General features: G+C 71.8%; 92 protein-coding genes and 1 riboswitch (2 of these 93 cut by a window edge). Of the genes, 40 read left to right on the top strand and 52 right to left on the bottom strand.

Annotated features, from left to right (window positions below):
* The 5 genes from LPA41_RS27190 to LPA41_RS27170 all read right to left on the bottom strand — a co-directional run.
* On the bottom strand, positions 1 to 1,037 hold the 5' portion of the coding sequence (locus LPA41_RS27190; protein WP_229073741.1) for a LuxR C-terminal-related transcriptional regulator. It extends 1,675 nt beyond the left edge of the window; 1,037 of the gene's 2,712 nt are visible here — the first part of the coding sequence; the start codon lies at positions 1,035 to 1,037; its stop codon lies off the left edge, out of view.
* Positions 1,038 to 1,156: 119 nt separating this feature from the next.
* The gene (locus LPA41_RS27185; protein ID WP_229073729.1) at positions 1,157 to 2,626 is read right to left on the bottom strand and encodes an alpha-amylase family glycosyl hydrolase; all 1,470 of its coding nucleotides are present in this window, start codon (positions 2,624 to 2,626) and stop codon (positions 1,157 to 1,159) included.
* On the bottom strand, positions 2,623 to 4,950 hold the full coding sequence (locus LPA41_RS27180; protein WP_229073728.1) for a hypothetical protein: 2,328 nt from the start codon (positions 4,948 to 4,950) through the stop codon (positions 2,623 to 2,625). Before LPA41_RS27180 ends, LPA41_RS27185 begins: the two co-directional genes overlap by 4 nt.
* A gap of 21 nt (positions 4,951 to 4,971) precedes the next feature.
* Entirely contained in the window at positions 4,972 to 6,678 is a 1,707-nt protein-coding gene (locus LPA41_RS27175; protein WP_229073727.1) for a SulP family inorganic anion transporter, read from the bottom strand.
* An 83-nt stretch (positions 6,679 to 6,761) separates the two neighbouring features.
* Complete coding sequence (locus tag LPA41_RS27170; RefSeq protein WP_229073726.1) at positions 6,762 to 7,253, bottom strand: DUF1269 domain-containing protein; 492 nt, start codon at positions 7,251 to 7,253, stop codon at positions 6,762 to 6,764.
* Positions 7,254 to 7,476: 223 nt separating this feature from the next.
* On the opposite strand from LPA41_RS27170, the gene LPA41_RS27165 reads away from it, so the two are divergent.
* From LPA41_RS27165 to LPA41_RS27135, 7 genes are all read left to right on the top strand, one after another.
* On the top strand, positions 7,477 to 7,923 hold the full coding sequence (locus tag LPA41_RS27165) for a hypothetical protein (RefSeq protein WP_229073725.1): 447 nt from the start codon (positions 7,477 to 7,479) through the stop codon (positions 7,921 to 7,923).
* On the top strand, positions 7,907 to 9,031 hold the full coding sequence (locus LPA41_RS27160; protein ID WP_229073724.1) for an AI-2E family transporter: 1,125 nt from the start codon (positions 7,907 to 7,909) through the stop codon (positions 9,029 to 9,031). The genes LPA41_RS27165 and LPA41_RS27160 overlap by 17 nt, the downstream gene beginning before the upstream one ends.
* Complete coding sequence (locus LPA41_RS27155) at positions 9,028 to 9,276, top strand: DUF1269 domain-containing protein (RefSeq protein WP_229073723.1); 249 nt, start codon at positions 9,028 to 9,030, stop codon at positions 9,274 to 9,276. The genes LPA41_RS27160 and LPA41_RS27155 overlap by 4 nt, the downstream gene beginning before the upstream one ends.
* Positions 9,273 to 10,670 carry a DUF2252 domain-containing protein gene (locus LPA41_RS27150; RefSeq protein ID WP_229073722.1) on the top strand — a complete coding sequence of 466 codons (1,398 nt, stop codon included), beginning with the start codon at positions 9,273 to 9,275 and terminating at the stop codon, positions 10,668 to 10,670. Before LPA41_RS27155 ends, LPA41_RS27150 begins: the two co-directional genes overlap by 4 nt.
* A gap of 226 nt (positions 10,671 to 10,896) precedes the next feature.
* Positions 10,897 to 11,091 carry a hypothetical protein gene (locus LPA41_RS27145; RefSeq protein WP_229073721.1) on the top strand — a complete coding sequence of 65 codons (195 nt, stop codon included), beginning with the start codon at positions 10,897 to 10,899 and terminating at the stop codon, positions 11,089 to 11,091.
* Positions 11,084 to 11,548 (top strand): DUF6325 family protein, encoded by a 465-nt coding sequence (locus LPA41_RS27140; RefSeq protein ID WP_229073720.1) that lies wholly within the window; start codon positions 11,084 to 11,086, stop codon positions 11,546 to 11,548. The genes LPA41_RS27145 and LPA41_RS27140 overlap by 8 nt, the downstream gene beginning before the upstream one ends.
* 5 nt (positions 11,549 to 11,553) lie before the next feature.
* Complete coding sequence (locus tag LPA41_RS27135) at positions 11,554 to 11,838, top strand: SHOCT domain-containing protein (RefSeq protein WP_229073719.1); 285 nt, start codon at positions 11,554 to 11,556, stop codon at positions 11,836 to 11,838.
* A gap of 124 nt (positions 11,839 to 11,962) precedes the next feature.
* Here the strand turns inward: LPA41_RS27135 and LPA41_RS27130 are convergent, their stop codons facing one another.
* From LPA41_RS27130 to LPA41_RS27115, 4 genes are all read right to left on the bottom strand, one after another.
* Positions 11,963 to 12,427, bottom strand: a complete 465-nt coding sequence (locus tag LPA41_RS27130; RefSeq protein ID WP_229073718.1) for an RDD family protein — start codon at positions 12,425 to 12,427, stop codon at positions 11,963 to 11,965.
* Positions 12,424 to 12,921 (bottom strand): hypothetical protein, encoded by a 498-nt coding sequence (locus LPA41_RS42530; RefSeq protein WP_304523799.1) that lies wholly within the window; start codon positions 12,919 to 12,921, stop codon positions 12,424 to 12,426. The genes LPA41_RS27130 and LPA41_RS42530 overlap by 4 nt, the downstream gene beginning before the upstream one ends.
* 13 nt (positions 12,922 to 12,934) lie before the next feature.
* On the bottom strand, positions 12,935 to 13,432 hold the full coding sequence (locus LPA41_RS27120; RefSeq protein ID WP_229073717.1) for a DUF6069 family protein: 498 nt from the start codon (positions 13,430 to 13,432) through the stop codon (positions 12,935 to 12,937).
* Between the two features lie 94 nt (positions 13,433 to 13,526).
* The gene (locus tag LPA41_RS27115; protein ID WP_229073716.1) at positions 13,527 to 13,940 is read right to left on the bottom strand and encodes a cupin domain-containing protein; all 414 of its coding nucleotides are present in this window, start codon (positions 13,938 to 13,940) and stop codon (positions 13,527 to 13,529) included.
* 142 nt (positions 13,941 to 14,082) lie between these two features.
* Between LPA41_RS27115 and LPA41_RS27110 the strand changes: the two genes are divergently transcribed.
* The 5 genes from LPA41_RS27110 (at position 14,083) to LPA41_RS27090 (ending at position 21,755) form a co-directional block, all read left to right on the top strand.
* Positions 14,083 to 15,345, top strand: a complete 1,263-nt coding sequence (locus tag LPA41_RS27110; protein ID WP_229073715.1) for a histidinol-phosphate transaminase — start codon at positions 14,083 to 14,085, stop codon at positions 15,343 to 15,345.
* A gap of 66 nt (positions 15,346 to 15,411) precedes the next feature.
* Positions 15,412 to 17,526, top strand: coding sequence for an ATP-binding protein (locus tag LPA41_RS27105; RefSeq protein ID WP_229073714.1), 2,115 nt, complete (start codon positions 15,412 to 15,414; stop codon positions 17,524 to 17,526).
* A complete protein-coding gene (locus LPA41_RS27100; RefSeq protein ID WP_229073713.1) occupies positions 17,523 to 18,716 on the top strand; it encodes a GAF domain-containing sensor histidine kinase in 1,194 nt (397 codons plus the stop codon). Before LPA41_RS27105 ends, LPA41_RS27100 begins: the two co-directional genes overlap by 4 nt.
* Before the next feature lie 29 nt (positions 18,717 to 18,745).
* A complete protein-coding gene (locus LPA41_RS27095; RefSeq protein WP_229073712.1) occupies positions 18,746 to 19,330 on the top strand; it encodes a hypothetical protein in 585 nt (194 codons plus the stop codon).
* Positions 19,331 to 19,382: 52 nt separating this feature from the next.
* Entirely contained in the window at positions 19,383 to 21,755 is a 2,373-nt protein-coding gene (locus tag LPA41_RS27090) for a PAS domain S-box protein (protein WP_229073711.1), read from the top strand.
* Positions 21,756 to 21,922: 167 nt separating this feature from the next.
* Here LPA41_RS27090 and LPA41_RS27085 read toward each other — a convergent pair whose 3' ends face one another.
* Positions 21,923 to 23,998 carry an ATP-binding protein gene (locus LPA41_RS27085; protein ID WP_229073710.1) on the bottom strand — a complete coding sequence of 692 codons (2,076 nt, stop codon included), beginning with the start codon at positions 23,996 to 23,998 and terminating at the stop codon, positions 21,923 to 21,925.
* Between the two features lie 124 nt (positions 23,999 to 24,122).
* Between LPA41_RS27085 and LPA41_RS27080 the strand changes: the two genes are divergently transcribed.
* The 4 genes from LPA41_RS27080 to LPA41_RS27065 all read left to right on the top strand — a co-directional run bounded on the left by LPA41_RS27080 (position 24,123) and on the right by LPA41_RS27065 (position 29,998).
* Positions 24,123 to 25,283, top strand: coding sequence for a S8 family peptidase (locus LPA41_RS27080; protein WP_229073709.1), 1,161 nt, complete (start codon positions 24,123 to 24,125; stop codon positions 25,281 to 25,283).
* Positions 25,284 to 25,453: 170 nt separating this feature from the next.
* Entirely contained in the window at positions 25,454 to 26,812 is a 1,359-nt protein-coding gene (locus LPA41_RS27075; protein ID WP_229073708.1) for an NAD(P)/FAD-dependent oxidoreductase, read from the top strand.
* A gap of 63 nt (positions 26,813 to 26,875) precedes the next feature.
* Positions 26,876 to 29,053, top strand: a complete 2,178-nt coding sequence (locus tag LPA41_RS27070) for an ATP-binding protein (RefSeq protein WP_229073707.1) — start codon at positions 26,876 to 26,878, stop codon at positions 29,051 to 29,053.
* A 9-nt stretch (positions 29,054 to 29,062) separates the two neighbouring features.
* The gene (locus LPA41_RS27065) at positions 29,063 to 29,998 is read left to right on the top strand and encodes a 1-phosphofructokinase family hexose kinase (protein ID WP_229073706.1); all 936 of its coding nucleotides are present in this window, start codon (positions 29,063 to 29,065) and stop codon (positions 29,996 to 29,998) included.
* Positions 29,999 to 30,058: 60 nt separating this feature from the next.
* On the opposite strand, the gene LPA41_RS27060 is transcribed toward LPA41_RS27065, so the two are convergent.
* From LPA41_RS27060 to LPA41_RS27045, 4 genes are read right to left on the bottom strand one after another with little or no spacing between them, the layout of a single operon-like run.
* Complete coding sequence (locus LPA41_RS27060) at positions 30,059 to 30,466, bottom strand: hypothetical protein (protein ID WP_229073705.1); 408 nt, start codon at positions 30,464 to 30,466, stop codon at positions 30,059 to 30,061.
* Positions 30,467 to 30,514: 48 nt separating this feature from the next.
* Positions 30,515 to 31,087 carry a dephospho-CoA kinase gene (locus LPA41_RS27055; RefSeq protein WP_229073704.1) on the bottom strand — a complete coding sequence of 191 codons (573 nt, stop codon included), beginning with the start codon at positions 31,085 to 31,087 and terminating at the stop codon, positions 30,515 to 30,517.
* A 20-nt stretch (positions 31,088 to 31,107) separates the two neighbouring features.
* On the bottom strand, positions 31,108 to 32,313 hold the full coding sequence (locus tag LPA41_RS27050; RefSeq protein ID WP_229073703.1) for a hypothetical protein: 1,206 nt from the start codon (positions 32,311 to 32,313) through the stop codon (positions 31,108 to 31,110).
* Positions 32,314 to 32,342: 29 nt separating this feature from the next.
* On the bottom strand, positions 32,343 to 34,322 hold the full coding sequence (locus LPA41_RS27045) for an MDR family MFS transporter (RefSeq protein ID WP_229073702.1): 1,980 nt from the start codon (positions 34,320 to 34,322) through the stop codon (positions 32,343 to 32,345).
* A gap of 115 nt (positions 34,323 to 34,437) precedes the next feature.
* On the opposite strand from LPA41_RS27045, the gene LPA41_RS27040 reads away from it, so the two are divergent.
* On the top strand, positions 34,438 to 35,436 hold the full coding sequence (locus LPA41_RS27040; protein WP_229073701.1) for an SDR family NAD(P)-dependent oxidoreductase: 999 nt from the start codon (positions 34,438 to 34,440) through the stop codon (positions 35,434 to 35,436).
* Positions 35,437 to 35,440: 4 nt separating this feature from the next.
* On the opposite strand, the gene LPA41_RS27035 is transcribed toward LPA41_RS27040, so the two are convergent.
* On the bottom strand, positions 35,441 to 35,992 hold the full coding sequence (locus tag LPA41_RS27035) for a TetR family transcriptional regulator (RefSeq protein ID WP_255690314.1): 552 nt from the start codon (positions 35,990 to 35,992) through the stop codon (positions 35,441 to 35,443).
* Between the two features lie 271 nt (positions 35,993 to 36,263).
* Between LPA41_RS27035 and LPA41_RS27025 the strand changes: the two genes are divergently transcribed.
* Positions 36,264 to 37,475 (top strand): hypothetical protein, encoded by a 1,212-nt coding sequence (locus LPA41_RS27025; RefSeq protein WP_229073700.1) that lies wholly within the window; start codon positions 36,264 to 36,266, stop codon positions 37,473 to 37,475.
* A 51-nt stretch (positions 37,476 to 37,526) separates the two neighbouring features.
* Here LPA41_RS27025 and LPA41_RS27020 read toward each other — a convergent pair whose 3' ends face one another.
* The 10 genes from LPA41_RS27020 to kdpF all read right to left on the bottom strand — a co-directional run bounded on the left by LPA41_RS27020 (position 37,527) and on the right by kdpF (position 51,079).
* Positions 37,527 to 37,823 (bottom strand): MoaD/ThiS family protein, encoded by a 297-nt coding sequence (locus tag LPA41_RS27020; RefSeq protein ID WP_229073699.1) that lies wholly within the window; start codon positions 37,821 to 37,823, stop codon positions 37,527 to 37,529.
* Complete coding sequence (locus tag LPA41_RS27015) at positions 37,820 to 38,935, bottom strand: exo-alpha-sialidase (RefSeq protein ID WP_229073698.1); 1,116 nt, start codon at positions 38,933 to 38,935, stop codon at positions 37,820 to 37,822. Before LPA41_RS27015 ends, LPA41_RS27020 begins: the two co-directional genes overlap by 4 nt.
* Before the next feature lie 88 nt (positions 38,936 to 39,023).
* Entirely contained in the window at positions 39,024 to 40,580 is a 1,557-nt protein-coding gene (locus tag LPA41_RS42525; RefSeq protein ID WP_229073697.1) for a methyl-accepting chemotaxis protein, read from the bottom strand.
* A gap of 60 nt (positions 40,581 to 40,640) precedes the next feature.
* A complete protein-coding gene (locus LPA41_RS27005) occupies positions 40,641 to 41,306 on the bottom strand; it encodes a response regulator (protein WP_229073696.1) in 666 nt (221 codons plus the stop codon).
* Complete coding sequence (locus LPA41_RS27000) at positions 41,303 to 43,774, bottom strand: DUF4118 domain-containing protein (protein WP_229073695.1); 2,472 nt, start codon at positions 43,772 to 43,774, stop codon at positions 41,303 to 41,305. Before LPA41_RS27000 ends, LPA41_RS27005 begins: the two co-directional genes overlap by 4 nt.
* Before the next feature lie 31 nt (positions 43,775 to 43,805).
* Positions 43,806 to 46,298 carry a DUF4118 domain-containing protein gene (locus tag LPA41_RS26995; RefSeq protein ID WP_229073694.1) on the bottom strand — a complete coding sequence of 831 codons (2,493 nt, stop codon included), beginning with the start codon at positions 46,296 to 46,298 and terminating at the stop codon, positions 43,806 to 43,808.
* Positions 46,299 to 46,326: 28 nt separating this feature from the next.
* The gene (locus LPA41_RS26990; RefSeq protein ID WP_229073693.1) at positions 46,327 to 47,169 is read right to left on the bottom strand and encodes a potassium-transporting ATPase subunit C; all 843 of its coding nucleotides are present in this window, start codon (positions 47,167 to 47,169) and stop codon (positions 46,327 to 46,329) included.
* 6 nt (positions 47,170 to 47,175) lie between these two features.
* Positions 47,176 to 49,293, bottom strand: coding sequence for a potassium-transporting ATPase subunit KdpB (gene kdpB, locus LPA41_RS26985; RefSeq protein WP_229073739.1), 2,118 nt, complete (start codon positions 49,291 to 49,293; stop codon positions 47,176 to 47,178).
* Positions 49,294 to 49,343: 50 nt separating this feature from the next.
* Positions 49,344 to 50,990: a potassium-transporting ATPase subunit KdpA gene (gene kdpA, locus LPA41_RS26980; protein ID WP_229073692.1), complete on the bottom strand. Its 1,647-nt coding sequence runs from the start codon at positions 50,988 to 50,990 to the stop codon at positions 49,344 to 49,346.
* A complete protein-coding gene (gene kdpF, locus LPA41_RS26975; protein WP_229073691.1) occupies positions 50,990 to 51,079 on the bottom strand; it encodes a K(+)-transporting ATPase subunit F in 90 nt (29 codons plus the stop codon). Before kdpF ends, kdpA begins: the two co-directional genes overlap by 1 nt.
* Positions 51,080 to 51,391: 312 nt before the next feature.
* Here kdpF and LPA41_RS26970 point away from each other — a divergent pair, with 312 nt between their 5' ends.
* On the top strand, positions 51,392 to 52,423 hold the full coding sequence (locus LPA41_RS26970) for a hypothetical protein (protein WP_229073690.1): 1,032 nt from the start codon (positions 51,392 to 51,394) through the stop codon (positions 52,421 to 52,423).
* 4 nt (positions 52,424 to 52,427) lie between these two features.
* On the opposite strand, the gene LPA41_RS26965 is transcribed toward LPA41_RS26970, so the two are convergent.
* From LPA41_RS26965 to LPA41_RS26950, 4 genes are all read right to left on the bottom strand, one after another.
* Positions 52,428 to 53,666, bottom strand: a complete 1,239-nt coding sequence (locus LPA41_RS26965; RefSeq protein WP_308036619.1) for an SLC13 family permease — start codon at positions 53,664 to 53,666, stop codon at positions 52,428 to 52,430.
* A gap of 96 nt (positions 53,667 to 53,762) precedes the next feature.
* Positions 53,763 to 55,058, bottom strand: a complete 1,296-nt coding sequence (locus tag LPA41_RS26960) for a hemolysin family protein (RefSeq protein ID WP_229073689.1) — start codon at positions 55,056 to 55,058, stop codon at positions 53,763 to 53,765.
* A 246-nt stretch (positions 55,059 to 55,304) separates the two neighbouring features.
* Complete coding sequence (locus tag LPA41_RS26955; protein WP_229073688.1) at positions 55,305 to 57,176, bottom strand: PAS domain S-box protein; 1,872 nt, start codon at positions 57,174 to 57,176, stop codon at positions 55,305 to 55,307.
* Positions 57,177 to 57,253: 77 nt separating this feature from the next.
* Complete coding sequence (locus LPA41_RS26950; protein WP_229073687.1) at positions 57,254 to 57,781, bottom strand: TetR/AcrR family transcriptional regulator; 528 nt, start codon at positions 57,779 to 57,781, stop codon at positions 57,254 to 57,256.
* Between the two features lie 478 nt (positions 57,782 to 58,259).
* Here LPA41_RS26950 and LPA41_RS26945 point away from each other — a divergent pair, with 478 nt between their 5' ends.
* The 7 genes from LPA41_RS26945 to LPA41_RS26915 all read left to right on the top strand — a co-directional run bounded on the left by LPA41_RS26945 (position 58,260) and on the right by LPA41_RS26915 (position 66,008).
* Positions 58,260 to 59,630 carry a serine/threonine-protein kinase gene (locus LPA41_RS26945; protein WP_229073686.1) on the top strand — a complete coding sequence of 457 codons (1,371 nt, stop codon included), beginning with the start codon at positions 58,260 to 58,262 and terminating at the stop codon, positions 59,628 to 59,630.
* Between the two features lie 94 nt (positions 59,631 to 59,724).
* Positions 59,725 to 60,735, top strand: coding sequence for a 3-oxoacyl-ACP synthase III family protein (locus tag LPA41_RS26940; RefSeq protein ID WP_229073685.1), 1,011 nt, complete (start codon positions 59,725 to 59,727; stop codon positions 60,733 to 60,735).
* Positions 60,732 to 61,472, top strand: a complete 741-nt coding sequence (locus LPA41_RS26935; protein WP_229073684.1) for a glycosyltransferase — start codon at positions 60,732 to 60,734, stop codon at positions 61,470 to 61,472. Before LPA41_RS26940 ends, LPA41_RS26935 begins: the two co-directional genes overlap by 4 nt.
* Positions 61,469 to 62,920 (top strand): class I adenylate-forming enzyme family protein, encoded by a 1,452-nt coding sequence (locus LPA41_RS26930; protein WP_229073683.1) that lies wholly within the window; start codon positions 61,469 to 61,471, stop codon positions 62,918 to 62,920. The genes LPA41_RS26935 and LPA41_RS26930 overlap by 4 nt, the downstream gene beginning before the upstream one ends.
* A gap of 71 nt (positions 62,921 to 62,991) precedes the next feature.
* Positions 62,992 to 63,735, top strand: coding sequence for a glycosyltransferase family 2 protein (locus LPA41_RS26925; protein ID WP_229073682.1), 744 nt, complete (start codon positions 62,992 to 62,994; stop codon positions 63,733 to 63,735).
* 19 nt (positions 63,736 to 63,754) lie between these two features.
* Positions 63,755 to 64,972, top strand: coding sequence for a cytochrome P450 (locus tag LPA41_RS26920; RefSeq protein WP_229073681.1), 1,218 nt, complete (start codon positions 63,755 to 63,757; stop codon positions 64,970 to 64,972).
* A 124-nt stretch (positions 64,973 to 65,096) separates the two neighbouring features.
* Positions 65,097 to 66,008, top strand: coding sequence for an NAD-dependent epimerase/dehydratase family protein (locus LPA41_RS26915; RefSeq protein ID WP_229073680.1), 912 nt, complete (start codon positions 65,097 to 65,099; stop codon positions 66,006 to 66,008).
* A gap of 53 nt (positions 66,009 to 66,061) precedes the next feature.
* Here LPA41_RS26915 and LPA41_RS26910 read toward each other — a convergent pair whose 3' ends face one another.
* Entirely contained in the window at positions 66,062 to 67,231 is a 1,170-nt protein-coding gene (locus LPA41_RS26910) for an amidohydrolase (RefSeq protein WP_229073679.1), read from the bottom strand.
* Positions 67,232 to 67,500: 269 nt separating this feature from the next.
* Here LPA41_RS26910 and LPA41_RS26905 point away from each other — a divergent pair, with 269 nt between their 5' ends.
* A complete protein-coding gene (locus LPA41_RS26905; protein ID WP_229073678.1) occupies positions 67,501 to 68,193 on the top strand; it encodes a GtrA family protein in 693 nt (230 codons plus the stop codon).
* On the opposite strand, the gene LPA41_RS43065 is transcribed toward LPA41_RS26905, so the two are convergent.
* The 3 genes from LPA41_RS43065 to ctaD all read right to left on the bottom strand — a co-directional run bounded on the left by LPA41_RS43065 (position 68,075) and on the right by ctaD (position 72,180).
* Positions 68,075 to 68,635 carry a TetR family transcriptional regulator gene (locus LPA41_RS43065; RefSeq protein WP_229073677.1) on the bottom strand — a complete coding sequence of 187 codons (561 nt, stop codon included), beginning with the start codon at positions 68,633 to 68,635 and terminating at the stop codon, positions 68,075 to 68,077. The genes LPA41_RS26905 and LPA41_RS43065 overlap by 119 nt on opposite strands.
* Positions 68,636 to 68,826: 191 nt before the next feature.
* Entirely contained in the window at positions 68,827 to 70,296 is a 1,470-nt protein-coding gene (locus LPA41_RS26895) for a hypothetical protein (RefSeq protein WP_229073676.1), read from the bottom strand.
* 135 nt (positions 70,297 to 70,431) lie between these two features.
* Complete coding sequence (gene ctaD, locus LPA41_RS26890) at positions 70,432 to 72,180, bottom strand: cytochrome c oxidase subunit I (RefSeq protein WP_229073675.1); 1,749 nt, start codon at positions 72,178 to 72,180, stop codon at positions 70,432 to 70,434.
* A 198-nt stretch (positions 72,181 to 72,378) separates the two neighbouring features.
* Here ctaD and LPA41_RS26885 point away from each other — a divergent pair, with 198 nt between their 5' ends.
* Positions 72,379 to 74,211, top strand: a complete 1,833-nt coding sequence (locus LPA41_RS26885) for an alpha-keto acid decarboxylase family protein (RefSeq protein WP_229073674.1) — start codon at positions 72,379 to 72,381, stop codon at positions 74,209 to 74,211.
* An 818-nt stretch (positions 74,212 to 75,029) separates the two neighbouring features.
* Here LPA41_RS26885 and LPA41_RS26880 read toward each other — a convergent pair.
* A complete protein-coding gene (locus LPA41_RS26880) occupies positions 75,030 to 77,018 on the bottom strand; it encodes a DNA polymerase IV (protein ID WP_229073673.1) in 1,989 nt (662 codons plus the stop codon).
* Positions 77,019 to 77,210: 192 nt separating this feature from the next.
* Between LPA41_RS26880 and LPA41_RS26875 the strand changes: the two genes are divergently transcribed.
* Positions 77,211 to 79,349 carry a sigma-70 family RNA polymerase sigma factor gene (locus LPA41_RS26875; RefSeq protein WP_229073672.1) on the top strand — a complete coding sequence of 713 codons (2,139 nt, stop codon included), beginning with the start codon at positions 77,211 to 77,213 and terminating at the stop codon, positions 79,347 to 79,349.
* Here LPA41_RS26875 and LPA41_RS26870 read toward each other — a convergent pair.
* Entirely contained in the window at positions 79,301 to 79,855 is a 555-nt protein-coding gene (locus LPA41_RS26870; RefSeq protein WP_229073671.1) for a hypothetical protein, read from the bottom strand. The two genes, LPA41_RS26875 and LPA41_RS26870, sit on opposite strands and share 49 nt — an antisense overlap.
* A gap of 194 nt (positions 79,856 to 80,049) precedes the next feature.
* Between LPA41_RS26870 and LPA41_RS26865 the strand changes: the two genes are divergently transcribed.
* Both LPA41_RS26865 and LPA41_RS26860 read left to right on the top strand, forming a co-directional pair.
* Entirely contained in the window at positions 80,050 to 80,313 is a 264-nt protein-coding gene (locus LPA41_RS26865; RefSeq protein ID WP_229073670.1) for a GlsB/YeaQ/YmgE family stress response membrane protein, read from the top strand.
* A gap of 114 nt (positions 80,314 to 80,427) precedes the next feature.
* Complete coding sequence (locus LPA41_RS26860) at positions 80,428 to 81,657, top strand: NYN domain-containing protein (protein ID WP_229073669.1); 1,230 nt, start codon at positions 80,428 to 80,430, stop codon at positions 81,655 to 81,657.
* Between the two features lie 197 nt (positions 81,658 to 81,854).
* On the opposite strand, the gene LPA41_RS26855 is transcribed toward LPA41_RS26860, so the two are convergent.
* Entirely contained in the window at positions 81,855 to 84,149 is a 2,295-nt protein-coding gene (locus LPA41_RS26855; RefSeq protein WP_229073668.1) for a glycoside hydrolase family 3 C-terminal domain-containing protein, read from the bottom strand.
* A gap of 160 nt (positions 84,150 to 84,309) precedes the next feature.
* Here LPA41_RS26855 and LPA41_RS26850 point away from each other — a divergent pair, with 160 nt between their 5' ends.
* Positions 84,310 to 84,999 (top strand): TetR/AcrR family transcriptional regulator, encoded by a 690-nt coding sequence (locus tag LPA41_RS26850; protein ID WP_229073667.1) that lies wholly within the window; start codon positions 84,310 to 84,312, stop codon positions 84,997 to 84,999.
* A gap of 34 nt (positions 85,000 to 85,033) precedes the next feature.
* Here the strand turns inward: LPA41_RS26850 and LPA41_RS26845 are convergent, their stop codons facing one another.
* Positions 85,034 to 85,408, bottom strand: coding sequence for a response regulator transcription factor (locus LPA41_RS26845; RefSeq protein ID WP_229073665.1), 375 nt, complete (start codon positions 85,406 to 85,408; stop codon positions 85,034 to 85,036).
* Positions 85,409 to 85,599: 191 nt separating this feature from the next.
* On the opposite strand from LPA41_RS26845, the gene LPA41_RS26840 reads away from it, so the two are divergent.
* The 3 genes from LPA41_RS26840 (at position 85,600) to LPA41_RS26830 (ending at position 88,422) form a co-directional block, all read left to right on the top strand.
* Complete coding sequence (locus LPA41_RS26840) at positions 85,600 to 85,830, top strand: hypothetical protein (RefSeq protein ID WP_229073663.1); 231 nt, start codon at positions 85,600 to 85,602, stop codon at positions 85,828 to 85,830.
* A gap of 244 nt (positions 85,831 to 86,074) precedes the next feature.
* Positions 86,075 to 87,904: an anthranilate synthase family protein gene (locus tag LPA41_RS26835; protein WP_229073661.1), complete on the top strand. Its 1,830-nt coding sequence runs from the start codon at positions 86,075 to 86,077 to the stop codon at positions 87,902 to 87,904.
* A 227-nt stretch (positions 87,905 to 88,131) separates the two neighbouring features.
* Positions 88,132 to 88,422 carry a hypothetical protein gene (locus LPA41_RS26830; protein ID WP_229073659.1) on the top strand — a complete coding sequence of 97 codons (291 nt, stop codon included), beginning with the start codon at positions 88,132 to 88,134 and terminating at the stop codon, positions 88,420 to 88,422.
* 108 nt (positions 88,423 to 88,530) lie between these two features.
* Here LPA41_RS26830 and LPA41_RS26825 read toward each other — a convergent pair whose 3' ends face one another.
* From LPA41_RS26825 to LPA41_RS26815, 3 genes are read right to left on the bottom strand one after another with little or no spacing between them, the layout of a single operon-like run.
* A complete protein-coding gene (locus LPA41_RS26825; protein WP_229073657.1) occupies positions 88,531 to 89,727 on the bottom strand; it encodes a hypothetical protein in 1,197 nt (398 codons plus the stop codon).
* Positions 89,714 to 90,247 carry a SigE family RNA polymerase sigma factor gene (locus tag LPA41_RS26820; protein WP_229073656.1) on the bottom strand — a complete coding sequence of 178 codons (534 nt, stop codon included), beginning with the start codon at positions 90,245 to 90,247 and terminating at the stop codon, positions 89,714 to 89,716. The genes LPA41_RS26825 and LPA41_RS26820 overlap by 14 nt, the downstream gene beginning before the upstream one ends.
* A 45-nt stretch (positions 90,248 to 90,292) precedes the next feature.
* Positions 90,293 to 92,917 carry a glucosidase gene (locus tag LPA41_RS26815; RefSeq protein WP_229073654.1) on the bottom strand — a complete coding sequence of 875 codons (2,625 nt, stop codon included), beginning with the start codon at positions 92,915 to 92,917 and terminating at the stop codon, positions 90,293 to 90,295.
* Between the two features lie 116 nt (positions 92,918 to 93,033).
* On the opposite strand from LPA41_RS26815, the gene LPA41_RS26810 reads away from it, so the two are divergent.
* The 3 genes from LPA41_RS26810 (at position 93,034) to LPA41_RS26800 (ending at position 97,200) form a co-directional block, all read left to right on the top strand.
* Positions 93,034 to 94,986: an amylo-alpha-1,6-glucosidase gene (locus LPA41_RS26810; protein WP_308036618.1), complete on the top strand. Its 1,953-nt coding sequence runs from the start codon at positions 93,034 to 93,036 to the stop codon at positions 94,984 to 94,986.
* Between the two features lie 102 nt (positions 94,987 to 95,088).
* The gene (locus LPA41_RS26805; protein ID WP_229073652.1) at positions 95,089 to 96,567 is read left to right on the top strand and encodes a GGDEF domain-containing protein; all 1,479 of its coding nucleotides are present in this window, start codon (positions 95,089 to 95,091) and stop codon (positions 96,565 to 96,567) included.
* A gap of 138 nt (positions 96,568 to 96,705) precedes the next feature.
* Positions 96,706 to 97,200, top strand: a complete 495-nt coding sequence (locus LPA41_RS26800; RefSeq protein ID WP_229073651.1) for an NUDIX domain-containing protein — start codon at positions 96,706 to 96,708, stop codon at positions 97,198 to 97,200.
* Between the two features lie 199 nt (positions 97,201 to 97,399).
* Here the strand turns inward: LPA41_RS26800 and LPA41_RS26795 are convergent, their stop codons facing one another.
* Together LPA41_RS26795 and LPA41_RS26790 are read right to left on the bottom strand one after the other, a co-directional pair.
* A complete protein-coding gene (locus LPA41_RS26795; protein ID WP_229073648.1) occupies positions 97,400 to 98,077 on the bottom strand; it encodes a response regulator transcription factor in 678 nt (225 codons plus the stop codon).
* Positions 98,074 to 99,201 (bottom strand): sensor histidine kinase, encoded by a 1,128-nt coding sequence (locus LPA41_RS26790; protein ID WP_229073647.1) that lies wholly within the window; start codon positions 99,199 to 99,201, stop codon positions 98,074 to 98,076. Before LPA41_RS26790 ends, LPA41_RS26795 begins: the two co-directional genes overlap by 4 nt.
* Positions 99,202 to 100,303: 1,102 nt before the next feature.
* On the opposite strand from LPA41_RS26790, the gene LPA41_RS26785 reads away from it, so the two are divergent.
* Positions 100,304 to 100,726: a DUF1707 domain-containing protein gene (locus LPA41_RS26785; RefSeq protein WP_229073645.1), complete on the top strand. Its 423-nt coding sequence runs from the start codon at positions 100,304 to 100,306 to the stop codon at positions 100,724 to 100,726.
* A 110-nt stretch (positions 100,727 to 100,836) separates the two neighbouring features.
* Positions 100,837 to 101,658 carry a metal-dependent hydrolase gene (locus LPA41_RS26780; protein ID WP_229073736.1) on the top strand — a complete coding sequence of 274 codons (822 nt, stop codon included), beginning with the start codon at positions 100,837 to 100,839 and terminating at the stop codon, positions 101,656 to 101,658.
* A gap of 121 nt (positions 101,659 to 101,779) precedes the next feature.
* Here LPA41_RS26780 and LPA41_RS26775 read toward each other — a convergent pair whose 3' ends face one another.
* From LPA41_RS26775 to LPA41_RS26730, 10 genes are all read right to left on the bottom strand, one after another.
* Positions 101,780 to 102,247, bottom strand: a complete 468-nt coding sequence (locus tag LPA41_RS26775) for a GNAT family N-acetyltransferase (protein WP_229073643.1) — start codon at positions 102,245 to 102,247, stop codon at positions 101,780 to 101,782.
* A gap of 520 nt (positions 102,248 to 102,767) precedes the next feature.
* Complete coding sequence (gene metH, locus LPA41_RS26770; RefSeq protein WP_308036617.1) at positions 102,768 to 106,391, bottom strand: methionine synthase; 3,624 nt, start codon at positions 106,389 to 106,391, stop codon at positions 102,768 to 102,770.
* 15 nt (positions 106,392 to 106,406) lie between these two features.
* Positions 106,407 to 106,483, bottom strand: a riboswitch (S-adenosyl-L-homocysteine riboswitch).
* Positions 106,484 to 106,505: 22 nt separating this feature from the next.
* The gene (locus LPA41_RS26765) at positions 106,506 to 108,110 is read right to left on the bottom strand and encodes a bifunctional 3'-5' exonuclease/DNA polymerase (RefSeq protein WP_229073642.1); all 1,605 of its coding nucleotides are present in this window, start codon (positions 108,108 to 108,110) and stop codon (positions 106,506 to 106,508) included.
* Positions 108,111 to 108,201: 91 nt separating this feature from the next.
* Complete coding sequence (locus LPA41_RS26760) at positions 108,202 to 109,110, bottom strand: carbohydrate ABC transporter permease (protein ID WP_229073640.1); 909 nt, start codon at positions 109,108 to 109,110, stop codon at positions 108,202 to 108,204.
* A 9-nt stretch (positions 109,111 to 109,119) separates the two neighbouring features.
* Positions 109,120 to 110,019 (bottom strand): carbohydrate ABC transporter permease, encoded by a 900-nt coding sequence (locus LPA41_RS26755; protein ID WP_229073638.1) that lies wholly within the window; start codon positions 110,017 to 110,019, stop codon positions 109,120 to 109,122.
* A 25-nt stretch (positions 110,020 to 110,044) separates the two neighbouring features.
* Positions 110,045 to 111,481: an N-acetylglucosamine/diacetylchitobiose ABC transporter substrate-binding protein gene (gene ngcE / locus LPA41_RS26750; protein WP_229073636.1), complete on the bottom strand. Its 1,437-nt coding sequence runs from the start codon at positions 111,479 to 111,481 to the stop codon at positions 110,045 to 110,047.
* A 21-nt stretch (positions 111,482 to 111,502) separates the two neighbouring features.
* Positions 111,503 to 112,360 carry a carbohydrate ABC transporter permease gene (locus tag LPA41_RS26745; RefSeq protein WP_229073634.1) on the bottom strand — a complete coding sequence of 286 codons (858 nt, stop codon included), beginning with the start codon at positions 112,358 to 112,360 and terminating at the stop codon, positions 111,503 to 111,505.
* Positions 112,360 to 113,337 (bottom strand): carbohydrate ABC transporter permease, encoded by a 978-nt coding sequence (locus tag LPA41_RS26740; RefSeq protein ID WP_229073629.1) that lies wholly within the window; start codon positions 113,335 to 113,337, stop codon positions 112,360 to 112,362. Before LPA41_RS26740 ends, LPA41_RS26745 begins: the two co-directional genes overlap by 1 nt.
* A gap of 59 nt (positions 113,338 to 113,396) precedes the next feature.
* Positions 113,397 to 114,710, bottom strand: a complete 1,314-nt coding sequence (locus tag LPA41_RS26735; RefSeq protein WP_229073627.1) for an extracellular solute-binding protein — start codon at positions 114,708 to 114,710, stop codon at positions 113,397 to 113,399.
* 37 nt (positions 114,711 to 114,747) lie between these two features.
* Positions 114,748 to 115,343: the 3' portion of a MurR/RpiR family transcriptional regulator gene (locus LPA41_RS26730; RefSeq protein ID WP_229073625.1), read on the bottom strand. Its footprint extends 403 nt past the window's final position; 596 of the gene's 999 nt are visible here — the last part of the coding sequence; its start codon lies off the right edge, out of view; it ends in the stop codon at positions 114,748 to 114,750.

Raw genomic sequence — 115,343 nt, 5'->3', positions numbered from 1 at the left:
CGGTGGTACCGGTACATCCCGGAGCCCTCGCCGACCGGCTGCACGAACGCGTTCTCCCGGGTCAGCGTGGCGAGCAGGCGGCTCGCGTCGGGGCAGCCGGTGACCACCGCCGCCAGTTCCGGGGTGAACGTGTCGAGCACGCTGGATTCCAGCAGGAAGCGCCGCATCTCGGGCGTCTGCAGCCGCAGCACCTCGCCGACGAAGTACTCGGCGATCGTCGACTCGCCCCCGGAGATCGTGCCGACCAGCCGGGCGGCGGCCGGGCTGCCCTGCAGGGCGCAGGCGCAGAGCCGGACGCCGGCCACCCAGCCCTCGGTGTGCTCGCACAGGGCCGCCAGGTCGGCGGCGCCCAGCTCGACGTCGTGCAGCCGCAGGAGTTCGGCGGTCTCGGCGGTGCTGAGCGCGAGGTCCGCGGTGCGCACCTCGCGCAGCTGCCCGGCCAGGCGGTACCGGTAGAGCGGCAGCGGCGGGTCCCACCGGCCGGCGAGCACCACCCGGAGCTGCCGCACGTGGTTGATCAGGTAGTCCAGCCCGGTGGCCCAGTCCCGGCCGGTCAGCTGGGAGACGCCGTCCAGGATCAACACGACCGGCGTGGGGTGCTCGTCGATCGCGGTGGCGAGCCGGCCGAGCGCCGCCCGTCCGGCCGCGCCGCCCGGTGCCCCGGGGACGGCCACGCCGGCGCGGCACAGGCCCTCGGTGACGTACGCCCAGAAGGCGGCCGGCCGCTCGTCACCGGCCTCCACGCTGATCCACGCGATCGGCCAGCCGGCCCCGGTCATCGCTGCCGCACCGGCGCCGGCGTGTGCGGGCTGCCCGCCGCCGCTGTTCGCCCAGGCGGCCAGCAGCTGCGTCTTGCCGCTGCCGGGCAGCCCGGTGACCAGGGTGACCGGGCCACGGACGCCCTCGGTCACCCGGGCCAGCAGCGCGGGACGGTCCACCATGGAGGGCGGCGCCGCGGGGATGGCGAACTTGGAGTCGAGCAGCGAACCGTCCAGGTCGAAACCGGATTCACCGGGCGATTCCGCGATCAGTTCCATGGACACGACGATTCCTCCCGAGAGCCCGACCCCGATCGATCTCCCGTACAGCCTCGTCCGGGTGACTCACCCCCCGCATCCTCCGGATCGGATAATCGCGACCCTCGGTACCCCGGTGATTACTGAACCGTGATGACGTGTGCTCCCCAGGCCGGCAGGTCGACGAAGAGGCCGTTCCCGACCAGGTCGGCACCGTCGCGTTCGAACACCCGGCCGTCGAGCAGGTTGGTCAGCCGCCACGCCCGGCCGGCCAGCGCCGGCCACGGCAGCTCGACCCGGCCCTGCGAGGCGTGCGCCCCGAAGTTGATCACCACGACGTGCCGGGGGACGTCGCCGTCGTACCAGGCCCAGGCCAGCACGTCGCGGTGCGTCGGGTTGTCCGGCCAGCCGAGACAGTCGAGCATCCGCCACTCACCCCGGCGCAGCGGCGCGGCGAGCGCCAGCAGCCGGTGGTAGAACTCGCGCAGCCCGAGATCGGCCGGCTCGTCGCGGTAACGCGCCAGGAACACCGGCAGCTGCGCCCGACGGCCGTCGAACTGCCCGTCGTGCCAGAGCACCGCGCCGGGCAGCGTGGCCACCGCGATCGCCGCGGCCCGGTCCCGGCCGCCCGGCATGGTGGCGGCGGCCCGCGGCTCGTCGTGGTTCTCCAGGAACCGGATCAGCCGGTCCTGGTAGTCCCGGCCGGCGGCCAGATGCTTGCGCACCGCGTCGGCGTCCTCGTGCGCCAGCCGGTCGTAGAGCCGCTTGTCGTAACAGAAGTCGAAGCCCTGCTGCTGCAGGGTCCACTCCATGTCCCAGTACGCCTCGGCGATCATCACCAGGTCCGGGTGCGCGGCCCGGACCGCCGCGAAGATCTCCGGCCAGAACTCCGTGTCCGGCGCCGGACCGGCGTACCGGCCCCAGGTGCGCGCGAAGATGTCGTTGGTGAACAGCATCGCCATGTCGCAGCGGACGCCGTCGCACTGCTCGCCGATGCCGATCAGGGCCGACGCGGTGGCCTCCCGCAGACCGGGGGCGAACGCGTTCAGCTGGGCCACGTCCGGCCAGGGCGGGAAGAACGGGTCGCGACCGTGCGCGATCACCCGCCCGCCGGTGGTGAACCAGCCCGCCGGGTCGGCCGCCAGATCCTCCGGCGTGCCCTGGATGTACCACTCCGGGTGCTCGACGGTTCCCGGATGGTCGGGGGCGGTGTGGTTGGGCACGTAGTCCAGCACCAGGCGCAGGCCACGCCGGCGCAGCTCGGCCCGCGCCGCCGCCAGGCCCTCGGGGCCGCCGAGCCGCTCGTCGACCCGGTAACGACGCACGCAGTACGGCGAGCCGACCACGTCCTCCGGCTGCAGATCCGGCAGCGCGTCCCGGAACGCCCGCCCCAGGTTCTCGTTCGCGTGGGCCAGCTCCAGGCCGGCCGGGCTGCGTTCCCAGACGCCCATCAGCCAGACCGCGTCCAGGCCCGGCGCGGCCACCTCGTCCCAGATCGCCGCCGGCACGTCGGCCAGGGTCACCGGGCGGCCGAGTCGCCGGCTCACCCCGGTCAGCCACGGCCAGGTGTCGATCTCGTAGACCACCGGAGCCGCCGGCCACCCGCTCATTTCCGCTCCTCCGTGTCCGTGCCGGGGAGCTGGTGCAGCATCCCCGCCATCCCCTGGTCCAGCAGGTCCGTCCCGGTCAGCCCGGCGAACACGTTGGGGTAGAGCGCGACCAGGCCGGTCCAGCCGGTCTGGTGCGCCGCGCCCAGACCCGCACCGTTGTCGCCGTGGAAGTACTCGGAGAACAGGATCAGGTCCCGCCAGTGCTCGGTGGCGAAGACCCTCTGGCCACCGTAACAGGGCCGTTCCCCGGAGGCGGTGGGCAGGAAGATCCGGGTCTGCCGCGCGGTCAGCTCCCGGGCCACCTCGAACAGGTCCATCGTGACGCCGGAATCAGTGGGGCACTCGACGGTGAGCGCGTCGCCGTACGCCTGATGCAGGTTGAGCAGCGCCCGGATCAGCAGGACGTTCGCCGGGAACCAGATCGGGCCGCGCCAGTTCGAGTTGCCGCCGAACATCGCGCTGTCCGACTCGGCCGGCCGGTAACGGACCTCGAAGCTCCGATCACCCACCCGGAGCGCGAACGGATGCTCGGCGTGGTGCCGGGAGAGCGAGCGGATGCCGTACGGGCTGAGGAACTCGTCCTCGTCCAGCAACCGGGACAGGATCCGCCGCAACCGGTCCTCGTCGAAGAGCGCGAGCATCTCCCCCCGGTCCCGTCCCCGGGTCAGCAGGTCGCGCACGCTCGGGTGCCGGGCCACGAAGTCCCGCATCCCGGCGACCAGCCCCGGGTGCCGGGCGGTCAGCGCCGGGTCGTGGACGGTGACCGCGGCCAGCGGCAGCAGCCCGACCAGCGAACGCACCCGCAGCCGCTGCGCGCTGCCGTCCGGCAGCCGGAGCAGGTCGTAGAAGAAGCCGTCCTCCTCGTCCCACATCGCCGCGCTGCCGGTCTCGTGGTTCACCGCCACCGCGATCCAGGCGAAGTGCTCGAAGTACGCCTGGGCCTGCTCGGCGTAGACCGGGTCCCGCTCGGACAGCTCCAGGGCGATCGTGAGCATGCTCTGGCAGTAGAGCGCCATCCACGCGGTGCCGTCCGCCTGGTCCAGGTGCCCGCCGGTGGGCAGCGGCGCGCTGCGGTCGAAGACGCCGATGTTGTCCAGGCCGAGGAAACCGCCCTGGAAGATGTTGTTGCCGTCGTGGTCCTTGCGGTTCACCCACCAGGTGAAGTTCTTCGCCAGCTTGTGGAACATCGCCTCCAGCCAGGCGTGGTCCCCGCGGCCGGTGCGGGCCTTCTCCATCTCGTGGACCAGGTGGGTGGCCCAGGCGTGCACCGGCGGGTTGACGTCGCTGAAGTTCCACTCGTACGCCGGGATCTGCCCGCTCGGGTGCAGGTAGCGGCGGCTGAGCAGCAGCTCCAGCTGCGCCTTGGCGAACCCGAGATCGACCAGGGCCAGGGCGACCGTGTGGAACGCCAGGTCCCAGGCCGCGAACCAGGGGTACTCCCAGGTGTCCGGCATCGAGATCACGTCGTGGCAGATCATGTGGAACCAGTCGCCGTTGCGCAGGTCCCGGGCCGCCAGCGGGTCGCGGCCGTGCTCGGTGAGCCAGCGTTCCACGTCGTAGCCGAAGTACTGCTTGCTCCAGTCCAGAGCATCCCGGCGATCGCCTGGCGGGCCACCTGCCGCTCGGCGTCGGGCAGCGCCGGCGCGAAGCACGCGGCGTAGAACTCGCCGGCCTCGGCGATCCGCGTGCCGAACAGGTCGTCGACCCGCTCGGCCGACAGCTCCGGCGCCGGGGCGTCGCCGAACCGCAGCCGGATCACCGCCGATCCGCCGGCCGGCAGGTCGAGAGCGATGTCGGCGGCCGCCTTCGTGCCGGTCCCGGCCGGGTTCACCGCCTCCTTCTCGCCGCCGACCACGTACCGGTGGAACGCGTCCTTGCGGTGTTCGCCGTCCGACAAGGTCGGCGTAGGGGAACTCCCGCTGCGGATACTTGTAGATCATCTTCTGGTACGAGTGCGTCGGCGTCGCGTCGACGTAGAACCAGTACTCCTTGGCGTCCTCGCCGTGGTTGCCCTCGGTGTTGGTCAGCCCGAAGAACCGTTCCTTGAGGATCGGGTCCCGGCCGTTCCACATCGCCAGGGCCAGGCAGACCGACTGCTCCTCGTCGCAGAACCCGGCGATGCCGTCCTCACCCCACCGGTACGCCCGGGACCGCGCGGCGTCGTGGCTCAGGAAGTTCCAGGCGTCACCGCCCGGGCTGTAGTCCTCCCGGACCGTCCCCCACTGCCGCTCGCTGAGGTACGGCCCCCATCGCCGCCAGGGCACGGTGGCGGTGTCCGCGTCGTGCAGGCGCCGTTGCTCAGCGCCGGGATCGGAGTTGGCCATGCCTCCACGGTCGCCCCGCCACTACGACGCGGGCTCCTCCGGGCGGGGTGAAATCGAGCGGTACGCCGCCACGGCCTCCTCGATCGTCGGGAAGAAGTGCGCCGGGTCGATGGTGCGGGTCAGCCCGTACCGCTCGATCTTGATCCGGACCTGGCTCTTCATCTCCGCGAACACCAGCGAGACGCCTGCCGCGTTCAGTTCCTCGTCCAGGTCTTCCAGCATGTCAGCGGCGGTGGTGTCGACGTCGGTGATCGGCTCGGCGGCGACCAGAATCCACCGGGGCGCCGGGTCCGCGTGGGCGAGGTGCCGCACCTCCTCGCGGAACGTGCGGGCGTTCGCGAAGATCAGCGGCGCGTCGAACCGGAACATCACCAGACCCGGGATCAGCACGGCGTCCGGGTACTCACGGACGTCGTGGTAACCGGCCACGCCCGCGGCCCGGCCGAGCACCGCCCGGTACGGCCACCACACCCGCCGGAACACGTTGAGCACCGAGAGCGTCACCGCGAACGCGATGCCGGGCAGCACGCCGAGCAGCGCGACACCGAGGAACGCGGCCATCGCCAGGCCGAACTCGATGCGCCGCTGCCGCCACAGCCGCCGCAGACCCGCCGGGTCGGCGAGCGACAGCGACGCCGCGATGACCACGGCCGCCAGCATCGGCTGCGGCAGGTTCCGCAGCAGGCCCGGCGCCAGCACCAGGAGCAGGGTGATCGCGCCGGCGCCGACCACGCCGGTGAGCTGGCTGCGGGCGCCGGCGGTGAACGCCACCGCGGTCCGCGAGCCGCTGGTGCTGACCGGGAAGCCCTGGAAGAAGCCGGCCGCGATGTTCGCCGCCCCGATGCCGATCATCTCCTGGTTGCCGCGCACTTCCTGGCCGGTGCGGTCGGCGAAGGCCGAGGCGGTGGAGATCGTGTCGGTCACCGAGACGAGCGTGATGCCGAGCGCGCCCACGGCCAGCAGGCCCAGATCGGACAGCGAGACCGCCGGCCAGGTCAGCGGCGGGAAGCCGCCCGGCAGCGGGCCCACCACGTCGACGCCGTCGTCGGCCAGGCCGAACGCCGCGACCGCGGCGATCCCGGCGAGCACCGCGACCAGGATGCCCGGCACCTTCGGCAGCCAGCGCTGCAGCAACAGGATGATCAGCAGGCCACCGGCCCCGACCGCCAGCGCCGCGGGCACGACCTCGCCGGACACCACACCCTCGACGAAGCCGGTCGCCTCGGCGATCAGACCCTCGCCCTCGGTGGAGAAGCCGAACAACTTCGGCAGCTGACTGACCAGGATGGTCAGCGCCAGGCCGTTGACGTAACCGAGCTGGGTGGGGTGCGACAGCAGGTCGGCGATGAAGCCCAGTTTCGCCGCACCGGCCACGGTCATCATCAGGCCGACCAGCAGACCCAGCATCGAGGCGAGCGCGACCGCCTTGGCCGGGTCGCCGTCCGCCGCGACGATCGGCAGGATCACCGCGGCGATCATCGGGCCGAGCGAGGAGTCCGGGCCGAGGACCAGCACCCGGGACGGGCCGAAGACCGCGTAGCCGAGCAGGCAGAGGATCGACGTGTAGAGACCGGTGATCGCCGGCAGGCCGGCCAGTTCGGCGTACGCCATGCCCTGCGGCACCAGCAGCGTGGTCAGCACGATGCCGGCCACCACGTCCTTCGGCAACCAGGCCGGCCGGTACGTGGCGATCACGCGCAACCCCGGAACCCGATCTGCCACTGCCATCCCTACTCCTCACCGCGCACCACGGGACAGCGCAGGGACGCCGCCCGTGAGCTGCCGGGCGGCGTCCGAACGCGAGCGGAACGTTACTTCTGGGTGCCGTGCAGAGCTTCCTGCAGCTCGGCCTCGGCCTCCTTGGACAGCGAGGACTTGATCACGGTCCCGCCGAACTTGCTCAGCGCCTCCACCGCCTTGTCCGGGGTGACCGCCTCGACGACCAGGAACAACGCGGACGTGCCCGGCTGCAGCTCGCCGCGGATCCGGTCCTGGAAGTCCTTGCTGATCGCGTTCTTGGTGAGCTTGCCGGTGAGCGCGCCCAGGCCGGCACCGATCGCCATGCCCAGCACCGGGACGAAGAACAGCATGCCGAAGAGCAGGCCCCAGAACATCCCCCAGGTGGTGCCGCCGCCCACCGGACTGTGGTTGGTCGTCACGTGGAACTTGCCCTCGCGATCCCGGATGATGACGGCGATCGCGTCCGGCTGGATGATCATGTCCTTGGCCAGGCGGCCGGCTTCCAGCGACGCCGCCGTCGCCGTGGTCTCGTCGGGATACCCGATGGCGACCAGTGTTGCCATGACGTTCTCCTCTCGTGCTGTGCCGCGGCGCGGCACGGCGTCCGGAGTCAGTCAGCCACGAACGGCATCGGCTGCCCTCATTCCCCGCGGATGAGTTCCGCCGCCGCCGCCGGGCGCCGGGCACGTCCCGGCCCCGGTTCATTCGCCACGGATGGCGTGCCCGGCGCGGCGCCGGACCACCATCGGGCTCATCCGCACTTCCTCTGGCGTCAGGAGATGGAGCATGACGGACACAGAGCCCCGACGGTCGTACGAGGACCCGGCGTACACACCCGCCGGACGAGCTCAGCCCTCCGGCTGGGTGGGGATGGTGGTGTTCGCCGGGGTCATGCTGCTGATGCTCGGCGGCTTCCAGATCGTGGAAGGCCTCGTTGCGATCTTCCGCGACGACTTCTACGTGACCACCGCGGCGGGCCTGGTCATCCCGATGGACTTCACCGCCTGGGGCTGGACCCACCTGGCCATCGGCCTGATCACGCTGGGCGCCGGTTTCGGCATCCTCTCCGGGCAGATGTGGGCCCGCGTGACAGGCATCGTCGTCGCCGTGTTCAGCGCGCTGGCGAACCTGGCCTTCCTGCCCGCGTACCCCTTCTGGTCCACCATCATGATCGCCCTGGACGTGCTGGTCATCTACGCGCTGACCGTGCACGGCCGTGAGGTCCGGCAGTGATCCTCGCCCGGCCGGGACCGTACTGGACGGCGGCCCCGGCCGGTCGGGGCCCACCGGACTTCCCCGCGGCGTGGTCGTCCTGCTCGGGACGGCCGGCGCCGTGGTCACGATCGCCGGGATGCGCGGGGTCGCCGACCTGATCGGGCCGATTTTCCTGGCGCTGATGCTCGCCGTCACGGTGAGCCCGCTGACCTCGGGGCTGCGCCGGCACGGCACGCCGGTCTGGCTGGCGACGACGGCTACCGTCACTGTGGTCTACCTGGTGCTCCTCGCCATCGGCGGCGCGCTGGCCGTCTCGGTGGCCCGCCTGGTCGACATGCTCCCGCAGTACCGGGAACAGTTCGCCACCCTGCGCGACCAGCTGGTCAGCGGGCTCGGTGGCCTCGGGATCAGCGTGCCGCAACTGCGCGACGCGGTGGCCGGCGCCGACCCGGGCAACGTGATCCAGCTCGTCGAGTCCCTCGTCGGCGGTCTCGCCGGCCTGCTGTCGAACACCGTCTTCCTGCTCGCCGTGCTGCTCTTCATGTGCCTGGACACGGTGGGCTTCCCGGCCCGGCTGCGATCCACGACGGCGGAGCGGCCGCAGGTGGTCGGGGCGCTCCGGTCGTTCGCCCAGGGCACCCGCCGCTATCTGCTGGTGTCGACGGTCTTCGGGCTGATCGTGGCGGTCGTCGACACCGGGCTGCTCTGGGCGCTGGGCGTGCCGCTGCCGGTGCTGTGGGGACTGCTCGCGTTCATCACCAACTACATCCCGAACATCGGCTTCGTGATCGGGCTGGTCCCGCCCGCCCTGCTGGCTCTGCTCGAGGGCGGCACCGACCTGATGCTGACCGTGATCGCGCTCTACTGCGTGGTCAACTTCGTCATCCAGTCGGTCATCCAACCGAAGATCGTCGGCGACGCGGTAGGCCTCTCCGCCACCGTCTCGTTCCTCTCCCTCGTCTTCTGGGCGTGGGTGCTGGGCGCGCTCGGCGCCCTGCTGGCGATCCCGCTCACCCTCTTCGCCAAGGGCCTGCTGATCGACATCGACCCGTCCACCCGGTGGATCAACACCCTGCTGTCCGGCGGCCCGCCGCCACCACCCGAACCTCCGAGGAGCACGTCATGACCACGTTCACGGTGTGGAAGTTCGACGAACCAGGCCGCGCGGAGCAGATGTCCCGGATCCTGCACGACGCCGCCCGCGACGGCCTCGTGAAGATCGGCGGCGTGCTCGGGGCCGGCATCGGCGCGCTGGACGAGAGCCTGCAGGGCACCGGCATCGGCCGCGCCGAACTGGAACGCATCCGCACGCAGATCACCGAGGGCGAGGTGGAGATCCTCAACCAGACGTTCGGGGATCACACCCGATGACACGTACCCTCGGGCCCCGCGACCCCGCCGCCCGCGCGGCGGCGGGCCGGGCCGCCCGCGAGGTCGTGCCCGTGGACGCGCACGCCGGCTTCGAGCCGCCGGCCGGCCGGGCCGACCCGATCGACGTGCTCACCGCGGAGGAGGCGGACCGTCTTCCCGAGCTCCTGCCGATCCGGCACGCCCGGATGGCGGTCTCGCCGCTGACGTTCCTGCGCGGCTCGGCCGGGGTGATGGCCGCCGACCTGGCCGCCGCGCCGCACACCGGGCTGATCACCCAGCTCTGCGGCGACGCGCACCTCTACAACTTCGGGGTGTACGCGTCCCCCGAGCGCCGTCTCGTCTTCGACCTCAACGACTTCGACGAGACCTGCCGCGGCCCGTTCGAGTGGGACCTGAAACGGCTGGTCGTCAGCATCGCGCTGGCCGGCCGGGCGAACGGCTTCCGGCGCAAGGAGCGGGCCTTCGCGGTCCGGTTCGCGGCCCGGCGCTACCGGGAGGCGATGGCCGCTTTCGCGGCGATGGGCGAACTGGAACTGTGGTACACCCGCGCCGACGTCGACGAGCTCCGCGAGCAGTTCGGCGACCAGCTCGGCAAGAGCCGGCTGACCAGGCTCGCCAAGGCCGGCGCCAAGGCACGGACCCGCACCAGCCTGCAGGCCTACCGGAAGCTGACCTCCGTGGTCGACGGGGAACGCCGGATCGTCGCCGACCCGCCGCTGCTGGTCCCGGTGCAGGACCTGGTCCCGGACGTGGCCCGCAAACAGCTGGAAAGCCAGATCCTCGGCCTCCTCGACGGTTTCCGGGAAAGCCTGCCCGAGGACCGCCGGCAGCTGCTGGACCGGTTCGAGTTCCTCGACCTGGCCCGCAAGGTGGTCGGCGTGGGCAGCGTCGGCACCCGCTGCTGGATCGTGCTGCTGCGCGGCCGCGACGACGCGGACCCGCTGCTCCTGCAGGTGAAGGAGGCCGGCCGGTCGGTGCTGGCCGGCGACGAGCCGGCCGAGGGGCCCGAGGGGCGGCGGGTGGTCGTCGGGCAGCGGCTCATGCAGGCGGCCAGCGACATCTTCCTCGGCTGGCACACCGTGCCCGGCTTCGACGGCCGGACCCGCGACTTCTACGTGCGCCAGCTGCGTGACTGGAAAGGCGGCGCGGTGGTCGAGGAGATGGACCCGGTGGGGATGCGCGTCTACGGCGGGCTCTGCGCGTGGACCCTGGCCCGGGCGCACGCCCGCACCGGCGACCGGATCGCGATCGCCGGTTACCTCGGGTCCGGCGAGAAGTTCGACCGGGCCCTCGCCGAGTACGCCGAGCTCTACGCCGACCAGGCCGAACGCGACCATGCCGCGTTCGCCGCGGCGATCGAGGACGGCCGGCTGAGCAGCCGGGCGGGCATCTGACCCGCCGGGCCGATGCTCGCCGGGCCGCGGGGCGGCCGAGGGGGACGCCGCACCCGGAACGGATGAATCGGCCGGGTGCGGCCCCGGATCGACGGCCCGGCTCATCCGCGCCGGGTGAGGCCGGTCCGGCCGCCGGTCCCGCACGCTGAGGCAACGGCATCGCCGGCGCGCCCGGGACCGGCCGCGTCCTGACCGCACGACGACCTGACGATCCCGGAGGGAAGCGATGAGCAGGAGAACGAGGACGAGACAACGGGCGGTGGCCGCGTACGGCGTACTGCGCGGCCGGCCGCCACGCCCCGACTACGGCGTCCTGGTGGTGCTGCCGCTGGTGGCGGCCGCCGGTGGCGCGCTGATCGGACTGAGCCTGGAGAACGCGGTGCAGCGCCGCGGGCACACCCCTGGAGGGATCGATGGCTGACGAACTGCTGGAGATGGGACCGATCGACTACATGTGCGTGGAGTTCCCGGACGGGAGCCTGCGAGGTGACGCCTTCCCCCTGCTGCTGGACCTGGTGGACCGGCACCTGATCCGGGTGCTGGACATCGCGTTCGTCCGGAAGAACCACGACGGCACGGTGACCGCGATCGAAGGGCGGGACCTGGACTTCGCCGAGCTGGGCGCGTTCCATGGCGCGGCCTCCGGCATGCTCGGCGGCGACGACCTGCGCGAGGCCGGCGCGGCGCTGACCGCCGGGTCGGCGGCGGTGCTGCTGGTCTACGAGAACACCTGGGCGGCCCCGCTCGCCGTCACCCTGCGGCGCAACGGTGCGCAACTGGTGGCCGGCGGCCGGATCCCGGTGCAGGCCATGCTCGCGGCCCTGGACGAGACCGACGCGGCGTTCGCGCCCGAGGTCTCCCGACTCGGCGGGCGGTGATCACGATGCCCGGACTTCTGCGTGGCGTGGCCCGCACCGCGGTGATCGCCGGCACGGCGACAGCCGTCTCCAACCGCGTCTCCCGCCGGCAGGCCGGCCGCTGGTCCCGGCAGGCCGAGGAGCAGGAGGCGCCGCAACAGCAGCAGCAGTACGCACCGCCGCCCGCCGAACCGGCGGCCGACCCGATGACCGCGAAGATCGAGCAGCTCCAGAAGCTCGGTGAGCTGAAGGAACAGGGTGTCCTGACCGACGCCGAGTTCGAGGCGCAGAAAGCCCGCATCCTGCGCTGACCGCGCCATCCCGCGCCGGCCGCCGCGACACACGGCGGCCGGCGCGCTGCGTGTCCCGGCCGGTTCCGGGAGGCAGGCTTCGCTGGCCGGATCCGGGGCCGGCTTCGGGAGGCCGGCTTCGGGGCTATCCCGGCACCCGCACCACCACGGTCCCGGCCACCTTGTCGTGCACCGCCTGGCGCCGCCGGTCCACGATCAGCCACAGGGCACCGACCGGGAAGTACGCGAGCAGCACGCCCCGGACCAGCGCGGCCGGCCAGCGCACCGGCCGGCCGTCGGCCCGGACCACACGCAGCCCGAGCACCGCCATGCCCGGGGTGCGCCCGGCGAGCAGCCAGAACGACGCACAGTAGATCGCCATCACCGACGGCAGGCCGAGCAGGTAGGGCGAGACGACGAGATCGCGGATCTCCCGCGCGTCCACGCCGGCCACCGACGCGATCATCACGAGGACCATGCCGGTGGCGCCGGACAGCAGGACGACGAGGAACGCGTCGGCCGCGTACGCCATCGCCCGGCTGACCAGCCCGCCGTAACCGCCCGGTGCCGCGCCGGTCTCGCGCAGCACCGCGGAGCCGGGCCTGGTCATGTCGCTCCGGAGGCACCATCCCGGCGGGTCATCCGCAGGGTGAGCCGCTCCACCGCCGCGTCACCGGCCGCCGCACCGCCGCGCACCCGGCCGACCATCTCGCCGACCACGGTGTCCCGCTGCTCGCGGACCAGCGCCCGGACCCGTTCCGGCTCGTCCGCCAGCATCCGCAGCACCCGGTCCACCTGAACCTCGACGACCCGGTTCACCAGCGGGGACGCGGCGATCGTGGTCATCGCGGCGTCCACCGCCCGGCCCACCCGGTCCTGGCCCCGCCGGCGTTCCGCCGTGCCGTGCCGGGTCAGCGCGCCGAGCCGGTCCCGCAGTTCGTCCACCCGCCGCTGCACTGCCTGGCCCGGTGTGGCGGCGGACCGGAGCCGGTCCAGCGGGTCGGCGGCCCGGAGCCGATCCACCACCTCGGCGGTGTTCTCCCCCGCGCGGATCGCGGCACCGAGCGCCAGATCACCGAATCGCAGCAGTCCCGGCATGCTCATCACGCGCTCCTTCTCAGCGGTACTGCTGGGGATAGACGCCCGGCGCCGATCGGGGCGGCAGCACGATCGTCGCGGACCGCGCCACCCCGGCGATCAGCGAGCCGATGGCCACGCCCAGCACGAGGTTGAGCCCGGCCGTGTAGATCCGGGCGGCCAGGCCGGCGTCGGTGGCGAACGGCCCGAGCATCGCCACCACCGTGCTGAGCCCCACCACCCAGCCGAAGAACCGCATCGGCCGCGGCGTGGTGATGATCAGCGCGTGGACCAGCCCGGTGGCGAGGATCGCGGCGAGGGCGGCGCCGAAGGCGTACCAGCCGGTACTGGCGTCGCCCCAGGTGCCCTCGCCCTTCGGGGCCAGCACGTCGATGCCGAAGACGCCGCGGCCCAGGATGATGCCGACGACGGCGATCAGGGCCGCGACCGCGGCGGTCGCGGCGCCGCCGGACCAGAGCTTGCCGCCGTTCACCGCGGGGCGCGGCGTCGGGTCGAGCGGTGCGTTCATACCGGTCATGCCGTCCTCCGGAAGGTCGGGGCTGCCAGCACCGAGCCTGGTTCCGGAGGCACGCCCGCGCCTCATCCGGCGTGGATGAAACGGCGGCCCGGGATCAGCAGGCCGGTGCCGGCGAGTCGACGGCGAGCGGCCGGCCCTGTGGCGTGGCGTAGACCGCGTCGAGCACCACCGGTTTGCTGCCCCGGTTCTCGCCGAGGTGCGCGCGGCCGTCGTCCGGGTCCTCCATCAGGCTCTCGCCGACGGCGTACCGGCGTACCGTCACGCAGTCCGACATCCGGTGGGTGAGCGTGCCGCGCTGCACGCTGGCCAGGACAAGTCCCGGATGCCGGTGCCAGCCGGTGCTGCCACCGGGCCGGATGGTGATCTCCCGGAGGACGTAATCGGTGTCGTCCACCGTCCACTGCCCGACCACCTTGGCACTGACGCCGTGACCCGGCGTGGCCCGGGCCGGTTGACCGGACGAGAACAGGATCACCACTGCCAGCCCGATACCGATGATTCCCCGCATGTCCACCCCTCTCGTTGCCGTCTGTCCTTTCACCGGGGTCAACGAGCGGGATGATCGTCGGGCGCTCCCGCGAACACCCGCGGTGAACGATTCCGCATCCGGCTCCGTACTGGGTGGCGGCAACGTCACCGAGGAGGCCAGCGTGGCACGGACCGGAATCGACACGTCGATCCTGCACAAGGGAGCGCACAGCGCGTCCTATTTCGACCTCGCGCGGGCCGCCGGTGAGGGCGCCGAGATCGTCGACTTCTGCATCCCGTGCAACCCGTACTTCCCCACCCCGGAGATGTTCGACGAGCTCAGCCGGGACCTGAAGAGCATCCTCAAGTACTACCCGAGCGACGCGGCCACCATCACGAAGAAACTGGCGAGCGTGCTCAACCTGCACCCGCAGACGGTCGCGATGGCGAACGGCTCCACCGAGCTGATCACCTGGATCGACCATCTGCTGGTCAAGGAGAGCCTGGCCATCCCGATCCCGACGTTCGGCCGGTGGACCGACCAGCCCCTGGAGACCGGCAAGCGGGTGGACATGTTCCCGCTGCAGGAACGCGACGGCTTCCGGCTCGACCTGGAGGAGTACGTCGAGTTCATCCGGGAGCGCAAGTCCCGGGTCGCGGTGATCTGCAACGTGAACAACCCGGACGGCAACTACCTGCCGCGCCGGGACGTGATCCGGTTCATGGACGCGCTCAGCGACCTGGACCTGGTGGTGGTCGACGAGTCGTTCATCGACTTCTCCGACGCCGAGCGGTACCCCTCGGTGGGCCCGGACGCGGTGATCCGCCCGAACGCGGTGGTGCTGAAGAGCCTCGGCAAGAACTTCGGCCTGCACGGCATCCGCTTCGGATATCTGCTGGCCAACCCGGCCATCGCCGGGAAGATCGCCAAGACGCTGCCGAAATGGAACCTGAACTCCCTCGCGGAGAAGGTCGTGCACATGATCTCCGACCACGAGATGGAGTACGAGGAGAGCCTGCGCCTGCTCAGCCGGGACCGTCGCGCGATGGCCCGCGAACTGAGCCGCATCCCGGGCCTGACCGTGTTCCCCTCGCAGGGCAACTTCTTCCTGGTGAAGCTGCCCGCCGAGTGGTCCGGTGTGGCGCTGCGTGACTTCCTGGTCGCCAACCACGGCATCATGACCCGCGAGTGCGGCAACAAGCTCGGCATGACCAGCCAGTTCATGCGTCTCGTGGTCCGGCAGACCGACGATGTGGACCGGCTGGTCGACGGGATGATGGATTACGGGCAGCGGTTCCACACCCGGCCCGCCTACGACACCGACCCGCTGGAGTCGAGCAGCCGGCGGTGGGCCGAGTCGGCCTACGACGAGCAGCCGGACAACCTGATCCCGTACCCGGGTCACCGCACCACCGAGTACACCGCCCGGCGCGCCGCCGGCTGACCCTCAGATCGCCCCGGTCCACGCCGATGGGATCCCTGGACGAGTCGGTTCTCCAAGGGGCGGGGCATGACCCACCGCAGATCGCTGGCGCACACCGGTCTCTGGGCGGTGGCGTACACGGCTGCGACGGTCGCCGGCCGCGCCACCGTCATGGACGACGCCAATCTCAGCCTCGTCTGGCCCGCCGCCGGCATCGCGGTGCTCTGGTTCAGCCGGCAGCGGCGGTCCCCGCTGTTCTGGCTCGACGTCACCGCGCTCGCCGTGATCACCGTCGTGGTGAACACCGCGACCCGGGCAACCCCGGCGCTGGCCGTCGTCTACGTGGCCGCCAATCTCGCCCAGGCCATGACGTTCGTACACCTGATCCGCCGGTGGCGCCCGGGCCTCTGGGGCGCCGGTGGCAGTGGGCAGTTGCGCAGCCCGCCGGATCTGTGGGCGCTGCTGGCCGCGGCGTTCGCTGCCACGGCGGTCGGCGCGGCGGTCGGCCCGACGACGGTCTGGCTGATGACCGGGGAGTACTCGTGGGCGAGCACCTCGGTGTGGCTGTCCCGCAACACGGCGAGCATCCTGCTGGTCGGCGCGGCCGGTTTCGTGGTCGGCCCGCTGCTCTCCCGCGGCGACGCCGGCTGGCGGGCCGCTGCCCGGCAGATCGGCACGGCCCGCCGCCGGACCGTCGCCGAGTACGTCGCCCTGGTCGCCTGCTCGACCGGCGCCTACCTGGCCGGTTTCGCCTACAGCCACGGGTTGCCGCTGGCGTTCCTGCTGATCGGGGTCACGGTGTGGGCCGGGGCCCGGCTGTGCACCTCGTTCGTGGCGCTGCACAACCTGACCGCCGGCGTCATCGTGGTGCTGTTCACCCTGCACGGGACCGGGCCGTTCGCCGAGATCGGGAACCTGGCGACCCGGGCGGTCGTCGCGCAGCTGTTCGTCACGCTCACCGCCGTCATCGGCCTCTCCCTGGCCCTCGGACGCGACGAGCGGGCCGCCCTGCTGGCCGAGCTCGCCGCCGACAAGGCGGAACTGGCGGCGCAGCGGGAGCAGGCGTCGCAGCGCGCCGAGCTGCTCCGGGCGATCATCGACTCGACCGCGGACGGCCTCGCGGTCCTCGACCCGACCGGCCGGGTGACACTGCGCAACCCGGCCGCCATCCGGCTGCTCGGCGGGCAGGTCACCCCGCCCGGCGAGCCGATCCGGGCGGCCCACTACGGCTTCTGCCACCTGGACGGCACGCCGCTGACGGACGCCGAGATGCCGCACGCCCGGGCGCTGGCCGGCGAGGACCTCAAGGACGAGGATTTCCTGATCCGCAACCCGGGCGTGCCCGAGGGCCGGGTGCTGAGCGTCCGGGCGACCACCCTGCTGGACGGGGCCGGCGAGCGCAGCGCGGTCGTGCTCTTCCACGACGTGACGGCCGAGCGGCGGCACCGCGACGAGCTCACCAACTTCGCCGGGGTGGTGGCGCACGACCTGCTCAACCCGGTCACCACGATCGAAGGTTTCAGTGACTTCGCCGGCGAGGCGCTCGCCGCGCTGCCGGACGGGCCGGAGGTCGCGGAGGCGCGGGACGGCCTGGCAAGGGTGCATCGGGCGGCCGTGCGGATGCGGCTGCTGATCGACGGGCTGCTCGCCTACACGACGGCCCGGGACGCGACGGTGGCGACCGTGCCGGTGAACCTGGGCCAGCTGGTCACCGAGGTGACGGTGGCGCGGCTGGACGCGGCGATCGCGGCGGGGCGGCCGGTGCCCCGGTTCATCGTGGGCGACCTGCCACCGGTACGGGCCGACCCGATGCTGATCCGGCAGCTGCTGGACAACCTGATCGGCAACGCGGTCAAGTACATCGCACCCGACGTGACGCCGGAGCTCACCGTCACCGCGGAACCCGCCGACGACCTGGTCCGGATCCGGATCGCGGACAACGGCATCGGCATACCGGCCGGGCAGCACGAGGCGATCTTCGGCAACTTCCACCGGGCGCACGGGACCGCGAAGTACGCCGGGACCGGTCTCGGACTGGCGATCTGCAAGCGGATCGTGGAACGGCACGGCGGGACGATCGAGGCCGCGGACAACCCGGCCGGCGGCTCGGTCTTCACGTTCACGCTGCCGCCCGTACCCGGATCCCCTCAGGTCGCCCGTGCCCGGGCCGAAGAGCAGTCGTGGACGGAGCCACGCCGATGAGTGAAGAGACCGACGAGCAGACCCGACTGGCAGCGGTCCGGTCGTACCAGGTGCTCGACCGCCCCCGCCCGGTCGTCCTGGACGACCTCACCCGGCTCGCCGCCGGCATGTTCGGCACGCCGATGGCCGCGGTGTCGCTCGTCGACCTGGACCGGCAGTGGTTCGCCGGCCGGGTCGGCCTGGCCGACGCGCAGACCCCCCTCGAGGTGTCGTTCTGCGCCCACGTCGTGCCGGCCCGCTCACCGCTGATCGTGCCGGACGCCACTGTGGACCCGCGCTTCGCGGACTACGCCAACGTCACCGGCGCGCCGAACATCCGGTTCTACGCCGGCGCCCCGGTGATCGACGAGGACGGGTACGTGCTGGGCGCCATGTGCGTCATCGACGACCGGCCGCACCAGATCAGCGACCGCCAGGTGGGCCAGCTCGTCACGTTCGCCGGGCAGGCCGCCGGGCACCTGACGGCGATGCGCAACCGGCTGCGGATGGCCGACCTCGGCGACGAGCTGGCCCGGTCCGCGCAGCGGGAGGACGACCTGGTCGCCTCGATCACCCACGAGTTGCGCACCCCGGTCGCGAACATCCAGGGCTACCTGGAGATCCTCGGCGACCAGGAGGACCTGGCGCCGTACCGTTCGCTCGTCGAGCCGATCCACCGCAACGGGCAGCGCCTGGTGGAGATGGTCGATCACCTCCTGGCCGGCACCCGGCCGCAGCGGGCACCGATGCCCGTGCCGTCCGGGGTGATCGACCTGAACACCGTGGTCACGGCGGCGCTGGCGGCCTGCAGGTCACGGATCGTCCAGCGCGGCGGCCCGGTCGACGTGGCGGCGTACGAGCCGGTGCCGGTCCGCGCCGACCTGGCCCGGCTCGCCCAGGCGGTCGAGGAACTGCTGCGCAACGCCCTCGCGTTCACGCCGCCGGACCAGCCGATCATGATCCGGGTGGAGTCCCTGCCGCAGCCTGCCATCGCGGTCCTGGACGGCGGGATCGGCATCCCGGCCGGCGAGCTGCCACTGGTCTTCGACAGGTTCTTCCGCGGCCGGCACGCCCGCGATCAGGCGGTGCCCGGCGTGGGCCTGGGACTCACCATCGCCCGCAACATCGTGCGCGCGCACCGCGGGGAACTGACCGTCATGAACACTCCGGACGGCGTCACCGCCCGGATCTGCCTGCCCGGCGCTCGCTGAGGACCGGCGTGCACCGTTACGGTGAGCAGATGGACCGGCCCGGTGCGATGAGTCTCGCCGACGTCGTCAGCGAGATCCGCCGGCGGCTGGCCGAGCAGCACCGCGTGGTCCCGGAGTACGTGATCCGCGACGCCGTGGAGGCAGCCCTGCACCGCCGCTTCCCGCAGACGCCACCGGCCGGCCTGCTGGTGCCGATGGCGGTCGCCGACGAGCTGATCGACGGTTTCTGTGCCGGTGCGACAGCCACCGACGAGGACGACGCGACGATGCCGGCCGTGCTGAGCGGCGAGGAGACCGGCCGGCTGATGACGGCCCTGGGCCTGGCCGTGCACGTCGCCGCCTTCAACCTGGACCGGGACCGCCTGCATGTCGCCCAGATCCTGAACGGCGCCGCCGCCGCGCTGGTGGCGCTCGGTGCCGCCGCTCGCGCGGCGCACGCCGACGGCACCTCCGCCGTGCTGCTCTCCCCCGCCACGCTGCGCACCGTGCGCACCACCGTGACCGGCGTGCTGCAGGGCATCGAGAGCCGCGGCTGGCAGGCGCAACACCTCGATCACGACGCGACGACCGGCCTGCTCACCGGGGTGCTGACGATGCTGGGCGCGGTGCCCTGACCCGGGACGCCCCGGCGCTAAGAACCGCCGTTTCCCGGCCGATCAGGACGGTGTGGTCGATCCGCTGCCCCGGGTCCTGGACCCGGAGCGAGTGGCCGCGGTTCATGCGACAGGCGTGCTCGGCGGGCCGGAGCCGCCCGGTCTGCGCCGGCTGACCCGGCTCGCCGCCCGCCTGGTCGGCACCCCGACCGCGCTGGTCTCGATGGTCCTCGACGACCGCCAGGTCTTTCCCAGCCAGATCGGCCTGCCCCAGCCGTGGGCGGAGCGCGGGGAGACCCCGCTGTCGCACTCGTTCTGCCAGCACGTGGTCGACGACAACGCGCCGCTGGTGGTGAGCGATGCCCGCCTCGACGATCGGCTGCGCGACAACCTGGCGATCCCGGAGATCGGGGTGATCGCGTACGCCGGGATGCCGATCCGGGTGGACGGGCAGGTCCTCGGTGCGTTCTGCGCCATCGACGGGGAGCCCCGGGAGTGGGACGCCGAGGATCTGGCCGTGCTGGAGGACCTCGCGGCGGCGGTGTCGACCGAGATCGAGCTGACCCGGACGGCACGGCATGCCGAGGAGACCTCCGCGGTGGTCCGCCGGATCCTGGAGGTGTCGCAGGACGCGTACGTCTCGATCGACGCGGACGGCGCGGTGCTGGAGTGGAACCCGGCGGCGGAGCAGTTGTTCGGCAGGTCACGCGCGGAGGCGACAGGTGCCGACCTGGCCGATCTGATCATCCCGGCCGAATTCCACGCGGCGCACCGCGCCGGGCTGGCCCGGATCCGCGCCGGCGGCCGGTCGAAGCTGGCCGGGCAGCGCATCGAGCTGCCGGGGGTGCACCGGGACGGCCGCCGGTTCCCGGTCGAGTTCACCTTGCAGGCCACGCACGCGGCGGGCCGGACGGTGTTCCACGCCTTCCTGCACGACGTCAGCGAACGCGTCGCGGCCGAGCAGGAACTGCGGCGGCAGGCCGAGCTGATCGACGCGGCGCCGGCCGCGATCATCCTGCGGGCGCCGGACGGGACCATCCGGTTCTGGAACAGGGGCGCGGAGCAGATGTACGGCTGGCCGGCCGCGTCCGCCGTCGGCCGCGACATCCACCACCTGCTGGACACCACGTTCCTCGGCGATCCCGCGGAGGTGGCGCAGGCCCTGGCGCGGTCCGGCCACTGGGAGGGCGAGGTGACGCACCGCCGGGCCGACGGGCGCACGGTGGCGGTGCTGAGCCGGCACGTGGTCCGCCGGGACGCGGACGGCGCCGGTCACGAGGTGATCGAGACCAACACCGACATCACCGCTCGCCGGCAGGCCGAGGAGAGGCTTGCCGCGAGCGAACGACAGTTCCGGGTCCAGTTCCACCAGTCCACCGTGGGTCAGGCCATCGTCGGGCTGGACGGGGTGATCCGGCACGTCAACGACGCGTACGCCCGGATGATCGGCTACCGCCCGGAGGAGCTGATCGGCCGGCGCAACGAGGACTTCACCCACCCGGACGACCGGGCCGACGGCCGGCTCGCGACGGCGCGCCTGTTCAGCGGGGAACAGGAGTCGTACGAGCGGACCAAGCGCCTGATCCACGCCGACGGCCACCCGGTCGACGTCCACATCGGAGTCCGGCTGGTCCGCGACGCCGACGGTGCCCCGCTGCACCTGATCGGCGTCATCCAGGACATCACCGCCCGGGTCCGGGCCCAGCGCGAACGCGACGCCGCGCAGGCCGTGCTCGCCGAACGCAACGCCCAGCTGGAGCTGGCCAACGGCGAGCTCCAGCGTGCCAACCTGCTCAAGCTGGACCTGATGGGGATGCTGTCGCACGACATCGGCACCCCGCTGGCCTCGATCCTCGGTTACGGCGAACTGATGGCCGAGGACGGTCTGCCGGACCGGATGGCCGGTCCCGCCGCGAAGATCATGAGTGCCGCGCACCGGATCGACGAGCTGCGGCACAACGTGCTGGCGATGTGCACCGTGAGCGAGACCCGGTTGCGCGCGCACCGGCACCGGGTCGAGCTGGCCGAGGCGCTGCGCGACGCGCTGGACGCGGCCGACCAGGAGGTCCCGCTGCGCTGCCCGGACGGGGCGGCGGTGCTGGTCAACCCGGCGCACCTGCGGCAGATCGTGGTCAACTTCCTGACGAACGCCCGCAAGTACGGCGGCGGGGCGACCGCGATCGTGGTCACCCCCGGTGACGGCACGACCCGGATCGCGGTACACGACGCGGGGCCGGGCGTGCCGGTGAAGCTGCGCGAGCACCTGTTCGAGCGCTACACCCGGGGTGCGCCGGGCGTCGCCGACGGGCACGGGCTGGGCCTGCACATCGTGGCCAGTCTGGCCGAGGCGAACGGCGGTTCGGTCGGGTACGAGCCCGGCCGGCCCACCGGCAGCGTCTTCTGCCTCACCCTGGAGAACGCCACCTTGCCGGTCCGACGCGCTTAGAAGCGTTTGTCTGGAGGTTCCAGTTCGGCTTGCTCGCCTCGTAAGCGGGCTTCGGTCGATGGATGGGTGACCAACTGAGTGGCCTTCGGCCGGCGTCGGCCGGCGCGGCGGCGGTCTGCTCCACCCGGCATATCAGTTGCACTGCTGCAGCTCTGCTTGCGGTCCGGTCACCGGGCCGGCATCCGGCCGTCGGAGCGGTGCGAATCCAGGGAGAGCGCGTACAGGGACCGGCCGGCGGGCAGCGTGAAGGACATCCGGCTGCCGCTGCCGTACGGGTTCGGCAGCGCCTCGATCGTCCCGCCGTGCCGCTCCACGATCCGCTTGCAGATCGCCAGTTCGAGGCCGTGCCCGCCGTCGGCCCGGCCGCTGTGGAAGTTGGTGAAGATCTCCTTCCGGACCGTCTCCGGCAGCCCGATCCCGTTGTCCAGGATGTCGACGCGCAGCATCCCGTTGCGGGCCGGCTGGCAGGAGATGCTGACGTACGGCGTGACACCCGGCGGCGTCGGCCCGAGCGCGAAGTCGACCAGGTTCTCCAGCAGTTGCCGGGTCAGGACCGGGTCCGCCTCGACGGCCTCCAACCGGCCGACCTCGAAGTAGGGCGGCGGCGTACCCGTGTTCTCGGCCTGTTCGTAGCGACTGTTCACGATGTCGCCGACGAGCAGGGCCAGGTTCACCGTGGTCGGCATCAGCTTGCCGTCGCGCGCCGCGGTGTAGGCGAGCAGCCCGTTGAGGAACGTCCGCATCCGCGCCGCCGCCCGCTGGATCCGCGCCACCCGCTCGGCCGGCTGGTACCCGGCCAGCTCGTGTTCGAGCACCTCGGACCAGCCCTCGATGGTGGTCAGCGGGTTGAGCAGGTCGTGGGCGACCACCCCGGCGAACGACATCAGCTCGTCGCGGTGCCGGCGGTCCGCGGTGACGTCGTGGAAGACCACCACGACGTGCTGCGGCCCGTCCGCGCGGACCGCGATGCGGGCCACGTTGAACCGGACGATCCGGCCTTCCGGCACCGCCGCGTTGCGGACCAGCACGTCCATCGGCTCGACCTCCTCGCCGGCCAGGGCCCGGGCGTAGGGCAGGTCGGCGTCGGCGAGCGGCCGGCCGTCCGGGTGGAAGAAGCCGTAGTCGCTGCCGAGCGCCACCCCGCCGGCGACCGTGTTGACCGAGCCGAGCAGGCGGCCGGCGGCCGGGTTGCGCAGCACCAGGCGGCCGGCCGGGTCGAGGATGGCCAGCCCCTCGGTCATCGAATTGACCACCGTGGTCATCATCCCGGCCTTGTCGAGGGCCTCCTGCTCGGAGTCGCGCAGCCGGTCGATCAGGGCGTTCCGCTCGTTGCGGCTCAGCGCCAGCGCCAGCCCGGCGACGGCGAGAACGACCAGGTACAGCTCGATCACCAGGACCCGGGTGCGGGGATCGGCGATCTCGGCGTACGGGCCGGCGCCGGTGAGGGTGCAGCCCGCGGCGACGCAGCTGAAGAGCAGGGAGTGGCCGATCGCCAGGGTCATGGGCATCCGGACCGCCGCCCAGACGGTCAGCGGCAGCAGCGCGAACCCGATCGGCAGCCCGTGGTTGATGACGAAGGTGTAGTAGTAGGCCCCGGCCGAGACGACGAAGATCGCCGCGCACTCCAGGCCGGCCGCCCGGCTCGGCGAGGCCCAGCTGCCGCGGCGGACGTCGGCGGCGTGCCGGACGGCGACCCCGAAGGTCAGGACGCTGGCGGTGTCGCGGACCACCCGGGTCGCGAACGTGGTGAGGGAGGCCTCGCCCTGGAAGATCTGGTCGCCGATCGCGTCGATGCAGGACATGGCGGTGGCTGCGAGCACGGCGGCGAGCAGGATCCCCCAGAGGTCGGCGAGGGTGCTCAGCGGCCGGCCGCCGCCCGCACCGGCCCAGAGATCGGGCGCCAGCCGGGCGGTCAGCGCCGTGAACGTCAGACCGGCGGCCACCGCCGCGCCGGCGTGCACGAGCGCCGCCGGCACCGCCACCCCGGTGACCGTCAGACCGGCCACGGTCAGCACGGCCAGCAGCACGATGTCCGCCCAGCGCCAGGGCGAGTCGCGCCGCATCACCAGCCACGCCGCCGCCATGCCGGCCGCCGGCCAGATCACCGGATCGCCGGCGTCGTCGAGTACGGTCAGCCGGCCCACGACCACAGCGAGCAGGTACAGCACGGCGTAACCGAAGACCCGGGCACTCATACCACTCAGTTCGGCACGGACGACGATCCGCTGAACAACGCGGACCACCACACTCTGATATATCCATTTCGATATCTGCCAGGAGCAGCGGCCGGACTTTACTCTCCCCTTAAAGCCGAGTGACGGGCGTCGATCCCCCAAGGCGCTCGCCGGCAGGCGAGAGAGGAAGAGCATGGCGATTCGACGACACGGCCGCATGCTGGCCGCAGGTCTGTTCGCGCTGGCCGTGGTCGCGACCGCGACCCCGGCCGCGGCCGCACCGGCCCTCGGGCAGATCCGGCTCGCCGGCACCGCTACCGCGGTTCCCGGCAGCTACATCGTGGTCCTCAAGTCGGGCGCACAGCAGGCGACCCTGACCAAGGCCTACGGCGCGAGCGTCAAGCGCAGCTTCGGCAAGGCCCTCAACGGTTTCGAGGCCACCCTGACCGAGACGCAGGCCCGGCGGCTCGCCGCCGACGCGGAGGTGGCGTACGTCGAGCAGAACCAGCGGGTCCAGCTCAACGCGACGCAGAACAACGCCACCTGGGGCCTGGACCGCATCGACCAGCGCGCCCGGCCGCTGAGCACCACCTACACCTACCCGGTCACCGCCTCCAACGTCACCGCCTACATCATCGACACCGGCATCCGCTACACGCACAGCCAGTTCGGCGGCCGGGCCACCCCCGGTTACGACGCGGTCGGCTCCGGCGCGGTGGACTGCAACGGCCACGGCACCCACGTGGCGGGCACCGTCGGCGGCACCACCCACGGCGTGGCGAAGGCCGTCCGGCTGGTCGGCGTCCGGGTGCTGAGCTGCACCGGCGGCGGCACCACGGCCGGCGTGATCGCGGGCGTCAACTGGGTCACCCAGAACGCCGTGAAGCCGGCGGTGGCGAACATGAGCCTCGGCGGCGGCGCGAGCACCGCCCTGGACAACGCGGTCGCCAACTCGGTCGCCTCCGGCATCACCTACGCCCTCGCGGCCGGCAACAGCAACGCCAACGCCTGCAACTCCTCGCCGGCCCGCGTCCCCTCGGCGATCACCGTCGGCGCCACCACCAGCACCGACGCCCGGGCCAGCTACTCCAACTACGGCAGCTGCCTGGACATCTTCGCGCCCGGCTCGTCGATCACCTCGGCCTGGTACAACAGCAACACCGCCACCAACACGATCAGCGGCACCTCGATGGCCTCGCCGCACGTGGCCGGCGTGGCCGCGCTGGTCCTCTCCCGCAACCCGTCCTTCTCGCCCGCCCAGGTCGCCTCGTCGCTGATCGGCAGCTCGACGCCGAACGTGGTGACCAGCCCGGGCAGCGGTTCGCCGAACCGCCTGCTCTTCGTCGCCCAGTAGAACCACCCGCAAAGGGGGCCCGGCCGGCCGGCCGGGCCCTTTCGCGCGCCCCGACGAAACGGCGCCCGGCTTTGTGACACCGGGCCCCGGTGATGATCGTCATCGCTGCGTACGGACTTCCCGCGCCCGTACCGGGGTTCTACTGAGTGGAACCAAGGAGCGTGAAAGTGATGACCGAGCAGGCACAGCACCGCGTCGTCATCGTCGGGGCCGGTTTCGGCGGCAGGTACGCGGCCCGGGCGCTGCGCAAGGCCGGCGCCCGGGTGACAGTCCTCAACGGGACCAACCACCACGTGTTCGAACCGCTCATCTACCAGGTCGCCACCGGCGTACTCTCCCCCGGCGAGGTGGCCACCCCGGTCCGCGAGTTCTTCCGCGGCCAGCGCAACACCGAGGTGCTGCTGGGCTGGGTGACCGACATCGACGTCGAGGGGCGCACGGTCACCGCCGCCGCGCCGGACGGCGTGCCCTACCAGGTTCCCTACGACACCCTGATCCTGGCCGCCGGCACCACCGGGTCGTACTTCGGCAACGACCGGTTCGCCGAGCACGCCCCCGGCCTGAAGAGCATCGACGACGCCGTCGAGCTGCGCGCGCGGATCATGAACGCGTTCGAGATGGCCGAACTGGAGACCGACCCCGCGGCGGCCGAGCGCTGGCTGACCTTCGTGATCGTCGGCGCCGGGCCGACCGGCGTGGAACTGGCCGGGCAGATCGCCGAGATCGCCCACCGCACGCTGCCCGGCGAGTACCGCCGGATCGACCCGGCGAAGGCCCGGATCGTGCTCGTCGACGCGGTCGACCGGGTGCTGCCGACCTTCTCGCCGGAGTCGTCGGCCGCCGCCGCCAAGCGGCTCCGCAAGATCGGCGTCGAGGTCCGTCTCGGCGCCCGGGTGGTCGACGTCGACGCCACCGGCGTGGAGCTGGTCACCGGTACGGGCACCGACCGTCTCACCGCGATGACGAAGATCTGGAGCGCCGGCGTCTCGGCCGCCCCGCTGGCCCGCCGGCTCGCCGAGGCCACCGGCGCCGGGACCGACCGCGCCGGCCGCATCAAGGTCGAACCCGACCTGACCCTCCCCGGCCACCCGGAGATCTTCGTGGTCGGTGACGTGATGAGCCTCGGCGGCCTCCCCGGCGTCGCCCAGGTCTCGATCCAGGGCGGCACCTACGCCGGCCGCACCATCCGGGACCGGCTCGCCGGCAAGCCCGCGGGCAAGCCGTTCCACTACTTCGACAAGGGCAACATCGCCACCGTGTCCCGGTTCTCCGCGGTCGCCGACCTGCGCGGTCTGCGACTGAGCGGGCTGGCCGGCTGGCTGCTCTGGCTCGGCGTGCACTGGGCCTACCTGCCGAAGGGCCGGAACCGGGCGAGCGCGCTGGTCCGCTGGGCGACCGCCTTCCTCGGTCGCAGCCGCCCCGAACGGGCGGTCACCAGCCAGCAGATCCGGGCCCGGACCGCGCTGCGGCAGACGGCAGCGGCCGAGGCGCCGGCGGCTGAGGCGGTCCCGGCCGGCCCACCGGCCTGACCGGGCCGCCGGGTGGGGGCGGCCCGGCTCAGCCGGTGCGGCACGGTGTCCGATAGGACAGCTGTGAGCCGGAAGCGACCGGGTGCCGCCGCCCTCAGCGCGCTGGTGGCCGCGGCCGGCTGCGTCGTCACGCTCGTCGTGGCCGGCTCCCTGACCGAGCGCGAGGAGGTCGCCGCCGGCGTGCAGATGGACCGGCGCACCACCACCGCCGCCCAGGCGGTCCGGTCCGAGACCCGGCGCTACGCCGACATCCTGCGCACCACGGCCGCCGCCGCGGGGGCGCAGGAGGAACTGACCGCGATCGAGTACGGCCGGATCACCCAGCCGCTGCGGACCATGCAACTGGCCGGCGCCACCTCGATCGGCCTGGTCGTGCCGAGCACCGACGACCAGCTCGCGGCGGTCCAGGAACGCTGGCGCGGCCTCGGCCTGCCGAACCTCACCCTGCACCCGAAGGGCCACGGGCAGCACGCGTTCGGGGTGGTCACCACCACGCTGGACGGCAGCCCACCGGGCGCCGGCATCGACCTGATGCAGGCCGAGGCGCCCGCGGCCGCGCTCGCCGAGGCACGCCGCAGCGGACAGGTGGCGATCTCCGACACCTACCAGCTGCTCATCGACCAGACCGTCCCGGCGGACCGGCGGCAGAACTCCTTCGTCCTGGCGGCGCCGATCTTCCGCGGCTCCGGGCAGAGTTTCCTCGGCTGGCTGGTGCTCGGGGTGCGCGGGCAGGACTTCATGCGTGACACGTTCGAGCAGACCGCGCAGGGCCTGCTCGACCTGACCCTGACCGCGGACGCCGCCGACCGGCGCGAGGTCACGGTCGCCCGGCTGGCGGCGGCCGGGGACGGGCCGCGCGATCTCACCCGTACCGTCGACGTCCCGGTCGCCGACAAGCGGTGGACCCTGCGGGTGGCCGCCTCGTCGAAGGCTCTGCCCGGTGCGCGCAGCATCGTGCCGCTCGCCGTCACCGCCGGCGGGCTCGGCCTCACCGCCGTGCTGGTGGTGCTGGTCTGGGTGCTGGCCACCGGCCGCGACCGGGCCCGGGGGCAGGTCCGGGCGGCGACCGCGGAGCTGCGGGCCGGTGAGGCGGCGAGCCGGCGGCAGGCCGACCTGCTGGGCGCGGTCCTCGACGGGATCAGCGACGGCGTCGGCGTGGTCGGGCCGGACGGCCGGTTCCTGCTGCACAATCCGGCGGCGATCCGAATCCTGGGGCGCGGCGACCCGGTCGAGGGGATGGAGTCCTGGCAGGGGCATTTCGGCCTGTTCCGGGTGGACGGGGTAACCCCGTTCCCCACCGGGGAGTTGCCCCTGGTCCGGGCCCTCGCCGGCGAGGACAGCGACCAGGTCGAGATGGTGGTCCGCCACCCCACCCACCCGGAAGGCCTGGTGATAAGCGTGTCGGCCCGGCCGATGGAGACCTCCGCGGGCGGCCGCGGCGCGGTCGCCGTCTTCCACGACATCACCGAGCGCAAGCGCGTCGAGACCGAGCTCCGCGGCTTCGCCGCGGTGGTGGCGCACGACCTGAAGTCCCCGCTCAGTTCGATCCTCGGGTACGCCGACCTGATGCTCGAGGACCTGAACCAGGTGGCCGCCGACGGCGATCCGGAAGCTCTCGCCGAAGCCCGCCGCGGTGCCGCCAAGGTGATCGACGGCGCCAACCGGATGCAGCGGCTGATCACCGAACTCCTGGACTACGCGGCGGCCCGGGACGCCACGCTGCGGCTGGCCGACGTCGACCTGCGCTCACTCGTCGACGATGTGGTGACCACCCGGACCGACGCGCCGGACGGGCCGGACGGGCCGGGCTCGCGCCCGGACGTCTTCGTCGGCCCGATGCCGGCGGTGCGGGCCGATCCGGTCCTGCTCCGCCAGGTGATCGACAACCTGATCGGCAACGCGATCAAGTACACCCCGCCGGGCCGGGCGGCACGGATCGACGTCACCGCGCGGACGGAGGCGGACGGCACGGTACGGGTCCAGGTCGCCGACCGGGGCATCGGCATCCCGGCCGGCGAGCACGCGCTGGTCTTCGACAGTTTCCACCGGGCCAGCAACGGCACCGCGCATCCCGGCACCGGCCTGGGCCTGGCCATCTGCCGCCGCATCGTGGAACGGCACGGCGGCCGGATCGAGGCCGGCCCGAACCCGGGCGGCGGCACCGTCTTCGTCTTCACCGTTCCCGCGGCCGAGCACGATCCCGTACCCGTCCCCGGGGTTGAACCCGTGGAAAGCGGGTAGCTGCCTCCCATGCCAGCCGACGACCCGGGCACGGTCATGGTCTTCGCACCCGTGCCTCAGCTGACCGTCACCATCGAGCAGCAGTCCGGCGAGCCGGAACTGCACGTCCACCCCGGCGGCCAGGGCATCTGGCAGGCCCGGATGTGCGCGGGCCTGGGTGCGTCGGTCACCCTCTGCGCCGTGGTCGGCGGGGAGATCGGCGAGATCATCGCGCTGCTGCTGCGGGACGAGCAGATCGAGGTACGCGCCGTCCGCCGCTCCGCCGGCAGCGGCTGGTACGTGCACGACCGCCGCGACGGCTCCCGGGACGAGATCGCCGAGCACGCCGGCGCGCCGCTCGGCCGGCACGACCTCGACGAGATCTACAGCACCACTCTGGCCGCCGGCATGCGCGCCCGGGTGAGCATCCTCAGCGGCCCGGCCGCCCCCGACGTGGTCACCCCGGAGGTGTACCGGCGGCTCGCCACCGACCTCGGCACGCACGGTGGCACCGTGGTAGCCGACCTCTCCGGTGACCACCTGACCGCCGTGCTCGAGGGCGGCGTCGGCTTCCTCAAGGTCAGCCACGAGGAGCTGCTCGACGCCGGCCGCGCCGCCGACGACAGTGTCGACGCCCTGGTCGGCGCCGCCCGCAAGCTGCGCGAGGAGGGCGCCGGCGCTGTCATGATCAGTCGCGCCGACCAGCCCGGCATCGCGCTGCTCGACGACGAGCCGCTGCTCGTCGAGCTGCCGTCACTCCAGGTCGTCGACCACCGCGGCGCCGGCGACTCGATGACGGCTGGTGTCGCCACCGTGCTGGCGCGCGGCGGCAAACCGCACGAGGCGATCCGGACCGGTGCGGCGGCGGGCGCCCTGAACGTCACCCGGCACGGCCTCGGCACCGGCCGCAAGGAAGCGATCCTCGAGCTGACGAAGCGGGTCCGACTCTCCCCGATCACGAGCTGACCCGCACCGCCCGCCGCCGGAGCGTCCGTCCTGGGCGCCCACGACGGCGGGCGGCGGACGTCAGGCGACGGCGTTGGCCCAGACGCTGCAGGTGTCGGCCTGGATGACCCCGCCGTCCCGGAGGCAGACCCGGAAATTCACCACACGGCCCTCGGGGATGCTCTTGTTGAACTCCTGGCTCTGCCCGGAACCGCCACCGAAGTAGATCCCCGGCTGGTTGACCCCATCGATCATCCAGTAGACGTAGACGCCCGCACCGTCCGGCTCCCAGTCGAAGAGCGTGAATTTCTCCCCGAGGTCGTAGAACTGGGCCATCCCGGCCGCGCCGGTGAAACCGTTCCCGGCCCGGGTGTGTGCGATACCGGACCGCCCGGCATGCGCCGGCGTCACACCGGTGGTGATCACCAGCGCCGCGGCGGCCGCCGTGGCGGCCAGGCCGGAAAGAAGTCGTCGCGTGAGAATACGCATGGTCGTGGCTCCCCGTGTCGGTCCAGACAGGACGGATGTGGCCCGACGCTATCGACCTCGGTCAAACGCTTCCGGCCGGTCGCCCGCATCTCCCCGATCGCCGGTCCCGATCACCAGGGTCGCGTTCTCCCGGACCCGCTCGGCGGCGTAGAACGCGTCCTCGTGCCGGGCCCACCGCGACCAGTGCGGCGCATATGCCGCACCGTCGCGGGCCAGGGCGCGGCGCTTGCGCACCGCGGCGGGGGCCTCCAGCCAGACGATCCCGCAGAGGTACGGCCGGAGCAGCCGCGCACCCGAGCCGACGCCCTCGACGACCAGCCAGTCCGCCGCCGGCACCGGATGATTCCCGCAGTACCTCCCGGCTGCCCAGTCCCACCGCTGCCACACCGCCGGCCGGTCCTCGGCGAGCGGCCGCAGCACCCAGTCGTGCAGCGCCCGCACGCCGCGGTCGAGGCCGTCCCACCCGGCGTAGAGGTCGTCCATGTGCAGCAGCGGCGCGTGCAGCCGGGCGGCGACGTCCCGGGCCAGGGTGGTCTTGCCCGATCCGGAGCGGCCCTCGACGGCCAGCACCCGCCGGCGGCCAGCGGAGGGGGACGTGCCGGCGGACCACGCGACGATCACGTCGGCCGGCGACGGCGGGCTCAGAGTTCCCCGGCGCGCAGGCTGAGCAGCACGCCCTCGGCCGGCCAGTCGTCGACCCGGTAGCGGGACGGCGCCAGCAGGGGCTCCGGCGCCAGGCCGGCCTGTTCCTCGACCAGGTGCCACGGCACCCGGAACTCGACGCCGGACTCGGGCCGGGCGAACGCCACCGAGTCGGCCCGGGGCAGCAGCGTGCTGACCCCGGCCACCCAGGTCGCGATGGTCTCGGCCGGGCCGCCGCCGGGCGGCTCGACGGCGATCAGCTTGCCGACGTGCACGTCGACGCCGGCCTTGTCGTACTGCTCGGCGAGCCAGTCGGTCTGGTTGGAGTACTCGGTGAGGGCGAGCACCGCCTCGGCGCGCCGGGCCGGCAGGTGGTGCAGGTGACCGGCGGGCGGGCGGTACGGCACGGCGACGCCACCGGGGCCCGCGACGTACCCGACCGGTGACAGGTAGCGCACCGCCTCCTGGAAGCCGCGTTCCACCACGGCGTAGAGCTGGTCCGCCTCGTTCTCCGGCAGCGGGCTGAGCAGCAGGGTGTTGTTGTCCGGCGCGAACGCCAGGACCGGGGTGCCCATCCGCTCGCCGACGTCGGCCAGCCAGCCGGGCGCCAGCAGCAGCGAGGTGAAGTAGCCGTCGCCGTCGTCGAGCATCCGGATCAGGCTGGGACCGGACGGCCACGGCCGGCTCAGCGAACGCCGGGCGACCTCGGCCAGGTTCTCCCGGGCGGCCGCGAACACGTCGTCGGCGGTCACCCCCCACTCGTCCAGGCGGTCCGGTATCACGTACGCCATGGCGTCCGGCGCGTCGATCACGATGAGTTCCCGCAGGAACGGCATCGCGGACCGGGACAGGGGCGGGCGCATGCCCACCGGGCCGGCGGCGCCGAAGGTGACCGGGCGGACCACGGGACGCAGCTTCGCCCGTACCGTCTCCCAGGTGTCCTCGGCCGGCGGCGAGGCCATCAGCCGGACCAGGCGCTCCAGCCGCTCCCGGCGCTCCGCCGGGCTGGCGTCCGCGGTCTCGCGGAAGACGTTCGAGAGGTAGAGGTGGGCCGGGCCCGTCCCGCCGGCCCGGTGGATCGCGATCGCGAACTCGTCCGGCCGGTAGTCGGCGCGCTCCACCCCCGGGGTGCCACGAGCCACCCGGAGGGCGAGATGGGCGAAGCGGCGCTGTGGCGAGCCGGCGAACCGATCCAGCAATCCCATTGGTGGACGATAGCCTGCCGCGGGCCGGATCAAACGGGCCGATGCTCGTCGACCAGCCGGGTGGCGATGTTGTTCAAGGCCTGGTCGATCAGCACCCGGTCGTCGGGTTCGGTGCGCGCGATGTCGTCCAGGTTCGCGTCGAGCCACTGCCGCCAGGCGTGCCGGACCCGCTCGAACTGTTCCTGACCGGCCTCGGTGAGGTGCACGTCGTCGCCCTCCACCCGGGCGTAACCTGCCGCACAGAGCTCGTCGAAGGCGGGTTCCAGCACCTCAGGGGGCATCCGGTGCTGGCGCGCGATGGCCGGCAGCTCGGCCCGGCCCTTGGCGGTCAGGTGCAGGTGCGTCTGGCCGATCGCCCACGCCTGCGACGGGTTCAGCGCGGTGCCGGAGTCGGCCAGGACGCGGTCGAGGACCGTACGGTCGTCGCGCGCCCGCCGCATGGTGTCGCTGATCTGTCGTTCCAGCTGACCGATCCGGTCGTCCGCCGCGGGCGGGGAGAAGCCCTCGCCGACGTCGCTCGCGGCGACCCGCGCGCTGTCCCGCAGCGGCAGTTCCTTGAGCAGCCAGGCGACCAGGAAGCCGAGCACGGCGACCGGCACCACCCAGCGGAACACGTAGTTGATCGCGTCCGCGTAGGCCGCGACGATGGGTCCGGCCAGCGCCGCGTCCAGGGCCTTGAGCGCTTCCGGGCTCTGCGCCGTGGTGGGCGGCACCCCGGTCGCGACGAGGGCCTCGCCGAGGCCGTCCTCGAGCCGGCCGCTGTACAGGGTGCCGAAGATCGCGGTGCCGAACGAGCTGCCCAGGGTACGGAAGAACGTCACGCCCGAGGTCGCGGTGCCCAGGTCGGCGTAGGGCACGGTGTTCTGCACGACGATCGTGAGCACCTGCATGGACAGGCCGATCCCGGCGCCCAGCACGAACATGTAGAGCGATTCCAGCCACGTGCTGGTTCCCGCGTCCATGGTCGACATCAGGTAGAGGCCGACCGTCATCACGGCGCCGCCGGCGATCGGGAACGCCTTGTAGCGGCCGGTGCGGCTGACCAGGTTCCCGGAGAGCATCGAGGTGAGGAAGAGACCGGCCACCATCGGCAGGGTCCGCACCCCGGAGCCGGTCGCCGAGACGCCGTCGACGTACTGGAGGTAGGTGGGCAGGAACGTCATCGCGCCGAGCATCGCGAAGCCGACGATGAAGCTGAGCGTCGAGCAGACCGTGAAGACGGAGTTGCGGAACAGCCGCATCGGCAGCATCGGTTCCTGGGCGCGGAGCTCGACGGCGACGAACGCCGCGAAGAGCGCGATCGAGCCGGCGAACATCCCGATGATGGTGGGCGAGCTCCAGGCGTACTCGCTGCCGCCCCACTCCAGGGCCAGGATCATCGTGGTGGCGGCCGCGGCGATCAGGCCGATGCCGGCGTAGTCGACGACCGGCCGGCCCGCGGTCCGGATCGACGGGATGGCCTTGGCCGCCATGCCGATCACGACGATCGCGATCGGCACGTTGATGTAGAACGCCCACCGCCAGCTCAGGTGGTCGGTGAACAGGCCGCCCAGGGTGGGTCCGACCACCGTGGTGATGCCGAAGACCGCGCCGAGGGCGCCCTGGTACTTCCCCCGCTCGCGGAGCGGGATGACGTCGGCGATCAGCGCCATCGCGGTGACCATCAGGCCACCGCCGCCGATGCCCTGGATCGCGCGGGCGGCCACCAGCATCGCCATGTCCTGCGCGACACCGCAGAGGGCCGAGCCGGCCACGAAGACGACCGCGCTGACCTGGAAGACGAGCTTGCGGCCGAACAGGTCGCCGAACTTGCCGGCCAGCACGGTGGCGATCGTCTCGGCCAGCAGGTACGCGGTGACGACCCACGACATGTGGCCGGCACCGCCGAGGTCGGCCACGATCGTCGGCAGCGCGGTCGAGACGATCGTCTGGTCGAGGGCGGCCAGCAGCATGCCGAGCAGGATCGCGACGAACACCACGTTGGTCTGACGCCGGCTCAGCACGGGCATGTCCCGATCCTCACCTGATCTTCAGGAGCCCGGGCCGGTATTGGCCATTCCGCCGAAGTAAACTAAGTTCACTTCGTCGTTTCTGCTGCTCATTGCCTTATCGAGAGGATTCGAGATGTCGCTTGGCGCGTCCAGCACGGTCGGTGAATGGCTCGACCACCCCGAGGGTGGGCCGGCCATCCGGGCGCTGCTCGGTCAGGGCGGTGACTTCGACGAGGCCCGCCTCGCCCCGGCCCGCGGCCTGCCGCTGCAGCAGCTCGTCAGCCTCAGCCAGGGCCAGATCCCGCAGGAGGCCGTCGACCAGCTCGTGCTCGCCGTCAACGGCGGCGTCGCCCCGGAACAGGTGGAGTCCGGCGCCTGGCGGGAGCAGATCACGCCGGGCCGGTTCGACGGCAAGATTGTGATCGTCACCGGGGCCGCCTCCGGCATCGGCCGGGCCACCGCCTCCCGGATCGTCCGCGAGGGCGGCCGGGTCGTCGCCGTCGACATCACCGCGGACAAGCTCGACGCCCTCGCCGGCGAACTCGGCGCCGCCGTGGTGCCGGTGACCGCCGACATCACCAGCGCCGACGACGTGGCCCGGGTCGTGGCGGCGGCCGGTGACCGGATCGACGGCCTCGCCAACGTGGCGGGCGTGGTCGACGACTTCAGCCCGGTGCACGAGACCACCGACGCCATGTGGGACCGGGTCTTCGCGGTGAACGTGGACGGCGTCTTCCGGCTCACCCGCGCGGTCGTCCCGTCGATGCTGGCCGCCGGGCGCGGCGCGATCGTCAACGTGGCCTCCGAGGCGGCCCTGCGCGGCAACGCGGCAGGCGTCGCCTACACGGCCTCCAAGCACGCCGTCATCGGCATCACCAAGAACACCGCGTTCATGTACGGCCCGGCCGGCATCCGCACCAACGCGGTCGCCCCCGGCGGCGTGGCCACCGGCATGGTCCCGCGCGACCAGTCGCCGTTCGGGCTGTCCCGGACCGGCCCGCTGCTGTCCACGATCCCGGCCGTCGCCCTCGCCGAGCACCTGGCCGCGTCCATCACGTTCCTGCTCAGCGACGACGGTGTGAACCTGAACGGCGTGGTCCTGCCGTCCGACGGCGGCTGGTCCGTCCAGTAACCGCTCAGCCGGCCGGTGGGGTCAGCACCTGCTGCAACACCGCGCCGTAACGCGTCACCAGCTCACGGTGGTCGGCGGCGACCAACGCCTCGTCGGCGACCACCCAGAGCGCGTAGAGCAACCCGGCCACCACCGCCGCGGCCAGCCGGGCGCGCAGGTCGGCGTCCGGGCCGGACAGGCGATCACGCACCGGTACGACGAAAGTCCGCTCGTGGATGTCCTGGAGGCGGGCCTTGATCCGGGCCTCGTTGCTGCCCCGGATCAGCGCCAGGTAGACGTCGCGGATGTCGTCGTCGGCGAGCAGCACCTCGATGAACCGTTCGCCCAGCCGCTCGATCGGCACGTCGAAGAGCGGCTCGTTGGCGATGGTCAGATGCATCGTCTCCAGAAACAACATCTCCTTGGTCCCGAAGTGCCGGATGACCAGGGCCGGGTTGCTGCTCGCCAGGGCCGCGATGTCCCGCACCGAGGTGCGGGCGAAACCTCGCTCCCGGAACAGGCGGGTCGCCGCCGTACGGATCTCCTCGCGAGTCGCCTCTCCCGTACGTCTGACCATGTTCCGATCGTAAGCGGAGTCCGACCTTTGCCCCTGGTGGGCCAACCCTCGCCGAACCCGAGAACCACTCGGGTCCGTCGTGCTCAGCTATCCGGGACCAAACCGTTCAGGGGGAGAAAGGTAAGACATGCGCAAGGCGACACGGAGTCTGACCATCGCCGGTCTCGGAGTTCTGGCGGGCGCGACAATCGGGGCGGGCGCCGCGCAGGCTGCACCGGACACCATCCCGCCCACCAGCCCCAGCAGCGTCGTCACCAGCTACGACACCAAGATGGCGTGCGACGCGATCAGCAGGATCGGCTCCCGGCTCGACCTGTGGGACAACGACGAGTGCGACAAACACTTCAGCGGGGCACGGCGGCTCTACCTGCTGTACGTCGAATACGAGAGCGGCGCACCCGCGTGGCCGGCCGGCCATCAGACCCCGGGCGGCGGGCAGGGCCAGGGCGGTGACCAGGGCCAGCCGGATCCCGCGCCCACCACCGACCCCGGCACGCCGACGACCACCCCGGCACCGACTGACACCGGCACGGGCACCGACGCGGGCGCAGGCACCGGGACCGGGACCGGGACCGACGCGGGTGCCACTACCGGCACTGACGCGGGCGCGGGCGCCACCCCCGGGACCGACGCCGGCGCCACCACCGGCACTGACGCAGGCGCAGGCACCACCCCCGGGACCGACGCCGGCGCCACCACCGGCACCGACGCAGGCGCGGCCACCGGCACCGACGCGGGCGCCACTACCGGCACTGACGCAGGCGCGGCCACCGGAACCGACGCCGGCGCCACCACCGGCACCGACGCAGGCGCAGGCACCACCACCGGGACCGACGCCGGCGCCACCACCGGCACCGACGCAGGCGCAGGCACCACCACCGGGACCGACGCCGGCGCCACCACCGGCACTGACGCAGGCGCGGCCACCGGCACCGACGCAGGCGCAGGCACTGACGCAGGCGCAGCCACCGGAACCGACGCGGGCGCGGCCACCGGCACCGACGCGGGCGCCACCACCGGAACCGACGCAGGCGCAGGCACCACCACCGGGACCGACGCCGGCGCCACCACCGGCACCGACGCAGGCGCGGCCACCGGCACCGACGCAGGCGCAGGCACTGACGCAGGCGCAGCCACCGGCACCGACGCAGGCGCAGGCGCAGGCACCGACGCAGGCGCAGCAACCGGCACCGACGCAGGCGCAGCCACCGGCACCGACGCAGGCGCAGCAACCGGCACCGACGCAGGCGCAGGCGCAGGCACCGACGCAGGCGCAGCAACCGGCACCGACGCAGGCGCGGCCACCGGCACCGACGCAGGCGCAGGCACTGACGCAGGCGCAGCAACCGGCACCGACGCAGGCGCAGGCGCAGGCACCGACGCAGGCGCGGCCACCGGCACCGACGCAGGCGCAGGCGCAGGCACCGACGCGGGCACGGTCGCACCGGGCGTGACCACCGTCGCGGGCATCACGATCGAGTAGTTCGCGGCACCCCTCCGGCGGCCGGGCGACCCCCGGCCGCCGAGGCGTGTCTCAGCCGCCTGCCATCGCGCCGACCACCATGAACGGCTCCTCGCCCTTCGCCACCCGGTCCGGCAGCGGGTCGTCCGGCGGGTCGTTGGACAGGTCCTCCTCGCACGCGAAGAAGCGCACCAGCGGCCGCCGCGCCCCGGTCCGGCGGTCCCGCATCGTGCCGAGCAGCATCGGGTACTGCTGTTCCACCGCGTCGAGCACGCCGCGCTGGGTGACCGGCGGCGGCACCTCGACCCGCACTTCGCGGCCGACGTGGGCGAGGGCGCGCAGGTGCGGTGGGAGAATCACCCGGATCACGGCAGTACCTGCGCTTCGACGGAGAGCACCGGCGGCAGGTCCCGGACGATCGCGCGCCAGGTGTCCCCGCTGTCGGCGGACGCGTACACCTGGCCGCCGCTCGTCCCGAAGTAGATGCCGCACTCGTCGAGGGTGTCGACGGCCATCGCGTCGCGGAGCACGTTGACGTAGCAGTGTTCCTGCGGCAGCCCGGCGGTCAGCGCCTCCCACCGATCGCCGCCGGTGCGGCTGCGGTAGACGCGGAGTTTGCCGTCCATCACCCAGTGCTGGTGGTCGCTGGTCACCGGCACCACGTAGATCGTCTCGGGTTCGTGGGCGTGCACCGCGATCGGGAAGCCGAAGTCGGTCGGCAGGTCCCCGCTGACCTCCCGCCAGTTGCCGCCGGCGTCGTCGGTGCGCAGCACGTCCCAATGTTTCTGCATGAAAAGGGTCTCGGGCCGGGACGGGTGCATGGCGAGCCGGTGCACGCAGTGGCCGACCTCGGCGTCCGGGTCGGCGATGCCGTCGGAGACCAGGCCCCGGTTGATCGGCTGCCAGCTCACTCCGGCGTCGTCGCTGCGGAACGCGCCGGCCGCCGAGATGGCCACGAAGATCCGGTCCGGGTTCACCGGGTCGAGGATGATGGTGTGCAGGCACATGCCGCCGGCGCCGGGCTGCCATCCGGGTGCGGAGGCGTGGGTGCGCAGGCCGCTGAGCTCCACCCATTTCTGCCCGCCGTCGGTGGAGCGGTAAAGGGCGGCGTCCTCGGCGCCGGCGTAGACGACGTCGGGGTCGGTCCGGGACGGTTCGAGGTGCCAGATCCGCTTGAACTCCCAGGGTCGCGGCGTCCCGTCGTACCACAGGTGGTCGCCGACCGGCGGCGCGTAGGCGAAGTCGTGGTCGACCTGCTCCCACGACTTGCCGCCGTCGTCGGACCGTTGGATGAGCTGTCCGAACCAGCCCCCCGACTGGGAGGCCCAGATCCGGTCGGGGTCGGCGGGCGAGCCGTTGACGTGGTAGATCTCCCACCCGCCGAAGTGCGGCCCGCTCACCTCCCAGTTCTCGCGCCGGCCGTCGGCCGTCAGGATGAAAGCGCCCTTGCGGGTGCCCACCAGCAATCGAACGCTGCCCATGTCTGCTCCCCTCGGTGTGCTGATGGACGCATCATCGTCCATCAGCGCGCACTCGTGGGGGTTCGGACGAATGTTCGACCGATCGGGGTCAGCCCTGCAGTGCCCTGGCCATCTCCGCCTGCTCGGCCAGGACCTCGTTCATCCGGGCCTGCACGCTGTCCATCTTGCCGATCGTCTCGCTGGTGGTGTGGATGCCGGCGGCCACCGTCTCGGCGCTGGCCTGGATGCCGGCGATCTGGTCGGCGACCTTCTGGGTGGCCTCGGCGGTCTCCCGGGCCAGTTCTTTGACCTCGCCGGCCACCACGGCGAAGCCTTTGCCGCTCTCGCCGGCGCGGGCGGCCTCGATGGTGGCGTTGAGGGCGAGCAGGTTGGTCTGCTCGGCGATCGACTCAATGATCTTGATGACGTCACCGATCGCGGCGGACGCCTGACCGAGGGCCGCCACCTCGGCGGTCATCGCGGAGGCCCGGTCGACCGCCTGCTCGGCCACCGAGGTGGCGTCCCCGCTGGCGCTGCGCAGCCGGTCGACGGTGTCGAGCAGGGCCCGGGCGTTCTCCGCGGCCCGTTCGACGCCGCGCAGCACGTCGAGACGCTGGGAGACCAGCTGCTGCACGTTACGCAGCGACGCGGCCCGGGACTCGGAGAGGTCGATGTACTCGGTGGTGAAGAAGTCCATGGTGCCGACGATCCGGTCACCGCTCATGATCGGGAAGCAGACGCCGGAGCGCACCCCGGCCCGCTGCGCGGCGGGCGCCCGCACGCAGTCGGTGAGTTCGGCCAGGTCCCGGACGAAGACGAGGTCCCGGGACCGCCAGGCGCGACCGGAGAGGCCGACACCCTCGGCGAAGGTGGCCGCCAGGGTGACCCGGCGGAACTCGTCGCCGGCCGAACCGGATTCGACCTGGAACTTCAGCACGTTGTCGGCCGGGTCGACCTCCCAGTACGACCCGTACGCCCAGCCGAACGCGCTGCGCACGCTGTCCAGGGCGACCCGGATCGCGGTCTGGCTGTCCGACGCCGTGCCGAGTTTCGCGACGACCGTGGTGACCGCCATCCGGTCGTCGGCGACCTGCCGCAGTTCGGCGGCGGCGACCGCGCTGGACCGGGCGCGCTCGGCGATCCGGGCGATCGCGGTGAACTTCTCCCGCCGGTTGGCGTCCAGGTAGAGCGGCGCCGGCGAGTAGTACTCGAGGATCGCCTGCACCTCGGTGCCCTTGACCACCGGTAGCACGACGGCGCCGACCATGCCGTTCTGGAAGGCGGCCTCGGCGCGCCGGCAGTCGGTGTACTCCGCGGGCGACTCGGCGTAGACCGCCTGCCGGGTGCGGTACGCCTTGGTGACCAGCCCGGCCTCGGTGTTCGTGGGGACGGACCGGCCCGGGGTGATCCCGCCGGCGGCCGCCTGGAGCTGCGGCGCGATCCGCCCGGTCTCGTGGAACAGCCGCAGCTGCCCGCCGGCCGGCACCCAGACCGCGCCGTAGGCGAAGCCGTACGACTCGACCGTGCTGGCCACCGTGATCCGCCAGGCCGTGGTCTCGTCGATCGCGGCCTCCAGCGCCCGCACCAGGTCTTCCAGGGCCTCGACGTCGCGGGGCACGGGGCGGGCCGTCTCCGGGGCCGCCTGGCGGGAACCGAACAACCGCATGGGTCTCCTCAGGGCAAGAGTCGCAGATCCACCCCTCCCATCGGCCGGTGCGCACGGCGGTTAAGGCCGAAAGCGGTACCCCATCCCCGGTTCAGTGATCAAATGTCGCGGGCGCGCGGGGTCGGTCTCGAGTTTGCGGCGCAGCCGGGCCATGTACTGCCGCAGGTAGTTCGTCTCGGTCTGGTACTGCGGGCCCCAGACGTCGTGCAGCAGCTCCCGCTGGGTGATCAGCTTGCCGGGGTGCCGGATCAGGTGTTCGAGCAGCTGCCACTCGGTCGGGGTGAGCCGCACGTCGGGGGTGATCGAGCGGTCGGCCAGGTTCACCTGGAACGCGCCGATCGGCACCACCGGAGCGTCGTCGGCCGGCTGGATGCGCCGGGTGACGGCCCGGATCCGTGCCAGCAGCTCGTCCACGCCGAACGGCTTGGTGATGTAGTCGTCGGCGCCGGCGTCCAGGGCGGCCACCTTGTCGCTGCTGTCGGCCCGCCCGGAGAGCACGATGATCGGGATGTTGGTCCAGCCGCGCAGGCCGCCGATCACCTCGGTGCCCTCCATGTCGGGCAGACCCAGGTCGAGCACCACCAGGTCGGGGTGCTGGTGCGCGGCCAGGTGCAGGGCGGAGGCGCCGTCACGTGCGGTGTCCACCTCGTACCCCCGGGCCTTGAGGTTGATCCGCAGGGCTCGCACGATCTGCGTGTCGTCGTCGACGACGAGGATCCGGGTCATCGCCGGGCCGGCAGGGAAATGATCATGGTGAGGCCGCCTCCGGGGGTCTCGTCGGGGGTGAGTGTGCCGCCCATCGCCTCGGTCAGCCCGCGGGACAGCGCCAGGCCGAGGCCGACACCGGTGTGGTTGTCGCGGTCACCGAGGCGCTGGAACGGCAGGAACACCTCGTCCCACCGTGCCACCGGGATCCCCGGTCCATGGTCGATCACCCGCAGCTCGACCACGTCGCCGTGGCTGCTGCCGGTGACCATCGGCGGCCGGTCCGGCGGGCTGTACCGCAACGCGTTGCCGATCACGTTCACCAGCACCCGTTCCAGCAGACCCGGATCGGCGCGCAGCATCGGCAGGTCCTCCGGCACGCGCACGGCCACGCTCCGGCCCGGCGGGCCGAGTTCTTCCAGAGCCTTGGGTACGACGTCCTCGGCGCCCAGCTCGGCAGCGGTGACGCCCAGCGCACCGGCCTGCAGGCGGCTCATGTCGAGCAGGTTCGCCACCAGACCGCCGAGACGGTCCAGCGACTCGTCGGCGGTGGCCAGCAACTCCGCCCGGTCCGCCTCGTCGAAACGCACCTCGGCACTGCGCAGCCCGGCCACCGCCGCCTTCGCCGAGGCCAGCGGCGTCCGCAGGTCATGACTCACCGCCGCCAGCAACGCCGTGCGCAACCGGTTGGCCTCCGCGAGGGGCCGGGCCGTGGCCGCTTCGGCGGCCAGCCGCTCCTGACGCAACGCCACCGCCGCCTGCGCCGCGAAGGCCTCCACCACCCGCCGGTCGGACGCGGCCAGGATCCGCCCGCCGAGCAACAGGACCAGGTCGTCGCCGGCCGTCACGGTGTCGGTCGCGGCGTCCGGCAGCAGGCCGGGCCGGCCCACCTCGGCCACCGTCGTGCCGCCCTCGCGCAGCGCCACCGACTCCAGGGCGAACGTCTCGCGGAGCCGGTCGAGCAGCGCCGTCAGCGGCCGTTCACCGCGCAGCACCCCACCGGCCACCGTCGCCAGCGTCTGCGCCTCGGCCGACGCCTGCGCGGCCTGCCGCGTCCGGCGGGCCGCGGTGTCGACCACCCAGCTGACCGCGACCGCCACCAGCACGAAGATCGCCAGCGCCAGGAGGTTCTGCGTCTGCGCGACCAGGAACCGCCCGTACGGCGGGGTGAAGAACCAGTTCAGCAACAGCGAGCCGCCGAGCGCCGCGAGCAGCGCCGGCCACCACCCGCCGACCAGCGCGACACCGACCACCGCCACCAGGAACAGCAGGATGTCGGTGACGAGTGACGGGTCGGGCAGCGCCAGCAGCAGGCCGGTGAGCAGCGGCAGTCCGGTCAGGACGGCGCCGAACCCGGCGATCCGGCGCCGGCGGGACAGGGCGGGCGGCATCGGCGCCCGCCGGCCGGTCCTGGCGTGTTCGTGGGTCACCAGGTGCACGTCGATCGAGCCGGACAGCATCGCCGTGGTGACGCCGACCCCGGCGGAGAGCAGCGCGGCGAACCGGTGCCGGCTGGAGACGCCGAGCACGATCTGGGTGGCGTTGACGCCGCGGGCGAACTCCAGCAGCGCCCTCGGCACGTCCGGACCGGCGACCTGGTGATAGGTGCCGCCGAGGCTCTCGGTGAGCAGCCGGTGCCGGGCCAGCACCGCGGCGTCCGCGCCGGCCAGGCCGTCGTTGCGGGTCACGTGCACGGCCAGCAGGTCGGCGCCCTTGGTGCGGGCGGCGATCCGGGCGGCCCGCCGGATCAGGGTCTCCCCCTCCGGGCCGCCGGTGATCGCCACCACGACGCGTTCCCGGGTCTCCCAGGTGGCGTCGATGTCGTGGTCGGCGCGGTACCTGCCGAGCTGATCGTCCACCTGGTCGGCGAGCCACAGCAGGGCCAGCTCCCGCAGCGCGGTCAGGTTCCCGGCGCGGAACCAGTTGCTCAGCGCGGCGTCGACCTTCTCCGGCGGGTGGACGTTGCCGTGCGCCAGCCGCCGCCGCAACGCCTCCGGCGTCATGTCGACCAGCTCGACCTGCTCCGCCGACCGCACCACCGCGTCCGGCACGGTCTCCTGCTGCCGTACCCCGGTGATCCGGGCGACCACGTCGTTCAGCGACTCCAGGTGCTGCACGTTCACCGTGCTCAGCACGCTGATCCCGGCGTCCAGCAACTCCCGCACGTCCTGCCAGCGGTGCGCGTTGCGGCTGCCCGGGGCGTTGGTGTGCGCCAGCTCGTCCACGACGGCGACCTGCGGCTTGCGCGCGAGCACGGCGTCCAGGTCCATCTCGCTGACGGCCACGCCACGACGGGTACGGCTGCGGCGCGGCACCGTCTCCAGGTCGCCGATCATGGCGGTGGTGTGTTCCCGGCCGTGCGTCTCGACGAGCCCGATCACCACGTCGGTGCCGCGGCCGGCCCGCCGGTGCGCCTCCTCGAGCATCGCGTACGTCTTGCCGACCCCCGGCGCCGCACCCAGGTAGATCCGCAGTTCGCCGCGCGCCATGACACCGAACCTACGCGGGGACGGTGCCGGATCATTCCCTCCGCCCGAGGAATGCGACGGGCATCGCAAGGATCATGGTGAGGCCGCCGCCCGGGGTCTCCTCCGGCGTCAGCGTGCCGCCCATCGCCTCGGTCAGCCCGCGGGACAGCGCCAGGCCCAGTCCGACACCGGTGTGGTTGTCCCGGTCACCGAGCCGCTGGAACGGCAGGAACACCTCGTCCCAGCGATCCACCGCGATTCCCGGTCCATGGTCGATCACCCGCAGCTGCACCGTGTCACCGAGCGCGCTGCCGGTCACCATCGGCGGCCGGTCCGGCGGGCTGTACCGCAACGCGTTGCCGATCACGTTCACCAGCACCCGTTCCAGCAGACCCGGATCGGCGCGCAGCATCGGCAGGTCCTCCGGCACGCGCACGGCCACGCTCCGCCCCGGCGGGCCGAGTTCTTCCAGAGCCTTGGGTACGACCTCCTCAGCACCCACCTCGATCGACGACACACCCAGCGCCCCCGTCTGCAGACGGCTCATGTCGAGCAGGTTCGCCACCAGACCGCCGAGACGGTCCAGCGACTCGTCCGCGGTGGCCAGCAACTCCGCCCGGTCCGCCTCGTCGAAACGCACCTCAGCACTGCGCAGCCCGGCCACCGCCGCCTTCGCCGAGGCCAGCGGCGTCCGCAGGTCATGACTCACCGCCGCCAGCAACGCCGTGCGCAACCGGTCCGCCTCCGCGAGGGGCCGGGCCGCCGCCGCTTCGGCCGCCAGCCGCTCCTGACGCAACGCCACCGCCGCCTGCGCCGCGAACGCCTCCACCACCCGCCGGTCGGACGCGGCCAGGATCCGCCCGCGCAGCAGCACCCGCAGATCCCCGTCGGCGTTGATCTCGACGTCGGCGTCGGCCGGCCCGGCGCAGACGGGGTCACCCACCGACGCGACGACCCCCTCGGCGTCCAGCAGCGTCACCGAGTCGAGGGCGAACGTCTCGCGGAGCCGGTCGAGCAGCGCCGTCAGCGGCCGTTCACCGCGCAGCACCCCACCGGCCACCGTCGCCAGGGTCTGCGCCTCGGCCGACGCCTGCGCGGCCTGCCGGGTCCGGCGGGCCGCGGTGTCGACCACCCAGCTGACCGCGACCGCCACCAGCACGAAGATCGCCAGCGCGAGTAGGTTCTGTCCCTCGGCGATGGTGAACCGGCCGACCGGCGCGGTGAAGAACCAGTTCAGCAGCAGCGAGCCGCCGACCGCGGCGAGCAGCGCCGGCCACAACCCGCCGACCAGCGCGACACCGACCACCGCCACCAGGAACAGCAGGATGTCGTCGATCAGCGGCAGCGGCGGGCCGGCCGCCAGCGCCACCGTGAGCAGCGGCAGGCCGAGCAGCGCGATCAGGAAGCCGGCGATCTGCCGGCTGCGGGAGAGCGCCGCCGGCAGGGGCCCGCGGCGGCGGCCGCGGCCGGCCAGCTCGTGGGTGACCAGGTGCACGTCGATCGAGCCCGACCCGGCGATCGTGGTGACACCCACGCCGGCCGCGAAGACCTGGGCGAACCGGCCCCGGCTGGACGCGCCGAGCACGATCTGGGTGGCGTTGACGCCACGGGCGAACTCCAGCAGCGCCTGCGGGACGTCGGCGCCCGCCACCTGGTGATAGGTGCCACCGAGGCTCTCCGCCAGCACCCGTTGCCGGGCCAGGGCGGCCGGGTCGGCGCCGGCCAGGCCGTCGTTGCGGGTCACGTGCACGGCCAGCAGGTCGGCACCCTTGGTCCGGGCGGCGATCCGAGCGGCCCGCCGGACAAGCGTGTCGCCCTCCGGGCCACCGGTCAGGGCGACCACCACGCGTTCCCGGGTCTCCCAGGTGGCGTCGATGTCGTGGTCGGCGCGGTACCTGCCGAGTTGCTGCTCCACCTGGTCGGCCAGCCAGAGCAGGGCCAGCTCCCGCAGGGCGGTCAGGTTCCCGGTCCGGAAATAGTTGCCGAGGGCCGCGTCCACCTTCTCCGGCCGGTAGACGTTGCCGTGTGCCATCCGCCGCCGCAACGCCTCCGGCGTCATGTCGACCAGCTCGACCTGCCCGGCCGCCCGCACCACCGCGTCCGGCACGGTCTCCCGTTGCGGCACCCCGGTGATCCGGGCGACCACGTCGTTCAGCGACTCCAGGTGCTGCACGTTCACCGTGCTCAGCACACTGATCCCGGCGTCCAGCAACTCCCGCACGTCCTGCCACCGCTTCGCGTTGCGGCTGCCCGGGACGTTGCTGTGCGCCAGCTCGTCGACCACCGCGAGGCCGGGCCTGCGGGCCAGCACCGCGTCCAGGTCCATCTCGGCGAACACGGCACCGCGGTAGGTGACCTGCCGGCGTGGCAGCACCTCCAGGTCACCGATCATGGCGGCGGTGTGTTCCCGGCCGTGCGTCTCGACGAGCGCGACCACCACGTCGGTGCCGCGGCCGGCCCGCCGGTGCGCCTCCTCGAGCATCGCGTACGTCTTGCCGACCCCCGGCGCCGCACCCAGATAGATCCGCAACTCACCGCGCGCCATGGTCACCCCTCCCCCGCGCCCACCGGCCCTACCGGCCGTCCAGCGCCAGGTTCAGCTCGAGCACGTTCACCGCCGGCTGACCGAGGAAGCCCAGTGCCCGGCCGTCGGTGTGCGCCGCGATCAGCTCACGCACCCGGCCGAGGTCGATCCCGCGTTCCCGGGCCACCCGCGGCGCCTGCAACGCGGCGTACGCCGGGCTGATGTGCGGGTCCAGCCCGCTGCCGCTCGCCGTCACCGCGTCCGCCGGCACCGCCGGTTCGGCCGGTGCGCCGCCCCGGATCGGCGTGATCACGCCGCCGAGGGCCCGGTAGTCCTCGCCCACCCGGGCCGCCTCGACGGTGACGCCCTCATACCGCGCGAGGAACGGGGTCCCGGTCTGGTTCACCGAGACCACCCGGGTGACCGGGCCGGTGAACCCGTCGCGGCGGAAGACCGCCAGGACCGCGCCCACGCCGTCGGCGGTGCAGTAGGGCCGGCCGCCGTCGACCCCCTCCAGCTCGCCGATCGCCCGGCTGCGCGCGCAGACCTGGGTGAGCAGGCTGGGCGACGCGTCGTCCGGGTCGTCCGCCAGGACGTCGACGACGCTCTCCGGGCCGAGGTTGCTGGCCCCGGTCGCGTCCGGGTCGTACCCGCCGGCCGACGGCCGGCTCTGGAAGTACTCCGGCACCGGGTTGCCGGCCGCGTCGGTGAAGGACTGGCCGATGAGGAGGCTGCCGGACGACACGAGCGACCCGGCCGCCCGGTCGGACATTCCGGGGATCTTCCCGGCGCCCACGAAGAGCAGCGGGTACGCGAGACCGAGCAGGACGGTGAACAGCAGCAGCGCACGCAGCGCCGCGAGGTGCTGGCTGAGCCAGGAAGGCAGTCGCATGACGGATCAGATCCCCGGGATGAACTGGATGAGCAGGTCGATGAGCTTGATGCCGAGGAACGGCGCGAGCACGCCGCCCAGGCCGTAGATCCAAAGGTTGCGGCGCAGCAGCGCGCTCGCCGACGACGGCCGGTAGCGCACCCCGCGCAGCGCCAGCGGGATCAGGACGACGATCACCAGGGCGTTGAAGATGACGGCGGACAGGATCGCCGAGCCCGGCGAGTGCAGCCGCATGACGTTGAGGGTGTCCAGGCCCGGGTGGACCGCCGCGAACATGGCCGGGATGATCGCGAAGTACTTCGCGATGTCGTTGGCGATCGAGAACGTCGTCAGCGCGCCCCGGGTGATCAGCAACTGCTTGCCGATCTCCACGATCTCGATCAGCTTGGTCGGGTCCGAGTCGAGGTCGACCATGTTGCCGGCCTCCTTCGCGGCCGACGTGCCGGTGTTCATCGCGACGCCGACGTCCGCCTGGGCCAGCGCCGGTGCGTCGTTGGTGCCGTCACCGGTCATCGCGACCAGCCGGCCACCCTGCTGCTCCGTGCGGATCAGGGCGAGCTTGTCCTCCGGGGTGGCCTCGGCGAGGAAGTCGTCGACACCCGCCTCGGCGGCGATCGCGGCCGCGGTGCGCGGGTTGTCACCGGTGATCATCACGGTCCGGATGCCCATCCGGCGCATCTCGTCGAAGCGGGCCCGCATCCCGGACTTGACCACGTCCTTCAGGTGGATCACGCCGAGCACCCGGTTGTTCTCGGCCACCACCAGCGGGGTACCGCCCGCCGCGCTGATCCGGTCGACGATCGCGTCCACCTCGGCGCTCGACGTGCCCACCCACGTGATCACCGCGGCCGCCGCGCCCTTGCGGATCCGGCGCACGCCCGCCGCACCGGCACCGGACTCCGTGCCGTCGAGGTCGACGCCACTCATCCGGGTCTGCGCGGTGAACGGTACGAACGTCGCACCGGCCGTCAGCCCCGCCTCGCGCTCCCGGATGCCGTAGGCCGTCCTGGCCAGCGCCACCACGGACCGCCCCTCCGGCGTCTCGTCGGCCAGGCTGGAGAGTTGCGCGGCGTCGGCGAGATCTTCCGGATCAACCCCCTCGACGGGTACGAACTCAGCAGCCTGCCGGTTCCCCAGAGTGATCGTGCCGGTCTTGTCGAGCAGCAGCGTGTTCACGTCACCGGCCGCCTCGACCGCACGGCCACTCATCGCCAGCACGTTGCGCTGCACCAGGCGGTCCATGCCGGCGATGCCGATCGCCGAGAGCAGCGCGCCGATCGTGGTCGGGATCAGGCAGACCAGCAGCGAGACCAACACGATCCCGGTGACGCCGTTCCCGTCGATCGCCGCGGTGTCCGGCGCCGCCGCCTGGTACGCCTTCGAGAAGATCGCAAGCGGCTGGAGCGTCACCACCGCGAGCAGGAAGATCACGGTGAGCGCCGCGAGCAGGATGTTCAGGGCGATCTCGTTCGGCGTCTTCTGCCGGTTCGCGCCCTCCACCAGGGCGATCATCCGGTCCACGAAGCTGTCGCCGGGGCGCTGGGTGATCCGGACGACGATCCGGTCGCTGAGCACCTTCGTGCCACCGGTGACGGCCGACCGGTCGCCGCCGGACTCCCGGATCACCGGGGCCGACTCACCGGTGATCGCCGACTCGTCGACGCTGGCGATGCCCTCGATCACGTCGCCGTCGCCGGGGATCACCTGACCGGCCTCGACGATCACCACGTCGCCCTGCTTGAGCTCGGTGGCCGAGATCTCCCGGCCGTCACCCAGGATCGCGACGGTGTCCTGCTTGGCGGCTCGCAGCGCGGCGGCCTGTGCCTTGCCGCGTCCCTCGGCGACCGCCTCGGCCAGGTTCGCGAAGAGCACGGTGAGCCAGAGCCACACCGTGATCAGCCAGGCGAACAGGCTGGGTCCGGCGATCGACAGGACGGTGGTGAAGACCGCGCCGACCTCGACGATGAACATGACCGGGTTGCGCCACATGACGCGCGGGTCGAGCTTGCGGGCCGCGTCCGGCAGCGAGCGCCACAGCTGCGCCGGGTCCAGCAGGCCGGCCTTGACCGGCGTGGCCGCCGACCGCGGGTCCACCTCGATGAGTTCTTCCAGCGCGACGTTCATCGCGGTGCCTTCCTCGTCTCGCTTCGCGTTGCCGACAGTGCTGCCGCGCCTCATGACAGGCCCTCCGCGAGCGGGCCGAGGGCCAGGGCCGGGAGGAACGTGAGTGCCACCAGCACCACGGTCACGCCGGCGACCATGCCGACGAACAGCGGCTGGTGTGTCGGCAGCGTGCCCTCCGACGCGGGGACCGGCTGCTGCCGGGCCAGCGAACCGGCCAGCGCGAGAACCAGGATCAGTGGCAGGAAACGGCCCAGCAGCATGGCCAGGCCCAGGGCGATGTCCCACCACGGGGTGTTCACCGTGATGCCGGCGAAGGCGGAACCGTTGTTGTTGGCGGCGCTGGTGAAGGCGTACAGCACCTCGGAGAGGCCGTGCGGCCCGCTGTTGAGCGCCGTCGCGTTGTTGCCGGTGGCGAACGCGGCAGCGGTGCCGGCAAGGACCAGGATTGGGGTGACCAGGAAGTAGAGCGACGCCAGCTTCATCTCCCGCGCGCCGATCTTCTTGCCCAGGTACTCCGGGGTCCGGCCGACCATCAGGCCGGCCACGAAAACCGTGATCACGGCGAGGATCAGCAGGCCGTAGAGGCCGGAGCCGGCACCGCCCGGCGCGACCTCGCCGAGCATCATGTTGACGAGCGGCATCATGCCGCCGAGCGCGGTGTAGGAGTCGTGGAACGAGTTCACCGCGCCGGTGGACGTGAGCGTGGTGACCGCCGCGAAGACCGCGGAGTTCGTCACCCCGTACCGCGTCTCCTTGCCCTCCATGGCCGCGCCCACCGCCTGCGGAACCGTCCCCGCGCCGTGGGTCTCGAAGGCGACCGTGAACGCGACGCTGCCGAGCGCCAGGATCGCCATCACCGCGACGATGGCGTAACCCTGCCGGTTCTGGCCCACCATCCGGCCGAATACCCGCGGCAGGCTGAACGGGATCAGCAGGATCAGGAACATCTGGAACCAGTTCGTCCACGTCGTCGGGTTCTCGAACGGGTGGGCCGAGTTGGCGTTGTAGAAGCCCCCGCCGTTGGTGCCGAGCAGCTTGATCGCCTCCTGCGAGGCGACCGGGCCGCCGGTGATGTGCTGCGCGCCGCCGGTCAGCGTGGTCACGTCGGTGCCGCCGGACAGGTTCTGCACGACGCCGCCGATCATCAGGACCAGCGCGGCCAGCGCGGCGACCGGCAGCAGGATGCGCAGGACGATCCGGGTCAGGTCGACCCAGAAGTTGCCGAGGGTGCTCGCCCGGCGCGCCGCGAAGCCGCGGATCAGCGCCACCGCGACAGCGATCCCGACCGCCGCCGAGACGAAGTTCTGCACGGCGAGACCGGCCATCTGCGCGAGGTGGCCCATCGTGGACTCACCGGAGTACGCCTGCCAGTTGGTGTTGGTCACGAAACTGACAGCGGTGTTCCAGGCGATGTGGCTCTCCACCGGGCTCATGCCCAGCGCCAGCCACAGTTTGTCCTGCACCCGCAGCAGCAGGTGGAGGAAGAGGACCGACACGGCGGAGAAGGCCAGCACCGACCGGGCGTAGACGCCCCAGCTCTGCCCGGCCGCGGCGTCCACGCCGACCGCCCGGTAGATCCCGCGTTCCGCGGCGCTGTGCCGCGTGCCGGTGACCACCCGGTACATGTGGTCGCCGACCGGCCGGTGCACCGCCACCAGCGCGGCGACGAGTGTCAGCACGAAGATCCAGCCGGCCATCAGAACTTCTCCGGGAAGAGCAGGGCGACCAGCAGCAGGACGGTCAGGGCGACCGCCACGACCAGGCCGGCCAGGTTGACGGCACTCATCAGCGTTCGACCGCCCGGATCAGCACGGTGAGTGCCGCGAACAGCACCACCGTGAGAACGACGAACCCGAGATCAGCCACGGGAGGACTCCTGTTCGAGGGGTTTTGCTTACCGGCGAAGCACATCTCGGCGGGGCCCCGGGTGACAGGTCTGTTCACACCATGCAGACGGCGCCGCCGGTGTTGTTGACGCGTTGTTGACGCCGGTCCGCGAACACGGGCACGATTCCGGGCCTGCGGGTGCGCGGTGGCGACCGTTACATTGACAGGCATGCCGCAGCGTGACGGTCCGTCCACTGTCGATTCACTCCCCGTGAGAATCCTGCGCCGACTGTCGTTCCTCCTCGCCGCCCTCGGCTTTCCGCTGCTCATCGCCCTGATCGTGTGGCATCGGCCCGGTCCGGGCTTCGACGACGTCGGCTCGGTGGCCGCGGTGCTGGGCTTCGCGGCGCTCGCCGTGGCCGTGTACCGGCTCGAGCTGGCTGCCGGCCATCGGCAGGCGCGGGCCGCCAAGGCAGCCCTCGACGAGTACGACGCCCGTCTGCCCCGGCTGCCGAAGCCCGGCGTGTCCCCGGTGGAGCTCGGCTATCTCGCCGAGGGTGAGCGGCGAAGTCTGCTGGTGACGGTCTTCCAACTGCGTCAGGCCGGCGCGCTGGCCCAGCGCGACGGGTTCACGTGGGGTGATTCGCGCCTGCAGCGGGCTTCCGGCCCGCTGCCGCCGGACGCGGACCCGATGGCCCGGGTGCTGCACGCCGCCGCGCAGAGGGAGCTCGACCTGGCGTCGCTGCACCGGGACGCCAACCGGCGGCCGGCCGGCCTGGGCGAGGCGATTCAGGCCGTCGTCGACCGCCTGGAGGCCGCCGGGCTGTACCACACGGTCGATATGAGCGACCGGTTCCCGCGGGGGCCGCATACCCACTGGCCGTTGCTTCTCGCCCTGCTCAGCTGGCCGGTCGCCGTGGCACTGGTCGCCACCGACGGGTGGGTTCCGGCGACGCTCGTGCTGCTGGTCCGCTACTACCTGGGCTACCGGACCATGGCCGGGGTGGTGTACATCGTCAACGCCCGCAGCGGCACATCCCCCGCTGGGGAGGCGACCGTCCAGGCGGCGCGGACCCGAGCGGCGGCGGGTGCGACCTCAGCGGCGGCGGCAGGTGCGGCGGCGGCAGGTGCGGGTGCGGGTGCAAATACAGGTGCAGGCGCAGCGTCGTCGGCGGCCGAGGCGGTGGCGTTGTTCGGCGAGGAGGTGCTCGCCACATACGACTCGTCGCTGGCGGACGTCGTCGCGAACGGCGATTTCGCCGAACGGCCCGTAGAGTTCTGGCCGGACTCCGGCGGTATCTGACCGCTCACGCACCGGACAGGTGCAGGCCCGCCCAGAGCGCGGTCACGGCGGCGACCAGGCCGACCGGGACCGTCAGCGCGCCGAGCGCCGCGAACTCGGAGGTCTTCGGGGCGGCGTCCCGGGTGTGCAGGATCCGCCGCCACAGCAGGGTCGCGAGCGAGCCCACGTAGGTCAGGTTCGGCCCGATGTTGACGCCGATCAGCACGGCCAGCAGCAGTCCCGGCGACGACGACACGGCCGGGAGCAGCACCAGCGTGGCCGGCAGGTTATTCAGCAGGTTGGCCAGGACCGCCGCCAGCACCGCGGCGCCGAGCAGGCTCAGCAGGTCGGTGTGCTGGGGCACCAGGCCGTCCACCCAGCCGCCGAGCCCGTTGTCCCGGACCGCGCGCACCACCACGCCCAGGGCCAGCACGAACGCGCAGAACGCCGGGTTCGCCTCGGCCAGCAGTTCCCGCGAGGCCAGGGCGCGGCGGCGCAGCAGCGGCACGGCCAGGGCGGCGGCGCCGGCGAACGCCACCCAGGCCGGTTCCACACCGAGGGGCTGCAGCCCGGCGAAGCCGAGCAGGGTGGCGGTCAGGACCGTGAGTGCGTAGCGCGGCGCCGGACCGGGCGGCGCCGGCTCCTTGGTGGCCGGGGTGCCCAGGTCGCGCGCGAAGAAGAACTGGAAGATCAGGAACTCGACCGCGATCACCGCGATCCAGGGCGCGGCCATCAGTGCCGCGAACCCGGCGAAGGTCAGGCCGCTGGCCGCGAACGCCAGCAGGTTCGTCAGGTTGGAGACCGGCAGCAGCAGCGACGCCGAGTTCGCCAGGTGGTTGCAGGCGTAGGCGTGCGGACGCGGCCGGACACCGGCGCGCGCCGCGACCGCGAAGACGACCGGGGTGAGCAGCACCACCGTGGCGTCCAGGCTGAGCACGGCGGTGGTCAGCGCGGCCGCGCCGAAGACCCCGCCGAGCAGCCGGCGGGGCCGTCCCCGGCCGGTCCGGGCCACGATCGCGCCGACGTAGCCGAACACGCCGTGCCGCTCCGCCGTGAACGCGAGCACCAGGACCGCTGCCAGGAAGGCCACGGTCGGTGCGAGTTCGCGTACCTCGGAGAGAGCCGCCGCCGGGGAGACCAGACCGGCCAGGACGACCAGCGCCGCCGCGGGCACCGCGGCGGCGGCCTCGGGAAGCCCGCGCGGCCGGACGACCGCGAAGGTGAGCACCGCACCGAGCAGCGCAAGCGCGATGATCATGGACACGTGCGCAGCGTAGGGCGGGTCCGACCGGCCCGCGACCGCACGTGATGTGTCCCGCACCGCATCCCCGCCCGGCCGGGCGGGGATGCGGTCTTGCGGTCAGACCGAGGCGTCCTCGGCCGCCGGCACCTCGGCCAGCGGGCGCAGCCGCAGCTTCGTGATGGCCCGCCCGGTGATCTCCACGACCTCGGCGGTGTGGCCGTCGATCACGACCTCCTCACCCGGTTCGGTGGGGATGTGGCCGAGCCGGGCCAGCACCAGGCCGGCGACGGTGGTGTAGTCCCCGGCGTCGACCTCCTCGAGGTCGACGCCGATGTCCGGCAGGTCGTGGATCGGGAAGGTGCCGGGCAGCAGCATCGACCCGTCGTCCTCGCGGACCACCGACTGCACGTCCCGGTCGGTCTCGTCGTAGATCTCGCCCACGACCTCCTCGACCAGGTCCTCCATCGTCACGATGCCGTCGATGGCGCCGCGCTCGTCCACGACCAGGGAGAACTGCTGGTGCTGGGCGCGCATCTGCCGCATCGCGTCGGACACCTTCAGCGTCTCCGGCAGGAAGAGCGGGTTGAACATGTGATCGCGCACCGGCCCCTCGGCGCCGATCAGGTCCCGCAGGTGGACCACGCCGAGCACGTCGTCCAGGCCCATCGTCCCGGTCACCGGCGCCCGGGAGTGCCCGCCGGCGACAAGCAGGTCCATGGCCTCGGCGGAGGGTGTCTCCGCCGGCAGGATCAGCACGTCGCGGCGGGGCACCAGGATCTCGCGCAGGATCCGGTCGGCGATCTCGAAGGCGCCGCTGATGATGGTGCGCTGCTCGGCGGTGAAGTCCTGCTGCTGCGCGACCATGTCGCGGATCTCCTCGGTGCTGACCTCCTCCCGCCCGGCGTTCGGGTCGCCACCGGAGAGCCGGACCACCAGATCGGTGGTCTTGCCCAGCAGCCAGATCACCGGCCGGCTCATCGTCGCGATGACGTCGAGCGGCCGGGCCACCACCATGGCCCAGCCCTCGGCGCGCTGCATCGCGATCCGCTTCGGCGCCAGCTCACCGACCACCAGGGTGAAGAACGTCAGCACGATCGTGACCAGGACGATCGCGACCGTTTCCGCCGCCGAGCCGAAGAAGCTCAGCGGCTTGATCAGCGGCTGCGCCAGCGAGACCGCCGCGGCCGCCGAGGCCAGGAAGCCGGCCAGCGTGATCCCGATCTGAATGGTCGCCAGGAACCGGTTCGGATCCCGCGCCAGCTTGGCCAGTGTCCGGCCGGTGCGTGACTGCTTCTCGAGGCGCTGCAACTGGCTCTCCCGCAGGGAGATCAGAGCCATCTCGCTGCCGGAGAAAGCGGCATTGAGCAGCACAAGCACTATGACAAGGACAACTTGCCATCCGTATCCGCCCACGGCGGAAATCAACTCCTTCGCTGTTTTCGCTTTCGCAAATGCGAAGTTCTCAGGCTACCGGTTCACCACACCCGCCGCCGCTGCCCGGCCCGCCCGGTACCCCGGACACCACCGCGGGAGCGATCGTCGAGCCCGGGCCCGGGTAGGTCCGGCTTATCACCGACGCGGTGGTGTTTCCCCCCGCGCAGACCCCGGAAACGCCTGCGACCCGGCCTGGCCGGCGGGCCCGTCAGGCCGGCGGGCCCGTCAGGCCGGTTCGGCGGCCAGGACGAACAGGGAGCCGCCGCCGGGGTTCGGTTCGTGGTGCACCTCGGCGTTGTTGGCGCGGGCCAGGTTCCGCACGATGTAGAGGCCCAGCCCGGTCCCCTTCACCGTGGACGCGGTGCCGCCGGCCCGGGTGAGGCGGTCGAAGAGGTGCGGGCGGAACTCCTCGGGTACGCCCGGCCCGTTGTCGGCCAGGCGGATGAGGACACGACCGGTCTCGGCGCGGATGTCGATGCCGGTGACGCCACCGGCGTACTTGGCGGCGTTGGACAGCAGGTTCACCAGGATCTGCTGGAGGTGGCCGGGATGGAACAGGATGTCGGCGTCGTCCCCGGTGACCGGGATGTGGGCGCTGCCGTCGGCCTCCAGGATCTGGTGCACCTCCGAGCGCAGGGAGATCGTCCGGCGTACCGCGTGAAGGTTGCCCGTGTCGATGGTGACCATGGCGAGCACCTCGCGGACGATGTCGTCCAGGCGCTGGGCGTGGCGGCCGATGACGGCCACCGCGTGGCCGTGCGGGGTGTCCTCGGCGAGTTCGTCGGCGAGCAGGTCGCTGTACCCGATGATGGCCGAGAGCGGGTTGCTGATCTCGTGGCCGAGCATCCCGATGATGTCGAGTTTGAGCTGGTCGGCCGTCTCGAGTTCGGCGTTGCGCTCGGCGAGGGCGGCGGCAGCCTGGTCACGGGCGCGTTCGGCGGCGCGGCGGGCGGAGATGTCGGTGCAGACGATGATCAGGTGCCGGGGACGGCCGTCGGGGTCCCGGACCACGGAGACGGTGGATTCCAGGTCGACCCAGCGGTCGTCGGCGTGGCGGACCCGCAGTTCCTGGATGTAGGAGTCGGCCTCGCCGGCGAAGAGCGCGGCGATCCGGTGGTGGGCTACGCGCCGGTCCTCGGGTCTCATCAGCTCCTCGTCGACGTTGCGGCCGACGAGATCCTCGGGGTGGCGGCCGACCATCGCGGCGAACGCCTTGTTCACCGCGATCAGGGTGCCGTCCAGGGCACGGATCACCTGGCCGGCGGCGGAGTCGGTGAACTGGGCCCGGAACCGCTGCTCGTTGAGGGCGAGGGCCTGCTCGGCGGCACGGGCCGCGGTGATATCGGTGTTGATCTCCAGCACCTGGGGTGGCCCGTCCGAGCCGGCGATGCGGTGCAGGACCTGACGGCTGAGGACGGTGAGTGTCCGGCCGGTCGCGGTGAGGTGCTGCACCTGACCTTCCCAGCGGCCGTCCCGGGTGAGGGCCTCGGTCTGCTCCGCGATCGACCCGTCGCCGGCGAATGTGGTGCCGAGCAGCCGGTGCGTCAGCTTGCCGCGGGCCGCCGAGCGGGACCAGCCGTAGAGCTCGCCGGCACCGTTGTTCCACCACTGGATCGTGCCGTCGAGGTCGCGCACGATGATCGCGGCCGGGATCAGCTCCAGCAGGATCGCCTGTCGCTGGAGGCGTTCCTCGGAGGCCCGCTGTGCCGAGGTGTCCCGCAGGAAGGCGTAGAAGTGCCGCTGCCCCCGCACCCAGGAGGGCCAGATGATCAGCTCGACGTCGATTCGCCGGCCGTCGCGGTGCAGGGCCGGCAGGTTCACCGGCTGGCCGATCACCACGGGGTGGCCGGTGGAGAGGTACCGCGCCATCCCGGCGGCGTGCGCCTCCCGGAGCTCCTCGGGGATCACCGTCTCGATCAGCGGCTTGCCGACGATCTCCTCGGACGGCCAGCCGAGCAGGGTGACGGCGGCCGGGTTCCACATGGTCACCAGCCCGGCCTCGTCGATCCCGACGAGGCCGGTCGGCCCGGTGGCGACGACCTGGCGGAGTCGCTCCAGTTCCGCCCGCTCGGCCGCGTCGACAGCTGGACTCCGCACGCCTCCCGAATCGGCAGGGCGGGCCCGGAATTGAGCGGAACCGGGTCGGGCCACCGCGGCGCACCGCGGCGGACCGGTCAGTCCCGGAAGACGCCGTCCAGGATGATCGCGATCGAGCGGCCCGGGTCGCCGTTCTTCTCGACCGCGCCCTGGACCATCGCGAACAGCAGGCCCAGGTCCTCCAGCTCCAGGTCGGGCCGCACCTCACCACGTTCCCGGGCCCGGCACAGCGGCACCGCGAACGCCGCGACGAGCCGCCGCAGGTAGCGGACCTGCATCGCCGGGTCGAGCCGGCCGGCCAGCCGGACCAGGCCGGGGTGCGCGGTCAGGGAATGCAGCGTCTCGCTGAGCAGGCGGCGGAAGTCTGTCTGCTCGGCTGCCGCTTCGAGCCGCTCCAGCTGGTAGGCGATGACCCCGGCGAGCAGGGTGTGCCGGTCGGCGAAGTGCCGGTAGAGGGTGGCCTGCCCGACTCCGGCACGGCGGGCGATCTCCGGCATCAGGGCGATCTCGCCGCTGCCGGTCAGCACCTCGCTCGCGGCTTCCAGGATGGCCGCACGGTTGCGCTGGGCGTCTCGTCTCCGCGTGGCCGGGGCTCCGTACAGCACCTCGTCCCCCTCTGCTACCGGCAACTGACGTTACTAGCCGGTAACGAGAATGTCACCAACGTCGAATTCTCGGAACGCGACGCGGTTCCGGCCGGTCGACATCACCCGCCGGACCGGCATCCCATCATGTGGACCTCCACAGAGGAATTTTCGGCTCACCGCGGGAGCGTGGGCACACCGGCGGCACCGGCGGTGAGCAGCGCGACACTCGGTACCGGCGCGGCGCACCGCCACCTACTCTGCTGGCGTGCCCACCCGCCGGCCGTACAGCCCGCTTCTCGCCGTGCCCGAGTTTGATTACAGTGAATAACCAGATGATTGCCCAGGGTCACCATCGGACGGGCCCCACACCCGTCCCCGGTCTCGGCCGAGCGATCGTCATCCCCGTGCTCCACCTGATATCCGACAGTCGCGCCACGGCTCCGGTTTAGTAGCGTCGACTGTGCCTTCTGTGAGCGTCCACAACCGAGGTGACGGCATGATTCCGGTGGGAGAGGTCGTCGCCGGGCGCTATCGGATCGTCCGCCCGCTGGCCGACGGCGGGATGAGCCGCGTCTGGCTCGCCACCGACGATCGGACCGGCACGCCCCGCGAGGTCGCCGTCAAGCACTGCACCATCCCCGAAGGTCTCGGGCCGGCACAGCGGGACGTGGTCCGCGAGTGGGCATACCCCGAGGCCAGGGCTGCCGCCCGGGTCCGGCACCGGCACCTGATACACACCCTCGAGGTCTGCCCCGACGGCGACGGTCACTGGATCGTCATGGAATACGTGCCGTCCCGCTCCCTGCAGGAGGTCGTCGAGAGCGACGGGCCACTGCCGGCCCAGCGGGTCGCCACGATCGGCCTCGCGCTGCTCGCCGCGCTGACCGCCGCGCACGGCTCCGGCGTGCTGCACCTCGACGTCAAACCCGGCAACGTGCTCATCGGCGACGACGACCGGGTGGTCCTGACCGATTTCGGTCCCGCCGTCACGACCGCCGGGATCGAAGCGTTCACCGACGCCGGCGTGGTGCTCGGCTCGCCGAAGTTCATCGCCCCGGAACGGCTCTTCGAGCACCGGTCCACGGTCGCGGCCGACCTGTGGTCACTCGGCGCGACGCTCTACCACGCGGTGGAGGGCCGCCCGCCGTACGTGCGGTCCAGCACCACCGCCGTGCTGCGCGCCCTCGCCGACAGCGACCCCGACCCGACCCGCCTCGCCGGGCCGCTCACCCCGATCCTCACCGGTCTGCTCCGCCGCGATCCGGCCGACCGGATGGGCGCCGCCGAGCTCGAGACGCGGCTCCGCCGGGTCGCCGGCATCAAACCGCCGCGCCGGGACGACCACTGGTGGACGCGGCTGCTGCCGCACCGCCGCGTGCCGGCGGCCGCCCGCGAGGCCACCGCCGCCGAACGCCTGGCCCAGGCCGCACCCGTCGTCCCCGCCCCGCGCGACCCCGGTCCGGCCGAGTCCGTGCCCGCGGACGCCGGCAACCCGCCCGGCTCCGGGAACCTGGCGGATGCCGGCACCCGGCCCGACTCCGGCGACCAGGCCGGCACCGGCAACGCGCTCGGCCGCTCGGTCGACGCGGCGGAACCCGGCCGGCCCTCGCTGCGGCACCGCCTGATCGCCGCCCTCGTGGTCGTCACCCTGCTCGCCCTGCTCACCGCCGTCACCGTCGGTACCCGTTCCAGCGGGGCACCGCCACCCGCCGCCCGGCCCGCCGCGGCCGCACAGCCCGCCACGGCCGCACCGGCCCTGCTCGGCCCGCTCGCGGACCCGTTCGCCCGGCCGGCCACGCTGCCCCGGACCGCCGCGGAAATCGGCACCTCCGCGCCCGGACCCGGCCGGACCGCCGACCGGAAATAGCTGTTCCGGCATGGTCGCCCCGGCGGATCGGTGACGGCGACCCTCAGCTCCGGCCGATGGACGCCGTTCGCCCGCGGACTGCACAATGAACCACTTGATCGACGAGTGGGAGTTGGCGCCTTACATGCGGGTCGGCATCACCGGGGTGGGCGCGCACCTCCCGGAGCACGAGGTCACCACCGCCGAGCTGCAGCACCGGGTCGCGGCACGGCTGCCGCGCGGTCTGTTCGCCCGGCTCACCGGCATCGAGCGGCGTCGCGTCGCGGGCGCCGGCGAGTACGCGTCGACGCTGGGCCTGCACGCCGCCCGTACCGCCCTCAAAGACGCCGGCCTGGACCCGCTCGAGATCGACCTGCTGCTCTTCGCCTCGGCCACCCGCGACATGGTGGAACCGGCCACCGCGCACATCGTCCAGGCCGCACTGGGCAGCCGGGCACACGCGCTGGACGTCACGAACGCGTGCAACAGCTTCGTCAACGGCATCGACCTGGCCCGTTCGATGATCCTGGCCGGCCGGGCCCGGCGCGCGCTGGTGGTCACCGGCGAGACACCGACCCGGGCGATGCGGCTCGACGCCGGCCTGGCCGAGGCGCGAAGGTCGTTCGCCGGTTACACGTTCGGGGACGCCGGCGCGGCGGTGGTGCTGGAACCGGTGGAGCGCGGCGGCATCCTGGACATCGACACCGAGACCCACTCCGAGCACTGGACCGCGGGCGGCATCCCGGGCGGCGGCTCCCGGCATCCGCGCGGCGACGAGCACACCTACTTCGCCGGTGACGGGCACCGGCTGCGCGGCGTCTTCGAGAAGGTCGGCGCCGGCATCCTCGATCGGGTATGCGGCCGCACCGGCCTCGAACTCGAGGAGTACGCCAAGATCCTCGTACATCAGGTGACGCTGCCCTACCTGGACCGCTTCGTCGAGGTCACCGGCGTGCCCCGGGAGAAGCTGGAGGTCACCGTCAGCGGTCTCGGCAACATGGCCAGCGCCACCCTCGGCGTGCAGCTGGCCCGGGTGCACCCCGGACTCGCCACCGGCGACCGGGTGCTGCTGGTCGGCCTCGGTGGTGGCGTCAGCCTGATGACGATGGTCTGGGAGCGGTCGTGAGCACGCCGCTGTGGGTGGTCGTCCCGGCGTACAACGAGGCGGCCCGGATCCGCGCCACCCTGGACGCCCTCGCCGCGCAGACCGACACCGCGTTCACGCTGCTGGTGGTCGACAACGGCTCGACGGACGGCACGGCCGGGGTGGTGGACGCGTTCCGTCCCGGCGCGCCGTTCCCGGTGCACGTGCTCACCGAGCCGGAGAAGGGGGTCGGCTGCGCGGTCGACAGCGGTTTCCGGCACGCCATCGCCGCGGGGGCCGTGCTCCTCGCCCGGACCGACGCGGACTGCCTGCCCCGGCCCGGCTGGGTGGCCGCCGCCCGGGCCGCCCTAGCCGGCGGCGCCGCGATGGTGTGCGGCCGGATCACCGCGCGCCGCGACGAGCACGGCCCGGCCGGCCGGGCCTTCTTCGCCGGGCTCGTCGCGATCGCCGCGCTCTTCGGCCGGCTGCGACCGGCGCACCGCGACGACGCGTTCCTGGCGCCCTACCGGATGCACGCCGGCAACAACATGGCGATCACCGCCGGCCTCTACGAGCAGTGCGGCGGCATGCCCCGGCGGCCGTCCCCGACGGACCGGCTGTTCCTGAACCGGGTCCGCCGGACGACCACGTCGATCACCCGGAGCCGGGCCATGGTGGTGGAGAACTCGACGCGCCGGATCCGCGCGTACGGGGTGGTCCGGACCGCGCGGTGGTACCTCGACCGGGGCAGCGGCCCCCTGACCCCGGACCCGCGATGACCCTCGACCGGCTCGCGGCCGGCCTGCGGCCCGGCGACGACACCCCGGCACTGATCCGCGGCCGCCGCACGGTCACCCGCGGCGACCTGGCGGCCCTGCGCGACGGGTACGCCGCCGCGCTGCACGCCCGCGGCCTGCACCCCGGTGACCTGCTCGGGCTCGCGGTGCGACCCGGGCCACGGGCCCTCGCGATCGTGCTGGCCGCGTACCGCCTCGGTGTCCGGGTCGCCGTGCTCGACCCGAACGCCGGGCCGGATGTGCTGACCGCCCGCCTCGCGCTGGCCCGCCCCCGCCTGATCGTCGCGGACGCGGCCGCCCAGGCGGTCGCCGGCTGGGCCGCGCCGCTGGCCCGCCGTGCCGGGCTGGCGCTGCCCGACCTGGCCGCGCTGGCACCGACCGTCACGGTGGGCCGCCGGATGCCCGGCAACGCGCCGGCGATGCGGCAGGTGCACGGGCCGTCGCCCACCTACGACGGCGACGGCGACGCGGTGATCATCTTCACCTCGGGCACGACGAGCAGCCCACGCGCCGTGGTGCACACCCGCGCCGGCCTCGACACCGGCCTGCGCGCGGTCGCCGAGCTGGTCCGGCCGCGTCCCGGCGTACCCGTCCTGGGCGGCACCTTCTTCGTGATGCTGCCGTCGCTCGCCGCCGGCGCACCGGTGGCGCTGCCCGCGCGCCGGCCGCAGGCGCTCGCCCGGCAGGTCACCGGCCTGCGCCCGCAGGCCACCTACCTCACGCCGCCGCAGCTGCGCGCCGCGCTCCACGCCGGCGTGCCGTTCACCGGCAGCGTCTACAGCGGTTCCGCGCCGGTCTCGGCGACCCTGCTGAACCGGGTCCGGGCGGCCGGTGCCGACCAGGCCTGGGGCGTCTACGCGCTCACCGAGGTCTTCCCCGCGGCCGCGATCTCCGCGACCGAGAAGGCCGCGTTCGGCGGCGACGGCGACGCGGTCGGCGAGCTCCTTCCCGGCGTACGGGCCACACTCGACGAAACCGGTCAGCTCCTTCTCGCCGGGGCGGGGGTCTGCGACCGCTACCTGGGTGCCGAACCGCACGAGTGGGTCGCCACCGGCGACGTCGCGCGCCTCGACGGGCGGCACGTGGTCCTCGCCGGCCGCAGCAAGGACATGATCCTGCGACGCGCCGAGAACATCTATCCCGGCCTCTACGAACCCGCCCTCCACGTGCCCGGGGTGTCGCTGGCCGTGCTCGTCGGCGTCCCCGCGGGCGACGGCGACGAACAGGTGGTCGCCCTGATCGAGACGTCACCGGGGGCCGATCGGGCGTCGGTCGAGGCCGCCCTGCGCGAGCCGCTGCGCCGGATGGGCGCGGCCCGCCCGGACCGGATCATCTTCGGTCAGGTCCCGCTGGCGGGCCGGTCCCGCAAACCCGACCGGGCGGCGGCAGCGCGGCTCGCCGCCGGCTCCTCCTCCGGGGGCCGCCGATGAGCGCGCCGGACCCCGCCGCCCTCGCTTCGGGCCACGTACCCGCCGCCATCGCTTCGGGCCACGTTCTCGCCGTGATCGTTCCGGCTTTCGACGAGGCCTCGTCGATCGGTGGCACCCTCGCCGCGCTCGCCGCGCAGTCCGACACCGGGTTCCGCCTCGTCGTCGTCGACAACGCCTCCACCGACGGCACCGCCGGCGTGGTGCGCCGGTTCGCGGCCACCGCGCCGTTCCCGGTCGAGGTCGTCACCGAACCGGCGCCGGGGGCCGGCACCGCCGCCGACACCGGGTTCCGGCACGCCATCGCGACCGGCGCCACCCTGCTGGCCCGCACCGACGCCGACTGCCGGCCGGCCGCCGACTGGGTGGCGACGGCCCGGGCGTACATCACCGCCGGCGCCGACATGGTCTGCGGCCGCAGCGTCCCACGCCGCGACGAGCACCCCACCTGGGCCGAACGGGTCGTCTTCCCGGCAGCGGTGCGCCTCGCCGCGGTCTACGGCCGGTACCGCCGGGCCCACCGCGCCGCCGGTTACCGCACCCCGTACGTCCTGGTGCACGGCCACAACCTGGCCCTGACCGCCCAGCTCTACCTCCGCTGCGGCGGCACCGAACGCGAACCCCTGGAAGCCGGCTCCGAGGACGTCACCCTGCTGAACCGCGCCCGGCGGCACACCGACCGCATCGTCCGCGCCGAGGACCTGGTCGTCGAGGCCAGCCTGCGCCGGCTGCGCGCCTGGGGCCCGCGTCGCACCCTGCTCTGGTACTGGGACCGCCGGTGGCGCCCCGTCTCCCCCACCGACGTCCACGTCCGATGACCCCGAAGGTTCCCGCCCGATGAGCGTCGCTCGCCCGGCGACCGGCTCGCCGGCCGCGCTACGCCGCGCCCGCCGCCGCGACCGGCAGGTCTACCTCGCCTCGCACCCGCTGCTCTTCGCCCTGCTCGCCGCCACCCGCCGCGCGCCGGCGACCCGGCTGGGCCGCACCGTGCTCGTCCACTCCCGCGAGGCCTACCTGGACGGCCTGCTCCGGGTACCCCTGGACCGCACCGCCGAGGGCACCACCGGCGGCGCGGCCGGACGCCTGACCAGCGGCGGGCTCCTTTTCGACCAGGACGGCGACGACCACCGCGGCACCCGCCGCTCCCTGGCCGACGCCCTCGGCGCCGACGGCGTGGCCCGGCTGCGCCCGACCTGGACCGCCGTGCTCGCGGACCGCCTGGCCCCGCTGTCCGAAGGCGGCCGTATCGACCTCGTCGACGTCGCCGCCGACCTCGCCGGCACCACCGCGGCAGCCTTGCTCGGCGCCCGCGTCGACGGCGGCCAACTGGCCGCGGCAGCCCGGCACGCGGCAGCCGCCGGCGCCCGCGAACACCTGCCAGGCCTTCCCCGCCCCGGCTCCCGCCGCGCCGCCGAGAAGGCCGCCACCAGCCTGAACGCCTTGCTCGCCCACGCACGCGCAACCAGCCCCGAGCCCGCATCCCGGCCCGCGCCCAGCCCCAGATCTGCGCTCAGCTCCAGGTCAGCGCCCAGCTCCAGGTCAGCGCTCAGCTCCAGATCTGCGGGTGACGACGGCCTGGCTGCCATGCTCGCCGTGGCCGCGATCAACACCACTGTCGCCGCACTGCCGCGCGCCGCCGCCTGGTGTGCCGACGCCGGCCTCTGGCCCTACGCCGAAACGGCCCTGGACGCCCTGGTCAGCGAGATCCTCCGGGTCACCGTGCCAACCCCCCTCCTGCCCCGGGTCGCCGCCGGGGCCAGCACCGCGGACGGCTGTCCCGTCCACGCCGGTGACCGGCTGATCCTGGTGGCCCGGCACGCCGTGGACGCCCATCGCACCGACCCGGACCCGGCCCACCCGGCACCCGACCGCACCGCCCAGCTCGTCTTCGGCGCCGGCCCGCACGCCTGCCCCGGCGCGCGGCTGGCCCGCGTACAGATGGCGGACACCCTGGCAGCGCTCGCCCCGCACCGCCCGGTCGTCGTCAAGGCCCGGCCCGACCGCCGCAGCGCCCTGCCCGGCTGGTCGTCCCTGATCGTCGAGGCCACCCGATGAGCCGCACCATGCCCGCGGGCGGCCGGATCCCGGCATCGCCCAGCCCCAGCACGCACGCCACCCCGGACCGCCGAATCCCTGCATCCCCCGACCCCGGCACACACGCCACCCCGGACGGCCGGCGGTGAGCGGGTTGCGCGGCGTACGGATCGCGGTCACCGGGGCCAGTGGGTTCTGTGGCAGCGCGGTCGTCCGGGCCGCGACCGAGGCCGGTGCCACGGTGGTCTGCCTGGGCCGGCGACCCGGGCCGGCGGGTGAGCACCGGTATTGGGATGCCGCCCGTACAGCACCCGATCTGACCGGAACCGATCTCGTCCTGCATCTCGCGGCAGCGGTGGGTGACCCCCCGCCCGGCCACGCCGCCGAGGACGCGTTCCGCGCCGTGAACGTCGACGGCACCGCCCGGCTGCTGGCATCCGCCGGTGATCGCCGGGTGGTCTGGGTGAGCAGCGCCAGCGTCTACGCCACGCCCGGGCCGGAACCGGTCCGGGAGGATCATCCGCTCGGTGGCATGACCGCTTATGGCCGCACCAAGGCGGCCGGGGAACGGCTGGCCCTCGCAGCCGGTGCGGTGGTGTTGCGGCCGCGGGCGGTCTACGGGCCGGGTGATCCGCATCTGCTGCCCCGCCTGCGCCGGGCGGTCCGCGGCGGGCGCGTCCTGCTGCCCGGGCCGGACATCCCGCTCAGTCTGACCGCCGTGGCGAACCTGGCCGACGCGTGCCTGGCCGCGGCCGCGTGGCCGGCGGGCGCCTACAACATCGCGGACGCGGTCGCCTACCGCCGCGACGAGATCGTCGGCGCGGCGCTGGGCGTTCCGGTGCGGCACGTGCCGATCGGCGCGGTCCGTGCGGTGGCGGCGGCGGCGACCGCTGCGGCCCGGCTGACGGGTCGCGAGCCGGCACTCTCCCGGTACGCGGTGGAGCAGCTCACGACGCCGATGATCCTGGACATCGGCCGGGCGCGCGCCCAGGGCTGGACCCCGGCCCGCACGTTCACCGACTTCCTGCGAACCGGTCAGCGCCGCAGCGCGGCATAACCGGTGCGGGGCGGAGCGGTCTGCGCCACCTAGCCGCTGCGCCCCGCACCCGGTCAGCGCCGCAGCGCCACGTAGGCGGTGCGCTGCCTCGGGTCCCGGGCGAGATCGATCGCGGTCCGCGCCAGCAGGCCCGCCCCTTCGACGATCGCCTCGTCCGCCGCCACCGACCGCGCGGCCAGGGCGAACTCGTGCGTGTGCGGCAGCGCCGCCGCGCCGCGCAGGCCGATCATCGGGTGGATCGACGGGATCACGTGACTGATGTTGCCCATATCCGTCGAGGCCGTTCCGGACCCGGCCGGCAGGGTCACCGGGATGCGGCCGAACGAGCGCAGATGACCGGCGTACGTTTCCATCAGCCAGGGATCGTTGCGCAGGTCGAGGTAGTCCGGCCCGGTGCGGCGGAACTCGACGCTCGCGCCGGTCGCCAGGGCGCCGGCGCGAAAGCAGTCGTACACCCGGTCCCGCAGCGCGTCCAGCCGGTCGGCGTCGGGCGCGCGCACCTCGTACTCCAGGACGCACTCCGCCGGGATGATGTTCGTCGTCGCGCCGCCGCTGCGGACGAATCCGGCAATGCGGGCATACGGCGCCGACTGCTGACGCAGCAGACCGATCGCGACCTGCGCCACGACCGCCGCGTCGGCCGCGTTGACACCGTCCCACGGCGCGGCGGCGGCGTGTGCCGGCTGACCGCGATAGGTCACTGCGAAACGGGTGCAGGCCTGCGTGGTGTCGCGAGCGCCGGCGGCGTCGATCGGACCGGGGTGCGCCATCATCGCGACGGTCACGTCGTCGAGGACGCCGCGTTCCAGCAGCAGTTGCTTGCCGCCGCCGGTCTCCTCGGCGGGCGTGCCGAGGAGTGTGACGCGGAACCCGTACCGGTCGGCGGCGGCCATCAGCGCGATCGCCGCTCCCGCCGACGTCGCGGCGATGACATTGTGGCCGCAGCCGTGACCGATTCCGGGCAGCGCGTCGTACTCCGCGCACAACCCGATCGTCAGATCACCCTCACCGTAGGTCGCGGTGAGCGCCGTCGGCAGACCCCCGGCCGCCTCGACCACCTTGAACCCGGCCGATCGCATCAGATCGGCGAGTTTGGCCGCCGAGGCGTGCTCGGCGAAGGCAACCTCCGGCTCGTCGTGCAGACTATGGCTGAAAGCGATCAGACGGTCCCGCCACGCGCCGAGTGTCGCACCGGCCACCCCGTACCACTTGTCCGTGCCCATCGGCCGCCCTCTCCGCACGCCGTCCCGCTCCGGATATGTACCCGCACGGACCGCCCGCCCCTGTCCGATCACGGACAGGTTGCAGTCTGCCGCCCCACCAGCCCGCAATCATGGCAACACCCCCGCTCCCACCAGCGAAAACAGCGGGCCCACAGGACCACACCCCGGGCGTACGGGTAACAGGCGTCACGCCATCAACAACGTTGACACCGGTCGTCAACATTGTTGACACTACGACGGTAACCATCGCAGTCCGAAAGCGTTCAGTCATGCCACGGCTCGCCCCGCTGTACCGCCAGCTCTTCTGGTTCATGCTGGTGGGCGCCCTCAGCACGGTGCTGCAGACCATCGTCTACGTGACCGTGCGCGGCGTCGCACCGGCGACCTGGGCCAGCTGGATCGCCCTGCTCGCCATCACGCCGCTCAACACCGAGGCGCACCGCCGGGTCACGTTCAACGTGCGGACCTCGGCCGTCGGGCGGCTGCACTGGGAGGCCGGGCTCACCTCGGTCGCCGTCTACCTGGCCAATCTGGCGGTGGCGCCCTGGTTCGCCGGCCTCGCCGGCCCGCACCCGTCGTCGCTGACGGAGGCCCTGATCCTGGCCCTGACCGGCAGCCTGATCGGCGCCCTGCGCTACGTGCTGCTGCGCGGCTGGGTCTTCGCCCGGCACCGTCACCAGCCCCCACCCACCGCCACCGGACCGGCAGCCGCAGGCGGGTCCGCACCCCCCGGACGACGGGCCGGATCCGCATCAGCCGCGCCGGTGACCGGAAACGATCAGCCAGAGCCGCGCGCGGCAGTTTCGGGCTGTGGGCGGCGGCCCGGTTTCGGGTTCCGGCTGATCAGACGGCCGGGTCGTCGCTGTCCAGCAGTCGCTGGATCGCGTCTCCGTAGAGTGCGACGATCGCCTGCCGGTCGGCGCGGGTCAGCACCGGATCAGCGACCAGCCAGTACGCGTTGATCAGCCCGGTGAACTGGGCGGCGGCCAGGCGGGCGCGGAGTTCCGGGTGGGTGCCGCCGATCCGGCCGGCGAGCGGTGCCACGAACACGTCGTGCATCGAGGCCCGCAACCGGTCCTTGATCTCGGGCCGGTCGGAGGCGGTCAGCATCGCGCGGTAGACCCCGGCGGCCGCGGTGTCGGACGCGTCGAGCACGAACTGGACCAGTTTCCGCCCGAGCGAATCGATCGGCCCGGCCAGGATCCGGGGCAGTTCCTGTGACACCGGGACGGCGGCGAGGAAGAGGGCTTCCTTGGATCCGAAGTGGCGGATCACCAGCGCCGGGTCGCACCCCGCGGCGGCGGCGATGGCCCGGACCGTGGTGCTCGCGAAGCCGTCCCGGACGAACAACTCGGTCGCCGCCCGGTGGATCGAGTCCCGGGAGGGAGGATTCTGCGGCCGCACCCCACCAGTCTAGGGCGGCACGACCGCCGAACCGGAGAGCCGCCCGCCCCAAGATCAACGGGCCGGACGGCGGAGCCGCGGCCCACGATCAACAGGACGGCGGGAGCCCGCCCGAAGAACGGGCCGGACCCCGGCCGGCCCGGGACGACGGCCGGGCCGGCCGGGGTCGGTGACCACCGGAGCGGAGCTTGTCAGCTCCCCGAGGCGCTCCGGCGGCGACGGCCGAGCGGCAGCGCGACCGTCCCGAACAGCACCAGCGCGACTCCCCCGATACCGAGCACAGTCACGTTGGCGCCGGTGAGCGCGAGCGCGCCGCCGCCCGTACCCCCGTCGCCAGGAAGGGGCTCACCCAGCGCGACCGGAGTGACCGAGGGCTTGGGGGACGCCGAGCGCGAGGCCGACGCCGACGGCTGCGGCTTGACCGGGCGCGGAACGGCAGGCGTGGCCGCGCCCGGACGGGACGTGACGGGCGCGGACGACGCGGGCGCGGGCGACGCGGAAGCGGCGGCGGAGGCCGACGACGACTGGTATCCGCCGTGGTCCCCGCGTGACGACTTGCCGGCGGCGGGCGCGCAGGCGGAGACCTTCAGCCGGCCGAGCGCGACGTCCAGCAGGTGCGCCTGACCGATTTTGACCTCGACGCGGAGGGTGGCGGCCTCGGCGCTGACCGTACGCTTGCCGATGTCCGAAGTGGCCCTGCCCAGCGACAGGCGCACCTCGAGCGCGGAGCCCTTGTGCTTGTCGAGGCCGCCGATCAGGCTCAGCGAGACGTCGGCGCCGGCCTCCTTCAGGGTGGTGACCACCTTGCCGCCGGAGCTGATCTCGAGCATCGCCGGCCGGTAGTCGACCGTGGAGTGCCGCCGGTCGCTCGCGGCGACCGCCTCCAGCGTCGGCTGGTTGACCACCTTGATGCCGATCTCCTGCGGGCTGCCGCCGAAGAGGCTCAGGTCACCGAGGGTGACACCGGCACCGGCGCGTACGCCGACCTGCCCGCCCGGCAACCGCACCAGGTCCGTCGCGCTCTGCGTGGAGCCGCTCGCGCCGACCCGCAGCAGGCTGGTCTTGTGCGAGGTGTGGGTCAGGTCGTTGATCGCGTGGATGGCGGGCACCCCGTGCGAGCCGCCGAGCACGGAGAAGCCGGCGAGCATGGTGGCGGACCGGGTGAGCGGGCCGGCCTTGCCGCACCGGTACGCGTCCTCCCAGGTCGCCTCGGCCGTCGCGGTGCCGGCCTTGACGGTGGCGAGCCCGGACACGTCGACCTGGGCGAGGTCGACGCTGGCCGGACCGCCGTTGCGGGGCGCCTTGTCGATGGCGGCGGCCCGGGTCAGCGGGATGCCGAGCAGTTTGGCGTCGGCGTATTTCGCGGTGGCCACGCTCTTGTGCGGCCGCGCCTCGCTGTCGGCGTCACCGCGGGAGGAGGCGAGCCGGACGTCGGTAAGTGTGGGCAGTTCGCGGTGCAGCGGCCCGGGGTCGAGCATCGTGATCTTGGCGAGGTCGGCCTGCGAGCTGGCGGTGAACGGTCCGACCGTGCAGTCGGGGGTCGTTGCCGCCGCCGTCGCGGGCATCGCCGGGACGGCGAGCGCGGCCACGACGGCGGCTGCTGCGGTCTCCGCGGCGCGCCGTCGGCGGGGCAGGTGGTGGTGGCGGCGAGCGATCGGCATGTGCGTCCCTTCCGGGTGGGGAAGATGTCCGATCTCTCATCGCAACGCACCCTTTAGGAGCTACGGGCACGACATGTACGACTCACTATCCGCACACAGCGGCAAAAGGGATAGACCACCGCATCACCGCCGGAATCAACGATCCGATCGGTCCTCCGGATAGGTCGCCCCGCCGGAGGATTCCTCGGTGAGCGGGCGGGCGCCACCCTCGGGCGGACCGGCCACGGACTGCTCACCGGCCGCAAGCTGCGGGAACTTGGCGTCGAAAGCCGGTCGCTCGGAACGGATCCGCGGCATCCGGTCGAAGTTGCGCAGCGGCGGCGGGCTCGACGTCGCCCATTCGAGGGAGTTGCCATGGCCCCACGGATCGTCGGCGGTCACCAGTTCGCCCGCCTTGTACGACTTCCACACGTTGTAGATGAACGGCAGCGTCGCGATGCCGAGGATGAACGAGCCGACCGTGGACACCATGTTGAGCACCGTGAAGCCGTCGCTCGGGAGGTAGTCCGCGTACCGCCGGGGCATGCCCTCGGCACCGAGCCAGTGCTGCACCAGGAACGTGGTGTGGAAGCCGATGAAGGTCAGCCAGAAGTGAATCTTGGCGAGCCGCTCGTCGAGCATCCGGCCGAACATCTTCGGGAACCAGAAGTAGATGCCGGCGAACACCGCGAACACGATCGTGCCGAACAGCACGTAGTGGAAGTGGGCCACCACGAAATAGCTGTCATGCACGTGGAAGTCGATCGGCGGGGCGGCGAGCAGCACCCCGGTCAGGCCGCCGAGCAGGAACGTCACCATGAAGCCGAGCGACCACAGCATCGGCGACTCGAATGTGACCTGGCCGCGCCACATGGTGCCGATCCAGACGAAGAACTTCATCCCGGTGGGGATGGCGATCAGGAAGCTCAGGAAGCTGAAGAACGGCAGCAGTACCTGGCCGGTGGCGAACATGTGGTGCGCCCAGACGCTCATCGACAGCATCGTGATCAGGATCGTCGCGGCGACCAGGGTCTTGTAGCCGAAGACCGGCTTGCGGCTGAAGACCGGCACGATCTCGGTGATGATGCCGAAGAACGGCAGCGCGATGATGTAGACCTCGGGATGGCCGAAGAACCAGAACAGGTGCTGCCACAGCATCGGCCCGCCGGTCTCCACGTTGAACACCTGCGCCCCGAAGATCCGGTCGGCGCCGAGCGCGAAGAGGCTTGCCGCCAGGAACGGGAAGACCAGCACCACCAGCACGCTGGTGAGCAGGATGTTCCACGTCATGATCGGCATCCGGAACATGGTCATGCCCGGTGCCCGCAGGCAGATCACCGTGGTGATCATGTTGACCGCGCCGAGGATGGTGCCGAGACCGGAGATGGCCAGGCCGACCACCCACATGTTGCCGCCCACGCCCGGCGAGTGCTGACCACCGCTCAGCGGCGTGTACGCGGTCCAGCCGAAGTCCGCCGCACCACCCGGGGTGAGGAAGCCGCTCACCGCGATCAGCCCACCGAAGAGGTAGAGCCAGTAGGCGAACGAGTTCAGCCGCGGGAACGCCACATCCGGCGCACCGATCTGGATCGGCACGACGAAGTTCGCGAAGGCGAAGACGATCGGGGTCGCGAACAGCAGCAGCATGATCGTGCCGTGCATGGTGAACAGCTGGTTGTACTGCTCCGGGGAGAGGACCTGCATGCCCGGCCGGGCCAGCTCGGCGCGCATCACCAGCGCCATCGCGCCACCGACCACGAAGTACCCGAAACTCGTGACCAAATACATGATCCCGATCTGTTTCGCGTCGGTGGTCCGGATGGTGCGCGTAAGCCACGAGCCCCGGATCTGACGCCGCACCGGCCAGCGGCGGGTCTGCACGGGGCGTGGAACGACAGCGGTCATCGAAAGTCCTCCCGGAACTGTTCGTACTCCCCGCTGCCAGGCTTGCCAAGACACCCATATTCACCGAAATGGATCAACCCCCGCGCCGTGCACCATCCGCACATCGTGACAGGTTTCGGAGATCCTCCGGCTGTACAAGTTGTCCAGGATTTCACGGTTCGGTTGTGCACTCTGCGGCTCATGATCAACCTATTTCGCATGATCGACTTTGCCGGAACCGTGACCGTCGCCGCCTACCTCGGACTCCGCCTGCGCCAGGCCGGGGTCGAGCACCTGTTCGGCGTACCCGGCGATTTCAACCTCAACCTGCTCGACGGCCTCGCCGAAGTCGACGGCCTGCGCTGGGTGGGCTCCCCCAACGAGCTGGGCGCGGGCTACGCGGCGGACGCCTACGCGCGGCGGCGCGGCCTGAGTGCGCTCCTCACGACGTACGGGGTGGGCGAGCTCTCCGCCCTCAACGCGGTCGCCGGCAGCTCCGCCGAGGACGCCGCAGTGGTCCACGTCGTCGGTTCGCCACGCACCGCCACCGTGACGGCCGGCGCCCTCGTCCACCACACCCTCGCCGACGGCGATCTCGGGCACTTCGCCCGCGCGTACGCCGAGGTCACCGTCGCCCAGGCGACGCTCAGCGCCGAACGCGCCGCCCAGCAGATCGACGACATCCTGCTCGCCGCGCTCACCCACCGTAAACCGGTCTACCTCAGCGTGCCGCAGGACCTCGCCCTGCACCGCATCCCGGCGGCGCCGCTGCGCGAACGACTCACCCCCACCTCCGACCCGGCCGCCGTCGGACGCTTCCGCGCCGCGGTGCGCGAACTCCTGACCCCGGCGACCCGCGCGGTCATGATCGGAGGCCAGCTGATCTCACGGTACGGGCTGAGCAGCCTCGCCACGACGATGACCGCCTCGGGCGTACCGTTCGTCGCCCAACTCTCCGCGAAGGCCGTCGTCGACGAGTGCCGCACCGCCGGCGTCTACGCCGGCACCATGCTCGACGACGGCCCGGCCGCCCTGGTCGCCGACGCCGACGTGGTCCTGCACCTCGGCACCACGCTGACCGCCGAACTGACCGGTTTCTTCACACACCGGCGCCCGGACGCCCACACCGTCCAACTCCTGGCGACGGCGGCCGTGGTGGGTGACGAGCGCTTCGACGGCGTACTCTTCCCGGACGCGATGGCCACCCTGGCCGAGCTTCTCCCCGCTCCCGCCGCCGCTCCCACCGTCGCTCCGGGCGTCGCTCCCGGCTCCGCTCCCGCCGTCGCTCCGGGCGTCGCTCCCGGCTCCGTTCCCGCCGACGCTGTTCCCGCAGGCAGCGACCTTTCCGCCGGGGCCGTTCCCGACCCTTCCGCCGGGCCTGTTTCCGGCCTTTCCGCAGAGGCTGTCTCCGGCCTTTCCGCCGGGGCTGTTTCCGTGGGGGGCGGCCTTTCCGCCGGGGCCGTCGACGGGTCGCCGCTGACCCAGGACGTGTTCTGGGCGGAGATGCAGTCGTGGCTGCCCGCCGGAACCGCCCTGATCGCCGACACCGGGACCGCCTACTGGGGCGCTCTCGCCCTGCGGCTCCCCGAGGACACCGTCTTCCTGGGCCAGCCCATCTGGAACTCGATCGGCTGGGCGCTGCCCGCCGTCCTCGGCCAGGGCCTCGCCGACCCGGGCCGGCGACCCGTCCTGGTGATCGGCGACGGCGCGGCCCAGATGACGATCCAGGAACTGAGCACCATCGTCACCGCCGGCCTGAAACCGATCATCCTGCTGCTCAACAACCGCGGCTACACCATCGAGCGCGCCCTGCAGAGCCCGAACGCCGCCTACAACGACATCGCCGCCTGGAACTGGCGCGCCGTGGTGGCCGCCTTCGCCGGCACCGAGACCGACTACCACCACGCGCCCACCGCCACCGACCTGACGAAGGCCCTGACCACAGCGTCCGAAACCGATCGACCCGCCTTCATCGAGGTCGAACTGGACGCCTTCGACACCCCACCCCTGCTGCGCCGCCTCGCGGAACGGGCCACCGCCGCAGCGAAGTAACCCCGGCAGTCTCCTCATCCGGTCCGGCTCGCCGTGCGGCATGCCCCCGCCGCACGGCGAGCGCCCGGAGCGCACAGCCCGTCCCGCGGCGCCCACGAACGTTCACCGCCCAAGCACCAGTGGTCACCGTTCCAGCACCCTCACGCCAGATCCGGCTGTCACCCACGGTCGTTAAGAAGCGCTCCAAGCAGCCACCAACGACAGCCCACCCACCCCAGCTGTCACCCACGGTCGTTCAAAAGCACTCCCACCAGCCACCAGCGACAGCCACCCACCGGCTGTCACCCACGGTCGTTCAGAACCGCTCCCAGCAACCACCAACGACAGCCCACCCAGCCCAGCTGTCACCCACGGTCGTTCAAAAGCACTCCCACCAGCCACCAGCGACAGCCACCCACCGGCTGTCACCCACGGTCGTTCAGAACCGCTGCCACCAGCCACCAGCGACAGCTCACCCACCCCAGCTGTCACCCACGGTCGTTCAGAAGCGCTCCCAGCAGCCGCCAGCGACAGCTCACCCACCCGGCTGTCACCCACGGTCGTTCAAAACCGCTCCCAGCAGCCACCAACGACAGCCCACCCACCCGGCTGTCACCCACGGTCGCTGACGATGCTTGTCTCGACCGATCGGGGCCGGGCCTGGCCGGCGCTTGTGGCCGTGCGGAAACGGTTCTCGCGGCCAACGAAGCACAAGCCAGCAATGACCGCTCCGGTTCGGCCGTCTGACAGGCCACAAGTAGCGGAACAGGACAAACCAACAAGGTCCGTGGCGGCACGTTCGCCGGGCCCGGACCCGGTGAGCGCTCGTGGTCAACGCACTATTCAGGTGCGCGCCAATCCGGTGGGTCGGCGGGGTGCAGGTGTGGATCGTCGGCCGCGAACGTCCGCACCGGACCCGGCGGCGTGGTCGGGCCCTCGAAACGGACTGTCACCCTTCCCAAGCCGCTTCCCCACACCCAGCCCGCACCATGATCGTCATGCCGGACGTCCTGCCCCGGCCGCCACACCCGAGGCTCCGGATCCCCCACTCCCGAAGTCATCCCAACACCACCGGAACCCCCGGCCACCGAATCTGAGCCGGTCCCGGCCGACGAGCCCGAGCCGGTCCCGGCCGACATGTCCGAGCCACTACCGGCCGACGAGCCAGAGCTATTTTCGGCCGACATGCCCGAACCGCTTCCCGCGGGCATGCCCGAACCGCTTCCCGCCGGCGAACTCGAACCTGCGACGTCAGGCGGTGAAACAGCACCAGGGGCCACCACTGCCCCGCCGTCCACCGCCGAGGATCCGACGATCATGTCGACAGCCGCGGACACACCCACCCCTCCCGCGGCTCGCCCGTCAGCATCGTCCGCGCCGGCCAGCCCCGATCCAGGCGAGTCAGCGGACACCCCTGATCCAGGCGAGTCAGCGGACACCCCTGATCCGGGAGGTCCAACCGACAACCCCGACCCGAAGGGCCCGGCCGACAACCCGAGCCCGGGAGCATCAGCCGGCTGCCCGAAGCCGGAAGACGACGCGCCTGGCCCAGAAACCACAACCGACCCGATCAATCCGGGCTCAGCAGGAAGCAGAGCTCCGGACGCCGCAACCGACCCGGACGACCCGGATGGGTCGGACAGCCCAGACGACCCGGCCGACCCGGATGGGTCGGACAGCCCAGACGGCCCGGACGGCCCCGACGGGTTGGGCCAGAGATCGGGTGCCGCGGAAGGCGGCGCGGTCACCGGCCAGACGCCGGAGAAGAGGTCGTCCTGGGCGAAGTCCGCCAGCGTCGACACGCCCACCCCCAGCAGGCGCACCCCGCCCGTGGTGTTGACCTCGGCCAGCAACCGGCGGGCCAGCTGGGCGACGAGGCGGCCGTCGTCGGTGGGCTGGTCGCGGGTGATGGCGCGGGTGACGGTGGTGAAGTCGGGGTGACGCACTTTGATGTTGACGGTGCGGCCGGTGAGGCCGCTGTCGCGCAGGCGGCCGGTGACGCGGGCGGCGAGCAGGTCGAGTTCGCGGTTGAGGCGGACCGGGTCGGCGAGGTCGACGTCGAAGGTTTCCTCGGCGGACACCGACTTGGCTTCGCGCTCGCCGACGACGGGGCGGTTGTCCTCGGCGCGGGCCAGCCGGAACAGGCCGTTGCCGTGTGCCGTGCCGAACCAGTCGACGAGGTCTTCGAGGGGGACCGCGGCGAGCGCGCCGACCGTGCGCACCCCGGCGCGGTGCAGTCGCTGCTCGGTGGCCGGGCCGACGCCGCCGAGCGTGCTCACCGGCAGGGGGTGCAGGACCGTGAGCTCGTCGCCGGCCGGCACCACCGTGAGGCCGTCGGGTTTGTTGAGCTCGGATCCGATCTTGGCGAGCAGTTTCGAGGAGGCGACGCCGACCGAGCCGGTGATGCCGCCGGTGGCTTCGGCGATGTCGCGTTTCAGCTGGAGCGCAAGCTCGGTGACCCCGGCCGGGGTGAGGTCGTGGCCGGCGGCGGCGAGGTCGAGGTAGGCCTCGTCGATGCTCACCTGCTCGACCAGCGGCGACACCCCGGCCAGCAGCTCCATCACGATCTCACTGGTGCGCTTGTAGGCCGCGAACCGTGGCGACAGGTAGGCCGTGCCGGGCGGGCAGCGGCGCCGCGCCTGAGCCATCGGCATGGCGGAGCGCACCCCGTAGACCCGTGCCTCGTAGGACGCGGTGGACACCACGCCACGACCGGCCACCCCGCCCACGACCACGGGTTTTCCGCGCAGCGACACCTTGTCGCGCTGCTCGACGGCGGCGAACATCGCGTCGAGGTCGACGTGCAGAATGCTCGGCTGGCCCCTCACGATCGCAGCCTATGCCGAGGGTCCGACAACTTCGGGGAACGCTCATGCCCTGGTAGATGCCGGAGCGGACTGGCGACAACACTTTTCCCGGCTTTACAGCGAAGAAAATCGTGTGCCACGATACGGCTCGATCTCACGATGTTACAGCGAGTGACTGAGAGCACTCCCAAGGCAGACAAAGAGAGCGTACGGGTGACGGAGAGTCAGATTGCGGCAGCGCCTGACAGCGCTCTGGTCCGCGCTGCTCAGGGTGGCAGCGTCGCCGCCCTCGACGAGTTGATCACCGGGCACCTGCCGCTGGTCTACAGCATCGTCGGCCGTGCGCTGAACGGTCACCCGGACGTCGACGATCTCGTGCAGGACACCATGCTCCAGGCCATCAGGAGCCTGCATTCCCTGCGCGAGCCTGACCGCTTCCGATCATGGTTGATCACGATCGCGTACCGCCGTGTCCAGATGCACCTGCGCTCGCGCAAGGTGTCCCTGGCCCGACGCCACCCGGAACCGGTCGACGTGCCCGATCCGAGCGGTGACTTCGCCGAGCGGACCACCGCCGAACTCGTCGTCGCCGAGCAGCGCCGGGAACTCGCCGAGGCCGGCCGCTGGCTCGAGGAGGGTGACCGGGAGCTGCTCGCGCTCTGGTGGCAGGAGGCGTGCGGTGGCCTGAGCCGGGCCGAGCTGGCCGCCGCGCTCGCCGTGCAGCCGAAACACGCCGCGGTCCGGGTGCAGCGGATGAAGGCCCAGCTCGACCTGGCCCGCGGCGTGGTCCGGGCGCTGCACGCGCGGCCGATCTGCCCCGAGCTCGGCGCGACGATCAGGTCCTGGGACGGCACCGCCGACTCGCTGTGGCGCAAGCGCCTGGGCCGGCACGTGCGCGGCTGCCCCCGGTGCCACCACCACTTGACCGGCCTGGTCTCGCCGGAACGCCTGCTGGCCGGTGCGGCGCTGCTGCCGGTGCCGGTCGCGGTCACCGCCGCGGTGCAGGCGGCGGTGCACGGCGGCGCCGCGGGGAGCGCCCCCGCGGCGATGAGCCTGGCCGGGCACTTCGCGACGCTGGTGCAGCACAAGGCGCTGGCGGCGGCGACGGTCGCGACGGTGGCGGCAGGCGGCCTGGCGTACGCGGTCCTCCACCAACCGGCCACCCCGGAGACCACGATCGCCGTCGCACCGCCACCGGTCACCACCCCGCCGGCCGCCCCGGCCCGCCCGTCCGCCACGAGCGACCGGTCCGCGAGCGCCGCGAGCGCCGCACCCGCCACGACCGCGTCGCCGTCCGCACCGGCCCGGCCCGGCGGGCCCGGCGTGACAAGGGCCGACGTCTATGTGGCGCCGGGCGGCGACGACGGCGGTGACGGCTCGATCGACCGGCCCTACGCGACGATCGCGAAGGCGGTCTCGGTGGCGCGGCCGGGGTGGACGATCGCCCTGCGCGGCGGCATCCACCGACCCACGAGTCCGATAGCGATCACTACAAGCGGCACCGCTGCGCAGCCGGTGACCCTGAGCGGGTACGGCAGCGAGAAACCGGTCATCGACGCCTCGGCGATCCCGGCCGACAAGTGGTCGATCACGCAGGAGGCGTCCTACTGGACGGTCCGGGACCTGGAGATCACCGGGTCGCGCAGTCAGGCGTACGTCTGCCGCTCCTGCACCGGCACCGTCTTCCAGCGACTGGTCGTGCACGGCAGCGCCAGCTCCGGGCTGATGCTGCGCGACAGCGGAACCGCCGGCAACCAGGTGCTGGACAGCGACTTCTACAACAACGGCGGTTCCGGGCTGGCCGTCCAGTTCGGTGACGGCGACGGCAACCGGCTGCGGGGCAACCGCGCGTTCCGCAACGGCGGCGACGGCGTCAACCTGGGCGCGTTCGACTCGGCGGTCACGGTCGAGTACACCTGGTCCTTCGGCAACGGCGCGAACGGTTTCGCGGTCGGCGGCGGCACCCCGGCCAGCACCGGGGCGCACCGGGTGCGGCACAGCGCGGCCTGGGACAACGACGGCCACGGCTTCGTCGACGAGGGCAGCACCGGCGCGATCGACCTGACCAACAACACCGCGTTCCGCAACACCGGCCTCGGCTTCGCGATGACGATCGCGCCCGCGGTGCTGCGCCGCAACGTCGCCACCGGCAACGAGCAGGGCGAGGTGTCGCTGTCCGCCGGTGCAAAGGCCGACAACAACACCTGGCAGCGGTCCGGGTGGTCGGAAACGGACCTCCGGTCCACCGACGCGTCGGGCGCCGGCGGCCCGCGCACCGCGTCCGGCGGCCTGCCCCGCACGACCTACCTGGCCACCAACGACGGCACGGGCGCCTCCATGTCCGGCGGCTGAGCGCCGGCTTTCCGGGACAGGAGGCGCACGCTGAGCGTCTCCGGGATCACATAGCCGGGGTACGGGTCCGCCGCCGGTTCCGGCATCGGCGCCCCGCTCGCGGTGGCCCTGAGCAGCAAAGACGTTCCGTCGGCGGCGACCACGCGGATGCCCCGGGGCGCCTTGGAGCGCGCGTCCGCCGGCCCGAGCCCGTCCAGTGCCACCAACTGCCAGCCACGGAACTCCGCCGGCCGCGCCGCGTCCAGGAGCCGGCAGGTGAACACGGCGATCCGGTCGGCGCGCGCCGGCCACGGCAGCTCCGCCGGTGTGGGCAGCTCGTACTCCCTCGGCCAGACCGCGCCCCAGAGGTACGCCTCGGCGCCGCTCGCGTACCGCACCCGTACCCCCGCCGGCGACGGCCCGCCGGCGACCGGATCCGTGCCGTACCGCCCGATCGCGCCGATCTCGGGGTGGCCGGCGGCGGCCAGCAACCACTCGATGACGTCGAGAACCTCGGCCAGTCGCAACGGCCGCCTCCGATCTGTGTCAGATCCGTCAACGACGCGGGGCTGACCCGATATCACCCGCGGTGTGCGATTTCGGCGGTGGCGCGGCAGGGCCATGCTGAAGGAGCGCTCGCAATGCCGTACTGAACCGGTTTAGGGACGGTGCGGCGCCGGGAACACCCGGGGCGTACCCACCCTCTCTCCGAGGAGATGCAGTGGAAGTAACCGGCTTCTTCACCGCGATCATCATCGGTCTCATCGTCGGCGCCCTCGGCCGGCTGGTCGTCCCCGGCAAGCAGAACATCCCGATCTGGCTCACCCTGGCGATCGGCGTGGTCGCCGCGCTGCTCGGCACGTTCCTCGCCGCCGCCATCGGTGTGGACGACACCCCTGGCGTCGACTGGATCGAGCTGGCCCTCCAGGTCGGCCTGGCGGCGGCCGGCGTCGCGCTGGTCGCCGGCATGCGAGCCCGTCGCTGAATCGGCGGCGTGCGGACCCGTCGCTGAATCGGCGGCGTGCGGAAGCGTCGCTGAATCGGCGGCTACCTGCCGGGCCCGGCACACAAGCCGGCCCGGCACGGTAGGTTCACGGTCATGGCCCGTGTACGTGCCGCTTTGTACCTGGACTTCGACAATGTGTTCAGCGGCCTGATCAAGCAGGACCCCGACGTGGCCATCCGGTTCGCCAAGGAACCGGCCGCCTGGCTGGCCCGGCTGACCGCTTCGCTGACCGTCGACGGCCCACGCCGCTGGCTCGTGGTGCGCTGCTACATGAACCCGGGCGGCTGGGTGCCCAACCCGGACACCACGGCAGGTCAGCAGCGCCTCTACTACTCGCAGTTCCGGCCGTTCTTCGTGAACGCCGGCTTCGAGGTGATCGACTGCCCGCGGCTCACCCACACCAAGAACGCCGCCGACATCCGGATGGTGGTGGACGCGGTCGACGCCCTCGCCGACCCGGTCGTCTACGAGGAGTTCGTGATCGCATCAGGTGACTCGGACATGACGCCGCTCCTGGTCCGGCTGCGGCGCGCCGACCGGCGTACCACGATCGTCTCGCCCTCGGACGCCGCCGAGGCCTTCGTCGCCGTCGCCGACCGCCTGATCACCAGCCAGGAACTGCTGGAACTGGTCCAGGGCGAGCCGGTGGAGACCGACGAGGAGCCGCCGGAGGGTTCGATCACGGCCACCGAGGCCCCGGTCTCCTACGAGCAGTTCCGGGACCTGGTGCGCTGGCGTTACGATGCCGCGACCGCGCCGCTCAACCTGGCCTCGCTCGCCCACGACCTGCGCCGCCAGCTCGGCCCCAGCGTGGACGACACGAACTGGTTCGGTTTCGGCGGCTTCGTCCGGGGCCTGGAAAGCCTTGGCCTGGCGCACGCGAAGTTCTCCAACCACTTCGTGTGGGACGAGAGCCGTCACGACACACCCGAGTCGGCCGGCGGTTCCGGCCCCGCACCCGAGTCGGTCGGCCGCCTGAACGCCCTGCTCAGCCTGCCCCGCCTGTCGCGGGAGATGTGGCCGGCGGTCTATCAGGCGCTCGCCGAGTACGCCGCGGAGCACCACTTCAACCTCACCGAGGCGACCCGCTGGGCCCGCGACCGCCTGGCCGAGAAGGGCGTCGACGTCAGCCGTGCCTCGATCGCCTTCGTCACGCGCGGCACCGCGTTCGGCGGCGCCCCGCTCTACCGCCAGCCGCCACCGCAGGCCGAGGAGATCGCCACCGCCTTCGCCGACAACGTGCTGAACCGCGCCGAGGCAGCCGCCATAGCCCTCACCGACGACGAGACCGCCGAGATCCGGACCTGGCTGGGCGCCCCCTGACACGCCCGGCGCCGGCGAAGGCCCCGGCACGCGCGGAGCAAGCGGCTCGACGCGGCTGAAGCACGCCGCGCGGGCCGCCCGAGGCGGTGGCCTCTCTCAAGGCAGCGCCACCCCGAAGCGGTGGCCTCTCTCCAAGGCAGCGCCACCCCGAAGCGGTGGCGCCCTGTGGGGAGCCACCGCTGGGTGGACGGCGCGGGTCAGGCGTTGGCCTCGGTGACCAATTTGTCCAGCTGGTCTGCCCGCAGCGGGCTGCCGGGGAACGTGGCCATGCGGCTCAGGGGCAGACTGCCCAGCATCATCAGCATCGCCGGGTCGGCGGCCATGGCGCTCATCGGCCCCGCGTCGCCGTCGGATGCCTCGGCGGCCGCGCGGGCGAAGGCCTCGCCCAGCAGCTGGGCGCCCCGGGGGTCGGCGAACCATTCGCCGACGCTTGACTCGGTGGTCAGCGGGACCCGGGCCGCGTCGGCGGGCACGGGAACGGTGGCTTCGGTGCGGATGTCGCGGGAGGACGCGCCCACCGACACCAGGTAGTCGCCGCCCTCCACCACCCAGCGGCCGAGCCGGGTGTCCCAGTAGGCCAGGTCGCCGCGGTCGATGCCCAGCACCACCTCGGTGGTCTCGCCGGCGGCGATCTCCACGCTCGCGAAGGCCTTCAGCTCACGCGGCGCGCGGCGGACCCGCGAGCCGGGCAGCGACACGTAGGCCTGGACGACCTCTCGGCCGGCCCGCCCGCCACTGTTGGTCACCGGGACACGGACCTCGACGCCGGTCTCGGTGGCGACCGCCCGGGCCGTGCCGTAAGTGAACGTCGTGTAGGAGAGGCCGAAGCCGAACGGGTACGCCACCGGCTGCTCCCGGGCGTCGAACCCGCGGTAGCCGATGTGCAGCCCCTCGCCGTAGCGCACGTGCCCGTGCTCGCCCGGGAAGTCCAAGTAGGAGGGGTGGTCGGCGAGTTTCAGCGGGATCGTCTCGGCGAGCCGGCCGGACGGGTTGACCCGCCCGAACAGCACGTCCGCGATGGCGCTGCCACCGGCCTGGCCGAGCAGCCAGCCCTCGACGAGCGCCGGCACCGACTCGTCCCACGGCTTGGTGGCGAGCACGGCGCCGTTGGAGAGCACCACGACCGTGCGCGGGTTGGCCGCGGCGACCCGCTCGATCAGGGCCAGGTGGGCGGCCGGCAGGTCGAGGGAGTCGCGGTCGGCGCCCTCGGTCTCGTGCACGCTGCCGACGAAGACCACTGCCACGTCGCACTCCCGGGCCACCGCGACGGCCTCCGCGAGCAGAGCCTCGCCCGGCTGGGACGAGCCGGCCCCGGACGAGCCAGCCTCGGACGAGTCGGGCTGGGAGTCGGTCTCGGCCGGTGCGGCGCCGGCCTCCTCGACGGTGTAGCCCTGCGCGAACCGGACGGCGGCACTTGTCGCGGCCGTGATCTGGGTGAGCGCGTCGTCGAGCTGGGTGGGCGTGATCTGTGAGCTGCCGCCACCCTGGTAGCGCGGGGTGCGGGCGAACTCGCCGAGCACCGCGACCGACACGCCGGAGCGCGCCAGGGGCAGCACGCCGCCCTCGTTCTTCAGCAACACGACGGACCGGCCGGCGATCTCCCGGGCGAGGGCGTGGTGCGCGGCGGCGTCGTAGCCTCCGGCCGGACGCTCCCCGGCCTTCGTCACCAGGTCACGGACGCGCTGGGCGGAGGCCCGCAGCAGCGCCGGATCGAGCTGCCCCGCCTCGACGGCCTCGCACAGGGCGGCGTCGCCGTCGGCGTCCGGCCCCGGCATCGTCAGGTCGAGGCCGGCGGCGATCGCCTTGACCCGGTCCACCACCGCGCCCCAGTCGGAGACGACGAGTCCTTCGAAGCCCCACTCGTCACGCAGCACCTCGGTGAGCAGCCAGTGGTTCTCGCTCGCATAGACCCCGTTGATCTTGTTGTAGGCGCACATCACGGTCCACGGCTGGGCCTGCGTGACGACACGCTGGAACGCCCGCAGGTAGATCTCGCGGAGGGTGCGCTCGTCGACGTCGGCGCTGACCCGCATCCGGTCGGTCTCCTGGCTGTTCACCGCGAAGTGCTTCAGCGACGCGCCGACACCCTTGGACTGCAGGCCGCGCACCCACTCGGTGGCGAGGACCCCGGTCAGGATCGGGTCCTCGGAGAAGTATTCGAAGTTGCGCCCGCCGAGCGGGCTGCGCTTCAGGTTGATCCCCGGGCCGAGCAGCACCGCGACATCCTGCGCGCGGCACTCGTCGCCGAGCGCCTCGCCCATCCGGCGCAGCAGCTCCGGGTCCCACGTCGAGGCGCTGGCCACCGCGGGCGGGAAACAGGTGGCCGGGACACCGGCCAGCAGGTCGCCGCCGGAGGCCTGCATCCGGACACCGTGCGGCCCGTCGGTGACCGTGACGGCCGGGATGCCCGCGGACTCGACGGCGGCGGTGTGCCAGAAGTCGCCGCCGCTGGTGATCGCCGCCTGGTCGGCCGTGCTGAACTCGGAGGACATGAGGTCGAGGCTCCCTTGGGACAGGTCGGACCGCCGCTGATCGGCGCTGCCGGCAATCGCTGCTGACTACCGTTACCTAGTACTTACTAGGTACTAACTCACAGGCAACATATCCTCGCCCGTACGGGTGGAGCAAGGCCTTGCTGGTAGGAAAGACGCTGTGACAACCCAGCCGATCCGCCGTGAGCGGGCCCGCCTGCCGGCCGCCGAACGGCGCCGGCAGATCGTCGAGGTCACCACCCGGCTGATCGCCGAGCGCGGCTTCTGGGGTCTGTCGATGCAGGACGTGGCGGACGGCTGCGGCCTGACCGTGCCGGGCCTGCTGCACCACGTCGGTTCGAAGGACAACCTGCTGATCGCGGTCCTGGAGTACCGGGACGAGGCGGACGCCCGCGCCTTCGCCGAGCAGCTCGGTCTGCCGGCCGACCGGCACTGGGCGGAGAGTTCCGGGATCACGCTGGCCGCGGTCTGCTCGGCGCTGGTCCGGCGCAACTCCCGGCAACCGGAGATCGTCCGGCTCTTCGCGGTGCTCGAGGCCGAGTCGCTGGCGCCCGGGCATCCGGCGCACTCCTATTTCCGGCGCCGCCAGCGGCACACCCTGGACATGCTGGCCGGTCTGGCGCCGGGCGACGACGCCGCCCGGCTGGAGCTGGCCGGCCAGGTGATGGCGATGATGGACGGCCTGCAGATCCAGTGGCTGCGGGAGTCCGCCGCGATCGGCCTGGTCGAGGCCTGGGAGGCAGCCGCCGCGAAGCTGTTCCCCGAGCCAGGCCCGCAAGGACGTGACACGCCCGGCAGGCAAGGACATGACGCGCCCGGCACGCAAGGACACGCCACGCCCGGCGGGTGAGGAAGAGCGTCAAGGAAGAGGAGCGGGAAGGGCGTCAGGTCCGGGCCCGCGTGAGCAGCGCCTGGATCCGGGAGACCAGCTCACGGGGGCTGAACGGCTTCGTCACGTAATCGTCGGCGCCCGCGTTGAAACCGCCCTCGACATCCTGCTCCTGCACCCGGGCGGTGAGCATGATGATCAGCATGTCGGCGGTGCCGGGATCGGCCCGCAGCATCCGGCACACGTCGATGCCGGAGAGCCCGGGCATCGACACGTCCAGCACCGCGAGCGTCGGATGCCGGGCGCGGGCGGTGTCCACCGCGGCCTGACCGTCCCCGACCGTGATGACCTCCAGCCCGGCCTGTTCCAGCTTGAACGCCACCAGGTCGCGGATGTCGGCATCGTCGTCGGCCACCAGGACGGTCGTCACGGCTTTTCCCCCTCCACCCTTTATCGGACCTTATCGCGTTAAAAGTGGTGAGGTGCGGAAAGCGGGGTATCGAGAGCCGTCGAGCATTCGCAACCCGGTCGCAACCCGCCCGCGCCCCGGACGCAGCCACCCTGCGGTGTGCTTGACACGTCGAGGAGACCGCGCCCCTACGAGGCGGCTGGGAGGAAACGATGAACACACTGATGGATGACGTACGGTCCGAAGCACTCTTCGCCTCGGACGTGCAGCGCTCGCAGGAGCCCACCCCGGAGTTGATCCGCGCCGCGGTCATCGCCACGGTCAGCCGGTTCGGCGAGACCGGTTGCGCCGAGCGGGTGGCCCAGGAGTTCGGCGAACGCCCGGACTGCGCGATCGGCCGGATGCGATGGGCCCGCCTCGCCGTCCGGGCCGCGTTCGGGTGAACACCCGCAAAGTGTCCACACCGCCGGAAGCGCGAGCCGGCCGGAGTGGAACGTACGAAAGGGTCTGGCGCGTCAGCGCGCACAAACCGTAAGCTCCCTGCCATGCGCACGCGAATGATGTGGTGGCCCGCCTGATCGGCGGCCCATCTTCCGCGCGCTTCCCAGCAACCGCGGCCGCCTCGTCGAGGCGGCCGTTTCGCGTGGCCCGTCCTCGGCAGCGGCCCTCGAGAAATACGAGGACCGAATGTCTTTCCCGCATCGGAACCACGCACCGTTCGCCCTGCTCCACCGCGACGGCGCCGACCATGTCGAGGTGCTGACCGGCGACGTCGTCACGGTGGAGGCGCTCGCCGACATCCCGCTCGACCGCGGCACCCCGGTCCTGGCGGTGATCCCCTATCGGCAGATCGCCGAACGCGGATTCGCCTGTGTCGATGACGGAACACCGCTGGAATGCCTGCTCGTGCGGTCTGTCGAACGGCAGCCGCTGGAGGCTTTCCCGCCCGGCGAACTTCAGGTCCGCGACGGCGGTTTCGACATCTCCGACGACGAGTACGGCCGGATCGTGGAAACCGTTCTCCGTGACGAGATCGGTCACGGTGAGGGCGCCAACTTCGTGATCCACCGGGTGTGGAGCGGAACCGTCGACGGCGATCCGGTCCGGGCCGCACGAGCGGCGTTCGGGCGCCTGCTCGCCTTCGAACAGGGCACGTACTGGACCTTCCTGGTGCACACCGGGACGCGGACGCTCGTCGGCGCCACCCCGGAACGGCACGTCAGCGTCGCCGACGGGATCACCATGATGAACCCGATCAGTGGCACCTTCCGGCACGGCTCCGGCGACCTCCTCGACTTCCTGCGCGACCCGAAGGAGATCGAGGAGCTCTACATGGTGCTCGACGAGGAACTCAAGATGATGGCCACGGTCGCCGAGCACGGTGGTCAGGTCGCCGGGCCGTACCTCAAGGAGATGGCCCATCTCACCCACACCGAGTACCTGCTGGCCGGCCGGGGCACGCTGGATGTGCGCGACGTGCTCCGCGAGACCATGTTCGCCCCCACCGTGACCGGCAGCCCCATCGAGAACGCCTGCCGTGTCATCGCCCGCCACGAGAACCGCGGCCGCGGCTATTACGCCGGCGTGCTCGCCCTGCTCGATCACGACGATGCCGGCCGGCAGACCCTCGACGCGCCCATCCTGATCCGTACCGCGGAGATCGCCCCGGACGGCACCCTGCGGATCCCGGTCGGCGCCACCCTGGTCCGGCATTCGACCCCGGCCGGCGAGGTCGCCGAGACACACACCAAGGCCGCGGGCATCCTGAGTGCCTTCACCAGCGGTTCAGCGGGGGTACGGGCAACCGAGCCGGACCCGCAGGCGCAGGAGTTGCTCGCCGCCCGCAACACCGACCTGGCCCGGTTCTGGCTGGACTCGCGGTCGCCCGGCGCCCTCGAGACGCCGGAGCTGGCCGGCCGCAGCGCCATGATCGTCGACGGCGAGGACACGTTCACCGCGATGTTGGCGCACCAGCTGAAGGCGCTCGGCCTGACCGTGTCCGTGCTGCCGTGGTCCGCTCTCGCCGACTCTGTCCCCGCCGCTGACCTGGTCGTCGTCGGTCCCGGTCCGGGCGACCCGGCCGACACGTCCGACCCGAAGATGGCGGTGCTGCACGACCTGGTGCGGCGGTTGCTGGACGCCGGGCGGCCGATGTTCGCCGTCTGCCTCGGCCAGCAGGTGCTGGCGGCGCAGCTCGGCCTGTCCCTGGTCCGCCGGGACGCGCCCTATCAGGGACTGGCCCGTGACGTGGACCTGTTCGGCACGGTCCGGCGGGTCGGCTTCTACTCCAGTTTCGCCGCGGTCGCCTCGTCGCCCGGACCGGTCCGGTCACCGCACGGCCTCGTCGACGTCGCCCGCGACCCGGCGGACGGGCTGGTGCACGCGGTGCGCGGGCCCCGTTTCGCCGGTGTGCAGTTCCACCCGGAGTCGGTGCTGAGCCGCGACGGCATCGACGTGTTGCGAGATCTGTTGCCACCGGTGCTGACCGACGTGATTAGCCCGGCCGTAACCGGGTAGCGAGAAGGCTACCGGTGGTCCAAGGCGATCGAGAGCCTCTCCTTGGGCCACCGGCCCGCTTTTCGCCGGCGCCGTCACCGCGCCTGTCGCAGCGCCGTCACCGCGCCTCTCGCAGCGCTGTCATTCTTCGAGGTGACACGGTTGCCGTGACTGACCTGGGCGGGGTTTGCGCGCGGCGGCAGGCGGGAACCTCGGACGCGTCGCATTGACCTGGCGAGGAGAGAACCTTGGCAGAGCCGCACGTCAGTCTCGACCCACAATCGCTCACCCCGGTGGAGCAGAAGCTGCGAGGTCCTCTCGAGGACCAGCTCAGTTCCGCTCTGCAGGCTGCGACGGTCAAGATCGAAGAAAGGTACGCCGGAGAAAACGTCGAGCAGGTCACCCTGATGCTGCTCGAGCAGGCGAAGGCCGGGCTTCACCCGGACATCGCCGCCGGCTTCCACCCCGACCACGAGCAGTTGCGCCACGTGGCCGAGGCGATCGTCGCCCGCGCGCAGACGACACCGGCTGGAGCCTGAGAAACGAAGACCGCCTGAGACGGCGTCACATACGAACCGGCCCGGGACGATGCGTCCCGGGCCGGTCGCGTGCGCTCAGCAGAGCGATCGCTCAAGGAGACAGCCGGGTCAGGAACCGGCGCGCAGGGCGGTGGCCGCGTCGGTCCAGGTGGACTCCTTCTTCACGTCCGCCAGCTTCAGGCCGTTCAGGATCTTCGTCATCTCGGCGTCGGACAGGCGGCCGCCGCTGGCGACCTGAATGCTGACCTTGTTGTCCGGGCTGCGGTGCGTGCAGAACCCGTTGCCGCACTTGATCGTCGTGTTGCCGGTGGTCTGATTCGAGTTCGCCGACCGGGTCACGAAGATCTGGAAGCTGCCGGGCAGGTCCGCACCGTCGACCCCGCCGAACGGATCGGTGAGCCCGGTCGCCGCCGGGGCCGGGTTCGCGAAGATCGCGCCACCGTAGTCGCCGTCCCGGGCCGACGCGATGCCGTTCAGGCCGGACATCATGTTCGTGCCGGTCTCCACCGGCTGGTAGCCCGCCGGCACGTAGGTCAGCGTGAACGGCAGCTTCGCCGGCTTCGCCTCGACCGGCTTGAGGGCGGGGACGAGCTTCTGCATCTCCTCGGCCGACGGGTCCTGCTCGCCGTTCGAGTGGCTTTCCAGCACCGCGTAGGCGTCCGGCGCGTACTCCCAGGCCAGGGTGCGCCGGGTCATGCCGCCGTTGCCCGGGCCACCGGCCTGGAACGCCTTCTTGCCGTCCACGGTGAGCGCGGTGGCACGGGCGAGCCTGGCCGGGTCGTACGCGCCGGGCCGGTAGAGCACCAGGTACGCGTAGATCGTCGGCTCCGGCTCCTTCAGCCTCTTGCCGTCCTTGGTGACCGACCCGGGGGGCGCCGGAACCTCGTCCGCGTCGACGGCCTTGTCGTTCGTGACCCTGCCGTCGAGGTAGACCGACGCGATCTGGTACGCCGTGGACGTCACGCTCGGCTTGGCCACGTGCCACCGGCCGGCGTCGAACGCGCCGAACGTGAAGGAGAACGGGTCCTGCGGGAACGCCCAGTCCGCCGCCGGAGCAGTCGTCGCACCCGCGGCCGACGGTGCTGCCGCCGTGATGGCCGGGCCCTCCCCCGTACCCCCGCCGAACAGCGACGGAATCGTCACCGCCGCGCTCACCGCGACCACCGCGAGCGCCGCGCCCGCGCCGGTGAAGGCCGCACGCCGCCGGCGCTGGAACCGGCGGCCCCGCCCGACGATGTCGTCGACGGTGTTCCTGCCGGGCGGCGCCTCCGACGTCGCCAGATCCACCATCTCATGCAACCGCACGGGTCAACTCCTCGATATCCGCGACCTGGAGGTCGATGTGTTCGGCTGCCAGCACCTCACGCAGGCGGCTGAGCCCGCGGGAGGTCTGGCTCTTTGCGGTGCCGACGGAGACACCCAGAACACCCGCCGTCTCCTCGAGGCTGAGCCCGAGGTAGAAGCGAAGGATGAGGGCGGCCCGCTGCTTGCGCGGCACTCCGCGGAGGGCCACCTGGACCCGGAGCCGCTCGTCGGTCATGGCGGACGGGTCGCGCAGCGCGACGTCCGGCAACTCGTCGCCGGCGGACCGTTCGCGGCGCCAGGGCCGGCGGGTCTCGTCGACCGCGGCCCGGTACACCATCGTCTTGGCGTACAGGTCGGGCCGGTCCAGCTTGCGCCAGCGCGGATAGAGCTTGGCCAGGGCGGTGGCCACGGCGTCCTCGGCCGTGTGCCAGTTCCCGCAGGTCAGGTACGCCAGTTTGCGTAGCGGCCCGAGCTGGGCCGCGACGAACTGGCGGAACCCTTCCTCTTCCTCGGCGTTCAAGATCGGCTACCTCCTTCGACGGAGGTGGAACGGTGGCAGCCGGCCCTAAGGTTGCACGGGTTTCTGATGTAGTTCGAAAATCAGGTCGACCACCAGTGCGGTCCAGCCGGTCTGATGCCATGCTCCCAGCCCGGCGCCGTTGTCCCCGTGGAAATACTCGGGAAAGACGACCAGGTCCTTCCAGTCCGGGTGGGTCTGGAAGAGCTCGGTGGCGCCGTAGATCGGGCGCCGTCCCGACTCGTCCGGCAGGAACAGCGCGATCAGCCGCCGGGACAGGTCGTCGGCGATGTCACCGAGCGGCTTCTTCGTCTGCGCGCCGGTCGGGTACTCCGCCTTCAGGTCGTCGCCGTAGAACGCGGCGAACTCCCGCAACGCCTGCACGAGCAGGTAGTTCACCGGCATCCAGACCGGTCCGCGCCAGTTCGAGTTGCCACCGAACAGGCCGCTCGTGCTCTCCGCGGGCTCGTACCCCACGGTGAAGTCGGAGCCGCCCAGCGAGACCGTGAACGGCTTCTCCAGGTGGGCCCGGGAGAGCGTACGCAGCCCGTACGGTGACAGGAACTCCTCCGGGTCGAGCAGTCTCGCCAGGATCCGCAGCAGCTGGTCCTGGCCCACCATGCTGAGCAGGCGCTGCTGACGCCGGTCGGCGCCCCCGAGGCGCCGCGCGCTGATCACGTCGCCGTAATCGCGCTGCGTGTGCACCATCCACCGCACCCGCGAGTTGACCTCGGGCAGCCGGTTCAGCGTGGTGGAGGTGAGCCGGGTGGTGGCCGCCAGCGGCAGCAGCCCGACGATCGAGCGGGCCTTCAGCGGCACCTTGTGACCGTCCGGCAGCCGCAGCACGTCGTAGAAGAAGCTGTCCTCGTCGTCCCAGAGCCCCTGCCGGTACGCCGCCTCCGCGATGTACGTGAAGTGCTCGAAGAACTTCGTGGCCATGTCCTCGTAGACCCGGTCGTGCAGCGCGAGGTTGATCGCCATGTCGAGCAGGTTGAGCGCGTACATCGCCATCCAGCCGGTGCCGTCCGACTGTTCCAGCACACCGGCGACGGGCAGCGCCGCCGACCTGTCGAACGGGCCGACGTTGTCCAGGCCGAGGAAGCCGCCCTCGAAGACGTTGTTGCCGCCGACGTCCTTGCGGTTGACCCACCAGGTGAAGTTCAGCAGCAGCTTGTGCATGATCTTGGAGAGGAAGTCGTGGTCCCGCGACCCGTCGATCTCGAAGACGCGCAGCGCGGCCCAGGCGTGCACCGGCGGGTTGACGTCCGCGAACGACCACTCGTACGCCGGGATCTGCCCGTTGGGGTGCATGTACCACTCGCGGAGCAGCAACAGCAGCTGCGCCTTGGCGAACCCGGGGTCGACGCGGGCGATGCTGACGCAGTGGAAGGCCAGGTCCCAGGCGGCGTACCAGGGGTACTCCCACGGGTCCGGCATGCTTATCACGTCGAAGCTGTTCATGTGCCACCAGCCGTTGTTGCGCCCGTAGCGCCGGCCCGGCGGCGGTGGCGAGTTGGCCGGGTCGCCGACCAGCCACTGCTTCACGTCGAAGTGGTAGAACTGCTTGCCCCACATCAGCCCGGCGATCGCCTGCCGGGCCACCGACTTCTCCTCCTCGGACGCGACCGCCGGGATGACGTCGTCGAAGAACGCGTCGGCCTCGGCCTTGCGGGCGCGCATCACGGCGTCCCAGTCGTCACCCAGGTCGGCCTGCTCGCCGCGCACCAGCCGCAGCCGGATGGTCCGGGTCTCCCCCGGCCCCAGCATCACCTCGTAGTGCAGCGCGCCCTTCGTCCCGGTACCGGCGGGGTTGACCGTCGGCATGTCGTGGATCAGAAAGTCGTTGATCCCGTCCTTCGGGTACGGGCTGCGCCCCGGCAGCCCCCACAGACGCTGCGAGTTCGTCTCGTTGTCGCACATCAGGGCCGGCGCACCGCCCTCGCCCTCGAGCGTGATGTGCTCCAGCGTCCGGTGCACGCCGGCGAGCCGTCCCGGCGTTCCGGTGATGACCGGGACGTTGCGATTCGGCAGGCCCCACGACCAGGTGTTACGGAACCACAGGGTGGGCAGCACGTGCAGCGTCGCCGGTTCCGGACCCCGGTTGGAGACGGTGACCGCGATGCAGACGTCGTCCGGTGCCGCCTTCGCGTAGTCGACGGTGACCGCCCAGAACCGGTCCTCGTCGAAGATCCCGGTGTCGACGAGCTCGTACTCACCCTCGGTGCGGGACCGCTGCCCGTTGACCCGGACCAGTTGGTCGTAGGGGAACTCGTCCTGCGGGTAGTGGTACCGCCAGCGCATCCACGAATGGGTGGGCGTCGAGTCCTGGTACCACCAGTACTCCTTGGCGTCCTCGCCGTGGTTGCCGCCGTCCCCGCCGAGCCCGAACATCCGCTCCTTGAGGATCGGGTCCTTGCCGTTCCAGAGGGCCAGCGCGAAGCAGAAGTTCTGCCGGTCGTCGCAGAGGCCGGCCATGCCGTCCTCGTTCCACCGGTACGCCCGGGAACGCGCATGGTCGTGCGGGAAGTAGTCCCAGGCGGTCCCGTGCTCGCTGTAGTCCTCGCGGACCGTGCCCCAGGCGCGCTCCGCCAGGTAGGGGCCCCACGCACGCCACGGCTGCTCGCCGGAGTCGGCCTCAGCCAGCCGGTCGCGCTCCGACACGTCCGATCTCATCCCCACAACCCGATATCTCCCACAACCCGAAATTCAGCCCGGAGTCGATCACACTGAGACTGTCACGCGGATGTGTCAAGTGAGGCCGGTTCAGTCCATGATCGGGGGGACTCTCCGTGGTTTCGGTTCGCCCGATCGTCCTCGGTCCGCGGACGTGTGCCCGCCTCGTCGAGGGCGCGTCCCGTGAATGGCTCCTACCCGACGGCACCGGCGGCTATGCCATGGGAACCGTGAGCGGACTGCGGACCCGCAGGTACCACGGACTGCTGATGGTCCCCGGGCGTACGCCGGGCTCCCGTCATCTGGGACTCGCGGCGCTCGACCCGGTCCTGACGCTGCCGTCCGGCGCCGTGGTGCGCCTCGGCGTCCACGAGTGGGCGGACGGCACCGTGGCCCCCGAAGGGCACACCCTGCTCGCCGGGTTCGCCCTGATCGACGGCGTGCCGCGCTGGCGCTGGCAGATCGGCGACGTCGTCCTCGAACGGGAACTGGCCCCGGTCACCGGGCGCCCGGCGGTCGCCGTCGTGCATCGGCTGATCGCCGGCGGACCCGTCACGCTCCGCCTGGAGGCGCTCTGCACCTGGCGGGACGGCCACGGCACGCGGACCGCCGCCGATGGGGACCTCGCCGTCGGGACGGTCGCCGGCGGGTGCGTGGTCGAGGACGCCTACCGGCTCACCGGGCCCGGCTTCGCCACGACCGGCCGATGGTTCCGCTCGGTGCGATACCGCGAGGAGGCGGCGCGCGGCCTGCCCGAGACCGAGGACCTGTGGTACGGGGGAAGCTTCACCGCCGAACTGGCACGTCCCGGCGCCACCGCGGAGGTGTCCGCCTGGGCCGGCGACCTGGGTACCCCGCCACCGGCCGCGGTGCGGGCCGTCGAGGCGGCCCGGTCCCGCAACCGGGCCGTGGTCGCCGCGGCAGCGCCCGCCGACACGACACAGGCCGCCCTGGCCCTGGCCGCCGACGCCTTCGTGATCCGCGGGGCGGCCGGCCCGGACGTGGTGGCCGGGTACCCGTGGTTCGGCGCCTGGTCCCGGGACACGATGATCAGCTACGAGGGGCTCTTCCTCGGCACCGGCCGCGCCGGGCTGGGGCGGGAACTGCTGCTGTCGTACGCCGCCGGCCTCTCCGCGGGGATGCTGGCGAACACCACCGACACCGGCGACGCCGAGTACAACACCGCCGACGGCACCCTCTGGTTCGTGCACGCCGCCGGCCGGCACGTGGCCACGACCGGCGACACCGACCTCGCCGCCGCACTGCTGCCCGCCCTGCGCGACGTGATCGAGCACCACCTGGCCGGCACCCGGTACGGCATCCGCACCGACCCGGCCGACGGCCTGCTCCGCCAAGGCGCCCCCGGCGAGGCCCTGACCTGGATGGACGCCCGCGTCGACGGGGTTCCGGTGACCCCGCGGGCCGGCAAGGCGGTCGAGATCAACGCCCTATGGATCAACGCCTTGGCCACGGTGGCGTCGCTGGGCGGCGGGTTCGAACAGGTGCTCGCCGCCGCGCGGGACGGGTTCGGCCGCCGCTTCCCGGCGCCCGGCGGACTGCTCCGCGACGTCGTCGACGCCCCTCCCTGCCCCGCCCGCCCTTCGCCGCCGGCTCCCGGCCACGCTTCGCCGCTGGGTTCCGGCCGCCCTTCGCCGCCGGAGCCAGGTTCGCTGCTGCGGCCGAACCAGTTGCTCGCCTGGTCGCTGCCGCACGCGCCGCTGCGGCCCGAACCGGGCGCGCTGTCCCGGCTCGGGGCGGCCCTGCTCACGCCGCTCGGCCCGCGCAGCCTGGCGCCCGGTTCACCGGGATACGCCGGCCGGCATCGGGGCGGCCCCGCCGAACGGGACACCGCCTACCACACCGGAACCGTCTGGCCGTGGCTCACCGGTCCCTACGTGACCGCGTGGCGACGGCTCGGTGTCGACGTGGAGATCGAGATCGACGGCCACCTCGGCGAGTACGGGCTCGGCTCGATCTCCGAAACCGCCGACGGGGACGCGCCGCACGAGGCGACCGGGTGCCCGTACCAGGCCTGGTCGGTCGCCGAACACCTCCGCATCCGCCGGTGATCCGCGGCCATGCCCCGGCCCCGCCGCCCCCGCTCACCCTTCGCAACCGGGTGGCCACTCTTCCGCACCCGGAAAACAACTCCGACCGGCCACGATTCCCGGGTGCAGGCAGATCAGCAGGACGTCTCCCGCCCGCGGCGACGGCCGGCCGGTGGCCGGGCACTGTACGCGTGGTTCCTCGTTCTGGCCGTCTGCATCGTGACGCGACTGCTGCTGGGGCGGACCACCGAGTCCTACCTGGTGGTCGTCGCGCCCTACATGCTGGTCAGCATCGTGGTGCCGGTCCTGATCCTGGCCGGCACCCTGCGCCACCGGCCGCCGCACCGGGCCGGCTGGCTGGCGCTCGCCGCGGCACAGGCCCTCTACGCCGTGGGCGACGGCATGACCGTTTTCGACGACTGGCTCGGACAGTTCCTCGAACCCACCCCGGCCGACGTCGTCTACTTCGCGTACTACGTGTTCGCCGTCACCGCCATCCTCACCTTCATCCGGCGCCGGACTCCCGGCTGGGACCTGCCGAGCGCCGTCGACGCGCTCATCCTGTCGTGCAGCGCCGGCCTGCTGACCTGGGTCTACCTGGTGCAGCCGCTCACCTCGGACTCGGAACTGCCGCTCGCCGCGAAGCTGACGCAGTCCGCGTACCCGGTCCTGGACCTGATGCTGTTGATCCTGGCCGTCCGGCTGGCGATGGGCGCCGGCACCCGCGGACCGGTTCTGCACCTGCTCCTCACCAGCCTCGTCCTGATGTTCGGCGCCGACCTGCTGTACGCGGTGCTCGGCGCGGTCTCCGGCGAGGCCACCTCGGCGGCGTGGCTGGACGCCGTGTGGATGGCGTCGCTGGGCGCGCTCGGCGCCGCCGCCCTGCACCCCGGCATCCGGACCTTCGACCGCCGCACCGACACCGCCATCCCGGACGCCTCACCGGGCCGCCTCGTCCTGCTGGCCGTAGCCGTCCTGATGGCCCCCGCCGTCCAGATGATCGAGCACCTGCGCGGCACCGACGTGAGCGTCCCCCTCGCGAGCGCCGCCTGCGCCGTCATGTTCCTGCTGGTCCTGGCCCGGATGGCTGGCCTGGTGTCCACGCAGCGCCGGGCCGCCGTCACGGACGGGCTCACCGGCCTCTACAACCGGCGAGCCTTCGAGGAGGCCCTGGCGGCCGAGTGCCGCCGGGCAAGCCGCCACGGGTACGAGGTCGGCCTGCTCATCATCGACGTAGACCACTTCAAACGCGTGAACGACACGTACGGCCACCCGGCCGGCGACCGCATGCTCCGCGAAGTGGCCGACCGCCTCCGAGCCAACGCCCGCGCCGACTCGGTCGTGGGCCGTTACGGCGGCGAGGAGTTCGTCATCCTGACCCCGCACGCCGCCCCCGCCACCCTGCGCGACTTCGCCGAACGCATCCGCACCGGCGTAGCCGGCCTCCCCGTCCAGGCCGACGACAACGTCCTGCTGGGCGTGACAGTCTCGGTGGGCGCCGCCACCGGCACCACCCCGACAGACCTCCTGCGCGTAGCCGACGCAGCCCTCTACGAGGCCAAAGCCGCCGGCCGCAACCGCTCAGTCCTCTCCACCACGTAACCGCCCCCTCCCCTTCCGCTGCTCACCATCACCCGCCACGCACCGTCGCGCTCACCGCAGCCACCGTGGTCCGCCGGGACGGCCCGTCCCGGCGATGCGTCGGCCGGCGGCTGCGCGACCGACGCTAGGCTCTTCCGGGTGCCTGCATCCGAATACGTGAACGGCCTGCGAGCCAAGGTCGGCAACGGCCTGATCATGTTCCCGACCGTGACCGCGATCGTCTTCAACGCCGTGGGCGAGATCCTGCTTCACCAGCGGAGCGACACCGCCCGCTGGACCCTGGTCGCCGGCATCATGGACCCGGGCGAACAACCGGCTGACGCCCTGATCCGCGAGGTCGAGGAGGAGACCGCCGTCCAGGTGCGGATCGAACGCCTGGCCGGGATCGCCCTGCACGAGGTCACCTACACCAACGGCGACCAGTGCCAGATGGTCAACTCCTGGTTCCGCTGCCGAGCCGTCGGTGGCGAGGCCCGGGTCAACGACTCCGAGTCCTTGGCCGTCGGCTGGTTCGCTCTGGACAGCCTCCCCGAACTCAACCCTTTCGCACACCACCGCATCAAAACCGCCCTCCCCGAAGACGCTCCCGCCTGGTTCGCCGCTCCCGGCGACCCCATGATCCCCGGCTGGTGAACCCCCAGCCCTCAGCCCGCTCGCCACAGCACGACCGACACCGCCAGCAGCCCGGCCGGGTCCGCCAACCGTCGCCAGCCAGCCAGCAGCCAGCCAGCCGCCAGCCAGCCAGCCGCCCGCTGGCCGCCAAGCCCGCCGCCAAGCCAGCCGCCCGCTGGCCGCCAGCCCGCCGCCAAGCCCGCCGTCCGCCGGCCGTCCGTCAGCCGGCCAGCCAGCCGGGGCGGATCAGCCCCGCCTCGTAGGCCAGCACCACCAACTGGACCCTGTCCCGCGCCCCCATCTTGATCATCGTCCGGCTGACGTGCGTCTTCGCCGTAGTCGGACTGATCAGCAATCGCCGCCCGATCTCCTCGTTGGTAAGCCCTTCCGCGACGAGTGCCATCACCTCCCTTTCCCGATCGGTCAACTGCTCCATCTGAGGTAGCGGCACCGGCGTCCGCTCACGCCCCGGCCCCGCGACGAACCCACCGATCACCCGCCGCGTCACACTCGGTGACAGCAGTGCGTCCCCGGCCGCGACGACCCGCACCGCCCGAAGCAACTCGACCGGCTCGGTGTCCTTCACGAGAAACCCGGACGCCCCGGTACGCAACGCCTCGAACACGTACTCGTCGAGCTCGAACGTGGTCAGAATGACCACCCGGGTGGCCGCCAGCTCCGAGTCGGCAGCGATCCGCCGGGTCGCTTCCAGCCCGTCCACGCCGGGCATCCGGATGTCCATCAGCACCACGTCGGGCGTGGTCTCCCGGACCAGTTGCACCGCGTGCAGCCCGTCCGCAGCCTCGCCGACCACCTCGATGTCCGGTTCCGCATCGAGCAGCGCCCGGAACCCCGCCCGCACCAGCGCCTGATCGTCCGCCAGCAACACCGAGATCAAAACTCCTCCTCCCGCGGCCCCGACAGCGCCGGAGCGGGCAGCAACACCGTCACCAGAAACCCTCCGGACTCCGGCTGCCCCGCCTCGAACCGCCCACCCAGACTTTCCACACGGGCCCGCATCCCGGTGATGCCGCTGCCCCGCTCGCCCTCCGGATCCGGCTCCGGGCTCGTGGCCGGACCGTAGTTCCGCACCGACAGGTGCAATATCGTCGGCAGGTAGCCCACGACCACCTGCGCCTGCGGCTCCGGCCCCGCATGCCGCCGCACATTGGTGAGTGCCTCCTGCACGATCCGGTAGGCCGCCCGATCCACCTCGGCCGGCAACTCCCGACGGTCGCCGTTGATCACCGTTTCGACCGGGAAGCCCGCATCGGCGGTCAGCTCCTCGAGCCGGTTCAGCCCGAGAGCGGGCTGCCGGGGCGCCGCCTCCCCCTCGGTGCGCAGCACGCCCAGCACCGAACGCACCTCCCGCAGCGCCTCCGCACTCGCCGTCTTGATCGCCGACAGTGCTTCCCGCGCCTGCTCCGGACGGCTGTCCATCAGGTGCAGCCCCACGCCGGCCTGCACGTTGATCAGAGACAGATGATGGCCGAGCACGTCGTGCAGCTCGCGCGCGATCCGCAGCCGTTCCTCGGACGCCTGCCGCCGCTCCTGCTCCTCGCGGGCCCGGGTCTGCTCCTGCTGAACCTTGGCGATGGCAGCAACCCGTTCCGCATGGCCCTTGGCGGCCGCGCCGACCACCACCGCACCGATGAGCCCCGCCGCCACGAGCAGCACCTCCCGCAGGCCGGGTGGGCGCCCCGGCAACCCGGCCGGCCCCATCAGCACGAGCGTGACCAGAAGATAGGCCGCGAACCCCAGCCCCGCGGCGATGAACGCTGCCCGGTGCCGCCCGGCACGGGAAAGGCCGAAAAGCGCAAGAACGGGCGCCACCGCGTACGACCAGTGCGGCGATCCTATCGTCGCGAAGGCGATGGACGCGGCCGCGGCCACCACGAACACGGCGACCGGGGCACGCCGCCGCCAGAACAGCGCGACCGGGCCGACCAGCAACAGCCCGTAGAACAGCACCCACGCGTCCAGATGCACCTCGACATCCCGGACACCGAGCACATGGAACATCCCCGCACCGATGACGGCGCCGGGCGGCCAGTGCGCACGCTTGTGGCGCGCCCACGGCGGCCGGGGACCGCCCCCACCAGCACGCCGGGAACCGGCCCAGTCAGAGCGCCGAGAACTGGGCCAGTCAGAGCGCCGAGAATTGGGCCAGTCCGTATGCCGGGGGTCGGTCAAGCCAGAGCCCTCGGGGCCTGGCCAGCCGGCGCGCCGGCTGGCCCGGTCAGAAGAACGCCGGGAGCCGGACCGGCCGGACGACTGCGGCCACGCCCACATCATCCGAGGACCGGAACGCCCCAGTTCCTCATTCTGCAGAGGTCGGGAAGCCCCGTCCGGGGTGGGCTCGCGCGGGCCCTTGTCCCACGCGCGGCTTTCCGGAGCGGGCCGGTCCGGGTCTTTGCCGCACGCGCGACTGTCCGGGCCGGACCCGTGCGGGTCCCTGCCGTGGCTTTCCGGGGCGGGCTCATGCACGTCTCTGCCGTGGCTGGCCCGGGTGGGCCCGTGCAGGTTCCTACGGTGGTTGTCCGCTTCATCCTGCACGGCCCCGCCTTCATCCCCGTGCAACACCGGCCGGCCCTCCTCCGGACGCCGTGCCCACGGTGGCCAGAAGTCAGGCCGGCCCCGCTTGGCACGCACGGCTGCGAACCGCGATGACAGACCGACCGGACGCCTCATGCAGCCGAACCTACGGCACTGTTCACGCTGCTGGCATCGTCGCGCGGGCGTTCGAAAATTACGCCGACGGGCCCATTCCGCCTCCTCGGCGTACTCCCCTGGGCGTACGTCGCAGCGCTCCGACGGCTTCGGGCACTCCCGCAGGATGCTCCCGCCGGGCGACGCGCCGCAGCCCTCCGCCGAGGAGGCTGAATGGCATCCGAGCAGTCGGCAGATCGCACCGGCGAGCGGAGACGCATCGGCCGCACGAACCGGCAACGCCGCGCTGATCAGCGGGGTCGCACCAACCGGCAAGGCCGCACCCAACCCAGCCAGAGGGAACCAACCGGCAAGGCCGCACCCCACCAGCAGAGTCGCACCACCAGCAGAGTCGCACCACCAGCAGAGTCGCACCCAAGCAGCAAGGTCGCACCAAGGAACAAGGAGGAGACCCATGCAACCCACAACCCGGTACCGCACTTCCGACACCGAACGCGAGCATGTCGCCGAGCTCCTGCGCGCGGCGATGGCCGAGGGTCGCCTCGACCTGACCGAGGGAGAACAACGGCTGACCCACGCGTACGCGGCCGTCTATCGCGATGAGCTGGCACCGCTCACCGCCGATCTCCCCGACGGCGGCCGCACCGCCCTCTCCCGCACGCCACAGGCACGCGCCGCGACACGCCGTTCGCTGGTCCGGCACGCCAGTTTCATCCTGATTCTCACGGGTGTCCTGATCGGAGTGTGGATGCTCTCCGGCGCGCAGTTCTTCTGGCCGGTCATCCCGATCGCGTTCCTGGTCACCGGTCTGATCCGGCACGCACGTTTTGGACGTTATCGATTCCGCTACAGCTACCGGCACCGCGTCTGTCACTGAGCTGGTGCTGTCGGGTGGCCGACCCCACCTCGACATGGCCGCGACGGTCGTTGATCTTCGTTCCCTCCTCTGCGACAGTGGCCGAGTTTGTTCGGGGAGGGACGAAACACATGATGGGTCCGTCGCACGCGCTTTCGGGCGCGGCCGCCTGGCTGGCCGGCAGTTGGGCGCTCGACCACTTCACGGGGTTCAGCCAGACGCCGCTCGAAGTGGCGGTCGGCACCGCGGTCTGCGCCGGCGGCGCACTCCTGCCCGACCTGGACCTGTCCGGCAAGGTGACCACCAATCAGGGCGGTGCCACTGTCGCCCGCACCTTCGGCGTGGCATCACTTTTCGTCTCGGAGGTGGTGGAGAAGTTCTCGCTCGGCGTCTACACCGCCACCAAGCTGAAGCGTGACCCGCGGCGTTCGCACGGGCACCGCACGTTCACGCACACGCTGCCGTTCTGCGCCCTGGTCGGTTGGGGCACTACGGCATTGGCGACCAACTACGGCAAGTGGGCGGTCGTCGGGATCGTCTTCTTCATGGCCGGCCTGGCGTTGCGAGGGCTGTTCGACGAGTGGGCGGAGCGCGCCGGCTGGGTCATCGTGACGATTTGCTCGGGTGTCATCGCCTGGTTCACCGCCGTGAACCTGCCCGGTGACCGCGGCTATCCCCTACTCGGCCTGGCGGTCGGCGTCGGCTGCATAGTCCACATTCTCGGCGACATGATCACTAAGAACGGCGTTCCGATCCTATGGCCGATTCCGATCAAACGCCGGATGTGGCGCATGATCGGCATCCCGAACAGCATGGCCGTCAAGGTCGGCGGCAAGGTCGAAACCGTGGTCCTGCGAACCACGTTCACCCTGATCTCGCTGCTCTCCATCGCCGGCCTCTTCGTCCCCGGAGTCCTCGAGCGACTGAACCTGGACTCCTGGGCCAGCCGCTGACCAACCCACCGCCGGCCGCTCCCCGCTCATCAACCCGCTGCCGGCCACTCCCGCTCATCAACCCGCTGCCGGCCACTCACCGCTGACCAACCCGCAGCTTCGGCCTTCTCCGCAACGCGTGTCACTCGCTCGCTGATCCACCGCCCGGTGCAGCGTCACCAGGGTTGACGGGTGTCGAGGGCAGAGCGAACCAGTAGTTCACCGTCGGGCCCTGCGTTGCGAGGCCTGCTCCCATCGACTCGTACAGGCGGCGTGCGGCCACGTTGTCCGCACCCGTGATGAGGAACATCTTGCCGGCGCCGAGTTGCGCACCGGTCTCCAGGAAGTTCCGCAGCAACGCGCGGCCGATGCGCTGGCGCCGACAGGATGCGGCTACTTCAATCCTGTGCAGATAGAGCATGCTGGTTCCGTCCGGCCTGTCCAGCAGATATCCCCAGCACCAGCCCTGAACCTCGTGATGATCCACAGCGATGAACGCGATGGCTCCCGGAGACCGCACGAACAGAGCAACGCCGGCGGTATTGCCGGTGAAGCGCCGAGCCGCCTCTTCAAGAAGGTGCACAGCGACTGCCGAGGCGCGAAGAATCACGGGCGGCATCCTGCCCCACCTCGACCAACTACGCCGATGATTTACAGTGCCCCGCGACCACCGGCGACAGCTACTCCATCCGGCTGTCACCCACGGCTACCCGAGAGCGCTCCCCACCACCACCAACGACAGCCACCACAACCAGCTGTCACCCACGGCTACCCGAGAGCGCTCCCCACCACCACCAACGACAGCCACCACAACCAGCTGTCACCCACGGCTACCCGAGAGCGCTCCCCACCACCACCAACGACAGCCACCCCAACCAGCTGTCACCCACGGCTGCCCGAGAGCGCTCCCCACCACCACCAGTGACAGCCCAGCCGACTCTGGCTCGCGCCCACGGTCGCCGGATAGCGCTACTGCGACCGCAAGGAGGCGATGCGGGGAGCGGGCGAAAAGGTTGAGGCGAAGCGGCAGCAGGCGGGAGCCCGCCGACACGGCTGGCGGAGCGTGGGGCCAGGCGGGAGCCCGCCGACGCGATCCGGTAGTCGCGTCGGCGGGGTGGGGTGGGGTGGGGTCAGTCGATGGAGTAGGCGAGGTTGGGGCGCAGCCAGCGCTCCATTTCGGAGAGTGGGAGGCCTCGCCGGGTGGCGTAGTCCTCCACCTGGTCGCGGCCGAGGCGGCCGACGGTGAAGTAGCGGGATTCGGGGTGGGAGAAGATCAGGCCGCTGACGGCTGCTGCGGGGGTCATGGCGAAGGACTCGGTCAGGTGTACGCCGATGGCGTCGGTGCCGAGCAGTTTGAAGAGGTCCTTCTTCTCGCTGTGGTCGGGGCAGGCGGGGTAGCCGAGGGCCGGCCGGATGCCGCGGAAGCGTTCGGCGTGCAGGTCGGCGAGGTCGGGCTGGGCGTCCGGTTCGAACCATTCGCGGCGGGCTTTCAGGTGCAGGTACTCGGCGAAGGCCTCGGCGAGGCGGTCGGCGAGGGCTTTCACCATGATGGCGCGGTAGTCGTCCTGTTCCGCCTCGTACTTGGCGGCGAGTTCGTCGGCGCCGTGGATGGCTACGGCGAAGCCGCCCAGGTGGTCGCCGGCGGGGGCGATGTAGTCGGCGAGGCAGCGGTTGGCGCGGCCGGCCGGTTTCTCGGTCTGCTGGCGCAGCATCGGGAACGTGTGGCCGTTGTCCAGGATGATGTCGTCGCCGGCGGAGTGGGCGGGCCAGAAGCCGTAGCGGCCCCGGGCCTGGAACGAGCCGGCCGCGATGATCTGGTCGAGCAGGGTGTTGGCGTCGTCGAAGAGTTCGCGGGCGACCGGCTGTTCGAGGATCGCCGGGTACTTGCCCTTCAACTCCCAGGCCAGGAAGAGGAACTGCCAGTCGATCATCTGGCGGAGTTCGGCGATCGTGGGCGCGACCTCCCGTACGCCGGTGAAAGCCGGAGTGGGCACGTCGCTGAAGTCGACCACCTCGCGGTTGTCCCGTGCCTGCGCGATGGTGAGCAGGGGCTGCGAGTGCCGCTGTTCGTGCTGGATGCGGAGGCGCTCCTGCTCGATGCGGTTGTCCTCGTCGAGGGTTTTCGCCCGGGCCGGGTCGAGCAGGTTGGAGACGACACCGACGACGCGGGACGCGTCCAGGACGTGGATCGTGGAGCCCTCGTAGGCGGGGGCGATCCGGACCGCGGTGTGCTGCTTGGAGGTGGTGGCACCGCCGATCAGCAGCGGCAGGGTCATGCCGCGGCGCTGCATTTCGGCGCCGACCGCGACCATCTCGTCCAGGGACGGGGTGATCAGGCCGGACAGGCCGATCACGTCGGCGTTCTCGGCGATCGCGGTTTCCAGGATCTTCGCGGCCGGGACCATCACGCCGAGGTCGATGACGTCGTAGTTGTTGCAGCCCAGCACCACGCCGACGATGTTCTTGCCGATGTCGTGGACGTCGCCCTTGACCGTGGCCAGCACCACTTTGCCCTGGCCGCGGCCCGGGTCGATGCGGCCTTCGAGGCGGGCCTGTTCCTTCTCGGCCTCCATGTAGGGCTCGAGGTAGGCGACGGACCGCTTCATCACCCGGGCGCTCTTCACGACCTGCGGCAGGAACATCTTGCCGGAGCCGAAGAGGTCGCCGACGACTTTCATGCCGTCCATCAGCGGGCCCTCGATCACTTCGAGGGGGCGGGGCAGCTGCTGCCGGGCCTCCTCGGTGTCGGCCTCGATGAAGTCGACGATGCCGTGCACGAGCGCGTGCGTGAGCCGTTCGCCGACCGGCGCGTCCCGCCAGGACAGGTCGACCTCGCGCTTGGCGCCGCTGCCGGTGACCGTGGAGGCGAACGTGACGAGCCGGTCGGTGGCGTCGGGGCGGCGGTCGAAGATCACGTCTTCGACGAGTTCCAGCAGGTCGGCCGGGATGTCCTGGTAGACGGCGAGCTGGCCGGCGTTGACGATGCCCATGTCCAGGCCGGCTTTCACCGCGTAGAACAGGAACGCCGAGTGCATGGCCTCGCGGACCACGTCGTTGCCGCGGAACGCGAACGACAGGTTGGAGATGCCGCCGCTGGTGCGCGCGCCCGGGCACCGCTCCTTGATCAGCGGAAGGGCGTCGATGAACGCCTTCGCGTACCCGTTGTGCTCGGCGATGCCTGTCGCGACGGCGAGCACGTTGGGGTCGAAGATGATGTCGTTGGGGTCGAAGCCGTCCCCGACGAGCAGGTCGTAGGCCCGGCCGCAGATGGCGACCTTGCGTTCCGTGGTGTCGGCCTGGCCGTCCTCGTCGAAGGCCATCACGACGACGCCCGCACCGAAGTCACGGATCCGCCGGGCCTGCTTCAGGAAGGGCTCGGGGCCCTCCTTGAGGCTGATCGAGTTGACGACGCCCTTGCCCTGCACGCATTTGAGGCCGGCTTCGAGGACCGTCCACTTCGAGCTGTCGATCATGATCGGGATGCGGGCCACCTCGGGCTCGGTCGCGATCAGGTTGAGGAACGTGGTCATCGCCTGCTCGCTGTCGAGCAGGTCGGCGTCCATGTTGACGTCGAGCAGGTTGGCGCCGCCGCGGACCTGGTCGAGAGCCACGTCGACGGCGGCCTGGTAGTCGCCGGCCTCGATGAGCCGGCGGAACTTGGCCGAGCCGGTGACGTTGGTCCGCTCGCCGATCATCACGAAGCCGGTGTCGGGGCCGATCTCGAACGGTTCCAGGCCGCTGAACCGGGTCGTCGGCGCGGGCGGGGTGATCGCGCGCGGCCGGACGCCGTCGACCTCCCGGGCGATCGAGGCGATGTGTGCCGGGGTGGTGCCGCAGCAGCCGCCGACGATGTTGACCAGGCCGTCCGCGGCGAATCCGGCGACCAGGGCGCCGGTCTCGTCGGGCGTCTGGTCGTAGCCGCCGAACGCGTTGGGCAGCCCGGCGTTGGGGTGGGAGGCGACGTAGACGTCGGAGAGCCGGGCCAGGTCGGCCACGTGCGGGCGCATCTCGGCGGCGCCGAGCGAGCAGTTGACGCCGACGACGAGGGGCTTCGCGCGTTCGACGGAACGCCAGAACGCTTCGACGGTCTGACCGGAAAGGGTACGCCCGGAGAGGTCCACAATGGTCACGGAGATCCAGAGCGGCAGTTCCGGGGCGACCTCACGGGCCGCCGCGACGGCGGCCTTCGCGTTGAGCGTGTCGAAGATCGTCTCGATCAGGAGCAGGTCGACGCCGCCCTCGGCGAGCGCCGAGATCTGTTCCGCGTACGTCGCCTTGACCTGGTCGAAGGTGACGGCCCGGTAGGCCGGGTCCTCGACCTTGGGCGACAGCGACAGGGTGACGTTCAGCGGGCCGATCGAGCCGGCGACGAACCGCGGCTTCCCGTCGGCGCGGGTGGCCTCCTCGGCAGCCTGCCGGGCCAGCCGGGCGCCCTGCACGTTCATGTCCCGGACCAGGTGTTCCAGGCCGTAGTCGGCCTGCGCGATGGCGGTCGCGGTGAACGTGTTGGTGGTGGTGATGTCGGCGCCGGCGGCCAGGTACTGCCGGTGGACGTCGAGGATGACGTCCGGGCGGGTGAGGATCAGCAGGTCGGGGTCGCCGGTGACGTCCTTCGGGTGATCCGCCGGGATCAGCTCGTTCCGGTAGTCCGCCGGGGTCAGCTTGGCCCCCTGGAGCATCGTGCCCCAGGCGCCGTCCAGCACCATGATCCGCTCGGCGAGCAGGTCGCGCAGCTGGGTGACGGAATCAGTCACGGGTACACCTCCGAGAAGTCGGAGGCGCCCTTGTTTCGGTCGGATCACCGGCCGAGCGTGACGGGTGACCCGCTGCAGCGCCTCTCGGCCGGAGCCTCAACGATACCGAAAATCTCATTTCGCGTCGGCGTAGGCACCAACCACTGAGACGTCGAGGGGGAATCGCACCTCGCTGTCCCCGAAGAGCATCCGGCCGGCGCGGGCCGCGCACTCGTGCACGACCCGCACGACAGTGTCGGCTTCGGCGGCCGGGCAGTGCACCACCACCTCGTCGTGCACGAAGAGCACCAACTCCGCCGACATGTCCGACAAGGCCGTCCGGACCAGGGCGAGCATCACCAGGGCCCACTCGGCCGCTGTCGCCTGGATCACGAAGTTCCGGGTGAATCGCCCGCGCGCCCGGCCGGGCGGCGGGGCGACGTCGTCCGGCGGGTCCAGCCCCGCGTCACGCGGACCGGCGGCGGGCGGGCACGTCCGGCCCAGCCAGGAGCGGACCAGCCCGCCGGTCTCCCCGGTCCGGGCGGCCGCCTCCACATGCTCGAACGCCACCGGGTAGTGCCGCCGCAGCACCGCGAGGGCGGGGAGGGCGTCGCCGCCGGTCTGCCCGTACATCGCGCCGAGCAGCGCGATCTTGGCTTTGGCACGGTCGCCGGCGAACGAGTCGGCCGCCAGCGCCGCGTAGAGGTCACCGGCGGCCGCGGCGCGGGCCAGCCCGGCGTCACCCGACACCGCGGCCAGCACGCGGGGCTCCAGCTGGCCCGCGTCGGCGACCACGAACTGCCAGCCCGGATCGGCCACCACGCCCCGGCGGACCACCTTGGGGACCTGGAGGGCGCCGCCGCCCCGGGCCGCCCACCGGCCGGAGACGACACCTCCCGGAACGTACTCCGGGCGGAAGCGGCCGTCGCGCACCCAGGCCTCGCACCAGGACCAGCCGTGCGCCGTCCAGATCCGGTAGAGCTCCTTGAACTCCAGCAGCGGGGCGACCGCCGGATGATCGACCTCGCGCAGCACCCAGGCCCGGGTGTTCGGCACGTGGATGCCGGCCCGGCCGAACGCGCGCAGCACCTCGGCCGGGGAGTCCGGGTGCAGCCCGCGCACGCCGAACGCGTCGTTGATCTCGGCGGTCAGCTCGGCGAGCCGGCGGGGCGGCCCGACCGGCTGCGGCGGGCCGAGCAGCTCGCGGAGCAGCTGGTCGTGGATGTCGGCGCGCCACGGCAGCCCGGTGTGGCCCATCTCGGCGGCGACGAGCGCGCCGGCCGACTCGGCCGCCACGAGCATCCGGAAGCGACCGGGATGTTCCGTCTCGGCGACGCGGCGCTGCTGAGACCCGTACACCTCCAGCAGGTCCTGGATCTCCACCGACGGACCCTGCGCCGTCTCGAAGAGCGCGCCCTGCGCGAAGCCCGGCGGCTCGGCGCCGTGCCGCGGCGGATCGGGCAGCACCGGGAGGCCACGCGTCCGGGCGAGCGCCGCGGCGACCCCTCGTGGCTCGCCCCAGTGACCGGCATGACCGAGGAGCAGGGCCTCGGTGAGCTCGAGGTCGTGACAGCGGGCCACCCGGACCCCGGCGCGCAGCAGCACCGGGTAGATGTCGGCGGTGGCCGACCAGACCCAGCGTGGCTGCTCGGCGGCCTCCCGGGCGGCAATCGTCGCGGGCAGGTCGGCCACCTGTCGGGGTGGACCGGCCGGCCCGCCGTCGGCACGCAGATCCTGCATCCGACCATCGGGAAGTACCGCTACCAGCACGCCGTCATTCTGCGCCGTGGGTACGACAACCCGGAGGAGGACCGCGCCGGAGGCCGCGCGACTACTTGACGGCGCCCGCGGTCAGACCCGCCTGGATCTGCCGCTGGAAGATCGCGTACACGACGATCATCGGCAGGATGGTGAGGGTGAGCGCCGCGAAGAGCGTCGACCACTCGGCGTGGTAGCCGGCCTGCACGCTGATGTTCGCGATGCCCTGGGTGAGCACCCACTTAGAGTCCGCGCCGGCGCCCTGCATGATCGCGACGGGCAGCAGGTACTGGTTCCACTGGCCGACGATGTTGAAGATGGTGATGCTGATCAGGCCGGACTTCGCCATCGGCATCATGATCTGGAAGAACTTCCGGGTGTGCGACGCGCCGTCCACGGTGGCCGCCTCGTCGATCTCGTGCGGCAGCGACTTGAAGAACGCGGCCAGGAAGAAGACGGTGAACGGCAGCGAGTAGGCGATGTACACCAGGATCAGGCCGGTGAACGTGTTGATCAGACCGAGGTTCTTCAGGATGAAGAAGAGCGGGGTGATCGCCATGAACGTGGGGAACGCCAGGCCGGAGACGAACAGGTAGTAGAGGAACCGGTTGCCGCGGAACTCGTACCGGGCCAGCACGTAGGCGGCCATCGAGCCGAACAGCATCGTCCCGGCCGTGCCGATCGCCACCACGAAGACACTGTTCAGGAAGTACTGGCCGATGTTCGCCTCGGTCCAGGCGTCCGCGTACGTCGCGAAGGAGAACGACGACGGCAGCGCGAACGGCTTGCCCAGGAAGATCTCGGTGTTGCTCTTGAACGAGGCCAGGATGACCCAGATCAACGGGCCGGCCGTGGCGATCGCCCAGCCCAGCAGGGCGAGGTGGGCGAGGCCGTTGAGGGCGCCGAACTCGCGCTTCTCCCGTTTCTGGCGCGCTAGGGGGCGGGGAACAGCGGGTGCCGCGGTCACGTCAGTAGTCGTCATCGATACGCCTCAGTGCGCTTCCCGCCGGGTGACCCGCAGGGTCAGCGCGGCGAAGGTCAGGGTCAGGAAGAAGAGCGCCACGCCGAGGGCGGAGGCGTAACCGGCCTGCGAGTACTCGAAGGCGTTGCGGTAGATCATCATCGCCAGCACCGACGTCGCGCCGTCCGGCCCGCCGCGGTCCACCGACATGATGTTGACCAGGGCGAAGGCGTCGAACGCGGCGATGCCGAGATAGACCCAGGCGACCTGGAGGGTGTTCCAGAGCAGCGGGATCGTGATCTTGAAGAAGAGCGTGATCCGGTTGGCGCCGTCCAGCGCCGCCGCCTCGTACACCTCCTGCTCGATCGAGCCCATGCCGGCCGAGAAGAGGACCACGTAGAAGCCGACCGCCTGCCAGACCATCACGGCCAGGATGCAGGTCAGCGCCCAGCGCTCGTCGGCCAGGAACAGCCACGGGCTCCACGACTCCGGGAAGAGGCCGTTGAGCATGCCGCTCTCGTCCGTCGAGAACACCCGGCCGAAGATCACCGCGACGATGGCGAGCGCCATCAGCTGCGGGAAGAAGAAGATCACCCGGTAGAACTTGGAGCCGAAGATGCCACGGGTCTTGCCGCCGTGCGAACCGCCGCCCGCGTTGAGCAGGAACGCGAACACCAGGGCGATCGCGATCGTGATGATCGGCAGCAGGATCAGCAGGTAGAGGTTGTGCCCGACGGAGCGCCAGAACAGGTCGTCGTTCCAGAGCCGCTCGAAGTTGTCGAAGCCGACGTACTTGATCGTCCCCAGGCCGGACCAGTTGGTGAACGCCAACTGGAACGTCTGGATGTACGCCGCGACGACGAAGGTGGCGTAGAGCGCCACCGGCACGGCAAGAAAGCCGATGATGAAGGGTGTCCTGCCGTGCCGCATGGCGCGCCTACCTACCTGTCCGAACTCAGCTGCGGGTGAACTTGGTGACCGAGGAGTCGGCGGCGACCACCTGTGCGGCGGCCTCCATCCGGTCCGCGAACTTCTTGGCGTCGTAGTCCTTGAACATCAGGTCGTTCGTGGCCGCGCGGGACTCATCATCGAGCTTCTTGTACCAGGTGTCGAAGAGGTAGCCCATGAAGATGTCCTTGCCGGCCTTGCCGACCGCCTCGTTGGCGCTGGTCAGGCCGGGCGAGATGGTGACACCGTCGGCCGCGCCCGCCACCACCGTCAGCGACTTCGTGAGCTTGGTGAAGCCCAGCGCCGCCTCCTTGGAGAGCATCGTCCGCAGGTACTCCATGCCGCCGCGCGGGTTCTTGCCCTTGGCGGCGACGAAGTAGATCTCGCCGGCCGCGGCGTTGAGGGCGGTCGCCGGGAGGGTGTCGGCGGCGGTCACGCTCGGGTACGGGGCGACCGCGTACTCGAAGCCCGGCGGGGTGTCCTTGGCCTGCTCGTTCTCCAGCCAGGAACCGCACGGGTAGAAGGCCAGCTTGTCCTGGTTCTGGCGGAGCTGGATCTCGGTGTGCTTGAGGCCCAGGAAGCTCTTGTCCAGGTACGTCTTGCCGACCTCGGCCCACGCCGCCGCCGCCTTGACGATCGCGTCGTTGGTCCACGCGCCCGGCTTCAGGTTGTCGATGTCCTTGAGGACCTGCTCGCCACCGATCTTGCCGGCGCTGGTCAGGATCGCCCGCACCTGGTAGTACGACGCGTTGGCACCGGCGTAGCCGTACGGCGTGATGCCGGCCGCCTTGATCTTGTCGAGCAGCGCGGTGAACTCGGACCAGGTCGCCGGCACGGTCCAGTTGTTCTTGGCGAACAGCGCCTTGTTGTACCAGAGACCGAAGACGGTGTACGCGTAGTTCACCGCGTACGGCTTGCCGTTGTAGGTGCCCTGCTCGATCGCGCCCGGCACCAGCGTCTCGGCGACCGTCTTGCCGGCCACGTCCAGCGACGGCGCGGCGAACAGCTCGGTGAGGTCCTGCGCCTGGCCGGCGTTGACGACCGCACCGAAGTCCATCAGCTTCGAGCCCGAGTTGTTGATCATGTCCGGCGGGTCGCCGGCGTTGATCCGGGGCTGGACGACCGTGGAGACCTCCTGGGTGGCGGAGTACGTCACCTTGGAGTCCGGCCACTTCTTGTTGTAGAGCGGGGTGTCCACGTCGGTCGCGTACTTGGTGCCGAGACCGCCGTCGAAGATCACGATCTCGATGCCGGTCTTGGGGTCGACGCCGAGCGGGTTGTCCGCCGACTTCTCACCCTCGGCCTGCTTCGGCGCCTCTTCCTCGGCGCCACCACCGACGCAACCGCTCAGCATGCCGACCGCCGGGGTGGCGGCCAGGCCGACCGCGGCGGCGCGCCGCAACAGGGTACGGCGATCCAGCTCGGTGGCCGTTATCTCAGACATCTTTGTCCCTTTCACGAAAAATCAACCCTTGACCGCGCCGGCGGTGAGACCGGTGGCGATGTTGCGCTGGATGAGCAGGAAGAAGATCACCACGGGGATCGATGTGATGATCGCACCGGCCATGAGGGGGCCCCAGGCGGTACCGCGTTCGGTCTGGTTGTACAGCAACCAGGCCATCAGGTTCTGATTCTCGGGACTGTTCAACGTGTTGATGATGATGAACTCGTTCCACGCCTGGATGAAACCGTAGACCGAGGTCGCCACCAGCCCGGGACCGGTGAGTGGCAGGATGATCTTCCAGAACACCTGCGCCCGGGTGCACCCGTCGATCATCGCGGCCTCGTCCAGCTCCCGCGGGATGCCGGAGATGAAGCCGCGCAGCGTCCACACCGTGTAGGGCAGGAGCAGCACCAGATAGACGAGGGCGACACCGGGCAGGCTGTCGGTGAGCTGGGCCCGCTGGAGCATCAGGAACAGCGGGATGAGCAGCGCCAGGAACGGCACCAGCTGCACGGCCAGGACGATCAGGATGATCGCCTTCCGCCCGTAGAACTGGAACCGGGCGATCGCCAGCGCGGCCAGGAAGCCGACGACGAGCGCGGCGGCGACCGCCATGGCAGTGATGATCAAGCCGTTGATCATGGCCGGGATGAAGAGCTCCTCACCCAGGGCCGACCGGAAGTTGTCGAGCGTCGGGCTCTGCGGCAGGAAGGTCGGGCTGAAGCTCTTGACCTCCGCCTCCGGCTTGAAGGCGGTGTTCAGCACCCAGTAGACCGGGAAGAGCATGAACAGGCCGAAGATGATGCCCGCGGTGTTCGCCGCGACCGTGCCGGCCCGGCTGCGTCCGACGGTGATGACGCCTTCGTCGTGGCGAGCCATCAGTCCACCTCTCCGATCTTGAACATCTGGCGGATGTAGAACGCCATCACGCCGAGCATCAGCAGCACGGTGATCACCGAGATCGCCGAGCCGTAGCTGTACCGGGACTGGCCGAACGCCTGCGTGTAGGAGAACGTCGCCAGGGTCTGGTAGACCGGCTCCGGGTGGCCGTCACGCAACGCCCAGTTCTGGGTGAAGAGACCGAAGTTCCAGATCACCGACAGCGTGGTGACGATGGTCAGCAGCGGCTTCAGGATCGGCAGCGTGATGTTGCGCAGCGACTGCCACGCCGAGGCACCGTCCACCGTGGCCGCCTCGAGCAGTTCCTTCGGCACCTGGGTGAGACCGGCGCTCAGCGAGATCGCGAGGAACGGGATGCCGGCCCAGACCACCAGCGTGGTGATCACCGCCCAGCCCTCCCAAGGGTTGACGAACCAGCTGTGGTTCGCGAAGTCCACGCCCGGGATCTTGTCGATCAGGTAGTTCAGGACGCCGAAGTCGGAGTCCGTCAGCCAGCGGAACGCCTGCGCCGCGACGAGCGCCGGCAGCGCCCAGACGAACATCATCGCGATCATCATGAACAGCCGGACCTTGCTGTGCACCCGGCGCATCAGCAGCGCGATGCCGAGGCCGAGCAGGACCGAGATGGTCACCGAGACGACCGTGAACGCCGCGGTACGGGCCACGACGCCCCAGAAGACGCCGTCGGTCAGCGCCTTCGTGTACTGGTCGAGGCCGACCCACGGCGGGGTGAGCCCGGTGATCAGTTCGCGGAGCCGCATGTTCTGGAACGACAAGACGATCATGCGGTAGAGCGGGTAGGCCAGCAGCGCGGCCAGGATCAGCAGCGTGGGCAGGGAGAGCAGCCAGGCGGTACGGGCATCACGCTGGCTGCGGCGGCGGACCCGGTTCACCCTTCGCGGCTCCGGCCGGGCCGGCTCCGCCGTTTTCTGAGGCGGGGTGTCGACGGCGTACATCAGTGATCCCTCCAGGCGTGCCGCCCGCGCCTCTCGCAAGGCGCGGGCGGAACAGCGAATCAGGCCTCGTTGAGCGTGGCGTTGATCTGCTCGTCGGCCCACTTGGCGCCGTCGGCGACCGTCTTCTTACCGGTCAGGATGTCGGTCAGCATGGTCTGCAGGATGCTGGCCTTCTCCACGTCGGCCCACTTCTCCGCGTTCGGCGGGAACCAGCTCGACTTCGCGGCGAGCGCGGGGTTCTTGATCGCCGGGTTCTCGGCGGCCTTGTCCAGCAGCGCGGTCGAGTTCGGCAGCGCGTTGGCTTTGATCAGACCCTCCATCGACTTGCTGTCGGTGAAGGCCTTGATCCACTGAGCGGCGAGCTCCTTGTTGGCGCTCTTCTGGGTCACACCCAGGTTCGAGCCACCGAGGAAGGAGGGGATCTCCGGCATCGGCGCGGCGGCCAGCTTGCCCTTGATCTTGGTCGGGACCAGCTCCGAGGTGGGGTCGTTCGGGTCCTTGCGGACCTCCTCGGCCGTACCCTGCTCCCAGCCGTTGCCGTAGAACATGCCGCCCGAGCCCTGCGCGAAGATGCCGGCCTGCTCGTTCTCGTTCTTGGTGACGTCGGCCTTCGAGTACTTCTTGGTGACGTCGACCCACTCCTGCAGGCCCTGCTGCGAGGCCGGCGAGGAGAGCTGGCCGACCCACTTGTCGCCGTCCTTGGTGGCGATCTCGCCACCCTTCGACTTGACCCAGGACATCGCGGCGTACCAGTACTGGCCCGGCATGTAGAACGCGCTGAACTTCTTGTCCTTCGCGTTCGCCGTCTGCAGCTTGTCGGCGGCCGAGAGGAAGTCCGCGTAGGTCTTCGGGGCGTCGGCGATGCCGGCCGCCTTGAAGAGGTCGGTGCGGTAGATCAGCACGCGAGCACCGGCGTAGTACGGCACGCAGTACGTCTTGCCGTCCAGCTCGCAGGCACCGGCGAGACCCGTCAGCCAGGTGTCCGAGTTCTCGAAGTCACCCTTGTTCAGCTCGGCGAAGCCGCCGTTGAAGACGTACTTCGAGAACTCGGTGTTGCCGAGCTCGACCACGTCCGGCACGTCGGTGCCGGCGAGCGTCGCGTCCAGCTTGGTGAGGTGGTTCGCCCACTGCTGGTACTCGACGTTCACCTGAGCCCCGGTGGCCTCGGTGAACCGCTTGGTGGCGTCCTCGACGACACCCTTCCACGCCGTCTCGGCGTCGACCATGAGCCAGACCTTGAGGGTCTTGCCCTTGCCGTCCACCGTGGCGTTGGCCGAGGTGGCGCCTTCGTCGGAGTCGGACGAACCGCCGCAGGCAGCGGCGCCGAACAGCGTCGCGGCGAGGGCCGCGGCGACTGCAATCTTGCGCTTCACTTTTCCTCCCGAGGGAACTTCATTTGTGAGAAAGGGTTCAGCTGTCTTTCGCGGCCTTGTGCCCGTGCACCGCTTTCGCGGTCCGCTGGAAGGCCGCGTGCGAACGCTCGTGTGTCCGTTGCGCGACGGCGACGTACAGGAGATCGAGGACGACCAGCTGGGGATGGCGAGCGCTGAGCGCGTCCGGCCGGAAGGTCGTCGCCTGGGTGGCGGTGAGCAGGACGATGTCGGCGAGCTCGGCCAGCGGGGAACGCGGGAAGCTGGTGAGCGCGATGGTGGTGGCGCCCCGGCTGTTCGCCTCGGCGAGCAGCTCGATCGTCTCGCCGGTCTCGCCACTGTGCGAGATACCGAGCGCGACGTCGCCGGGCCGGGACAACGCGGCGCTGGCCAGACCGTTGTGCACGTCGGTCCAGGCCCACACCGGGATGCCGATGCGGTGCAGACTGAACTGCATCTCCTCGCCGACCAGCGCGCTTCCGCTGGCGCCGAAGATGTTCACCCGGGGCGCCGCGGAGATGGCCATCGCGGCCCGCTCCACCTCCCCCAGGTCGAGCAGGGCGGCGGTGTCGTGCATGGCCCGCGTGTCGGCCGCCATGATCTGTCCGAGCACGCGTTCCAGGGGGTCGTTGGGCT

This window comes from Actinoplanes sp. DH11, from assembly GCF_020873875.1.
GTDB lineage: Bacteria > Actinomycetota > Actinomycetes > Mycobacteriales > Micromonosporaceae > Actinoplanes.
Note: the sequence above shows the minus strand (reverse complement) of the source record. Positions and strands in the feature narration are given on the sequence as shown.

Bases quoted from the DNA above. Each gene is read 5' to 3' on its own strand.
- LPA41_RS27185 (WP_229073729.1), bottom strand. From the start codon at position 2,626: ATGAGCGGGTGGCCGGCGGCTCCGGTGGTCTACGAGATCGACACCTGG.
- LPA41_RS27180 (WP_229073728.1), bottom strand. From the start codon at position 4,950: ATGGCCAACTCCGATCCCGGCGCTGAGCAACGGCGCCTGCACGACGCG.
- LPA41_RS27175 (WP_229073727.1), bottom strand. From the start codon at position 6,678: ATGGCAGTGGCAGATCGGGTTCCGGGGTTGCGCGTGATCGCCACGTAC.
- LPA41_RS27170 (WP_229073726.1), bottom strand. From the start codon at position 7,253: ATGGCAACACTGGTCGCCATCGGGTATCCCGACGAGACCACGGCGACG.
- LPA41_RS27165 (WP_229073725.1), top strand. From the start codon at position 7,477: ATGACGGACACAGAGCCCCGACGGTCGTACGAGGACCCGGCGTACACA.
- LPA41_RS27155 (WP_229073723.1), top strand. From the start codon at position 9,028: ATGACCACGTTCACGGTGTGGAAGTTCGACGAACCAGGCCGCGCGGAG.
- LPA41_RS27150 (WP_229073722.1), top strand. From the start codon at position 9,273: ATGACACGTACCCTCGGGCCCCGCGACCCCGCCGCCCGCGCGGCGGCG.
- LPA41_RS27145 (WP_229073721.1), top strand. From the start codon at position 10,897: ATGAGCAGGAGAACGAGGACGAGACAACGGGCGGTGGCCGCGTACGGC.
- LPA41_RS27140 (WP_229073720.1), top strand. From the start codon at position 11,084: ATGGCTGACGAACTGCTGGAGATGGGACCGATCGACTACATGTGCGTG.
- LPA41_RS27135 (WP_229073719.1), top strand. From the start codon at position 11,554: ATGCCCGGACTTCTGCGTGGCGTGGCCCGCACCGCGGTGATCGCCGGC.
- LPA41_RS27130 (WP_229073718.1), bottom strand. From the start codon at position 12,427: ATGACCAGGCCCGGCTCCGCGGTGCTGCGCGAGACCGGCGCGGCACCG.
- LPA41_RS42530 (WP_304523799.1), bottom strand. From the start codon at position 12,921: ATGAGCATGCCGGGACTGCTGCGATTCGGTGATCTGGCGCTCGGTGCC.
- LPA41_RS27120 (WP_229073717.1), bottom strand. From the start codon at position 13,432: ATGACCGGTATGAACGCACCGCTCGACCCGACGCCGCGCCCCGCGGTG.
- LPA41_RS27115 (WP_229073716.1), bottom strand. From the start codon at position 13,940: ATGCGGGGAATCATCGGTATCGGGCTGGCAGTGGTGATCCTGTTCTCG.
- LPA41_RS27105 (WP_229073714.1), top strand. From the start codon at position 15,412: ATGACCCACCGCAGATCGCTGGCGCACACCGGTCTCTGGGCGGTGGCG.
- LPA41_RS27100 (WP_229073713.1), top strand. From the start codon at position 17,523: ATGAGTGAAGAGACCGACGAGCAGACCCGACTGGCAGCGGTCCGGTCG.
- LPA41_RS27095 (WP_229073712.1), top strand. From the start codon at position 18,746: ATGGACCGGCCCGGTGCGATGAGTCTCGCCGACGTCGTCAGCGAGATC.
- LPA41_RS27080 (WP_229073709.1), top strand. From the start codon at position 24,123: ATGGCGATTCGACGACACGGCCGCATGCTGGCCGCAGGTCTGTTCGCG.
- LPA41_RS27075 (WP_229073708.1), top strand. From the start codon at position 25,454: ATGACCGAGCAGGCACAGCACCGCGTCGTCATCGTCGGGGCCGGTTTC.
- LPA41_RS27065 (WP_229073706.1), top strand. From the start codon at position 29,063: ATGCCAGCCGACGACCCGGGCACGGTCATGGTCTTCGCACCCGTGCCT.
- LPA41_RS27060 (WP_229073705.1), bottom strand. From the start codon at position 30,466: ATGCGTATTCTCACGCGACGACTTCTTTCCGGCCTGGCCGCCACGGCG.
- LPA41_RS27050 (WP_229073703.1), bottom strand. From the start codon at position 32,313: ATGGGATTGCTGGATCGGTTCGCCGGCTCGCCACAGCGCCGCTTCGCC.
- LPA41_RS27045 (WP_229073702.1), bottom strand. From the start codon at position 34,322: ATGCCCGTGCTGAGCCGGCGTCAGACCAACGTGGTGTTCGTCGCGATC.
- LPA41_RS27040 (WP_229073701.1), top strand. From the start codon at position 34,438: ATGTCGCTTGGCGCGTCCAGCACGGTCGGTGAATGGCTCGACCACCCC.
- LPA41_RS27035 (WP_255690314.1), bottom strand. From the start codon at position 35,992: ATGGTCAGACGTACGGGAGAGGCGACTCGCGAGGAGATCCGTACGGCG.
- LPA41_RS27025 (WP_229073700.1), top strand. From the start codon at position 36,264: ATGGCGTGCGACGCGATCAGCAGGATCGGCTCCCGGCTCGACCTGTGG.
- LPA41_RS27015 (WP_229073698.1), bottom strand. From the start codon at position 38,935: ATGGGCAGCGTTCGATTGCTGGTGGGCACCCGCAAGGGCGCTTTCATC.
- LPA41_RS42525 (WP_229073697.1), bottom strand. From the start codon at position 40,580: ATGCGGTTGTTCGGTTCCCGCCAGGCGGCCCCGGAGACGGCCCGCCCC.
- LPA41_RS27005 (WP_229073696.1), bottom strand. From the start codon at position 41,306: ATGACCCGGATCCTCGTCGTCGACGACGACACGCAGATCGTGCGAGCC.
- LPA41_RS27000 (WP_229073695.1), bottom strand. From the start codon at position 43,774: ATGGCGCGCGGCGAACTGCGGATCTACCTGGGTGCGGCGCCGGGGGTC.
- LPA41_RS26995 (WP_229073694.1), bottom strand. From the start codon at position 46,298: ATGGCGCGCGGTGAGTTGCGGATCTATCTGGGTGCGGCGCCGGGGGTC.
- LPA41_RS26990 (WP_229073693.1), bottom strand. From the start codon at position 47,169: ATGCGACTGCCTTCCTGGCTCAGCCAGCACCTCGCGGCGCTGCGTGCG.
- kdpB (WP_229073739.1), bottom strand. From the start codon at position 49,293: ATGAACGTCGCGCTGGAAGAACTCATCGAGGTGGACCCGCGGTCGGCG.
- kdpA (WP_229073692.1), bottom strand. From the start codon at position 50,990: ATGGCCGGCTGGATCTTCGTGCTGACACTCGTCGCCGCGCTGGTGGCG.
- kdpF (WP_229073691.1), bottom strand. From the start codon at position 51,079: ATGAGTGCCGTCAACCTGGCCGGCCTGGTCGTGGCGGTCGCCCTGACC.
- LPA41_RS26945 (WP_229073686.1), top strand. From the start codon at position 58,260: ATGATTCCGGTGGGAGAGGTCGTCGCCGGGCGCTATCGGATCGTCCGC.
- LPA41_RS26930 (WP_229073683.1), top strand. From the start codon at position 61,469: ATGACCCTCGACCGGCTCGCGGCCGGCCTGCGGCCCGGCGACGACACC.
- LPA41_RS26920 (WP_229073681.1), top strand. From the start codon at position 63,755: ATGAGCGTCGCTCGCCCGGCGACCGGCTCGCCGGCCGCGCTACGCCGC.
- LPA41_RS26910 (WP_229073679.1), bottom strand. From the start codon at position 67,231: ATGGGCACGGACAAGTGGTACGGGGTGGCCGGTGCGACACTCGGCGCG.
- LPA41_RS26905 (WP_229073678.1), top strand. From the start codon at position 67,501: ATGCCACGGCTCGCCCCGCTGTACCGCCAGCTCTTCTGGTTCATGCTG.
- LPA41_RS26895 (WP_229073676.1), bottom strand. From the start codon at position 70,296: ATGCCGATCGCTCGCCGCCACCACCACCTGCCCCGCCGACGGCGCGCC.
- ctaD (WP_229073675.1), bottom strand. From the start codon at position 72,180: ATGACCGCTGTCGTTCCACGCCCCGTGCAGACCCGCCGCTGGCCGGTG.
- LPA41_RS26885 (WP_229073674.1), top strand. From the start codon at position 72,379: ATGATCGACTTTGCCGGAACCGTGACCGTCGCCGCCTACCTCGGACTC.
- LPA41_RS26860 (WP_229073669.1), top strand. From the start codon at position 80,428: ATGGCCCGTGTACGTGCCGCTTTGTACCTGGACTTCGACAATGTGTTC.
- LPA41_RS26855 (WP_229073668.1), bottom strand. From the start codon at position 84,149: ATGTCCTCCGAGTTCAGCACGGCCGACCAGGCGGCGATCACCAGCGGC.
- LPA41_RS26840 (WP_229073663.1), top strand. From the start codon at position 85,600: ATGAACACACTGATGGATGACGTACGGTCCGAAGCACTCTTCGCCTCG.
- LPA41_RS26835 (WP_229073661.1), top strand. From the start codon at position 86,075: ATGTCTTTCCCGCATCGGAACCACGCACCGTTCGCCCTGCTCCACCGC.
- LPA41_RS26815 (WP_229073654.1), bottom strand. From the start codon at position 92,917: ATGAGATCGGACGTGTCGGAGCGCGACCGGCTGGCTGAGGCCGACTCC.
- LPA41_RS26790 (WP_229073647.1), bottom strand. From the start codon at position 99,201: ATGTTCCATGTGCTCGGTGTCCGGGATGTCGAGGTGCATCTGGACGCG.
- LPA41_RS26785 (WP_229073645.1), top strand. From the start codon at position 100,304: ATGCAACCCACAACCCGGTACCGCACTTCCGACACCGAACGCGAGCAT.
- LPA41_RS26780 (WP_229073736.1), top strand. From the start codon at position 100,837: ATGATGGGTCCGTCGCACGCGCTTTCGGGCGCGGCCGCCTGGCTGGCC.
- LPA41_RS26765 (WP_229073642.1), bottom strand. From the start codon at position 108,110: ATGCAGGATCTGCGTGCCGACGGCGGGCCGGCCGGTCCACCCCGACAG.
- LPA41_RS26760 (WP_229073640.1), bottom strand. From the start codon at position 109,110: ATGACGACTACTGACGTGACCGCGGCACCCGCTGTTCCCCGCCCCCTA.
- LPA41_RS26755 (WP_229073638.1), bottom strand. From the start codon at position 110,019: ATGCGGCACGGCAGGACACCCTTCATCATCGGCTTTCTTGCCGTGCCG.
- ngcE (WP_229073636.1), bottom strand. From the start codon at position 111,481: ATGTCTGAGATAACGGCCACCGAGCTGGATCGCCGTACCCTGTTGCGG.
- LPA41_RS26745 (WP_229073634.1), bottom strand. From the start codon at position 112,360: ATGGCTCGCCACGACGAAGGCGTCATCACCGTCGGACGCAGCCGGGCC.
- LPA41_RS26740 (WP_229073629.1), bottom strand. From the start codon at position 113,337: ATGTACGCCGTCGACACCCCGCCTCAGAAAACGGCGGAGCCGGCCCGG.